The following is a 109743-nucleotide window of genomic DNA, read 5'->3' as shown; positions in this document are numbered from 1 at the left end:
GCAGGGCCTCGGCTGGCAGAGCGGGCATGAGAGCGGCGTGGGCGACCACACCATCACCAGCGGACTGGAAGGCGCCTGGACGCCCAACCCCATCCAGTGGGACGGCGGCTATTTCCACATGCTGCTGGACTACGACTACGAGCTGGTGCGCAGCCCCGCCGGCGCCCAGCAGTGGCAGCCGATCAACCAGAAGCCGGAGGACATGGCCCCCGGCGCGCATAGCCCGCACCGCCGCCTGCCGACCATGATGACCACCGCCGACATGGCGATGAAGATGGACCCGGCCTATCGCAAGATCTCGGAGCGGTTCCGCGACCACCCCGAGCAGTTCGCCGATGCCTTCGCCCGCGCCTGGTTCAAGCTGTGCCATCGCGACATGGGGCCGAAGGCCCGCTACCTGGGCCCGGACGTCCCGGCCGAGGACCTGATCTGGCAGGATCCGATCCCGAAGGCGGACTACGTCCAGATCTCCGCTACCAATGTCGCGACGCTGAAGGACAAGATCCTCGCCTCCGGCCTGACCACGGCGGAGCTGGTGGCCACGGCCTGGGCCTCGGCCTCCACCTATCGCGGCTCCGACCACCGCGGCGGCGCCAATGGCGGGCGCATCCGCCTGGCGCCGCAGAAGGACTGGGAGGTGAACGAGCCCGCCCGCCTGGCCAAGGTCCTGGCCGTGCTGGAGGGCATCAAGGCGGAATTCGACGCCACCGCCGGCGGCGGCCGCAAGGTCTCCATCGCCGACCTGATCGTGCTCGGCGGCAATGCCGCGATCGAGCAGGCGGCCAAGGCCGCCGGCCACCGGATCGAGGTGCCCTTCACCCCGGGCCGCACCGATGCCACCGCCGAACAGACCGACGTGGAGAACTTCCAGCCGCTGGAGCCCCGCGCGGATGGCTTCCGCAACTACCTGCAGGTGGAATTCAACGTGCCGACGGAGGAGCTACTGATCGACCGCGCCCAGCTGCTCCGCCTCAGCGCGCCGGAGATGACCGTGCTGGTGGGCGGGCTGCGCGTGCTGGGCGCCAATCACGGCGGCCAGACGCATGGCGTCTTCACCGACCGGCCCGGCCAGCTGACGAACGACTTCTTCGTCAACCTGCTGGACATGAACCTGGCCTGGAAGCGCATCGATGACCACGCGGACGAGGTCTACCAGGGCACCGACCGCAAGACGCATGAGAAGAAGTGGACCGCGACCCGGACCGACCTGGTCTTCGGCAGCAATTCCCAGCTGCGCGGCATCGCGGAAGTCTATGCGGCCGCCGATGCGGGCGAGAAGTTCCTGAAGGACTTCGTCGCCGCCTGGAACAAGGTGATGAACGCGGACCGCTTCGACCTGGCGGCCTGAACGGGGCGGGGCGAAAGCCCCCCTCACCCAACCCTCTCCCCCCGTCCGGGGGAGAGGGCTTTTCTATGCGACCCCCACGATCCGCCAGGCGGCCTCGCCATCGGGCCCGGCGATCGTCACCACCTCGCCCGGCCGCAGCCAGCCGGCGCCGCCAAAAATGCGGTGCAGCGGCGCCTCGCTCAGCGCGCCACCCTCCTCGCGCGGGAAGCGAAGCGACCAGCCCTCCTCGTCATGCGCCACATCACCCTGCATCGGCGGCACGCCCGGCGCCTCCCGCCGCGCCGGCCAGGGATCGGGATCGGCCAGCCAGGCCGCGGTATCCGGCCCGCCCTGCGCATCCAGCGCCATGGCGAAGACGATGCGATGCCCGGCATGGCCCATCGGTTCCGCCGGGCTCCAGGTCATCACCAGGGTCACCTCAACCAGCTTCGACGTGGTCACCGGCCCCTCCCGTCCTCCGCGTCCTGCAACGCGGCAGGCTGCCACCGGGTTCAGATGGCCACCCGCACGCCGAGCTCCACCACCCGGTCCGAGGGGATGCGGAAGAACTCCGTGGCCGGCAAGGCATTGCGGCTCATGATGGTGAACAGCCACTGGCGCCAGCGCGGCATCTTCGGCACCGCCGCCGCCACCACCGTCTCCCGCCCCAGGAAATAGCTGGCCTGCATCGGCTCGAAGGGAATGCCGATGTCGCGCAGCGCCTCCAGCTCCCGCGGGATATGCGGGCTTTCCAGGAAGCCGTAGCGCAGGATCACGCGGTGGATGTCGGGCGCCAGCTCCGTCACCTCCCGCCGCTCCTCGACGCGGGGAATGTCCTCGTTGATCACGGTGACGAAGAGCACGCGCTGGTGCAGCACCTTGTTGTGCTTCAGGTTGTGCAGCAGCGCGCCCGGCACGAAATCCGCCTGCCCCGTCATGAACACCGCGATCCCCGGCACCCGCGTGGTGCGGGACTGCGGCAGCCGGGCCAGGAAGGACTTCAGCGGCAGGCTGTCCTGCCGGAACCGGGCAAACAGCAGGTCCCGCCCGCGCCGCCAGGTCAGCATCAGCGTGAAGATCAGCATGCCCAGCACCAGCGGCACATAGCCGCCCTCCGGGATCTTCAGCGCGGTCGAGATGAAGAAGGCGAGGTCCAGCAGCAGCAGCGGCCCGAAGACCGCGATCACCAGCACCCAGGACCAGTTGAAGACGCGCCGGAACACCAGCAGCGCCAGGGCCGAGGTGCAGACGAAGGTGCCCGTCACCGCCAGCCCATAGGCGGCCGCCAGGCTGTCGCTGTTCTTGAACTCCAGCACCAGGATGACCACGCCGATCAGCAGCAGCATGTTCACCTGCGGCAGGTAGATCTGGCCCTGCTCCGTCTCACTGGTGTGATGCACCGTCAGCCGCGGCAGGAAACCCATCTGCACGCATTGCCGGGCAATCGAGAAGGCGCCCGAGATCATCGCCTGGCTGGCAATGATCGTCGCCATGGTCGCCAGCACCACCAGCGGCAGCCGCGCCCAGTCCGGCGCCAGCAGGAAGAACGGATTCTCGATGGCCGAGGGATCCGACAGCAGCAGCGCGCCCTGGCCGAAATAATTCAGCGCCAGCGCCGGCAGCACGAAGGCCACCCAGGCCAGCTGGATCGGCTTGCGGCCGAAATGGCCCATATCGGCATAGAGCGCCTCCGCCCCCGTCACCGCCAGCACGACGGAGCCGAAGGCGATGAAGGCGGCCAGATGGTAATAGGCGCAGAACTGGATGGCATAGCTGGGCGAGAGCGCGACCAGCACCCCCGGCTCCCGCACCACCTCGATCAGGCCGAGCAGCCCGATCGCGCCGAACCACAGCGCGCAGATCGGGCCGAAAATCCGCCCCATGCTGCCCGTGCCCCGCCACTGCACCAGGAACAGCGCCAGCAGGATGCCGAGCGCAATCGGCACCACCGCCTCCTCGAAGGCGGGCGAGATGACCTTCAACCCCTCCACCGCCGACAGCACCGAGATGGCCGGCGTGATGATGCCATCGCCGAAGAACAGGCTGGCCCCGGCAATGCCGATCAGGGCCACGATCCAACGGCCCCGCTCCGTCCGTGCCTGCCGCTGCGCCAGGGCCATCAGCGCCAGAATGCCACCCTCGCCCCGATTGTCGGCGCGCAGCATGAAAATCACATACTTAACCGTGACGGTCAGCACCAAGGCCCAGAAGATCAGGCTCAACAGCCCGAGAATCTCCCACCGCTCGATGCCATCGGCCGAGAAATGCAGCAGCGAAGCCCGCAAGGCATACAGCGGACTGGTCCCGATATCGCCGTAGACGACACCCAGAACCCCGATCAGGGCAGCCAAGGTCACCGGACGCTCAGCCGCGGAAGAATGACTCAAAGGCGTCGCTCCACATGCGCAACCGGCGGAGCCATAGGACCGATGCCAGGGCCGGCGCAAGCACCGCTTCGCCTGGGTGGCGCGGGTGACGCGGGGAGGGCTTTGCCCTCCCCGCACCCCACCCACCAAAGGCCAGTGGGCCTTTGGAAACCGCGACTCAAGGGGAGGGTGGAGGCAAAGCCTCCCCCGCCATCACCAGCGCAACCCCTGCGGCTCAGTGCCCGCGCAGGATCTGGCTCAGGAACAGGCGCAGGCGGTCGGTCTTGGGGTCGTTGAACAGGGCTTCGGGTTCGCCGCTTTCGACGATTTCGCCGCGGTCCATGAAGACGACGCGGTCGGCGACCTGGCGGGCGAAGCCCATTTCGTGGGTCACGCAGATCATGGTCATGCCGGTTTCCGCCAGCATCACCATGGTATCGAGCACTTCCTTGATCATTTCCGGGTCGAGGGCCGAGGTCGGCTCGTCGAAGAGCATGATCTTGGGTTTCATGCAGAGGGCGCGCGCGATGGCGACGCGCTGCTGCTGGCCGCCGGAGAGCTGGCCCGGGTATTTCTTGGCCTGTTCCGGGATGCGCACCCGGGTCAGGTATTCCATCGCCAGGTCCTCGGCTTCCTTCTTCGGCATCCGGCGCACCCAGATCGGCGCGAGGGTGCAGTTCTCCAGGATGGTGAGGTGGGGAAACAGGTTGAACGATTGAAAGACCATGCCGACTTCGCGGCGGATGGCGTCCAGGCTGCGCAGGTCGTCGGACAGTTCGATGCCGTCCACCAAGATCTTGCCCTGCTGGTGTTGTTCCAGCCGGTTGATGCAGCGGATCATGGTGGATTTGCCGGAGCCGGAGGGCCCGCAGACGACCACGCGTTCGCCGGTGGCGACCGAGAGGTTGATGTCGCGCAGCACGTGCAGCGCGCCGAACCACTTGTTCACGTCCTGCAGGACGATGGCCGGCGGCGTGTCGGTCCGCATGGCGGAGGCGAAGCGGGCCTCGGTCTCGATGGTTTCGCTCATGGTGGAATTCCTAGCGGCGGCGGTGCTGGTTGAGGTCGCGTTCCAGGTCCTGGCTGTACTTCGACATGGCGAAGCAGAACACCAGGTAGATGGCGCCGACGAAGACATAGACTTCCACGCCGAAGCCCTGCCAGGCGGGTTCGACGATGGCGGTCTTGCCCGCGGTCAGCAGGTCGAAGATGCCGATGATCAGCACCAGCGACGTGTCCTTGAAGAAGCCGATGAAGGTATTGACCAGCGGCGGGATCACCAGGCGGAGCGCCTGCGGCAGGATGATGAGGCCGGTCTTCTGCCAGTAGGACAGGCCGAGGGCTTCGGCCGCCTCGTATTGTCCGCGCGGCAGGGTCTGCAGCCCGGCGCGGACCACCTCGGCCAGGTAGGCCCCGGCGAAGAGGGTGATGGCGACCTGGGCGCGCAGCAGCTTGTCGATGTTCATCCCCTCGGGGAGGAAGAGCGGGAACATGACGCTGGCCATGAACAGAAGGCTGATCAGCGGCACGCCGCGCACCAGTTCGACGTAGAGGACGCAGAGCGTCTTGATGGCCGGCAGGCGGGACCGCCGGCCGAGCGCCACCAGCACCGCGAGCGGGAAGGCGAAGGCCAGGCCGAAGGTGGAGAGGATCAGCGTGATCGGCAGCCCGCCCCAGCGTTCCTGCGGCACGTAGGACAGGCCGAGGATGCCGCCCCACATCAGCACGCCGATCACGGCCAGGGTGACCACCCAGATCGGGACCAGCACCCAGGACCAGAAGCGCCGCATGGCGGAGACGATGTAGAGGCCGATGAACAGGGCGCAGACCAGCAGCGGCCGCCAGTGTTCGTCGTAGGGATAGGTGCCGAACAGGATGAAGCGGTGCTTTTCCTGGATCACCGCCCAGCATGCGCCGGTGCCGCGGATTTCGCGGCAGGCGGAGGTATCGGCCAGGTTGCCGTTCATCGGGACGGACCAGATGGCGTTCACGAAGGCCCAGTCGATGAAGCCCATGGTCCAGCGCACCAGCAGGTAGCCGAGCGCCAGGGTGACCGCCGTGTTGATCCAGGAGGAGAAGAGATTGGCCCGCATCCAGGCCGCGGCGCCGGTGGTGGCGATCGGGGCCGTGCGGGGTGCCGCTTCCGCATTGGCGGTGGCGGCATTCAGCGTCACGTCGCTCATGCTCAACGCTCCACCAGGGCGATTCGGGAGTTGTACCAGTTCATGAACAGGCTGATCGACAGGCTGATGGTCAGGTAGACCAGCATGATGATGGCGATGCCCTCGATCGCCTGGCCGGTCTGGTTCAGCGTCGTATTGGCGATGCTGACGATGTCCTGGTAGCCGATGGCCACGGCCAGGGAGCTGTTCTTGGTCAGGTTCAGGTACTGGCTGGTCATCGGCGGCACGATCACCCGCAGCGCCTGCGGCAGCACGATGCGCTTCAGGATGTCGCCGCGGCGCAGCCCCAGCGCCTGGGCCGCTTCCCACTGGCCCTGGTTCACCGCCTGGATGCCGGCGCGGACGATCTCCGCGATGAAGCCGGCGGTATAGGTCACCAGGCCCAGCAGCAGGGCGAAGTATTCCGGCGTCATGGTGATGCCGCCACGGAAGTTGAAGCCGCGCAGCGCGGGGATATCCGGCGTGAAGGGGGCGCCATAGGCGGCCCAGACCAGCAGCGGCATCCCCACCATCAGGGCGAGCGCCGCCGGCCAGACCTTGCGCGGCTGGCCATCGGCGTATTGGCGGGCGCGCATGGCCTTCGCATACAGCAGCGTCCCCACGAGGCCGGCGGCCACCGCCAGAAGCGTCCAGCTATGCGCCGGCAGCCATTCGATGAAGGGCAGCTTCAGCCCGCGATTGGACAGGAAGACGCCATCCACCGGGTTCAGCGCCTGGCGCGGGCCGGGCAGGCTCTGCAGGATGGTGTACCAGAACAGCAGCTGCAGCAGCAGCGGCAGGTCGCGGATCACCTCGACATAGACGCCGGCGATCTTGGACAGCAGCCAGTTCTGCGACAGCCGGGCGATGCCGATCAGCGTGCCGAGGATGGTGGCCAGCACCACGCCCACCACCGCCACCTTCAGCGTGTTCAGCACGCCCACCATCAGGGCGCGGCGATAGGTATCGGTGGGGTCGTATTCGATCAGGCTCTCGCCGATCGGCAGCCCCGCCTCCCGGCCCAGGAAGCCGAAGCCGGTCGCAATCCGGCGCACCTCCAGGTTGTGCACCGTATTGGACCACAACCAGTAGACAATGGCCGCGACGAGGCCGACCACGAGCACCTGCCAGACGATGCCGCGCAGGCGCTCATCGGACCAGGACAGGCGGATCGGTCGTCGTGGCGGCCCGGCCTTGGCCAGGCGCGGATCGAGGGTCGAGGAAGACATGCAGCATCCCTGTTGCGGATTGGCTCCAGCGGGTTGGCTCCCGCCGGTGGTCTCGGTCGTCTGTCTCATCCTGGGGGCCGCGGAGACCCGGCAGGGGCAAAAGGGGTGAGGAGTGGCAGTAGGCGGTTCGGGTAATTTCGAAACGGGTATGCAAGAGCGAGGCCGCGCCACGCGGGCCTGGGCCGGTGCGGCAGGGCGGCGCCGAAGCGGCCAGGGGCCGGCGTCGGGGCGGGGCCCGGGGCCGGGCCGCGTGACCGGGCCGCATGACCGGGCGGCGTGGCGCCGCCCGGTCCTCATCTCACGCGGCGGGGCCGCGTGCGGGGTCTGCCTTCAGCGCAGCGGCGGCGCGTATTGCAGGCCGCCATTGGTCCAGAGCGCGTTCGGGCCGCGCTGCAGGCCGATCGGCGTCAGGTTGCGCTCGAAGATCTCGCCGTAATTGCCCAGCGTGCGGATGACATTGACCATCCACAGATTGTCCACGCCGAGCATCGCGCCGAGCTCGCCGCTGCGCCCCAGCATGCGCTGCACGTCCGGCCGCGCGTCCGACTGCGCCGCCTGCTGCACATTCGCGGCGGTGATGCCCAATTCCTCGGCACCCACCAGGCCGAAATGAATCCACTTCACCAGGTCGGCGAAGCGCTGGTCGCCATGGCGCACGGCGACACCCAGCGGTTCCTTGCTGATGACATCCGGCAGGATCATGTGCTCGGCCGGGCGCGGCTGGGCCGAGCGGGTGGAGGCGAGGCCGGAGACGTCCGTGGTATAGGCATCGCAGCGGCCGGAGACATAGGCGCCGACCACTTCCTCCAGCCGCTCGATCACCACCGGGGTGAAGCGGATGCGGTTGGCGCGCGCCCAGTCGCTCAGGTTCTGCTCGGTGGTGGTGCCGGGCTGCACGCAGATGGTGGCGCCCTGCAGGTCGCGCGCCGTGCGCACGCCGGCCGAGGTCTTCACCATGAAGCCCTGGCCGTCGAAGAAATTGATGGTGGAGAATTCGAGGCCCAGCGAGGTGTCGCGCGACAGGGTCCAGGTCGTGTTGCGGGCCAGCATATCGACCTCGCCCGACTGCAGCGCCGTGAAGCGGTTCTGCGCGGTGGTCGGCACGTAGCGGACCTTGCTCGGGTCGTTCCACAGGGCGACGGCGACGGCGCGGCAATAATCCACGTCGAAGCCGCGCCAGACGCCCTGGCTGTCCGGCTGCGCGAAACCGGCGAGGCCGGTATTCACCCCGCAGATGAGCGTGCCACGCGCGCGGATCGCGTCCAGCGTGGGCGCCCCGGTCGGGGCCTGGGCCATGGCTGGCGTGGCCAGCATGGCCATGCCGCCCATCATGGCGGTCAGGGCCAGGCGAAGAGCCTTCATTCGGTGAACTCCCTCATTCTCATTGCGAAGCCTCGGTCCGTCCGGTTCGGCCGGCGGCACCGTCACCCCGGTTTGCCCCTGGTGACGATGCTGCGCCAGCCTCCGGCCGGGATCAACGCGCAAATCAGGGCGCGTCATTCGCCTTCGCCTAGGCGGCGGCCCGGCACATGTCAAACCGGCCATCTTCCTGCCATCCTGCCGCCTTGATGGCGATGCGCGGCACGCGCCGGAAGCCCGGTCGGGGAAAGGATTTGCTACGATGCGCATGATTTCGGCGGAGCAGCTGCGACAGGCCCTGCCCTGGGGGCGGCTGGAGGCCGCGCTGGAGGAGATGTTCCGCCTGGGCTGCGAGGCGCCGCTGCGCCATCGCCACCCGCTGCCGGAGGGGGGCATGCTGCTGCTGATGCCGGCCTGGACCGCCCGCCATTCGGGGGTGAAGACCGTGCATGTGCTGCCGGCCAATGGCGCGCGCGGCCTGCCGGCGGTGCAGGCGGTCTATCTGCTGTCGGATGCCGCCACCGGCCAGCCGCTGGCCCTGCTGGATGGCGGGGAGCTGACGGACCGCCGCACCGCCGCGGCCAGCACACTGGCCGGCCGCTTCCTGGCCCGCCCGGACAGCCGCCGCCTGCTGGTGCTCGGCGCCGGCCGCGTCGCCACCGCGCTCGCCGAGGCCTGGTGCGACCGCTTCCCCATCGAGGAGGTGGCGATCTGGGCGCGCAATCCGGTGCAGTCCCAGGCCTTGGCGAAGCGGCTCGCGGCGCACGGTCTGCCGGCGGTGGCCGCGGCCAGCCCCGATCCGGCCGGCTACGACATCGTCTCCGCCGCCACGCTCTCGGAAGCGCCGCTGGTGCACGGCGCGGCCGTCTCGCCGGGGACGCATGTGGATCTGGTCGGCGCCTTCCGCCCGACCATGCGGGAGAGCGACGGCGCCCTGCTGGCCCGCGCCACATTGGTGCTGGACACCCGCGCCGGCGGCCTGGCCGAGGCGGGCGACGTGGTGCAGGCCATCGCCGAGGGGGCCATCGTGGAAACCCATGTGGCCGCGGACCTCTTCGACCTGTGTCGCGGCACCCATCCCGGGCGGCGCGATGCGGCGGAGGTGACGGTCTTCAAATCGGTCGGCTGGGCGGGGGAGGATCTGGCGGCGGCGGTGCTGGCGACCGCCTGACCCGCTTCAGCGCCGGCGCAGCCGCTCCGGCGCGATATCCACCGGGCCGCCGCGGAGCTGGGCCTGTTCCATGGCCTCGCCCGGCTGGGTCGCGCCGGGCCGGATCGGGTTGCTCACGGTGCCGGCGGCGTCGTTCTCCCCGGCCTCCTCGCCGCTTTCGCCCTCGCGCACCCGCTCCCCGCCCGGCAGGGTGGGCCGCAGCGCATCCTCAGAACCCCGGGCCTCGTCCAGCCTGTCCTTGTCGTCCATGGCGCCTGCTCCTTATCCGAGGCAGGCCCAACGCCGCGGGCCGGCGCCGGGTTCGCCGCGGGAACCCGCGGCGCGGCGGGGCTTTGTCACCACGCAACGAGGCGGAGCGGGATGCATGAGCGCATGGTGGCAGGGTGCGGTGATCTACCAGGTCTATCCGAGGTCCTTCCGGGACGCGGATGGCGACGGGGTGGGCGATCTGCGCGGCCTGCTGGCAGGGCTCGACCATATCGCGAGCCTCGGCGTGGACGCGCTGTGGCTCTCGCCCATCTATGTCTCGCCCCAGGCCGATTTCGGCTATGACATCGCCGACCACTGCGCCATCGACCCGGCCTATGGCACCCAGGCGGATTTCGATGCGCTGGTCGCGGCCGCCCATGCGCGCGGGCTGAAGGTGATGCTGGACCTGGTGATCGGCCATACCAGCGTGCAGCACCCCTGGTTCCTCGAAAGCCGGGCGCGGCGGACCGGGCCGCTGGCGGATCGCTACATCTGGGCCGATCCGCGGCCGGACGGCACGCCGCCGAACAACTGGCTTTCGGTTTTTGGTGGCCCCGCCTGGCGCTGGGAAAGCCGCCGCCGCCAGTACTACCTGCACCATTTCCTGTCCGACCAGCCGGCGCTGAACCTGGCCGAACCCGCGACCCGCGAAGCCGTGTCGGAAATCATGCGCTTCTGGCTGTCCCGCGGCGTCGACGGGTTCCGGATCGACGCGCTGGACTTCCTGCACCGTGACCCGCAGCTGCGGGACAATCCGGCGGCGCCGCCGAAATCCGAAATCCCGTCAAAACTGTTCGGGATGCAGCTGCACCAATACGACATGATGGGGCCGGAGACGCCGACCATCCTGCGGCATCTGCGCGCCACGGCGGATGCCTTTCCGGATCGCGCGCTGCTGGGCGAGCTGTCCTCGCAGCCCGGCGCGCATGCCCGGGTGGCGCGTTCCACCGGGCCGGGCCTGCTGCACATGGCCTATACCCTCGCCCCGCTGCGCGGCGTCTTCGACCACCCGATCGCCACCGCCCTGGTGCAGGCCGCGGCCAATCCGGAAGGCTGGGCCTGCTGGTGCTTCAGCAATCACGACGTGGTGCGCACCGCGACGCGCTGGGCGCCCGGCCAGGTGCCGGATGCCCGCGCCACCCGCCTGCTGCTGGCCCTGCTGCTGACGCTGCGCGGCAGCATCTGTGTCTATCAGGGCGAGGAGCTGGGCCTACCCGAGGCGAAGCTGCCCTTCGAAGCCCTGCGCGACCCCTTCGGGATCGCCTTCTGGCCGGATTTTGCCGGGCGAGACGGGTCACGGACGCCGATCCCCTGGCAGAAGGACGCGCCCCATGCCGGCTTCACCACCGGCACGCCCTGGCTGCCGGTGCCGGAGGCGCACCGGCCGCTCGCGATCGATGCGCAGGAGGCCGACACGGAAAGCCCGCTGCACTTCACCCGCGCCCTGCTGAAGCTGCGCCACGGCCACCCCGCGATGATCACCGGCGACCTGGTGCCGCTCGACCTGCCGGCGCCGCTGCTGGGCTATGACCGGGTGGATGCGGGAAGCGGCGCGCGGCTGCGCTGCCTGTTCAACCTCTCCGGCCAGCCGGCGCCAGTTCCGCCCATGCTGCTGGTGGATGCGCAGCCGCTGGCGGATGCGATCCTACCCGACCCGCAGGGGACGCTGCCGGCTTGGGGGGTGGCGTTGGCGCGGATGCCATAGGCGCCGCAGTCACGCTGAGCCCAGGCCGAACGGCGCGGGTTTTTCCGCACCTGCCGAATGAAGGGTCTTCCTCGCCATCGATTCAACCGGATCGATGGCGTGGCTGTCGGCTGGCTCGCTGGAGGCGCTCAGCAAATCGAAGACCCGGTCAGGGTCACGGATGTCAAAGAACCCGTAGGAGCGGTTGTGGCCTGCAAATTCGCCAGAACCTCTCCGCACCGCCACAATGACATCGCCCCTGCAATCATTGCGCCGGATCACCTTCAGCTCCTTGCGAGAAAACGAATAGCACCGAACGGTCCTGCTTCCGTTCGGACCGAAGAAGACCTCCAAGATCCTCTTGTTGGTCAGAAAATAGACGGAACGCTTCTGCCGAGGGCGCGCCGAGCGAAGGAACATTCGAGAAAATAGCGAGAGTGTCAGGAATATAGGAAAAAACACCAGATTCACAAGCAAGGGCCTGCATTGCCAGTAGTACAAGGCGAGACCCAATCCTATTGCGTTGATTATCAGCACAAGGAACGACAAAAACGATAAAAAATATCCATCATACAGACCCAGCTCGCCTAAGGCTTTCGGTCCCGGACGACCGATCCAGGTCACCCTCTCGCCTGGATGGAATATGTTCTTGAGGCGGCCGCCGGCCTTCCACTTCTTTACGACGCCAAACATGAAAGCCCCTTCCAGCGAAGCCTTATTGCGAAGGCCGGCGTGATCTCGATCCACCCGTCGCATTGAAAAATCGTCGCAAGGTGATTCCGGCGGGACCTTCCGACTTTCGTCGCACTGGCGCTCAGGGCCGAAAAAAGCAATCCCAGCCAGGGCGTGCAACGCCACGCCTGACGCAAAGGCTGCGGAACCGGCTGTGTCCTGGGCCACGACCTGCCGAGCACACAGGACGATGCGCACCCCTCCCTGGACGGCCGGCCCGCATCGCGCTTCAAGCTTCGTTCTCGAAGCACGGAGCCGGCCCAGCACATGACCCCCGCACAGCGCGACGCCCTGATGGGCGTGACCACCGCCACCCTCACCACGGTGCTGCTGAAGAAGGGCGTGCGCTTCTGCTACATCGCCGGCAGCCGCCCGCTGGTGCCGGGCCCGACCAAGCGCATCGTCGGCCCGGCCTTCACGCTCCGTTTCACCCCGACGCGCGAGGATCTCGCCACCGTCGATAGCTGGGCCTCCCCCACCTCCACCCGCGCCGCGATCGAGGCGATGCCGGAAGGCGCCGTCGCCGTGGCGGATGCCATGGGCAGCACCGCCGCCGGCATCTTTGGCGACATCCTGTGCGCCCGCATGGCCAAGAAGGGCGTCGCCGGCCTGGTGACGGACGGCATGGTGCGCGACGGCGCCGGCGTGATCGGCACCGGCCTGCCGGTGTTCTGCCAGGGCTATGTGGCGCCGGCCTCCGTCGCCGCGCTGAATTTCGTGGGCTGGCAGGAGACGATCGGCTGCGGCGGCGTCACCGTGGTGCCGGGCGATATCGTGGTCGCCGACCAGGACGGCGCCGTGGTGATCCCCGCCGCCCTGCTCGATGCCGTGGTCGATGCCGCGGTGGAGCAGGAGCGGCTGGAGGCCTGGATCATGGTCGAGGTCGGCAAGGGCGTCGCCCTGCCCGGCCTGTATCCCGCCAATGCCGAGACCAAGGCGCGCTATGAGGCCGACAAGGCCGCCGGGCGCGCGTGATACCCCGGGCGCGCTTCACCCCGCGCGCCCCTCCTCCGCCACCACCGCATCCAGCACCGCGCCGAAATCCTGCGCCAGCCGGGATGGCGCGCGGTGGCGGGACTGCAGCAGGCTGACGGCGAGGCGCGCGCGCGGCAGCAGCCGGCGCACCAGCAGGCCCTGGGCCTTCGCCTCCCGCAGCCCCACCCCGTCCAGCACCGCGATCCCTGCCCCCTCCCGCACCAGGGCGCAGGCGATGGTGGATTGCGAGACCTCCATGGCGATCCGCCCGCTGCGGCCGGCTTCCGCCAGCGCCCGGTGCAGCACCGCGCCCACCGGCTGCTGCGGGCCGAGCGAGACCAGCGGCTGATCCAGCAGATCCGTCAGGCGCAGTGTCCGCTTTGCCGCCAAGGCATGGCCCGCCGGCAGGGCGCAGCCGATCTCCGAGGCAAAAAGGTTGCGCGCCGCGATCCGCGCATCCGCCGTGCTGCCGAGGATCAGCGCCAGATCGGCCCGGTGATCCGCCACCAGCTTCACCGCCTCGATCGCCGTCACCGCACGCAGCGAGACAAGCACATCCGGCCGGCCGGCGCGGAAGCGGGCGATGGCGCGGGGCAGCAGGGCGGTGCTCAGCACCGGCACCGCCACCAGGGTCAGCAGGCCGGAGCGGCCGCCGCGCAGATCCTCCGCCAGCCGGCCGAGATCCTCCAGCGCGGTGAAGGCACCGACCAGCTCCGGCAGCAGCGCATGCGCCTCCGCCGTCGGCACCAGGCGTTTTCGCTCGCGCAGGAACAGGGCGAAGCCCAGCCGCTCCTCCGCCTGCTGCAGCATCTTGCTGGCGCTGGGCTGGGACATGCCGAGGGCCGCGGCCGCCGCCGTGACGCCGCCCAGCTCCATCACCGCCCGGAATACCTGCATCTCGCGAAGGTTGAGGGTCATAGCCATCCGGGCATGATGTCAGCCGATCTGGCTATTTGACAGCATGTTTCCCGCGCCGCAGCCTCCCGGCCCAAGGAGGAAATGCATGAAGATCGCCAGCATCCAGGGCTTTCACGCCGGCTTCAGCCCGCAGCCGGCGCTGGGCAATGCCTCCACCTTCATCCGCCGCCGCGATTTCCTGCTGGTCCGCGTCACCACGGAGTCCGGCGTGGTCGGCTGGGGCGAGGTTTTTGCCTCGCCCTTCGCCGCCGCGGCGCTGATCAAGGCGAGGCTGGCGCCGCTGGTGCTGGGGCAGCCGGTGGCGGATTACGGCCGGATCTACCAGGCGATGCTCGGCACGCTGGGCTATGACCGGCGCGGCCCGGCGATGATGGCGGCCTCCGCCATCGACATGGCGCTGCATGATGCGGCGGCGCGCGCCCAGGGCCTCAGCGTGGCGGCGATGCTGGGCGGGGCGCTGCGCGACCGGGCGCTGGCCTATGCCAGCGGCCCCTTCATCGCCGAGGGTCCTTCCCCCTACGGGGCCTATCCCGGGCAGATCGACGCCCTGCTGCGCCGCGGTTTTCGCGCCCTGAAACCCCGCGCTGGCTTCGACCCGCGCGCCGATGGCGCGATGACCCGGGCGATGCGCCGCCAGGTGGGCGAGGACATCGCGCTGATGGTCGATATCAACCAGGGCTACGGCGTCGGCTCCGCCATCGAATCCGCGAAACGCATGGAGGAGGCCGGCCTGCTCTGGATCGAGGAGCCGCTGCAGCCGGAGGATATCCCCGGCTACCAGGCGGTCGCCCGCGCCGTGCCCTGCGCCATCGCGGGCGGGGAGGCACTGGCCAGCCTGGCCGCCTTCCGCGACTTCCTGGCCGCCCGCACCTTCGCCGTGCTGCAGCCGGACCTGACCGTCTGCGGCGGCTTTTCCGGCTTTCGGAAGGTCGCGGCGCTGGCGGATGCCTATGACCTGCCGGTGATGCCGCATGTCTTCGGCACGCTGGTGAACTTCCGGGCAGCGCAGCAGATGGCGGCGCTGCTGCCGGCGCGGCGCGGCGGCGGGCCGGCGCCCTATCCCTTCCTGGAATACGACGCGACGCCCAATCCGCTGCTGACCCTGCTCGGCACGCCGGAGCTGGACGCGGCCGGCATGATCGCGCTGCCGGAAGGGCCGGGCATCGGGCTGGAGCTGGACCCGGAACGCCTGGCGCCCTGGCTGACCGAAAGCTGGACCCTCGGCCGCGACTGAGAACAAGAAGATCGGGAAGGAAACAGTCGATGACCCGCATGATTCGACGCCGCTCTCTGCTGGGTGCGGCGCTTGCCACCGGCCTTGCCGCGCCGGCCTTCGCCCAAAGCTACCCGAGCCGCCCTGTCCGCCTGGTGGTGCCCTATCCGCCCGGCGGGGCCACGGACATCACCGCCCGGCTGCTGGCGCAGGAGCTGTCGCAGGCGCTCGGCCAGTCCTTCGCGGTGGAGAATCGCGGCGGCGGCGCCAGCGTCACCGGCACCCAGGCGGTGGCCACGGCGCCGGCGGACGGCCACACGCTCGGCGTCTTCGACAGCGCCTTCGTGGTGAATCCCGGCCTGCTCGGCAGCCGGCTGCCCTATGACACGCGGCGCGACTTCAGCTTCGTCTCGGTGCTGGTGCGCTCGCCCCTGGTGCTGGTGGTGCCGGCCGCCGCGCCCTGGCCGGACCTCGCCGCGCTGGTGCGGGACGCCAAGGCGCGGCCGAACGAGCTGACCTTCGGCTCCGCCGGCAATGGCACGGCGGTGCATATGGCGGGCGAGCAGTTCCGCCTCGCCGCCGGCTTCACCTTCCTGCATGTGCCCTATCGCGGCGGCGGGCCGATGATCACGGATGTCATCGCCGGCCGCGTCCAGATGGCCTTCGGCACCATCCCGGCCATGGCGGAACATGTGCGCGCGGGCCGGCTGCGCGCGCTGGCCATCACCGGCGCCACGCGCTCCGCCCTGCTGCCGGAGGTGCCGAGCATGGCGGAGGCGGGCTTCCCGGCCGTGGATGCCGCGCTGATCAATGCGCTGGTCGGCCCCGCCGGCCTGCCGGAGCCGGTGCTGGCACGGCTGGCCGAGGCCTCCCGGCAGGCCGTCACCGGCGCGGCGATGCGGACAAGGCTGACGGAGCTGGGGTTTGAGCCGGTGGGCGGTACCCCGGCCGAGGCATCCGCGCAGTTGCTGGGCCAGATCACGCAGTGGGAGCAGGTGATCAAGGAAGGCGACATCAAGGTGGATTGAGGGGCCCGTCTCCTCTCCCCCCTCACCCGGCGTCAAGGAAGGCTTCGCCGATGGCACGGCTCCCTCACCCACCCCCCCAAACGGGGGAGAGGGCTTTGGGTCACCCCAGCGGCGGCATGGGCGCGCCGGTTTCCCCCCGCATTCCCATGCGCGCGATGGACCCCCAGGCGCGGTCGTATTGCGGCGGGGTGCGGATGGCGTCCACCCGGCCCAGCGCCACGGCCGCGCGCATCGGCCAATAGGGGTCGCGCAGCGTGGCGCGGGCCAGCAGCACCAGGTCCGCGCGGCCCTCGGCGACGATGGCCTGCGCCTGCTCCGGCTCCGTGATCAGGCCGACGGCCGCCACCAGCACGCCGGCGCCCTGCTTCACCGCCTCCGCCCCCGGCACCTGGTAGCCCGGGCCGAGCACGATCTTCTGGGACGGGTCGATGCCGCCCGACGAAACATCGATCAGGTCGATGCCCAGCGCCGCCATGCGCCGGGACAGCTCCACGCTCTCCGCGGTCGACCAGCCGCCCTCGATCCAGTCGGTGTGGGAGATGCGCAGGAACAGCGGCACCTCCTCCCCCACCGCCTTGCGGACCGCATCGGCGATCGCCAGCGGCAGCCGCGTGCGGCCTTCGAAATCGCCGCCCCAGCGGTCGTTGCGGGTGTTGCTGATGGGCGAGAGGAACTGGTGCAGCAGATAGCCATGCGCGCCATGCAGCTCGATGATCCTGTAGCCGGCCGCGATCGCCCGCTTCGCGGTGGCGGCGAAGGCCGCCGGCAGGTCGAGGATCTCCGCCTCCGTCATCGGCCGCGGCGCCGCGAAATGGCCCATGGGCAGGTTGCTGGCGGAGACGATCTCCCAGCCCGGGCTCGCCGGCTCATCCACCCAGGCCGGGGCCCGGCTGGCCTTGCGGCCGGCATGGCCGATCTGGATGGCGGGCACCGCGCCGGCATGGGCGATGGCCGCGGCCAGGCGGGCATGGGAAGGGATCTGCGCATCCTCCCAGAGCCCGACATCGCCCGGCGTGATGCGGCCTTCCGGCGTCACCGCGGTGGCCTCCACCATCACCATGCCCGCCCCGCCCAGCGCCCGCTGCAGCAGATGCGCCAGGTGCCAGTCGGTCGGCCGCCCGTCATCGCCGCAGCAATACTGGCACATCGGCGAGATGCCGATCCGGTTCGGCAGCGTCACGCCACGGATGGTCAGCGGGGAAAACAGGTCGGTCATATTGACGAAAATCCTGGTCAGGGCGCGAAGGGGGGCAGGCGGCCGAGGCGGCTTTCCATCACCACGAGCAGCGGCAGGCGGCCGGCGGGCGCCGGCAGGATGCGCCCGGCGGCATCCGTGGGGTAGCGGGTCAGCGTCACCGTATCCCCGACATTGCCGCCCACCACCTCCACCACCCCCGGCGCCACGCCGGTGACGATGTCGCAATGCATCGGACGCGGCACCCCCGCCTCCGCCCGCCGCTCCGTCCAATGGCTCAGGCGGTTGCGGCTGCTGCGGTCGAAGCAGACCAGGTCGGCCGGCCGCGGCGCATGCTCGGCCGGCGCATGCGGCAGGAAGGGCGCGGTGGCGGGGAAGGAGTCCGCATCCGCGATCAGCGCATCCAGGTAGAGCGAATGCGTGGCATTCGGCGGAAACTCCCGCGCATCCACCCCGGCGGTCCGGAAGACCCAGGAGATGAAGGCCGCCGACCAGGCCGGGTTGGACCAGAGCGTGCCGCTGCCCATGCCCCAGACGGCGGCGGCATAGATCTGCCGGTTGTCGCGGATCGCCCCCTCGTCATCCTCCACCGCCCGCCAATAGGCCAGCACGCGCGGGAAATTGCCGATGGCGGATTCGGCGGGCGGCGCTTCGGCGGCATCCGTCCAGGCCTCACGCACCGTGCCGCCCCAGTCGCGCCATTCCGCCAGCGCCAGCCGCACCACCCGCTCCGCCGCCGCGGGGGGATAGGGCAGGGGCGGGTTGGCGGGCGGCGGCGGCGGCGGGCGGGGGCCACCGCAGGCCGAGAGGGCCAGCAGCAGCGCGGCCGCGGCCCACCTCATGCGGTCATCCTCATGCGGGCACCGGCAGGCGCAGGATCGCGGCATCCGGCGCCATCAGCCCGAGCACCGCCGCGGCCTGCGCCGCCGGATGCGCGGCGCCGCCGAGGGGGGAGGGAACCACCTCCAGCGCCGTGCCGCGCGGCCGCACCAGGGGGCGCAGCAGCGCCACCGCCTGGCGGTGCAGCGCCTGGGCCTGGGCCAGGGCCTCCGCCGACAGCGCCTCGGGCCGCGCCTCCCCGGCCAGAGCCACGGCGCCGGCGGCGCGCGCCAGCAGGCCGATCGTCTCCGCATGGTCGCGCAGCGGGGCAGGGGTTGCGCCGTCCAGCGCCAGCCCCTCCAGCCGCACGCTGCGGCCGCCGTCGCGCAGTTCCGCCGCGCCGGGCTTCACCGCCGCCAGTGCGCGGCCGATCGGGCCGGCCAGCAGCAGCGGGTCCAGATGCGGCAGGGCGCGGGCCAGCGCCAGCAGGGCCACAGCATGCTCAGCGAGCGTCGCCGCCCCGCCGGCCTCCCGGAAGGCGCCGGAGGGCGCCTGCCGCGCCAGCAGGGAGGCGACCAGGGCGGAAAGCGGCGCCTGGGCGCCGGCGCGCAGCCGCGCCTCCGCCGCCAGCACCGCGAAGGCCAGGTCCCGCAGCCCCGGCTGCCCCGCCTGCAGCGCCGCCATCTGCCGGTCGAACCAGCCTTCCAGCGCCAGGATCCGTTCCGCGCTCAGCGGCACCCGGTAGCCGCCGCGGCTGGCCAGCAGCAGCTGCGTCGCCACCGCATTCAGCGCCGCCCCATTCGGCGGCAGCGGGTCGAGGTCGAGGCCCGAGAGCTGCTCCCCCGCCGCGCCGGCCGCCGCCATCACCCGCGCCGCGGCCTCCGCCCCCGTGCCGGCTGCCAGCAGCCGGTCCTCCCGCACCACCAGCGCCTCCCCGGGGGCGAGTTTCGCGGGGCCATGCCGCAGGATCACCCAATGCAGCGCGCCGGGGCGCGCGGCGATGGCGCGCAGGGCCATGACCTGTCCCGGCGCCTGGGGGCGGAGATGCAGGGTTGGGCCGCCCGCCGGCCAGCCGGCCGGGCCGATCGCCACATGCGGCACCGGCCTGGCATCCGCCCAGACCGTCATGCCCGCCGCCTGCGGCACGCCGAAATCGCGCCAGGCCCCATCCTCCTGGCCCAGCCGCCCCTCCGCCATCTCCAGCCCGCCGCTGCCCAGCTGGTCCAGCGCAGTGGAGACGCGCAGCCGGGTGACGCGCTGGCCGGCGGCGGCGGTGAAGGTAACGGTCAGCCGCAGCAGCGGCGAGCCGGCCGTGATCTCGTATTCGTAGCGCAGCCGCCCCGCCTCGACGGTCCGGGCGCGAAAAAAGCCCGCCTTGCCGGTGATGCGGCTCTCATGGCTCAGCACCACGCTGCCGCTGCGGCGGCTGATGGCGAAGTCGCGGATCGTATCCTCGGCATCGACGCCGTTGCGGAAGCGGCCGAGGCGGAATTCGGTGAGGTTGCCGGTATGCAGCACCGGCGGCCCGTCCTGGCCGCGCAGCTGCTGGCGCACCATCCCGGCCGAGAGGTCGCCGGTGAAGCGATGGAAGGGGGTCAGGATCTCGAAATCCCGCGGATCGTCCCGCAGCAGTTCGATCCCGCCCGAGGCGGCGCGGCGGCAGGGGATCGGCGCATCCGCCATGGCCATGACGAAATCCAGCACGCCATCGGCGAAGGCCGGGTCGGCGTCGCGGATCTCCGGCTGCGCCAGCAATTCGGCGGCCTGGGCATTGGCGGGCACGGCGCAGAAGCTGCCGGCCTCCGCCCCCTCGCCCTCGGCCAGGGCCATGAGACGGCGGCCGCCCACCACCGCCTCCCGCAGCAGGGCGCCGCGCAGATGGGCGATCAGGCGGTCACGATCCGTCGCGTGCAGCAGGTTGCGCATGGTCTGCGATTGAGCTCCCCGGATCCGCCACAGGATACCGTCGCAGGGGCCCTGGCGTGAAGGGGATGTCAGGCGGCCGTGCCGGCCGGCGAGACACTTCTGACCTGGGCTTCACCTGCCCGTCACGGGATCGTGAGGCTGCGCTTGGCAGAATGGCCCGGTCCAGGCGGTGCCTCGACGTTTTTCTCCCGGCGGCTCGCGCAGGCTGCGCGAGCCCAAACTCCGCCCCCCGGCCCGGAAGGTGCCGGGGGGTTTTTTCGCCCTCAGCGCCCGGTCATGATCCGCTCGACCAGCTGCTTTGCGGTCGGGACGAAGCCGTTCGAATAGAAGGGGTCGCTGGCGAAGCGATAGGCATTGTGGCCGGCGAACATCAGGTTGCGCTCCAGCGCCCCGTCATGCGCCACGTCCTGCAGCGTCTTCTGGATGCAGAAGCTGCGCGGATCGGCCTTCTTGCCGGTGGAGAAGTCCGGCTCCGTCTGGGCCCAGTTCGAGAAGCGGCAGTGGCTGAGGCAGCCCATGCAGTCGATCTGGTCCTTGGTGATCTCCCGCGCCATCTCGGGCGTCACGAAGATCAGGGTATTGTCCGGCGTGCGCATCGCCTCGATGAAGCCCGCCGCCTCCCAGCCCTGGACGCGGGCGCGGTCCTGCGGGGTCAGGTAGACCAGCCGCTTGCGCGGGCCCACGCCGTAGTCGGAGACATGGTCGCCCACCGGTTCGCTGGTGAAGGCCACCTGGCGCTCGTTGCGGTCTTCCAGCTCGCGCAGGAATTCGTTGCGGATAGCGCTGGAATAGAAGCCGGTGGGGGAGAAGGGCTGCAGCGAGACATCGCCCGGCTTCAGCGTCAGCAGGCGCTGCTTCCAGGCCTCGCTGATCGGGCTTTCCTGGGTCAGCAGCGGGCGCGTGCCGAACTGGAAGGCGATCGGGCCGAGGTCGGGATTGTCGATCCAGTCCTCCCACTCCTCCAGCCACCAGACGCCGCCGGCCATGATGATCGGCACGTCGCCCAGGCCGAATTCGCGCATCTGCTGGCGCAGCTTGAGGACGCGGGGGAAGGGGTCCTCCGGCCGCTTCGGATCCTCGGAATTGGACAGGCCGTTATGGCCGCCGGCCAGCCAGGGGTCCTCATAGACCACGCCGCCCAGCCATTCCCGCGTCTTGGAATAGGCGCGCTTCCACAGCGCGGCGAAGGCGCGGGCGGAGGAGATGATGGGGTAGTAGTGCACCCCGTAGTCGCGGGCGATATCCGCCAGGCGATAGGGCATGCCGGCGCCGCAGGTGATGCCGTGGATCAGGCCCTTCGCGCCTTCCAGCATGCCGCGCGCCACGCGTTCCGCCCCGCCCATCTCCCAGAGGATATTGGCGTGGATGCGGCCCTGGCCGCCGGCGCGTTCATAGGCTTCCCGCGCCTGGGCGATGCCGCCGGCGATGCCATAGGCCACCAGCTCCTCATGCCGCTCCCGCCGGGTGCGGCCGGAATAGGTCTGGCGGATGAGGTTGCCTTCCGCGTCGTAGCTATCGGCATTCACCGCGGAGAAGGTGCCGACGCCGCCGCCGGAGGCCCAGCCGCCACAGGTCGCACCGTTCGAGACGGCGACGCCCTTGCCGCCTTCCACCAGCGGAAGAACGTCCACGCCACCCATGCGGATCGGGTTGATGGCCTTCAAGGATCAGGGCTCCGCCTACTGTGCTTGTTACGGCGCCATATTCGTGATGACGCTCGCGTGATGTGAATATGGCGTGTCAGGACCCGCAGGGGGAGGCCCCCCGCGGGAATGTTTGCAGATCTTGACCAGGGAGGGCCGGAAGGCCCTCCGAGGCAGGATCAGCCCTCGTCGCGGCGCGGCCGGAAGTTGCGCTCGCCATCGCGGCGCGGACGGTCGCCGCGCGGCGGCCGCTCGCCGCCCTCGCCTTCCTCGCGCGGGCGGCGGGCGCCGACCTGCTCGGAGATATCGGCGCCGGTCGCCTGGTCGACCACGCGCATGGAGAGCTTCACCTTGCCGCGGTCGTCGAAGCCGATGACCTTCACCTTCACCGCGTCGCCGTCCTTGACCACGTCGGTGGTCTTCTGGACGCGCTCATTGGCCAGTTCGGAGATATGGACCAGGCCGTCCTTGGCGCCGAGGAAGTTCACGAAGGCGCCGAATTCGGCGGTCTTCACCACCTTGCCGTTGTAGATCTTGCCGATCTCCGGCTCGGCGACGATGCCCATGATCCGGTCGATGGCCTTCTGCGCGGCCTCCACCGTCGTCGCCGCCACCTTGATGGTGCCGTCGTCGTCGATGTCGATCTTGGTGCCGGTCTGCTCGGTGATCTCCCGGATCACCTTGCCGCCGGAGCCGATCACGTCGCGGATCTTGTCCTTGTTGATGTTGATCACGGTGATGCGGGGCGCGGTGGCCGCCACGTCGCCGCGGGCGCCCGAAAGGCCCTTGGCCATCTCGCCCAGGATATGCAGGCGGCCGTCCTTGGCCTGGCCGAGGGCGATCTTCATGATGTCGAAGGTGATGGAGGTGATCTTGATGTCCATCTGCAGCGCGGTGATGCCCGCCTCGCTGCCCGCCACCTTGAAGTCCATGTCGCCCAGGTGGTCTTCGTCACCCAGGATGTCGGAGAGCACGGCGAAGCCGCGGTCTTCCTTGATCAGGCCCATGGCGATGCCGGCGCAGGGGCGCTTCAGCGGCGCGCCCGCATCCATCAGCGCGAGCGAGGTGCCGCAGACGGTGGCCATCGAGGAGGAGCCGTTGGACTCCGTGATCTCGGAGACCACGCGCATCGTGTAGGGGAACTTCTCCTTCTCCGGCAGCAGCGGGTGCAGGGCCCGCCAGGCCAGCTTGCCGTGGCCGATCTCGCGGCGGCCCGGGCTGCCCATCCGCCCCGTCTCGTTCACCGAGTAGGGAGGGAAATTGTAGTGCAGCATGAAATTCTCGCGGTACTCGCCCGCGAGGGCATCGATGATCTGCTCGTCCTGCCCGGTGCCCAGGGTGGCGACGCAGAGCGCCTGCGTCTCGCCGCGGGTGAACAGGGCGGAGCCATGGGCGCGCGGCAGGATGCCGACCTCGGCCAGGATCGGGCGGACCGTCTTGGTGTCACGGCCGTCGATGCGCATGCCGGTGTCGAGGATCGCGTTGCGGACCACATCCGCCTCGAGCTCCTTCATCATGCCCTTGGCCGCGGCGGCATCCAGGCCCTCGGCCTCCAGCTGCGCCACCACCTGCTTCTTCACCGCGCCGACCTGCGCCTGGCGGGCCAGCTTCTCGGTGGTCTTGTAGGCCTCGATCATCGGCGCGCGGCCGAGCTCGGCGATGCGGGCCTTCAGCGTCTTCACGCTGTCGGCTTCCTCCGGCAGGGCCCAGGGCTCCTTGGCGGCCACCTCGGCCAGCTCGATGATCCCCTGGATCACCGCCTGGAAGGACTTGTGGCCGAACTCGACGGCGCCGAGCATGACCTCCTCGGACAGTTCCTGCGCCTCGGATTCCACCATCAGCACGCCTTCGGCGGTGCCGGCGACGACGAGGTCGAGCTGGGACTGCTGCATCTGGGCGGCGGTCGGGTTCAGCACATAGCCGCCATCGATATAGGCGACGCGGGCGGCAGCCACCGGGCCGAAGAAGGGAATGCCGGACAGCGTCAGCGCGGCGGAGCAGCCGACCAGGGCGACGATATCGGGGTTGTTCTCCAGGTCATGCGACAGCACGGTCGCGATCACCTGCACCTCGTTCCGGAAGCCTTCCGGGAACAGCGGGCGGATCGGCCGGTCGATGAGGCGGGAGATCAGCGTCTCGGACTCGGAGGGCCGGCCCTCCCGCTTGAAGAAGCCGCCCGGGATCTTGCCGGCGGCGAAGGCCTTCTCCTGGTAGTTCACCGTCAGCGGGAAGAAGTCCTGGCCCGGCTTCACGGACCGCGCGCCGACCACGGTGCAGAGCACGATGGTGTCGCCGAGGCGGGCCATCACCGCGCCATCCGCCTGCCGGGCGATCTTGCCGGTCTCCAGCGTCAGCAGCTGGCCGCCCCAGGAGATGTCCTTGCGGAAATACTTGTCGAACATGGATCGTCCTTCTTGGACCCGCCGGATGCGGGCCCACAGCGTAGTGCCGCCCGGCGCGGAACCGCGCAGGCAGCCGGAACGCGACGAAGGCGGATGCCGGGGAGCGGGTCGCACCCAGGAGATGCGCGGCGACTCGGGCGGCATGGGTCCCACCGCAACCCGTCCCGAAGGCGGCGCGATGGGGACGGCATGAAGAAGGCCGCCCATGTGGCCGGAGGCGCCGTCATCGCCCCATCCGGGCGCGGCTGGTCCGCAAGGCATCCGCTGCCATCGCAGCGAAGGTCCTGCCCGGGATCGGGCCAGACCCGGCGGCCCTATGGCATGATGCCGGGGGAAAGGCCAGCGGAAAGGGGTTAAGGGGACCGGGCCGGGTACCGCTCAGCGCCGCGCCGCCTCGGCCTCCAGGAAGCGCGGGTCGTTGAAGTCGAACAGGCGGTTCTCCAGCGCGATGCCGGTCTCCACCTCATAAAGGGTCACCCGCGTCTCCCGCGCCTGGGCATCCAGCACGGTCCATTGCCGCAGCTCCATCGGCGCCTCGGCGAAGGACAGGGTCAGCAGCCCCTCCGCCCGGGCGCCGGTGCGATGCAGCGCGACCCGCAGGAAGCCCCCGCTGCGCTCCGTGCCCACCACGGTGATATTGCCCGAAAGCCGGATCTCCGGCGTCAGCAGCAGGCCGAGCGGGGTGGAGGAGGCCGGCACCGCGGTAGGCTGGCGCAGCTCCCGGTCATACATCAGCACCTGGCCGCCGGAGGCCACCAGCAGCAGGGGCTCGGGCGGGTCGTAGTCGAAGCGCATGCGGCCGGGGCGGCTGATCAGCGCGGTGCCCTGGGCCGAGGCGCCGTTCTGCGCCACCTGCAGGAAGCGTGCCCGCAGCGTGCGCAGGCTGTTGAGATAGGCCTCCACCCGGCCCAGCGCGGCGCGGTCGATGGCGGCCGCGGACTGACCTTGGGCCAGGCCCGGGCGGGGAAGGACGGGGGCGAGCGCCAGGGCGGCGGCGGCCTGCAGCAGGTGGCGGCGGTTCATGCCCTGGCAGATGGCCCATCGGCGCCGTCCCGGAAAGGCCCTGCCGCATTAACCTCATCTCAATCCCGCGCGGGGTCTAATGCGCCGAGGCCGATGGCCAGAACCGCCATCCTCCGCCCGAGAAACGGGTCCCCGGCCGCCCGAACCAGCGGAGCCTTCCGATGCCCTTCGACTTCGTCCCGCCCGGCACCCAGGCCCATCTGCCGATCGATGCCGGCACCATCCACGGCGTGCCGCGGCACGAGCTGGTGGCGCATGCGATGGAGCAGATCCCGCCCGCCCTGCGCGGCGCGGTGGCCGAGATCGAGGTCACCGGCGGCGGCCAGTTCGTGCATATGGGCATGGTCTTCGACCAGGTCGCCTGGCGCGCCGCCTGGCGCCGCCCCGGCCTGCCGGTCGCCAGCGGCAGTTTCCCGGTGTGGAACGGCAGCCCGGTCTGAGCACCGCCTTATCGAGCGGCCGCTTCCCGGACCCCGCCTCCGCCGGCCCGGTTCCCCGCCGGACGCCCGCGTCCTAGGCTCCCCGCAAAGCCCGCGGAGAGCGAAGATGTTCGAGACCGAATCGACCCCCGAATCGCGCATCGCCGGCGCCGCCGCGCTGCTGGCCGAGATCCGCCGCGGCCGCCGCGCCCCCATCCCGGGCCTGCCGGAGGCGCTGCGCCCGACGACGATCGCGGAGGCCGAGGCGATGCAGGCGGCGACCTATGCCGCGCTCGGCTGGTCCATCGCCGGCTGGAAGGTGGGCCGCACCCTGGGCCAGCCCATCGCCGCCCCGCTGCCCGCCGCACGGCTTTCCCCCGTCACCGAGGCCCCGCTGCGCCTGCCGCCCGGCACGGCGATGGAGCTGGAAGTGGCGCTGCGGCTGCGCCAGGGGCTGGATCGCGCGGCGCTGGCGGCGCTGCAGCCGGCGGAGCTGCCGGCCCTGGCCGATCTCGTCCTGCTCTTCGAATTCGTCGAAAGCCGCTTCACGCCGGACCACCCGGCCGGGGACCTCGAGAAGCTGGCCGATTGCGTCTCCAACGGCAGCTGCGTCTTCGGCCCCGCCACGGGCGAATGGAGCTGGAAGGATGCGGAGGCGCTGGAGATGCGCCTCAGCGTGGATGGCATCACCGTCGCCCATCACCTCGGCCCGCATCGCGCCATGCCGCTGGTCGAACTGCTGACGGGCTGGCGCGACCGCTGCCTGGGCCTCGGCCACCTGCCCCGGGCGGGGGAGGTCATCACGCTCGGCAGCCAGACCGGCATGCTGCCGGTGCCGGCAGCAGGCGGGCTGCTGCTGGGCGAGATGACGGGGCGCGGCAGCCTGGCCTGCCGCGTCGCCCCACTCGGCAGTTCCCTGGGCAGCTGATGGCAGCAGGGGGCGAGCACGAAGCCGGCCCGCCGCTCGCCCGCCTGCATGGCATGGGCGGGCACCTGCTGCTCTATCCGGACCGCATCCGCCTGCTGCGCCATGGCCCCTGGTTCACCGCCATGAACCTGCTGGCGCATCTGGAGCGGGAGATGGAATCGACCATCCTGCTGCGCGACCTGGTGGCCGTGCATATGGTGCGCTCGCTGCTGCTGGTGCAGTTCCTGCGCCTGACCTATGCGGGCTGCCCGGCGCCCACCGGCCACTATCTGCGCGACGCCTTCGCCGAGAACGCCTTCCTGTTCAGCCTGGCGGACAACCGGCCGCTGCTGGAGATGCAGCACCGGATCACCGCGGCCACGCTGCGGCTGCAGGGCGGGGCGCCGGAAGGCGCCGCTGGTCAGGGTATCTTGTAGTCGGGGCGGGCGGGCAGCGGCCAGGTCTCGGCCTCCAGCCGGTCCGCCAGGCCTGCCATCTGCGCCGCGGCCAGGGGATGCCCGGCATCCAGCGCCGCCACGGCCAATTGCCGCAGCCGGGCCAGGATCGCGGCCAGGCTTTCGCCCGCCGGCGGTGCGGGCAGGGTTTCGGCCAGGTCGGGTTGGGTCGGGCGCGCCATCATGGTCGATCGTGACTTCGAAAAATTGTCCGGACAAGCTGCAGCGACCGCCGGAGCGCGCCGGATCCTTCACGCCTTTGCGCATAGCCTTCCCCTTGTCAGACGCGCTATAGAACATAACATGAACTGACAATACCTTTCGGATGTCCGACCCATGGAGCTGCTTCGCAAGCTCGAGATCCTGGCCGACGCCGCCAAATACGATGCCTCCTGCGCCTCCTCCGGCACCACGAAGCGCAACAGCCTGAAGGGCGGGCTCGGCAGCACGGAGGGCAGCGGCATCTGCCATGCCTATGCGCCCGATGGGCGCTGCATCTCGCTGCTGAAGCTGCTGCTGACCAATGCCTGCGTCTTCGACTGCGCCTATTGCATCAACCGCGCCTCCTCCAATACGCCGCGCGCGCGTTTCACGGTGGAGGAGGTGGTCCAGCTGACGCTGGGCTTCTACCGGCGCAATACGATCGAGGGGTTGTTCCTCTCCTCCGGCATCATCCGCTCGCCGGACTACACCATGGAACAGGTGGTGCGGGTGGCCCGCGTGCTGCGGCTGGAGCATGGGTTTCGCGGCTATATCCACCTGAAGACCATCCCCGATGCGGCGCCCGAGCTGCTGGCGGAGGCCGGGCTCTATGCCGACCGGCTGTCGATCAACATGGAGCTGCCGACCGTCGCCGGGTTGGAATCCCTGGCCCCCGACAAGGATTTTTCGCGGATTCGCCACGCCATGGCGGGGCTGCGGACCCGCATCGAGGGCGCGCAGGACGAGGCCAGGACCGCCCGGCGGGCCTTGCCAAAAAGATTCGCGCCGGCGGGGCAGAGCACGCAGATGATCGTGGGCGCCGATGGGGCGGATGACGGCGCCATCCTGGGCACGGCGACGGATCTCTATGCCGGCTACCGGATGCGGCGGGTCTACTACTCCGCCTATAGCCCGATACCCGACGCCTCCCGCCTGCTGCCGCCGGCGCCGCCGCCGCTGGTGCGGGAGCACCGCCTCTACCAGGCCGACTGGCTGCTGCGCTTCTATGGATTCTCCCGCGAGGAGATCCTGGCCGGCGGACAGGGCGGCATGCTGGACCTGGAGCTGGACCCGAAGACGGCCTGGGCGCTGCAATCGCGGGACAGCTTCCCGGTGGATTTGAACAGGGCATCTCGGGAAATGCTGCTGCGCGTGCCCGGGCTGGGGGCGAAGACGGTGCACCGGCTGATCGCGGCGCGGCGGCATACGCGGCTGCGCGTGGCCGACCTCGCCCGGCTGCGCGTCAGCCTGGCCAAGGTGTTGCCTTTCGTTGTGCTGGCGGACCATGTGCCGCGGGGGCTGGAGGGCGCCGGGCTGCGCAACCGCCTGCTGCCCGCCACCGCCTTCGCGGCCAGCGCAAGGCCCGTGCAGATGGCGCTGTTCTGATGCCCGCCCCGGCCCTGCGGCAGGGGGTGGCCGTCACCCTGCCCGGTCCGGCGGATTTTTCCGCATGGCGGCGGGCGGCGCGCGGGCTGGTGGCGGCCGAGATTCCGCCCGAGCAGGCGGAATGGCTCGTCGCCGGCGAACTGCCCGGCCTGCTGGCGCAAGCGCCCGCGCCGCCCCCCTCCGCCGCACCCTTCAGCGTGCCGCGCGCCTTCCTCGACCAGGCGGAGATCGCCATCCGCCACAGCGACCCGCAACGCTTCGCACTGCTCTACGGCCTGCTCTGGCGCCTGGTGCATGGCGAGCGCCACCTGATGCAGGCGGCGACCGACCCCGGCGTGATCCGCCTCGGCGCCCTGGTGAAGGCGGTGCGGCGCGACGCCCACAAGATGCATGCCTTCGTCCGCTTCCGCGAAGTGCAGGCCGAGGACGGGCCGCGCCACATCGCCTGGTTCGAGCCCGACCATTATATCGAGGAGGCGGAGGCGGAATTCTTCGTCCGGCGCTTCGCCAGCCTGCGCTGGTCCATCGTCACGCCGCGCCGGTCCGTGGCCTGGGATGGCACGGCGCTGTCCTTCGGCCCGGGCGGGCGGCGGGCCGATGTGCCGCCGGATGATGCGATGGAGCCGCTCTGGCGCGCCTATTACGCCAGCATCTTCAATCCCGCCCGCCTCAAGCCCGGCGCCATGCGGGCCGAGATGCCGCGCAAATACTGGCGCAACCTGCCGGAAGCGGCGGAGATTCCGCGCCTGATGGCGGAAGCGCCGCGCCGGGTGGCGGAGATGGTGGAGCGGCAGGCTTCGGCCCCCAATCCGCGCCCCCAGCTCGCGCGGCATCTTTCCGCGCCGCCGCACGTTGCCCAGGGCATGCCGACGCCGATCGACGCCCCCGCCGACCCCGCCATGGCCCTGGCCGCGCTGCGCGAGGAGCTGCTCGCCCGCCCCGACCTTCCTCCCTTCGCCGCCCGCGCCACCCAGCCGGTCTTCGGCGAGGGTCCCCTCGGCGCGGCGCTGATGTTCGTCGGCGAGCAGCCAGGGGATGAGGAGGATATCGCCGGCCGCCCCTTCGTCGGCCCGGCGGGACGCCTGCTGGACCGCGCCCTGGCCCAGGCCGGCGTGGAACGCCGCGAGGCCTATCTGACCAACGCCGTGAAACACTTCAAATTCACGCCCACGGGCAAGCGCCGCATCCACCAGTCCCCGGATGCCGGCGACATCACCTACTACCGCCCCTTCCTGGCGCGGGAGGTGGCGGCGGTGGCGCCCCGCCTGGTGGTCTCGCTGGGCGCCTCCGCGCTGACGGCGCTGACGGGCCGGAAACTTCCGGTGCTGAAGACTCGCGGGCAGGTGGTGACGGCGCTCGGCGGCCAGCCGGTCTTTGCCACGGTGCATCCCAGCTACCTGCTGCGCCTGCCGGATCCGGAGGCACAGACGGATGCCTTCGCGGCTTTCGTGGCCGATCTGCAGGCGGCGAGGGCGCACACGCAGGGGTTGTAATCGCTCAAGATATACCAGATTGTCAGCGACCTGACGGTCCTTTAACGTTCCGAAAAGTCTTCGGAGCCAGGTCGTCATGGTCGAGCGCAGCCCCTATTGGCCGGCGGAATACGCCGCTGCGGTGCGCAGCCTCTACAACAGTGTCGACAGCACGCTGACCTTTACGGCCGTCTCCGGCCAGGATGGCGCCGACCGCACAGGCCGGGTCGTCGACTTCATCCCCTCCTCGCTCGGCCTCGATTTCGTGCGGGTGCAACTGGAAGCCGGCAGCTCCTACGATTTCCGGTCCTCGGGCAGCGGCGGCACCCTTGAGCTGACCATCCTGGACTCGTCCGGCTACCTGCTGCTGCACTACGACTCCGACGGCAACTTCGGCAGCGCGATGAGCACGCTGCTGGACTTCGTGCCGGACTATTCGGGCACCTATTACCTGGGCTTTGCCTTCACCGGCACGAACTCCGGCAGCTACGAGGTCACCGGAGTCCAGGATGTCTATGCCGATGGCATCAACGGCCCGCCGCCCCGCCTCAACGTCTACCCCGTGCCGACGCAGCGGACGGAAGGCGACCAGAACGCGACCGACTTCCACGTCACCATCGAACGGAGCGGCACCCTTAGCGGCACCACCACCGCCACCTGGCGGGTGTCAGGCCAGGGCAGCCAGCCGACCGACGCGTGGGACTTCATCACCAATGGCGGGCAGGTGACCTTCGCACCGGGCGAATCCTCCAAGGTCGTGACGATCCGGGTCGCAGGCGACCTGACTGTCGAGCCGAACGAGACCTTCGTCTTCACGCTGAGCAATGCCAGCGGCGGGGCCCAGATCGGCAATGCCACCGTCGCCGGCACCATCTTCGACGACGACAGCAACCCCACCTATGTCAGCCTCGCCCCGCTGAGCACGGATTATGCGGAGGGGTCGGATGGCGGCGCCACCACCCACAGCTTCCTGGTCCAGCGCACATCCGGGGTGGGGTCCGTCCAGTTCAGCTGGCTGGTGCAGAACTTCTCCTACACCGGTGTCGATGCCTCGGACTTCGTCGGCAATGTCCTGCCCTCCGGCCTTGTGACCTTCGCCGAGGGTGAGACGCAGAAGCTGGTGACGCTGCAGCTGCGCGCCGACCGTGAGGCGGAGACGGACGAGACCTACAGCTTCCGCCTGCTGGACCTCCCTTCCGGCTACCGCTTCAGCAATAGCTCCGCCGAGATCACCGTGCGCGACGACGACTTCCCCCTGGCGCAGCTCGCCATCGGGGTGGATCAGGACAGCGTGGCGGAAGGCACGGGCGGCGGCGTGCGCGTGATCACCTTCACGGTGACGCGCAGCGGCGACCTGTCCCTGGCCAGCACCGCCGCCTGGCGTGTCGTGACCGAGGCCGGCGGGGCCGGGGCCGCCGACTTCCTGGGGGGCGTGCTGCCCTCCGGCACCGTCTCCTTCGCCGCCGGCGAGGCCACGCAGACCATCAAGGTGCGGGTGCAGCGGGATGCCGAGATCGAGGCCGATGAGCGCTTCGGCGTGGTGCTCGAATCCCCGTCCCATCGCACCAGCCTCTCGGCCGATTCGCAGGTCTGGACGACCGTGCTGGACGATGACGAGCCGGAGACCGCACCGCCGCCGACCCAGATCATCACCATCGAGGCGCTGGAGCCGGATGGTGTCCTGGAGGGTACGGGCGGCGGCACGACCATCCACCAGTTCCGCGTCACCCGCAGCCACGCGGACACTCCCACGCCGACCCTGTCCTGGACGGTTTCTCCCGGTGGCGCGAACAGTGCCGATGGCTGGGACTTCGCCTTCGACACCACGCCGTCGGGCACCATCACCTTCGAGGAAGGCGAGCTGAGCCGGCTCATCCAGTTCGAGGTCCTGCAGGACGATAGCGTCGAGCCGGACGAAACCTTCCAGGTGGGTTTCACCTCCCTGCCGGCGGGGGTCGTCTTCGCCAATACCTCCGCCACGGGCATCATCCTCACGGATGATGTGGAGCCGACCGTCTTCACCATCGCGGGAGCCCCCTCCCGGCAGGTGCTGGAAGGCACAGGCGCGGGCTGGACGCCGGTGACATTCGTGATCGTCCGCGACCAGGCCTCGGGCACCGATCAGGTGACCTGGTCGATCCTGACCGGGTTCCAGGACTCGGCGGGCTATGCCAATTCCTCGGTGGCCGATTTCGCGCCCGGCCAGGCGATGTCCGGCGTCGCGACCTTCAACCCCGGCGAAACGGAATTCACGGTCACGGTCCACATCGCCAAGGACAGCCTCGATGAGCAGGATGAAGGCTTTTTCCTTGAGCTGAATGACGGGCAGCCCCTGCCGGGTGTGGGGACCGTCGCCGCCCACGTGGCCATCCTCGATGACGACCAGCCTCCCGCCCTGCTCGATATCGCCGCGACCATCCCCGCGCGCACGGAGGGCACCAGCAGCGGCCTGACGGTGCACGAATTCGTGGTAACCCGCAGCGGCAACCTCGATATCGCCGCGACCGCCCGCTGGTCCGTGCAGGGCGAGGGCGACCAGCCGGCGAATGCGGCGGATTTCCTGGGCGGCGTGGTGCCCGGCGGCACCGTCAGCTTCGCCGCCGGCGAGGTGAGCCAGATCATCAAGGTGCGCACCCTGCGCGATGGCACCGCCGAGCAGGACGAAAGCTTCCGCGTCACCCTGCACGACGCCGGTGACGGCGTGGTGCTGTCCGATGCCAGCGCCAGCGTGACCCTGCTGGACGACGACACCCAGCGCGACAGCTACGCCATCACCCCCGCCAGCAGCAGCCGCGCGGAAGGCACCGGCAGCGGCGTCACGGTGCACGAATTCACCGTGACGCGGGAGGGTGAGCTCTCCGCCACGCAGCTCGCCTGGTCCGTCGCCGGCACCGGCCCGGCCGCGGCCGATGCCGCGGACTTCCTGGGCGGCGTGCTGCCCTCCGGCACCATCAGCTTCGCCGAGGGCCAGGACAGCCAGGTGGTGAAGGTGCGCGTGCTGCGCGATGCGACGGTGGAGGTGGACGAGGCCTTCGCCCTCACGCTCCGCGCCCCCGGCGGCCAGGTGCTGGCCACCGCCGACGCCACCATCGGCAATGACGACGCGCCGCCGCCGGCCTTCACTGCCAGCCTCGCCAGCACCGCCGCCAGCCGGGCGGAAGGCACCGGCACGGGCGTCACCGTCTACGAATACACCGTCACCCGCAGCGGCACGCTTTCGGCCGCCGAGCTGAGCTGGTCCGCCACCGGCAGCGGCCCGGCGGCCGCCAATGCCGCGGATTTCATGGGCAATGTCCTGCCCTCCGGCACCATCAGCTTCGCCGAGGGCCAGGAAAGCCAGGTGCTGAAGGTGCGCGTGCAGCGCGATGCGACGCTGGAGGCGGACGAGGCCTTCGCCATCACCCTGCGCGGCCCCGGCGGCCAGGTGCTGGCCACCGCCAGCGGCGCCATCCTGAACGACGATGCGCCGCCCTTCAGCTATGCGATCGCCCCCGGCAGCCTGAGCCAGGCCGAGGGCACGGGCAGCGGCGTCACCGTGCACAGCTTCACCGTCACCCGCCAGGGCGACCTCTCGCTGGCTTCCACCACCAACTGGTCGGTGGCCGGCTTCGGCGAGGATGCGGCGGATGCCTCTGACTTCCTCAATGGCCTGCTGCCGGGCGGCACGCTCGCCTTCGCCGCCGGCGAGGCCAGCCAGGTGGTGAAGGTCCGCGTGCTGCGGGATGGGCTGGCGGAGGCGGATGAGGGCTATGTGCTGCGCCTGCCGGGCGCCAGCGCCACCGGGCTGATCCTGGATGACGACACGGCCCGCCTCGCCACCGCGCAGGCCGACCTGCAGCTGCTCGGCTGAAAGCCGCCCCCCAAGGCAAGGCCTATGTCCATGATCGGAACTGTTGCATCGACCGATGCGCGGTTCCGGGACATGGTGCCGGGGCACCGCAACCCCGAGGACGAGATCAAGACGATGCGCAAGACCATGATGGCCGCGATGCTGGCGGGCGGCTTCATCACCCTGGCCCCGCAGCTGGCCGCGGCGCAGGCCGCCTATACCTGGCAGGGCCCGACGCTGCTGTCCTCCGGCAATACCATGAACGGTTGCCGCCTGCGCACGCCGATGGCCACCCACAGCGGCAGCCTGGGCCTGAGCAACATCTTCCTGACGGTGAGCAATACGGGCTCGCAGCCGGTGCGGATCACCGCCAATGTCGAGCTTTCGGGCAACAACAGCCGGAAGTCGGGCAGCATCAGCTCGGGCCTGATCCCCGCCGGCAGCCAGGCCGCGATCCAGGTCTTCCCGCCGGGCGGCTCGACCCGGGACGGCACGACGCTGCGGGTGACCTTCACCAGCTGCGTGGTCGGCAACTGAAGCGGCGCCGGCGGCTCAGTTCAGCCGCTGGCGCAGGTCTTCCAGCAGCACGCGCACGCGCAGCGCCTGCAGCCCCTCCGGCGCCAGCACCAGGAAGCGCTCCAGCGCCGCGATGGCGGCGCCGATGCGGTCCAGCCGCTGGTGCATCAGCCCGGCCTCGCGCCACAGGGCCGCGGCCTCGGGCGCGATGCGCAGCATGTCCTCGGTGCAGTCCAGCGCGCCGGGCAGGTCGCCGTCGCGCAGGCGGCGCACCTTGATGTTGTTCTGCAGCCGCAGCAGCACCGCGCGCTTGTCCATCGGCGCCAGGCTGTCCGGGCCAAGCTCCGCCTGGTCGCCCGCAAAGCGCTTCAATGTGGCACGCAGCGCGCGGGCATCCAGCGCCTGGCCGCCGGCGAAGACATCCACCACCACCTTGCCGCGGCCGGCCAGCGCCAGCAGGAAATGGCCCGGGAAGTCCAGGCCATGCGCTTCCCACCCCGCCGCCTCCGCCGCATGCAGCCAGAGGATGCCGAGCGCCACGGGCAGGCCGCGGCGGCGCTCCATCACCCGCAGCAGGTTCGCATTGGCCAGGTCGTCATAGGTCTCGCCATCGCCGCCATAGCCGAAGCGGCCATGGATCACCTCGGCCAGCACGGCGCGGCGGCGCTCGGCATCCCCGTCATCCGCCGCGCGGTCCGCCGCGGCGGCCTGCACCGCCTCCCGCGCCAGGGCGGTCAGGTGCTCGGCGCCGGCGCGCCAGTCCAGCCCCGGCGCATCGATGCGCGCCAGCTGCAGCGCGGCGGCGCCGAGGTCGATCTCGGCATCGGGCAGGGTGCCGATGGCGCTCAGCGCCGCCCGCGCCTCCGCCACGCCTGGGGCGGGCCCGGCCTCGCTCACGCCTCAGCCCGCCGCCGGCACCATCCGGCCCAGCGGGCGGCCGCCGAAGATATGGACATGGAAATGCGGCACCTCCTGCCCGGCATCCTCGCCCATATTGGACAGGATGCGGTAGCCCTTCGCCTCCAGCCCCAACGCCTTGGCCACGCTGCCGACGGCACGCCAGAAGCCCGCAATCTCGGCCTCGGTGGCATTGGCGGAGAAATCCGCCTGGCTGACATAGGCGCCCTTCGGGATCACCAGCACATGCACCGGCGCCTGCGGGTTGATGTCGTGGAAGGCCAGCGCATGGGCATCGTCATGCACCGTCTTCGCCGGGATCTCCCCGCGCAGGATGCGGGCGAAGATATTCTGGGGATCATAGGGCGGCAGGCCGGTCACGCGCGTCATCGTTCAGGCTCCGAAGCGTCGTCGCCCCTGTTCTGGCGAGGCCGCCTGCGAGAGGCAAGCCGGCCTCACGGCAGTTTCGTGGTCTGTGCCGCCCGCACCAGCGCCTTCGGCCGCGCCGCCTTCTCCGCGATGCCGGAAATGCCCTGGCGCCGGGCGAGCTCGGCCCAGACCTCCTCCGGCGCGATGCCGGCATCCACCCAGACGACGACCAGGTGATACAGCAGGTCCGCGCTTTCCAGCACCGTCGCGGCGCGGTTGCCCAGCGTCGCCTCGATGACGCATTCCACCGCCTCCTCGCCCAGCTTCTGCGCCACCTTGGCGGTGCCGCGCGCCAGCAGCCGGGCGGAGTGGGAGATGGCGACATCGCCGGCCGCACGCCGCGCCTCCACCGTGCGCCACAGCGCATCCAGGATGGCAGCCTCCGCCCCCTCCACCCGGAAGGGCTCCAGCGCGCCCGCGCCGGCCGCGAGCGCGCGCGGCTTGGCCAGCACCTGCGGCGCCGGGATGGAGGCGGGCAGCGGCAGGGCGGCGGCCACCTTGGCGGATTTGCGCCGCGCCTTGTCCAGCTTCGCCTTGGCGTCCAGCTTCGCCTTGGGGTCGAGCTTCGCCTTCTCCGGCTTCTGCTTGGGCGGCTTCGCCTTGGCCGCTGCCTTGACCGGCTTGGCCTTCACCTTGGGCGCCCGGGCCTTGGGGCCCTTGGCCGTCGCCGCCTGCCGCTTCACCGTCTTGGCCATCAGCCTGCCTCCGCCAGGGGTCGCACCGGCAGGCCGGCGGCCTGCAATGCCGCCTTCGCCTCCCCGATCCGCATCTGGCCGTAATGAAAGACGCTGGCCGCCAGCAGCCCGGTGGCCCCGGCCCGCGCGCCATCGACGAAATGCGACGCCTCCCCCACCCCGCCGGAGGCCACGATCGGCAGCCGCACCGCCGCCCGCACCGCGCGCAGCAGATCGAGGTCGAAGCCCGCCCTGGTGCCGTCGCGGTCCATCGAGGTCAGCAGGATCTCGCCCGCCCCGCGTTCTTCCGCCTGCCGGCACCAGTCCACGGCATCGATGCCGGTGCCGCGGCGGCCGCCATGGGTGAAGACTTCCCAGCCCCCCTTGCCATCGCCCCGCGCATCGACGGCCACCACGATCGCCTGGCTGCCAAAGGCCTCCGCGCCGCGCGTGACCAGCGCCGGATCCGCGACGGCGGAGGAATTGATGGAGATCTTGTCGGCGCCGGCCAGCAGCAGGCGGCGCATATCCTCGACGCTGCGCACGCCGCCGCCGACGGTCAGCGGGATGAAGACCTGCGCCGCGGTGCGGGAGACGACGTCCAGGATGGTGTCGCGCCCTTCGTGGGAGGCGCCGATATCCAGGAATGTGACCTCGTCCGCACCCTCCCGGTCATAGATCCGCGCCTGCTCCACCGGGTCGCCGGCATCGCGCAATTCCAGAAAATTCACGCCCTTGACGACGCGTCCGTCCTTCACGTCCAGGCATGGAATGACGCGGAGCGCCAGCATCGTCACCACTCCGCCAAGGGGTCAGGCCCGGGAGAAAAACGGCGCCGTGATTGCGCCGATGCGGCGCCTTGGTCAAGCGCGGACCTGCCCCGCCCCCCGGGCTCAAGCCTCAGGGCAGGCCATGCGCCGCGCCGATCCGCGCGTCCCAGATCCGCCCGGCTTCCAGCGCATCCTCCCAGCCCAGCGGCTGCAGCAGCGGCGCCTGCGGAGCCAGCAGCCCCGGCCGCGGCAGCATCAGCCTTGTGCCCAGCGGCAGGCTGCCCGCCGCGCGCAGATCCGCATGCAGCGTGCCCTGCGCCGCGCCCTCCACATCCAGGCGGAGGCGCGCGCCGGCATCGGCGCCGCGGCCGAAGAGCATATTGGCCTGCACCGCGGGCGAGAGCAGGTGGCGGAGCAGCGCCGCCACCACCGGGCGGCGATCCGCCGGCAGGTCGCGCGGGATGGCGGCGGAGATGCCGGCCAGCGCCCAGGCCTGGTCCGCGAAGGCCGAGGCGCCGAGATTCTCCGGCAGCAGCCCGGAGGCCCGCATCTCCAGGTCGCCAGCCACCGAGAGCACCAGCATGTCGCAGCCATCGTCGCGGAATTCCGCCGTCGCGGCCACCAGGCTGGTCGGGTAGTAGTCGATGTGGCGGTCGAGCTCGGCGAGCCAGGACCAGCTGCGGTCCCAGCCCGTCGCCGGCCGCATCGGGTCGCTATCGCCCAGCAGCCAGGGCAGGGCGCGCAGGAACAGCCGGCTGCTGGTGACCAGCGGCGGCCGGCCATAGAGGAAGCGGCCCGGATTCTCGCGCGCCCAGTCGAGCAGCTCGGCCGGGCTGCGCGGCATGCGGTCGACGCGCCCCGGGCGCCAGCCCAGCAGCGGGCCGTTCGGCCCGGCCAGGATGGGCAGGGCCAGGCCGGCAAAGCCGCGCCACAGGCTCATGGCGGCGGGGGTCACCAGCCCGTCGAGCGGGGGCAAGCCGTCGAGCGCCCAATCGGTGGCCGGTTGCCAGGCCTCGGCCTGGATGCCGGCGACGATGCCGGCATCGCCGGCGAAGACCAGGTCGATGCCGGACTGGCCGGCAGCAACCGCATCGGCCAGGTCCTCGGTGATGACGTCGACGTCGATCTGCTCCAGCGCCACGCCGCTGACGAGCCCGGGATGCGCGTTGGCGAAATCCTGCAGCAGCGGCAGCACCAGCCCCGCCCCGGTGACCTCCATCACCACCAGCGGCGGCACCGCCGGTGCCTGACCCAGCGCGGGGGCGGCCAGCAGCGTGCCGCCGAGGCCCAGCAGGCCGCGTCGCGGGAGTCCTGGCACGGGCATCATCGCAGCCGCCGCGGCGGCGAGCGCATCGGTTCGGCCTCCTCGGCCTCGTCCAGGCCCAGGAAGTTCCGCACCCGGGTGAGCATCCCGTCGCCCGGCGGGGCGGTGACGGCGCCGGGCAGGGCGGGCGCTTCCGGCCCCTCGCTGGCCGCCATGGCGGCCAGCAGGATCAGCGAGGCGCCGTAATAGTCGCTCGCGGCCGTCACCGGGATGCGCGGCGGCGGCCCGGCGCGCCCGCTGCGCCAGGCGGCGAGGTTGATCACGGCGCGGATCCCGGCATGACCGGCATAGGGCGGCATGGCGCCGCTACGCAGGTCCACCCAGGCGGGCGGGCTATGCGCCATGCCAGGTGCCGTCCAGAAGGTCACCGCGGCCTGCAGCACCGGCAGGTCCAGCCCGGCCCAGGCGACATGCAGCGGCACCCGGATCGCATCCCAGGAAAAGCGCGCCGGCCAGGCGGGCGCGGGGCGGATGTCGCCATTCGCGCGCACCTCGCTCCAATCCGGCGGCAGGCCCCAGCGGCCGAAGCGCGACCCGCCGAGGATGTCGATCCCGCCGGTCTCGAGCAGCAGCCAGCGATTGTCGGGCAGCAGGCGTGAGAGGCTGCGGAAGGCATTGAAGGCGTAGTAGGAGGGGTTCAGCACGACGCGGTCGGCCTCGAGGAAGCCGGCCGTGCCCGGCAGCAGCACCTGGCGATCGACATAGGTGGTGACGCAGAGGGTCAGCAGGTCCTGCGCGACGGCGGAGGCCGCCGCCATCATCTCGGCGCTGTCCCAGCGCAGCGCGCCGCGATGCAGCGCCCAGGCGAAGATCAGGTCGCCATCGGTGGCATTGTTCTGGTCGATCACGCCGCGCCGCGCATGCGGGTCGTAGCGCCAGGCCAGAAGGCTGTCGCCGGAGCGGCGCAGGCGGCGGTTGGACCAGCGCCACATCGCCTCGAAGGCCGGGCGGTCGTCCATCCAGGTGGCGAGCAGCATGCCATAGGACTGGCCCTCGCTATGGGAGATGCCGGCATTGCCGGTATCGACCACGCGGCCATCGCCGGCCAGGTAGCGCCGCTTGAAGGCCTCCCAATCCGCCCGCGACGGGTCGGTGGGCGCCGCCGTCACCAGGGCAGCCGGGACCACGGCGCTCGGCGCCGCGTCGCGGATCGCAGGCGCCAGCGCGAAGGTCATCATATTTACCGCGAGGTTAATTCAGGAGGTTGTGCCTCAACCCTCGCGTGTCAATGGCCGCCGGCCGGCAACTGCCGGGCGCCTCGCCGAATCAGGCGGCGGCCATGGCGATCGCCTCGGCCGGGTCGATGCGCCCGTCATAGAGTGCGCGCCCCAGGATGGCGCCGGCCACCACGCCCTCCGCCTTCAGCGCCACGATATCGTCGGTCGAGGCCACGCCGCCCGAGGCGATGACAGGGATCGGCACGGCACGGGCCAGCGCCGCCGTCGCCGTCACGTTGACACCCGTGAGCATCCCGTCGCGGGCGATGTCCGTGTAGATGATCGCGCAGGCGCCGCTCTCGGCGAAGCTGGTGGCGAGGTCGGTCGCCGTCGTCGTGCTGGTCTCGGCCCAGCCCTCGGTGGCGACAAAACCGTCCCGCGCATCGATGCCGAGTGCGACGCGGCCCGGAAAGGCGCGGCAGGCGGCGCGGGCGAAATCGGGGTCCTTCACCGCGGCCGAGCCCAGGATGATGCGGGTGACGCCAGCGGTGAGCCAGGTCTCCGCCGTCGCCATGTCCCGGATCCCGCCGCCCAGCTGCACCGAAAGCCCCGGCACCGCCGCAATGATGGCCTGCACGGCCGCCACATTGGCGGGCTTTCCTGCAAAAGCGCCGTCCAGGTCCACCACATGCACCCAGCCAAAACCGGCGCGGGCGAAGTCGGCGGCCTGGGCCGCGGGGTCGGCGTTGTAGATGGTGGCCTGCGCCATGTCGCCGCGCTTCAGCCGCACCACCTGCCCGGCCTTCAGGTCGATGGCCGGGTAGAGCGTCAGTCCCATGCGAAAATCCTATCGTCCGCCGATCAGGCTGTCCGTGGTCCGGCCGCGGCCGGGCTCCAGCAGCTTGTGGTAAAAATGCCCGGCGACGGTGCGGCCATCGACCCGCGCATAGGCCGGATGGGTGCCCCAGCGCGTGTAGCCCAGCGCCTCGAACAGCGCGATGGCGCTTTCCTGCGTCTCCCGCACGTCGAGGTTCAGCACGCGGATGCCGGCGGCGGCGGCAAATTCCTCGACGCGGGCCACCAGCTGCCGCGCCAGGCCGTAGCCGCGCGCATAGGGGGCGATATAGGCGTGGGTGAGCTGGGCGGCGAAGGCCTGGGCCTCGTTGTTGCGCGGCGGGCGCAGCAGCTGGGCGCTGCCGACCACGGTGCCGTCCAGCCGCGCGATGAACAGGCTGCGGTCCGGCACCAGCAGCACGCCGCGAAAGTGGCGGGCCAGCGCGGCGCGGTCCTGGCTCTGCACCCAGCCGAAGCCGCCACCCTCGATGATCGCGGCATTGGTCGCCTCGCAGAGGTCGGCGAGGTCGTGCGGCGTCAGCCCGGTGGTGAGCTCCACCGAAAGATCATGCGCCTCGGCCCGGGCGGGGCTCATGGCGCCCATGTCAGGAAATTCGCCAGGATGCGCAGGCCGACCAGGCTGCTTTTCTCCACATGGAACTGCGTGCCGGCCAGGTTGTCGCGCCCGATGATGGCCGCGACCGGCCCGCCATAGCTGGTGCTGGCCAGAAGCTGCGCCGGGTCGCCGCCCGACAGCGCGTAGGAATGCACGAAATAGGCATGCGCGCCGGGGGCGATGCCGGCCAGCAGCGGATGCGCCGGCTGGGCCAGGTCCAGCCCGTTCCAGCCCATCTGCGGCAGGGGCAGGGCGGTGCCATCCGTCCCGCGCGGATCCATCGGCGCGATCTCGCCGGCGATCCAGCCGAGGCCGGGCGTCACGCCATGTTCCAGCCCCCGCTCCGCCATCAGCTGCATGCCGACGCAGATTCCGAGGAAGGGTTTTTTTTCAATGATCACCGCTTCCTGCAGGGCCTCGACCATGCCGGGAAGGGCGTCCAATCCGCGGCGGCATGCGGCAAAGGCGCCCTGGCCGGGCAGCACGATGCGATCGGCGGCCCGCACATCGGCGGCTTCCGTGGTGACGGCGATCTCGGCGGGCAGGCCGGATTCGCCCGCCACCCGCTCCAGCGCGCGCAGCACGGAGGCGAGGTTGCCCGAGCCGGGGTCGACGATGGCGATCCTCATGGCGCGCTGCGCACCAGGTCGGGCCGCTGCTGCATCAGGCGGAACCAGGCGATTTCGAGATCGGGCGCGGCGACCACGCCGGCCAGCGGCTGGCCGCGCCGGGCGAGCCGGGCGCGCAGCAGGTCCCGCGCCTCGAAGCCCGCCAGCACATGCAGGGCCGGCACGACGACACCGGCCAGCACCTCCGGCAGCAGCAGGCTGGCGGCCGCGATCAGCACCAGCAGGCCCAGCGCCGCAAGCCAGAGCCGGTTCCAGGCGAACCAGAAGGGGCCGAAGATGGCCGCGGCGAGGGAAAAACCTTCCTTCACCAGCACCGGCGGGCGCGCCTTCGGCTCGGGCCAGCCCTCGGGGCCCGGCGGCGGCGGGGCTTCGGCATGGACGGTGTAGAGCTTCATCTCAGCCCTCCAGCGAACCCTTGGTCGAGGGAATTTCGCCCAGCGTCCGCGGGTCCATCTCCACCGCCATGCGCAGCGCACGGGCGACGGCCTTGAAGCAGGCCTCCGCCACATGGTGCGCGTTGGTGCCGGCCTTCAACGTCACATGCAGGGTGATCCCCGCATTGAAGGCAAAGGCGCGAAAGAATTCCTCGACCAGCTCGGTGTCGAAGCTGCCGATCTTGGGACGCTGGAAGGGCACGGACCAGGCCAGGTACGGCCGGCCCGAGATATCGATCGCGGCCTCGGCCAGCGCCTCGTCCATCGGCAGCAGGCACTGGCCGAAGCGGCGGATGCCGCGCTTGTCGCCCAAGGCCTGGCGGAGCGCCTGGCCGAGCACGATGCCCACATCCTCCACCGTGTGGTGGTCGTCGATATGAAGATCGCCCTTGGCCGCGACCGTGAGGTCGATCAGGGAATGGCGGGCGAGGGCCGTCAGCATGTGGTCGAAGAAGCCGACCCCGGTCGCGACATCGGCGCTGCCGCGGCCATCCAGGTCCAGCGTCAGGCGGATCTCGGTTTCCGAGGTGGCGCGGGCGAGGGTGGCTTGGCGCGTCATGGCGCTGCACTAGCCGATAGGGGGCGCGGGGTCCACTTGTGGCTGCGCCCCCGGCCTGGGCGGCTGCAACCCAAGTTTCACCCATTTCGCATCCTGGCGTCATCCACCGCCCCGATAAGGCGCGCCATGGCGGGCATCCAGATTTCCTCGGTGGCCAAGCGCTTCGGCGCCGTGGCCGCCCTCGACGACGTATCGCTGACGGTGGGGCAGGGCGAGTTCATCGCGCTGGTCGGCCCCTCCGGCTGCGGCAAGACCACCTTGATGCGGATCGTGGCCGGCATCGAATCGGCCGATGGCGGCCGCATCGCGGTCGGCGGGCGGGACGTGACGCAGAGCCGCGCCGCGGACCGGGACATCGCCATGGTGTTCCAGTCCTACGCCCTCTACCCGCATCTGACGGTCGCCCAGAACATCGCCGTGCCGCTGGCGATGCGGCGCCTGACCAACGCGGACCGGCTGCCGCTGCTGGGGCGCTTCCTGCCCGGCGCCGCCCGCCGCCGCGCCGCCATCGCACAGGATGTCGCCGCCGTCGCCCGGTCCCTCGGGCTGGAGGCGATGCTGGACCGCCGGCCCGGCCAGCTCTCGGGTGGCCAGCGGCAGCGCGTGGCCCTCGCCCGCGCCATCATCCGCCGCCCTGCCGCCTTCCTGATGGACGAGCCGCTGTCCAACCTCGATGCCGCTTTGCGCGTGCAGACGCGGCGGGAGATCGTCGACATCCACCGCGCCGCCGGCGTCGCCACCCTCTATGTCACGCATGACCAGACGGAGGCCCTGACCATGGCCGACCGGGTCGCGGTGATGATGGCCGGGCGCATCCTGCAGGTGGCGACGCCGGAGGAAATTTATGCGAATCCGCAGGACCTGCGGGTGGCCACCTTCATCGGCAGCCCCCGCATCAACACCCTTCCTGCCGAAGCCGGCGCCGACGGCATGGTGCGGCTGGCCGGCGAGGCGATCGGCGTGGTGGCCGCGCCCGGCCAGCTGACGCTCGCGCTGCGGCCCGAGGATCTGTGGATCGCCGAGACCGGCATCGCCGCGGTGGCCGAGGCAGTCGAATTCCTCGGCGAAAGCGTGCTGCTGCATGCCCGCCACGCCAGCGGCGCGTCGGTGATCCTGCGCCTGCCGCCCGAGGCCCCGCGCCCGCGCCCCGGCACCGCGCTGCGGCTCGGCTTCGACCCCGCCCGCGCCTTGCTCTTCGATGCTGCGGGCCGGCGCGTCGTCGCCCATGCGCCGGTGGAACGCGCCCTTGTCTGACGCCGCCCTCCCCCTCCGCCGCGCCGCACCGGTTGGCGAGGCGCTCGCCGGGCTGCTGCTGACGGCGCCGGCGGCCATCGCCTATGCGGTGATGCTGCTGCTGCCGACGCTGGCCGCGGTGGCGCTGGCTTTCACCGACTACGAGCTCGGCATGCCGGGCTTCGCCTGGATCGGCCTCGACAATTTTGCCGAGCTGCTGGCGGATCGCGGCTTTGCGGTCTCGCTGCGGAACACCGTGATCTATGTCGGCATCGTCACGCCGCTGTCGATCGCGCTCGGCCTCGGCGCGGCGCTGCTGATCGAGGCCGGCATCCGCGGGCGGGCGCTGTTTCGTGCGGTGTTCTTCCTGCCGGTCGTCTCGCTCACCGTCGCCATGGCGGCGGCCTGGCAATATCTGCTGCACCCCACCATCGGGCCGCTGAACGCGGCGCTGCGGCGCCTCGGCATCACCGATCCGCCCTTCTGGCTCTCCTCCTCCGACTGGGTGCTGGCGAGCCTCGCCGCGATCGGGGTGTGGGAGAATCTCGGCTATACCATGGTGCTGTTCCTGGCGGGGCTGACGGCGATCCCGCGCGAGCTCTACGCGGCGGCGCAGATGGATGGCGCGCGGCGCGCGACGGACCGTTTTCGCCTGGTGACCTGGCCGCTGCTCGGCCCCACCACGCTCTTCGTCGTCACCATCACGCTGATCCGCAGCGTCCGCGTCTTCGACACGGTGGCGGTGCTGACCCAGGGCGGGCCGAACCGCGCCTCCGAGGTGCTGCTCTACACCATGTACCGCGAAGGCTTTACCTATCTGCGGCTCGGCTATTCGGCGGCGATCACGCTGGTGTTCCTCGTCATCGTGCTCGGGCTGGTCTGGCTGCAAACGAAAGCCCTGGACCGGAAGATCCATTATGGATGAGCGCCGTTCCTGGCTCGCGGATGCGCCGCGGCTGCTGCTGCTGGCCCTGCTCGGGCTGCTGGTGCTGGCGCCCTATGTCTGGATGGTCTCGGCCAGCCTGAAGCCGCTGGACGAGCTGTTCCGCGCCAGCCTGGCGCTATGGCCCGAACGTTTTTTCGCCGTTGAGAACTACGGCAAAGTCTTCGCCCGGGTGCCGGTGTTCCAGTACATCTGGAACGGCATCGTGGTCTGCGCGGGCATCCTGGCCTTCCAGCTGCTCTTCGCCGTTCCGGCCGGCTATGCGCTGGCAAAACTGCGCTTCCCGGGACGGGACATCGCCTTCGGCGCGGTGATGCTGGGCCTGCTGGTGCCGCCGCATGTGCCGGCACTGCCGCTCTATGTCGGCTTCAGCCAGCTCGGCCTGCTGAACACCTACGCCGCGCTGATCCTGCCTTTCACCATCTCCGTCTTCGCCATCTTCCTGTTCCGCCAATTCTTCAAGGCGCTGCCGGATGAGCTGATCCACGCCGCGCGGCTGGATGGCATGTCGGAGGCCGGGATTGTCTGGCGCGTCGTGCTGCCCAATGCCTGGCCGGCGGCGACCGCCTTCGCGATCTTCTCCGTCGTCGCGCATTGGAACGACCTGTTCTGGCCGCTGATCGTGGTGGAGGGGCCGTCCCGCGCCACCCCCGCACTCGGCGTGCTGTTCTTCCGCTCCGACGAGGCCGGCGACGATTTCGCTGCCCTGATGGCCGCCGCCGTGATCATGACGGCGCCGCTGGTGCTGGCCTTCCTCTTCGCCCAGCGCCGCTTCGTCGAGGGCATCGCCACCACCGGCCTCAAGGGCTGATTCTTTGTCCATTGGAGACACGCGCATGATCGACCGCCGCTCGCTTCTCACCCTCGGCGCTGGCCTGCTTGCCGCACCTGCGCTGCGTGCGCAGACCAATGCGGAGATCACAGTCCATTACGCGCAGCCGCAGATCTACAAGGAATGCTACGATGCGATCGCCGCGGAATTCGCCAGGCGCGAGCCGGGCATCCGCATCAACTTCATCACCACGCCGAACTACGAGGAAGGCACCCAGCTGGTGCTGCGCCAGGCGGCGACGAACCAGCTGCCGGACCTGTCCTACCAGGGCTTCAACCGCCTGCGCGTCTTCGCCGAGCGCGGCATCGCGCAGGACCTGGCGCCGCTGCTGACGCGGGACGGTGACCCGGCCGCGCAGGGCTACACGCCGAGCCTGCTGGCACTGGCGCATTTCGGTGGCTTCCAGTCGGGCCTCGCCTTCGCCGCCTCGAACCCGATTTCCTACTACAATGCCGACCTGTTCCGCCGCCTCGGCGTCGATCCGGACCCGGCGGCCTTCCCGAAGACCTGGGACGCGGTGATCGCGCTCGCCGCGCGCATCGAGTCCGAGCGCAGCGGCACCAACGGCATGTGGTACCAGTGGCTCGGCGACGACTGGATGTTCTCCGCCCTGCTGTTCAGCCATGGCGCGCGGATGCTGACGCCGGATGAGCGCGATGTCGGCTTCGCCGGCCCGGAAGGCCTCGCCAGCCTGCGCCTGCTGCGCCGCATGGTGACGGAGGGCGGCATGCCCAACCTGAACGCCACCACCGCGCTGCAGGCCTTCGCCGCCGGCAAGCTCGGCATGCGCTTTGGCAGCACCGCCTTCCTGCGCAACATGATCCAGTCCACCGGCCGCAACTTTGAGCTGCGCACCGCGCACTTCCCGCAGGTGGCGGCCGACGGCAAGCTGCCGACGGGCGGCGCCGCCGGCATGCTGACGGCGCGTGATGCGACGAAGCGCGAAGCCGCCTGGAAGTTCCTGCGCTTCTCCACCAGCGCGGAGGGCACGGCGCTGATGGCGAAGAACACCGGCTATGTGCCCGTGAACCAGATCGCGATCGACGACCCGCGCCACCTCGGCGAGTTCTACCGCGAGAACCCGCTCTTCCGCACCGCGACCGAGCAGGTGGACCGCATGATCCCCTGGTATGCCTTCCCGGGCACGCAGAGCGTCCGCGTGACGCAGGTGATGGTGGACAACATGGCGCGCGTGGTCGAGGGCCAGGCGACCCCCGAGGTGGTGCTGCCCGAGATGGCCGCCGAGGTCCGCCGCCTGCTGCCGCGCCGGAGCTGACCAGGTGCCGTCGATCCTGCAGCTCAGCGACGCGCATCTCTCGCCGCGGAACGACCTGTTCCGCGGCAACCTTGCCCGGATTCACGCCATGGCGATGGCCTCGCCGCCGGATCTGGTCGTGGCCTCCGGCGACCTGTCGCTGGATGGCGCGGATCATGACGAGGATCTGGCGCTGGCCGCCGCACTGCACGGCGCCTTCCCGGCGCCGCTGCTGGCGCTGCCCGGCAACCACGACACCGGCAGCCACCCCCACACCATGCCGCGCCAGCCTTTTGACAGCGCGCGGCTGGATCGGTTCCGCGCCCATTGCGGGCCCGGCCGCGGGCTGGTGGACCTGCCGGGTTGGCGCGTCATCGGCCTGAATTCCGAGGTGATGGGCACCGGCCAAGCGGAGGAATCGGCGCAGGCCGATTTCATCGCGGAAGCGGCGGCCGGCGCCGGCGATCGGCGCATCGCGCTGTTCCTGCACAAGCCGGTCTTCGTGACGGAATTTGCCGACCCGACCTTCGACTATTGGTCGGTCCCTCCGCAGGCCCGCGCCGCGCTGTTGCCGGTGCTGGAGCATCCCGGGCTGCGGCTGGTCGCCTCCGGCCATCTGCACCTGCACCGCCAGGTGATGCTGGGCCGCGTCAGCTATGCCTGGGCCCCGCCGCTGTCCTTCATCGTGCACCCGTCCGAACAGCCCGGCCTGCCCGGCGCAAGGGTGTGTGGGGCGCTGCTGCACCACCTGCATGAGGATCATGTTGAGACGGTGCTGCTTGCGCCCGAGGGGATGGAGACGCCGGACCTCGACGCGCTGCGGGCGCAGACCTACCCGCGCGCCGCCGCATAGGGCGCCCGGGGTGGGGTGGCTTGCCGCGGGCCCCGCCCCGCGCCATCTGGGCTGGATGCACGCGACACACGCACCTCCCTCCTCCGGTCACGACCCCCTGGGCTGGCACGGCACCACCATCCTCTGCGTCCGCAAGGACGGACGCGTCGCCATGGCCGGCGATGGCCAGGTCTCGCTCGGGCAGACCGTGGTCAAGGGCAATGCCCGGAAAGTCCGCCGCATCGCACAGGGCAAGGTCCTGGCCGGTTTCGCCGGCGCCACGGCGGATGCCTTCACCCTGCTGGAACGCCTCGAAGCCAAGCTGGAGCGCTTCCCGGACCAGCTGGAGCGCGCCTGCGTCGAGCTCGCCAAGGACTGGCGCACCGACCGCTACCTGCGGCGGCTGGAGGCGCTGCTGGCCGTCGCCGACGGCAAGCGCAGCCTGCTGCTGACCGGCCAGGGCGATGTGCTGGAGCCGGAGGACGCCATCATCGGCATCGGCTCCGGCGGCAATTTCGCCTTGGCCGCGGCGCGCGCCCTGCTGCCGGTGGATGGGCTCTCGGCCGAGGAGATCGCCAAGCGGTCCATGGCCATCGCGGCCGGCATCTGTGTCTACACCAACGGCAATATCGTGCTGGAGACCATCGAATCGTGACGGAAACCGTGAATCTTTCCCCGCGGGAAATCGTCAGCGAGCTCGACCGCCACATCGTCGGCCAGAACGACGCCAAGCGCGCGGTCGCCATCGCGCTGCGCAACCGCTGGCGGCGCCAGCAGCTTCCCGCGGGCCTGCGGGAGGAGGTGGTGCCGAAGAACATCCTGATGATCGGGCCCACCGGCTGCGGCAAGACGGAGATCGCGCGCCGCCTGGCGCGGCTCGCCAATGCCCCCTTCCTGAAGGTGGAGGCCACGAAGTTCACCGAGGTCGGCTATGTCGGCCGCGACGTGGAAAGCATCATCCGCGATCTGATCGAGGTCAGCATCACCCAGACGCGCGACCAGTCCCGCAAGGCCGTGCAGGCCAAGGCCGAGCTGAATGCCGAGGAGCGGCTGGTGACGGCGCTGGTGGGCGAGGGCGCCGCCGGCGAAACCCGCCAGAAATTCCGCCGCATGCTGCGCGAGGGCAGCCTGGAGACGCGCGAGATCGAGGTGCAGGTGGCCGAGCAGGCCGCGCCCATCGGCATGATGGACATGCCCGGCATGCCCCCGCAAATGGGGAACATGCAGGAGATGCTGGGCAAGATGTTCGGCGGGCGGACGAAGCCGCGCAAGATGCAGGTGGCGGAAGCCCGCCAGCACCTGATCAAGGACGAGGCCGACAAGCTGCTGGACCAGGAGGCGCTGACCCGCGAGGCGATCTCCAATGCCGAGAACAACGGCATCGTCTTCATCGACGAGATCGACAAGGTCTGCGCCCGCACCGGCGAGGGCGGCGTGCGCGGCGGCGACGTGTCGCGCGAGGGCGTGCAGCGGGATCTTCTCCCCCTCATCGAGGGCACGACGGTGACGACCAAGCATGGCCCGGTGAAGACCGACCATATCCTGTTCATCACCTCCGGCGCCTTCCACCAGGCCAAGCCGAGCGACCTGCTGCCGGAGTTGCAGGGCCGCCTGCCGATCCGGGTGGAACTGTCGGCCCTGACGCGGGAGGATTTCCGCCGCATCCTGACGGAGCCCGAGCATTCATTGGTAAAACAGTATATCGCGCTGCTGGGGACGGAGGGTGTCACGCTCGACATCACCGAGGGCGCGACGGATGCCATCGCGGACCTGGCCGCCGAGATCAACGCGACGGTGGAGAACATTGGCGCCCGGCGCCTGGCCACGGTGATGGAGCGGCTGCTGGACGAGATCTCCTTCACCGCCTCGGACCGGGGCGGGGAGAGCATCTCGGTGGATGCCGAGCTGGTGCGGACCCGCGTGGCGCCGCTGGCGGGGAATGCGGATCTGTCGAAGTTCATCCTGTAGCCCCGGAAGTGGACACAGGACCGGGCGGCCTGTTATAACCGCCGTATCAACGGAGGGCTCGACATGGCCACCCTGAAGCTGCGCTCCATCGGCAATTCTGTCGGCGTCGTCCTGCCGAAGGAGATGCTTGCGAAGCTCGACCTGCAGGAAGGCGATACGCTGGAGGTCGTGAACACGCCCGAGGGCTTCATGCTGATGGCCGTAAATCCGGAGGAGGCCGAGCAGCTTCGGGTCGGACGCGAAGTGATGAAGCGCTATCGCAACGTGCTGCGCGAACTCGCTAAATGAAGGAGCCGATCTGGCTGTCGCGCCAGATCCTGATGATTCTGCATCAGGAAGGGCTGGGCGCGCATGGTGGGCTGCCTGGCCTCCGCGACACGAACCTGCTCGACAGCGCGCTGGCCAAGGCGCCGAACCGCTACGCTTATGAAAGCGAGACGGATATCTTTCGTCTCGCCACGGCCTATGCCACTGGCATCGCCCGCAACCACCCCTTCGCCGACGGCAACAAGCGCGCCGCCTTCATCGCCGCGGTCACCTTTCTGCATCTGAATGGGCAGTGGGTGGACGCGCCCGATGGTGAGGCCGTGGCGGCCATGGTGGACCTGGCCTCGGGTGACCTGCCGGAAGAAGGCTTCTGCGCCTGGTTGCGTGATCGCAGCAGCCCGCGCAGTTGAAGCGGCGCATCCCTATATGACAACAATGTCCATCACCCTCGCCCCCCCGCCCCCCGACATCCTGCCCGCCGAGGCCCGTGCTGAGTTGGCGCGCGCCGTGGCGCAGCTGGAGGATGTGTCGCTTGCCGCCCGCTTCTCGGCCGCCATCGGCACGCCGATCGAGGCGCTGAAGAACCGGCTGCCCGGCGCGGCGCAGTCCATGCTGGACGGCGCGGTGAAGCGCGCGCTCTCCAGCGCCATGCAGGCCGCGCTGAAGGCGCAGCCCTCGGCCAATCCCACGCCGCTGCCGGCCGCCTGGTTCCACCGGGGCCTGGCGGCCGCGGCCGGCGCGGCGGGTGGCGCCTTTGGCCTGCCGGGCACGCTGGTGGAACTGCCCGTCTCCACCACCCTGCTGCTGCGCCAGATCGCGGCGGTGGCGGAGGCGAATGGCGAAACCCTTGGCGACCCGCTGATCGCCGCCGAATGCCTGAAGGTCTTTGCCCTCGGCGGCCGGGACAAGCAGGATGACGCCTCCGAATCCGGCTATTTCGCCGTCCGCCTGGCGCTGGCGGAGGCCTTGAAGGGCGCGGTCGGCAAGGGCATGGCCGGCGCGCTGCTGCCCGGCTTCCTGGGCACCATCGCCGCGCGCTTCGGCGGGCCGGTGGCGCTGAAACTCTCGGCGCAGGCGGCGCCGGTGCTCGGCGCGGCGGCGGGGGCGGCGGTGAACATCGCCTTCCTCGAGCACTTCCGGGGCATCGCCGAGGGCCACTTCACGGTTCGCCGGCTGGAGCGCCTGCATGGCAAGGTGGCGGTGAAGGCGGCCTATGAGGAACTCGCCACCCAGCGCGACGCCCGCTTCATGAACTGAGGGGGGGCGACTCCCGCCGCGGACCGCGCCACTCTGCCAAGCATGGCAGCGGGCGCGGCACGAAGCGGGGTTTCGCAGGCGCTCGGCGCCCCGGCGCTGGCCATGGGCGCCACCTTCCTGGCCTTCGGTGCGGCGGTGGCGGAGGCCGGGCTCTCGCTGCCCTGGGCGCTGCTCTGCACCGGCGCGGTCTATGGCATGGCCGGGCAGCTGGTGCTGCTGCAGCTGGCGGCCGGCGGCGGCGCCGCGCTGCCGGCCACCATCGCGGCGACGGCGGCCAATGCGCGCTTCCTGCCCATGGCGGTGGCCATCGCGCCGCTGCTCGGCCGCGGCGGGCGGCGCTGGCTCGTGCTGCCCTTCATCGCCATCACCCCCTGGGCCGCGGGCATGCGCGTGTTGCCTTCGCTGCCGGAGCCTGCGCGGCTGCCCTGGTTTCTCGGCTTCGCACTGGCCTCCTGGTGCGCCGCCATGGCCGCCACCGCCGCCGGGCACCTGGCGGCACCCAACCTGCCAGCCGAGCTCCGCGCCGCGCTGCTCTTCGCCAACCCTCTGTATTTCGCGCTGCTGCTGGCGGCCGATGCCGCCCGGCCGGGCGTCGCCCCGGCGCTGGTCGCGGGCGTGCTCGCAGCGCCCCTGGCCTACGGCGTGGGCGGCGCCTGGGGGCTGCCGCTGGCCGGGCTGCTGGGCGGGACGCTGGCCTTCCTCTGGACCCGCCGGCGGTGAGCCAGGCGGATTGGGCGCTGCTGCTGACCATCGGCATCGGCCTGGCCCTGCGCGGCCTCGGCCTGCTGCTGGGCGGCGCGCTGCGGCCGGATCACCCGGCCATCGCCTGGGCCTCCGCCGTCTCCGTCGCCACGCTGGCCGCCTTCGTCACCCTGGCGATCGCGGCCCCGGCGGGGCTGCTGGCCACGGTGCCCTGGCCGGCGCGGCTGGCCGGTCTGGCGGCCGGCTTCCTGGCCTTCCGCCTGCTGCCGGGCCGCCTTCTGCCCGCGATGGCCGCAGGTCTTGCGGCCCTGCTGCTGGCCCGCGTCTTAACGGGCTGATACACTCCCGGTTGAAGAAGGGGAGAGGGTGGCGGCCTGCAGGGATTGTCGCGCGGATGATCGGCTTCGACCTGGGCTCGGAGGCAGGGCGGGAACGCGCGCGCCTGGCGATGGAGAATTTCGGCATCGCCTTCTTCGAATCCAACATGGCGACGGGGCTGGTGGTGGTCTCGCCCAATGCCTTCGCCATGTTCGGCCTGCCCGTGCCGCCGCATATGCCGGTGGAGCGCACCGGCTTCTGGGAATGCTACCACCCGGAGGACCTGGCCGCCGCCCGCGCCACCTTCGAGGCCGATCTGCGCGGCGAGCGCCACCGCGACATCTATTGCGAGCGCGTCCGCATCATCCGCCAGACCGACCGCGCCATCCGCCACATCGAATTCCTGGGGCGCATGTTCGGCCCGCCCGGGGCGCGCACCCACATCGTCGGCATGCTGCGCGACGTGACCGACCTGGCGGAGGCCGAGGCGCGTCGCAGCCTGCTGGTGCGGGAGGTGAACCACCGCGCCAACAATACCCTGGCCGTCGTGCAATCCCTGGTGCGGCTGACCCAGGCGGCGGATGTGCCGGACTACAAGCGGCGGCTGGAAGGGCGGATCCTCTCGCTGGCCCGCACCCAGACGCTGGTGGACCAGACGGCGCAGCGCCCGGCCGCCTTCGCCCTGCTGATCGCCTCCGAACTCGCCGCCTATCGGGACCATATCACGCTGGAGGCGGATGAGGTGCCGGACCTGGTGGCGCCGGCCGTGCAGCCGGTGGCGATGATCCTCTATGAGATGGCGACCAATGCCGCGAAGCACGGGGCGCTCGCCGCGCCCCAGGGCCAGGTGCGGATCGCGGCGCGGCCGGAGGGGTCGGAGGTGGTGCTGCGCTGGGTGGAGCAGGGCGGCGCCCCGCTCACCACCCCGCCGACGCGCAAGGGCACCGGCATGGCGGTGATCCAGTCGCAAATCCGCCGCCTCGGCGGCACCCAGCGCCTGGAATGGTCGCCGGATGGGCTGCGGGCGGAGCTGCGCTTCCCGCTCTCCGGCTGGGCCGGGCAGCCGCCGGACGATCAATCGAAGCCATAGAGCCGCGCCGGGTTCCCGACGAGGATCGCCTGCCGGGTCGCAGGCCCCGGCGCCCAATCCGCCAGCAGGTCGAGCAAGGCGGCATCATCGGGGATGGTGGTGGCATTGGGATGCGGCCAGTTGGTGCCCCAGACCATCCGCTCCGGCGCCGCCGCCACCAGCGCCCGGGCCAGCGGGCCCACCGCCTCCGGCCTGGCCTGGTCCAGGCTATAGGGGGAGGAAAGCTTCACCCAGCCGCGCCCGGCCTGGAGCAGGTCCATCACCACCCCCCAGGCCGGATGCGCCGCCCAGTCCGCAAGCGGCAGCTGGGCAAGATGGTCGAAGACGACGGGGCAGGGGGCGGCGCGCAGCACCGGCGCCAGCTGCGCGATCAGATCGGCGCTGGCAAAGACCTGCAGGTGCCAGCCGAGATCGGCCATGCGCGCGGCCAGGGGCGCCACATCCGCCGGCGCCAGCGGAATGCCCTGCACCAGGTTGGCCCGCGCGCCGACCACGCCGGCCGCCGCCATCTCGCGCAGCGCGCCCGCATCGGCCTCCGGCCGCACCACCGCCACCATCCGCGCCCGCGCTTTCCCCGCCTGTTGCAGCGCGGCCAGGTGCAGGGTGTTGTCGAGGCCATAGGTGGAAGGCTGCACCAGCACATGCCGATCCACGCCCAGCCGCGCCAGCAGCCGCGCATGGTCCGCCAGCGTCGCGCTGCCATGCGGGCGGGCGCCGGGCGCCACCGGCGCGGAGCCGTCATAGACATGGTGGTGGCAATCCACCGCGCCGGGCGGCACCGCCAGGCGCGGCGGCGCCATCGCTTCGGTAAAGGGGATTTTGGCGGCATCATCCATGCCGCATAGGCTACTGCCACAGGACAGGCCGCCGGAAGACGGGCGCAGCCAGGGGGGAATGAAACATCGTGCTGCGGGTCTTTCTCACGCATACGCCGGAAATGCGCGGCGGCTACTACGCGGAGGCGCCGCTGGCCGCCCTGCGCCAGGTGGCGGAGGTGACGCTGCATACCGGCGAGACGCCGCTCTCCGGCGCCGCCCTGGCCCGGGCCGCCGCCGGCTGCCACTGCATCGTGGCCGACCGCGCCACCCCCGGCACGGCCGAGACCTTTGCCCAGGCCCCGGACCTGCTCGCCTTCCTGCGGGTGGCCGTGGATATCTCCACCATCGAGGTTCCCGCCGCCTCCGCCGCCGGGGTGCTGGTGACCCAGGCGACGCCCGGCTTCGTGGACAGCGTGGCGGAGCTGGCCATCGGCATGATGATCGACCTGGCGCGCGGCGTTTCCTCACTCGCCGGCGCCTACCACCAGGGCCAGCCGCCCGGTTCGCGCATGGGGACGCAGCTTTCGGGCAAGACGATCGGGATCATCGGCTGGGGCCGCATCGCGCGGCGGCTGGCGGATTTGGCGCAAGCCTTCCGGATGCGGGTGCTGGTGCACGACCCCTATAGCCCGCCCGACCAGCCCGGCATCGAGGCGGCAGGCAGCCTTCAGCAGGTTTTCGCGGAAGCGGATTTCCTGGTGCCGCTGGCAGTCTCCACGCCGGAGACGCGCCATATCGTCGGCGCCGCCGCTTTCGCGGCGATGAAGGACGGCGCCCTATTGATAAACCTGTCGCGGGGCGAGCTGGTGGATGAGGCGGCGCTGGCCGCGGCGCTGGATGGCGGCCGGCTGCGCGGCGCCGCCATGGATGTCGGCAGCGCGCGGGACCAGCGGCCGGACCCGGCGCTCGCCGCCCGGCCCAATGTCGTCGCCACCCCGCATATCGGCGGCCTCACGCCCGAAGCCGCGGAGCACCAGGCGATGGATACGGTGCGCCAGGTCGCCGCCCTGGCCCGGGGCGAGATGCCGCCCGGCGCGGTGAATGCCGAATCCGCCCACCGGCTGCGGCGCTGGTGGCAGGGGCAGGCGGCCCCGTGAGGCCGCGCCGACTGCCGCTTTCGCCCGGACGGCAGACCATCGCCGACCTGTCCTGGGCCTCGCTGCGCGTGCCGCGCTGCACGCTGACGGCGCGGCTCATCATCCCCGGCGCGCTCGCCGCCCGCAGCTCCCTGCCCGCGCCACGGCCGCCCTGGACCGTGCTGTTCGCCAAGGCTTTCGCGCTGGCGGCGGAGACGCAGCCGGCGCTGCGCCGCCTGCATGCCACGCTGCCCGCCCCCCGGCTGCTGGAAGTGCCGCATGCGATCGGCTGCGTGCTGGTCGAACGGCAGCATGAGGGGGTGGCGACTCTTGCCATCGCCCGCTTCACGGAGCCGCATGCCACGCCGCTGGCCACGCTCGCCGCCCAGCTGCACCACACGAAGACCGCACCGCCCGGGGATTGCCGGCCCTTCCACCGCCTGCTGCGCTTCGCCCGCCTGCCCTGGCCGCTGCGCCGGCTGATGCTGCGCTGGGCGCTGGCCAGCGCCACGCCGCTGCTGCGCTATGGCGGCACCTTCGCCATCTCCTCCCTGGGTGGGGAGGCGGTGATCGTGGACAGCGTCAGCGTGCTGCCCTGCTTCCTCTCCTACGGCCTGATCGCGCCGGATGGCGGGGTGGAGGTGTTTCTCTCCTTCGACCATCGCGTGATGGACGGCGCTGATGGGGCCGCGGCGCTGCAGGGGCTGGAGGCCGCGATGGAAACCCTGGTGGCGGAGGAGCTGCGGCAGATGGCCGCGCCACAGCTCAGCCCGGCTGGTTCAACAGCCGCGCCCGCGCCCAGATAGCCAGCCCCAGCACCCCGGCGCCGGAGACCAGGAAGGCGGTGGCATAGCCGGCGGCGACGATCAGGCTGCCGAAGACGACCGAGCCCAGGCTCTGGCCGAAGAACAGCGCCATGGCGAAGGCGGCCACCGCGGTGCCCCGCGCCTCCGGCAGGGCCTCCGTCGCGCGGGCCTGCAGCACGCCATGCAGCATGAAGAACAGCAGCCCGACCGCGCATTGCGCCAGCGCCACCATCCACCAGGCGCCGGCGAGCGCGAAGATCACCATGGCGCAGGTCAGTCCGATGCCGCCCCACAGCACCTGCCGCCGCTCCCCCAACCGCCGCGCCAGCCCGGCGGCACTCTGGGTATAGACGAAGGAGCCCAGGCCGAAGCTGGCCACCACCAGCCCGGCGGTGGCCGCCGTCAGCCCGAAGCGCTCGATCAGCAGCGAGGCCAGGAAGGGAAAGGCGCCGCCGAACAGGAAGAAGCCGTCCGCGGCGGCGGCGATCAGCAGCCGGCGGCCCGGCCGGCGTTCCAGGATGCGCAGGAAGCCCGACAGCCCCATGGTCCGGCCGCCCCCGGCCGGCCGCTGCCAAAGCCCGGCGCCCTGCTTCGCCACGAAGAACACCGTCATCCCCAGCGTCATCAGCCCGAGGCCCAGGAAGGCGGTGCGCCAGCCGGCATATTCCGCGACGGTGCCCGAAAGCGGCGCGGCCAGCAGCTGGGAGGCGACCATGCCGGTCATCAGCTGGCCGATCATCCCCTGGCGCTGGTCATAGGGCACCTGGTCGCCGATATGCGCCATGAACAGCGGCATCACCGCCGCGCAGCCGAAGCCCGCCAGCACCCGCACCGTCAGCAGCGTGCCGAGATCCCCGGACATCGACGCCGCGATCTGCGTGATGCCGTACAGTCCCATGGAGATCGCCACGATCCGCATCTTGCCGAAGCGGTCGCCGAGCGGCCCCATCACCAGCTGGCCGATGCCATAGGCCAGGGCAAAACCGCCGATCAGCGGCGCCACCGCGCCCAGCCCCACGCCGAATTCCCGCGCCAGCATGGGCAGCAGCGGGTCCAGCATGCGCATGCCGCAGCCGATGGTGAAGGCGGCCAGCGCCATCAGCCAGATGGGGGGATTCATGGTGAACGCCGCGGGGGAGGGCCGCGGCGGGGTGCTCACGCGGCGTCCCGCGGCAGCGGGCTCAAGCCGCGTCCACCTTCACGCGGCGCACGCGCTCGCTTTCCGTCTTCAGCTGCCCGCAGGCCGCCGAGATGTCGCGGCCGCGCGGGCGGCGGACGGGGCTGGAATAGCCGCCGGCCTCCAGGATCTCGGCGAAGGCGCGCACGGCCTCCCCGGTGCTGGTCTTGTAGGGGCTGCCGGGCCAGGGGTTGAAGGGGATCAGGTTCACCTTGGCGGGCAGGCCCTTCAGCAGCCGCACCAGCTCCCGCGCCTCGGCCGGGCTGTCATTCACGCCGCGCAGCATGACGTATTCGAAGGTGATGCGCCGCGCGTTCGAGGCGCCCGGATAGCGCCGGCAGGCGGCCATCAGCTCCTCGATCGGATATTTGCGGTTCAGCGGCACGATCTCGTTGCGCAGCTCATTCGTCACCGCATGCAGGGAGACGGCGAGGTTCACGTTCAGCTCCGCGCCGCAGCGATCCATCATCGGCACGACGCCGGAGGTGGAGAGGGTGATGCGCCGGCGCGACAGGGCGATGCCCTCATTGTCCATGACGATGCGCATCGCCTTGGCCGTGTTCTCGTAGTTGTAGAGCGGCTCGCCCATGCCCATGACGACGATATTGGACAGGTGCCGCGCCGTGCCGTCCTTCGGGCTCGGCCATTCGCCGTAGCTGTCGCGCGCCGCCATGAACTGGCCGACGATCTCCGCCGCGCCCAGGTTCCGCACCAGCTTCTGCGTGCCGGTGTGGCAGAACTTGCAGGACAGGGTGCAGCCCACCTGGGTCGAGATGCAGACGGCGCCGCGATCCTCATCCGGGGAGGGGATATAGACCGTCTCCACCTCCTGCCCGTCGCGATAGCGGAACAGGAATTTCCGGGTGCCGTCGGTGCTGGTCTGCACCGTCGCCGCCTCCGGCCGGCCGACCACGAAACGCTCCGCCAGCCTGGCCTGCATCGGCTTGGCGATGGAGGGCATGCGGGAAAAATCCGTCACGCCCTGGTGGTAGATCCAGTGCCAGAGCTGCTTCGCCCGAAAGGGTTTTTCTCCAATTGCCACCATCTCGGCGGCCAGCTCTTCCCGCGTCAGGCCCACCAGGTCGCGGCGGCCATCGGGCAGGGTGGCGGGCGGCGGGGCGAAGATGGCGGCCTTGGCCAGGATGCGGGCGCGCTCGCCCTCCGACAGGTCGGTATCGGGGGCGGCCTGGCTCACGGGTTCAGCGGCGCCCGGCCGGGCATTCGCGGGAGATCGCCTCATAGGCCGCGGTGAAGCCGGAGAGGGAGAAGGTGTCGCTCACCGTGGCGCGGCCGGCGCCGGGGCTGCGCACCACCGCCTCCCGCCCCCCGCGCAGGGCGGCGATCAGGCCGTCGCTGTTCTGGAAGAAGGCGCTGGACTGCACGGTGCCATAGCTCTGGAACTCGGTGCTGCCGACCGTCATGGACACCTGCGCCTGCCGCGGCAGCGGCGTGCCGAGGGAGACGGCGACCTGGTCGCGCCCCGCCGGCCGATGCGTCACGGTCAGCGTCACATTCTGGCGAGCCTGCGCCGCGGCGCCTTCGGCCTGGGCGCGGGTGAAGGCGTAGCACACCTTCTGGCCGTTTTCCTGATGCGTCGCGGCCGTCCAGGCATTATGTGCGCCCAATCGCTGCGGCTGGGCGCGCTGCGCCTCAGCGGCAAAGGGAAGAACCAGTGCGGCGATGAGGGGGAGGGCGATACGGACCATGTGCCGTAGATACGGCGCCACCCTGGCAGGGGCAACCCGCGAAGCGCAGGACCCGGCCTCCCGTTTCCGCGCGGGCCGCGCTTGCTCTATGCAGGCGGCAATGACCCCACGCGACCCCACCGACGCCCAGCTCGCCGCCCAGTACGAGGCCTATCCCTATCCCGCGCGCGATGCGCGGGACGAGGCGAAGCGCCTGGTGATCGGCAGCCCCTCCCATCTGCGGGAGATCGACCACTGGGTCTTTGGCGGCCGCCGCCCCGCGCACCAGCCGCTGCGCGCGCTGATGGCCGGCGGCGGATCGGGCGATGGCAGCATCATGCTGGCGCAGCAGATGACGACGCTGGGCCGGCCGGGCGAGGTCACCTGGCTGGACCGTTCCGCGCAGGCGAAGCGCGTGGCCCAGGCGCGCGCCACGGCGCGGGGGCTGCAGAACCTCCGCTTCGAGGACGGGTCGCTGCTCGATCTGCCGGGCTCCGGCCTCGGCCCCTTCGACTACATCGATTGCTGCGGCGTGCTGCACCACCTGCCGGATCCGGCCGAAGGGCTGGCGGCGCTCGCCTCCGTGCTGGCCCCCGGGGGCGGCATCGGCATCATGGTCTATGCCCCGCATGGCCGCACCGGCGTCTATATGCTGCAGGACGCGCTGCGGCTTCTTGCGCCCCCCGACGAGCCCCCCGCCGCCCGTGTGGAACTGGCGAAACGCCTCTGGAAGCAGACGCCCGAGACGGCGTGGCTTCGGAAAAATCCCTGGATCGACGACCACATCAAGGGCGGCGATGCCGGGCTCTATGACCTGCTGCTGAACCCGCGCGACCGCGCCTTCACCGTGCCGCAGCTGGCCGCGCTGGTGGCCGGTGCGGGCTTGCGCATCGCCTGCCTGGTGGAGCCGCTGCGCTACGACCCGGACAGCTACCTGGCGGACCCGAAGCTGCGCGCCCGCACCGCGGGGCTGGACCCCATCGCGCGCGCGGCGCTCGCCGAGGCGATCTGCGGCAATATGGGCATCCACATCGCCTATCTGACGCGCGAGCCGGTGGCCCCCGCGCCCTCTGAGGAGGAGACCGCCGTGCCGGTGCTGCGGGAGCTGGACGGGCCGGCGCTGGCCCGGTCGCTGCGCCCGGATGGCATCCTGCCGGTCAGCTTCGATGGGCTGCGCGTGGCGGTGCCGCTGCCCCGCCTGGCCGCCGCCCTGCTCGCGCGCATCGATGGCGTGACGCCCTGGGGTGCGATCCTCGATGCCGTGGTGGCTGGCGGTGCCTCCCGCGACCAGGCGCTGCGCGACCGGGCGGCGCTGGTGCATGCGATGGAGCGGATGAACCGGCTGCTGGTGGCGGCGCCGGCCTGACCGGATGGACCCGGCCGCCGTCATCATCCTGGGCGCGGCGGTGCGGCCGGATGGCTCTGCCAGCCCGGCGCTGCGGGCCCGGGTGCAGGCGGCGCGCGCCTGGGGGGAACGGCAGACCCCGCCCACCCTCTACATCCCGACCGGGGCCATCGGCCGGAACCCGCCGGCCGAATGCGTGGTGATGACGGCGATCCTGATGCAGGCGGGGGTGCCGGAGGCGCGGATCCACCAGGAACCGACGGGGACGGATACCTTCTCCTCCGTCCTGGCCTGCATCGCCCTGCTGCGGCGCATGGGCCATGTGGGGGAGGTGCGGCTGGCCACCCATCGCTACCACCTGCCGCGCTGCCTGGCGCTGTTCCGGCTGGCGGGCGTGAAGGCGCTGGCGGTGCCGCCGCCGGCCGGGCCGTCCGAGACCGGCCAGCCCCGCCGCTGGGCCTGGCGGCTGCGGGAGGTGCCGGCGCTGCCCTATGACGCCGCGCTGATGCTTTGGGCGCGGCTGCGCGGGCGGGTGTGACGGCCGGCGCCGGGCTGAGCGCCTTGCATGCGGCGAGCGAGGCGCAGGGTCGTCACACCCCCCTCACCCAACCCTCTCCCCCCTGCGGGTGGAGAGGGCGTCTTGCGCAGGATCAGACCTCTTCCTCGCGGTCGGTCTCGACCACCAGGTCGTCGCCCAGCTCCTCATCCGCGTCTTCCAGCTCCTCGGCATCCTCGATCGCCTCGTCGCCGTCATCCGTCTCGACCTCGACGCCCTCGTCGGAATCGGGATCGACCACCGCGGCGCGCTTCTTCACGCGGTCATCCGGCAGCGGCGCGGCGCGCTTCAGGCGCGGCTGCTCGGCCGGCTGTTCGGTGCCGCATTTCGGGCAGATCGCGGGCTGGCGGGTCAGGTCGTAGAACTTCGTGCCGCAGGACACGCAGACGCGCTTCAGTCCAAGTTCGGGCTTCGCCATGGGGAAGAAGAGCCTCGTGCCAGGCCGCGGCGACACGCAGAGGTCCGCGAGCAGCCGGGGCGTAAAGGGTGCGCGCGATTGCCACTTGCCGGGCTGCATGTCAAACGCCGCGTCATGCAGGACCCGCCCGAACCCGAGATGATGTCGCCCCGCGGCGGCCCGCTGGCCGGGCGCATCGCGGTGCCGGCCGACCGGTTCTTCGGCCAGCGCGCCCTGCTTCTCGGCGCCCTGGCCACCGGCACCACCACCCTCACCAACCTGCCGGAGGACCAGGATCTGCAGCGCCTGGCCGCCGCGCTGCGGGCGCTGGGCGCGCGGGTGGAAAGCCGGGGCGGTGGGGCCTGGCAGGTGGCCGGGCGCGGCATCGGCGGGCTGGTGGAGCCGGCGGAGGTGCTGGAGATCGGCGGGTCCGCCACCGCCGCGGCACTGCTCTGCGGCCTGCTGGCAGGCCACCCGGTCTTTGCCGTGCTGACCGGCGATGCCGCCCTCCGCGCCCGCCCGATGCACCGGCTGACGCAGCCCCTGGCGGCCACGGGCGCCCGCTTCACCAGCCGCGCCGGCGGCCGGCTGCCGCTGGCGGTGGAGGGCGCGGCGGACCCGCTGCCGCTGGATGCTCGCCTGTCGGAGCCTTCGGCGACGGTGAAATCCGCCCTACTGCTGGCGGGGCTCTGCGCCCGCGGCACCACCCGCGTGGCGGAGGCCTGGGCGACGCAAGACACCACCGAGTCCCTGCTGCGCCATTTCGGCGCGGAGGTGACGGTGACGCCGGAAGGCGCCGGGGGGGTGATCGAACTGGTGGGCCAGCCGGAGCTGCGCGCGGCGGCCCTCGCGGTGCCGGGCGATGCCGCCGCCGCCGCCTTTGCCGCCCTGGCCGCGCTGCTGGTGCCGGGCTCCGCCATCACCATTCTGGGCCTCGGCCCGGCCCCGTTGCGCGCCGGCCTGTTCGCCGCCCTGCGGGAGATGGGTGGCGATATCCGGAAAGACGGGGCGGATCTCCATATCCGCGCCTCGGTGCTGGCCGGCATCGACCTGCCGGTGCCGCGCGCCGCGGCCCTCATCGCGGATCTTCCGGCGCTGGCCGTGGCCGCAGCCTGCGCCCGCGGCCCCACTCGGCTGCGCGGCCTGCGGGCCGCGGCCGGGCGCCTGGCGGCCACCGCCGCACTGCTCGCCGCCAATGGCATCGCCGCGACGATGGAAGGCGAGGACTTCGTCATCGCGGGTTGCGGCGGCCCGCCGCCGGGCGGCGGCGTGGTCGAGGCCCGGGGGGATCCCCGCATCGCCATGGCGGGGCTGGTGCTGGGCCTGGCCGCGCGGCGGCCCGTCCAGCTTCTGCCGCAGCCCGAGGATGGCCGCATGATCGAAAACGCCTTCCCCGGCTTCGTAGCGCTGATGAACCGGCTGGCCGGCACCGAGGCGATGGGGGCGGCATGAGCGTGGAAGCCAGGCGGCTGGTGATCGCGGTGGATGGGCCGGCAGCCGCCGGCAAGGGCACGCTGGCGCGCCGCCTCGCGGCGGAGCTGGCCCTGCCCTATCTGGATACCGGCCTGCTCTACCGCGCGGTCGGTCGCCGGCTGCTGGACCGCGGCGCGGACCCGACCGACCCGGTCGCCGCGGCGGCGGAGGCCTGCGCCCTGACCCATGCCGATCTGGGCCGCGAGGATCTGCGCGGGCCGGAAGCGGACCGCGCCGCCAGCGCGGTGGCCGCCATTCCCGCCGTGCGCGCCGCGCTGCTCGACTGGCAGCGCGATTTCGGTCGTCGCCATGGCGCGGTGATGGATGGCCGCGATATCGGCACGGTGGTCTTCCCCGAAGCGCCCGTGAAACTCTTCGTCAGCGCCAGCCCGGAGGAGCGCGCCCGGCGCCGCTGGGTGGAGATGCGGGCGCGCGGCCAGTTCCTGCCGCTGGAGCAGGTGGAGGCGGAGATGCGGGCGCGCGATGCGCAGGACAGCGCGCGCAGCGTCGCACCGCTGAAGCCGGCCGAGGATGCCGCCCTGCTGGACACCACCAGCCTCGATGCGGAGGAGGCTTTTGCCGCCGCCCTGGCGCTGGTGCGGGCCCGCATGGCGCAGGACTGAAATCAAGCGCACGAAGGCCCGACCTGCGGCCCGCCCGGCGTCTCAGGGGCACGAAGGTGAAACCTTCGTGCGGCTGGTATGACGGCGCCGCCGGGCGCACTGGCCCAATTCTGCTTGACTCCCGCGGACCCTTGGGCGTAACCGCGTCGCCCAGCCGCATCCTGTCCGGACCGCGGTGCTCGCGCATTTCCGCAAGGAAGGCCGGGCCGGCTTGGGTGGACCGAACCTTCCGCCTTCATCCTCGGGGCCGGCATTCCTGCAGGGAATTCGGCCAGGTCGTGTCCGCGGCAGGGATTTCCCTGCACCGTGGGGGCGCAAACCCCATGCCCCGCGATCGGGGCATCTGATCGGGAAACAACCTCTACATGGCAACCGCCACCGCCTTCGCTGACACCGGCGAAGATTTTGCCGCCCTGCTCGACGCCACGCTGGGTGAGAACACGTCCTTCCACGGCTCCGTCATCTCCGGCAAGGTCATCCGCATCGATGACGATTTCGCCGTGGTCGATGTCGGGCTGAAGTCCGAGGGCCGCGTCCCCCTCAAGGAATTCGCCCCCCAGGGCCAGAAGCCCGAGATCAAGGTCGGCGACGTCATCGAGCTCTTCGTCGAGCGCTACGAGGACCGTGACGGCGCGATCATCCTGTCGCGTGAGAAGGCCCGCCGCGAGGAGGCCTGGACCAATCTGGAGAAGTCGTTCACCGCGCAGCAGCGCGTCAACGGCGTGATCTTCGGGCGCGTGAAGGGTGGCTTCACCGTCGACCTCGGCGGCGCGGTCGCCTTCCTGCCGGGCAGCCAGGTGGATATCCGCCCGGTTCGCGACGTGACGCCCCTGATGGGCAGCCCGCAGCCCTTCCAGATCCTCAAGATGGACCGCGCCCGCGGCAATATCGTGGTGTCGCGCCGCGCCGTTCTCGAGGAGACGCGCGCCGAGCAGCGCAGCGAGCTGATCCAGGGCCTGAAGGAAGGCATGGTGCTCGACGGCGTGGTGAAGAACATCACCGACTACGGCGCCTTCGTGGACCTGGGCGGTGTGGACGGCCTGCTGCATGTCACCGACATCGCCTGGCGCCGCATCAACCACCCCTCCGAGGCCCTGACCATCGGCCAGGCCGTGAAGGTGCAGGTCATCCGCTTCAACCCGGAGACCCAGCGCATCAGCCTCGGCATGAAGCAGCTGATGTCCGACCCCTGGGAAGGCGTCGCCATCAAGTACCCGGTGGGCGGCAAGTTCAGCGGCCGCGTGACGAACATCACCGACTACGGCGCCTTCGTGGAGCTGGAGCCGGGCGTCGAGGGCCTGGTGCACGTCAGCGAGATGTCCTGGACGAAGAAGAACGTCCATCCGGGCAAGATCGTCGCCACTTCGCAGGAAGTGGACGTGATGATCCTGGACGTGGACGGCCCGAAGCGCCGGATTTCGCTGGGCCTGAAGCAGGCGCAGGGCAATCCCTGGGAGCTGTTCGCGGAAGCGAACCCGCCCGGCACCGTCATCGAGGGCGAGATCCGCAACATCACCGAGTTCGGCCTGTTCATCGGCCTGGGCCCGGACCTCGACGGCATGGTCCATATGTCCGACCTCTCCTGGGACCTCCCGGGCGAGCAGGCGATGGCCAACTTCGAGAAGGGCTCGACCGTCAAGGCCAAGGTGCTCGACGTCGATGTGGAGAAGGAGCGCATCTCCCTCGGCATCAAGCAGCTTGAGGCCGACCCGGCCGCCGAAGTGCTGGACCGGATCAAGAAGGGCGATGTCGTCACCTGCACCGTGACGAAGATCGAGCCGAACGGCATCGAGGTGAAGGTCGACGAGGTCCTCATCGGCTTCATCCGCCGCGCCGAGCTGGCCCGTGACCGTGGCGACCAGCGCCCCGACCGCTTCGCCGTGGGCGAGAAGGTCGATGCGAAGATCACCGCCGTCGACCGCGCCGGCCGCCGCCTGGCCCTGACCATCAAGGGCAAGGAAGTGGAGGAGGAGCGCGAGGCGGTCCGTGAATACGGCACCACCGACAGCGGCGCCTCGCTCGGCGACATTTTGGGGGCAGCCATCCGGCGCCGCGCCCAGACTGGCGAAGAGTAAACCGGCGAAGAGTAACCCAGACTTGGCCGCGCTCGACCCTTCGGGGATCGAGCGCGGCCACTGCCTGTGTCATCCGCGTGAAGCGGCCGACCTGGCCTTCGTCTTCGGCAACCGCATCGCGGTGCCGGAGATGGCGGCGGCGGCCGCTTCGCTGTTTCTGGAGGGGTTCGTGCCCCGCATCCTCGTCTCCGGCGGCGCCACGCCGGGCGGGGCGGGAACGGAGGCGGAGGCCATTGCCGAGGCCCTCGTCACCCTTGGTGTTCCACGTGAAGCACTGCTGCTGGAATGCGCCGCGACGCATACGGGCGAGAACGTCACCCTCTCCCTGCCCATCCTTGCAGAGGCCGGGCTCCTCAATTCGAAAAAGATCATCTGCGTCGGGCTGTTCTGCACCGGGCGCCGCTACGCCATGACGCTGCACCGCCACTGGCCCGAACCCCGGAAGCTGTGCCTGCCGGTGGAATACGGTCCGGTCCGCCGGGGCGCCTGGCATCTGCACCCAAGGGCCCGCGAGCGCGTGCTGGGAGAGGTGGCGAAGGTGCCGGCCTATCTCGCGGCGGGGTTCATCGCGGAAATCGTGTAGGAAGGTCGGGGAGAAAGTATTCTCCCCGAACCCCTCATCTATTTTTGGGAATTGGCGCCGCCGCGCAGCCGCTCCGATTGACGAAAAACAAAGGTGGGGTTCGGGGAGGAAATGCTTTCCTCCCCGACCTTCTCTCCCGAGCTGTCTTCGCCCCTGGCCCCGCGCCAGGCGCCTCACCAAGTGATCGCACCATGCCCCTCGATGCCGACCTCCTGCTCGATCGCCGCCGGCTGAAGCGCCGGCTTTCCCTCTGGCGCGCCGCCGCCGTGCTGGCCTTGGCCGGCATCGTGCTGGCCTTCAGCCTGGCCGATGACCGCGCCTCCGGCCTGCTGCCGGGCCGCGCCCATGTCGCGCGCCTCAACGTCACCGGCTTCATCGGCGACGACCGCAAGCTGCTGGAGGAGCTGGACCGGCTTCGCCGGGACGACTCCGTGCGCGCCGTGCTGGTGGCGATCGACAGCCCCGGCGGCAGCGTTGCGGGCGGCGAATCCCTGCATGCGGCGCTGACCCGGATGGCGGAGGACAAGCCGGTGGTCGCCGTGATGGGCGGCACCGCGGCCTCGGCCGGCTATATGGTGGCGCTGCCGGCTGCGCGCATCTTTGCCCATAATTCCACCGTCACCGGCTCCATCGGCGTGATCCTGCAGAGTTTCGATGCTTCCGGCCTGCTGGCCTGGCTGGGCGTGACGCCGGAGACCATCGCTTCCGGCCGCTTCAAGGACCAGCCCAGCCCCTTCCGGCCGCTGACCGAGGAAGGCCGCGCCGAACTCACCCGCGTGGTGCAGGACCTGCATGCGCAATTCGTCGGCATGGTCGCCGCCGGCCGCCGGATGGAACCCGCGCGGGTGCAGGAATTGGCGGATGGCCGCGTCTTCACCGGCCGCCAGGCGCTGGAGCTGGGCCTGGTGGATGCGATCGGCGGGGAGGCCGAGGCGCGGGCCTGGCTGGCCGAGACGCGCGCGGTGCCGGAGAGCCTGCCGGCGCGGGATATCGAGATTCGTGGCTTTGCGGAACGGACCTTTGGCGCGGCGCTCGGTTTTTTAACGAAAACCATTGCGAATGAATGGGTTGGCGTTGACCGCGTGCGCGCGCTTTGGCAGCCTTCGCTGTAGAACCAAAACTTCCGGGCCAGGCGCGCCCGGAGGATGGGGCGCCGAGGACCAAGATGACCAGGTCGGAACTGATCGCGCAGCTCGCTGCCGCCAACCCGCATCTGCGGCAGCCCGATGTCGAGCTGATCGTGACCACCATCTTCGACGAGATCATCGGCGCATTGGCGCGCGGGGACCGGGTGGAGCTGCGCGGCTTCGGCGCCTTCTCCACCAAGCGCCGGGACCCGCGCACCGGCCGCAATCCCCGCACCGGCACGGCGGTGGCGGTGGACGGCAAGGCGGTGCCCTATTTCAAGCCGGGCAAGGAATTGCGGGAAAGGGTCAATGGCGGGCCGCTGCAGGACCCGCCGCGCCGGCCGCGCGCCACGGCCGCCGCCGCGAAGGCCTGAGCCGCGGCGAGAAAGCCTGAGCCGTTCCGCGGTGGGGCGGGGCGCACACGCGCTCCTGCGCGGGCCGATGCTTCCGTAACCACCGCGCGGCGGCTAGGACAGGCGGCAAAGATCGGAGAGGCTCCCATGCGCTGGCTGTTCTTCCTGCCGCTGCTCATCCTCCTCGCGCTGTTCGCGCTGTCCAATATGCAGGAGGTGCAGCTGCGGCTGTGGCCCTTCGACCTGGCCTGGGCGACGCCGGTCGGCGTCGGGATGCTGCTGCTGTCCGGGATCGGCTTCCTGCTGGGCGCCACCCTCGCCTGGGCCGCCGGCCTCCCCGCCCGCCGCCGGGCGCGGGAGATGGAGGGCGCGGCCAGGCTGCTGGAGGCCGAGCTCGCCGTGCTGAAGGCAAAGCAGGCCCAGGCGCAGCATGAGGGCGCGCCGGCGCCGATGCAGCTCACCCTTCCGGCGGTGCGCTGAGCCATGCGCCGCTGCGGATTGTGCGTGGCGCTGGATGCGCCGGACCTCACCACGGCCGAGAGCTGGGCCGCAGCCACCGCGCCGCATGCCGGGCTGCTGAAGGTGGGGCTGGAGCTGTTCTCGGCCGAGGGCGGCGCGGCGGTGCGACGGATCGCGGCGCATCGGCCCGTCTTCCTCGACGTGAAGCTGCACGACATCCCGAATACCGTGGCGGGTGCCATCCGCTCGCTCGCGCCGCTGGGCCCCGCCTGGATCACCATCCACGCCGCCGGCGGGCCGGCCATGGTGGAAGCGGCGCGCCGCGCGGCGGAGGCGGCGGGCGGCGCCGCCCGGCCGCGCATCCTGGCGGTGACGGTGCTGACCAGCCTGGATGCCGCCACGCTGGCGCAGATCGGCGTCTCCGGCGGGCCGGTGCAGCAGGTGCTGCGGCTAGGGCGGCTGGCCATGGCGGCGGGGGCCGATGGGCTGGTCTGTTCGCCGCGGGAGGTCGCGCCGATCCGCGATGCGCTGGGGGAGCTGCCGGTGCTGGTGGTGCCCGGCGTGCGCCCGGCCGGCAGCGCGGCGGATGACCAGGCCCGCACCGCGACGCCGGAGCAGGTGGCCCGCGACGGCGCCGACTGGATCGTGGTCGGCCGCCCCATCACCCAGGCCGCGGACCCGGCGGAGGCTGCCTGGTCGATCGCCCAGGCGCTGCGGGTGAACTGATGCGGGTGAAGATCTGCGGCCTTTCGGATGAGGCGGGGCTGCGCGCCACGCGCGATTCGGGCGCCGAGTTCTGCGGTTTTGTCTTCTTCCCCGCCTCGCCGCGGGCGGTGACGCCGGCGCGCGCCGCGGCGCTGTCCGCCGCGGTGCCAGGCGGGCCGGGGCGCGTCGGCCTTTTCGTCGACCCGGCCGATGCGCTGCTGGCGGAGGTGCTGGCCGCACTGCCGCTCGACATGATCCAGCTGCATGGCGAGGAGACCCCGGCCCGCTGCGCGGAGGTCCGCCAGACATTCGGGCGGCCGGTGATGAAGGCGCTGGGCATTGCGGAGGCTTCGGACCTCGACGCGCTGGCGGATTATGCGCCCGCGGTCGACTGGTTCCTGCTGGATGCCAAGGCGCCGCCGGGGGCGCCCCTGCCGGGCGGCAATGCGGCGCCCTTCGACTGGACGCTGACGGCGGGGCGCACCATCCCGCGCCCCTGGCTGCTGGCGGGCGGCCTGACGCCTGGCAATGTGGCGCAGGCTATCGCGGCCAGCGGCGCCCCCGGCGTGGATGTCTCCTCCGGCGTCGAAGCCGCGCGCGGGGTGAAGGACCCGGCACGCATCGCCGCCTTCGTGGCGGCCGCGAAAGCCGCGTGATCCGGCCCGCCGACGGAGGCGGCATTCTCAGACCGGCCCTGCCGGCGGATGCGCCGGCGCTGGGCGAGATGCATGCGCAATCCTGGGCCGAGACCTATCCCGGCCTGGTGCCGGACGATTTGCTGGCGGAGATGACCGACCCCGCCCGCCGCCGCGCCGCCTGGGCGCGCAACCTGGCGCAGCCGCTGCTGCCGGGCGGCACCCTGGTGGCGGAGGATGCGGGCCAGGTGCTGGGCTTCGTCTCCGTCTGCGCGGCGCGGGATCCGGCGCTGGGCACGCCGGGGGAGGTCTCGGGCCTCTATCTGCTGCGCGCGGCGCAGGGGCGCGGGCTCGGGCGGGCGCTGCTGGGCGCCGGGGCGCGGGTGCTGCTGGCGGCCGGGCATGGCGCGGCGGCGGCCTGGGCGCTGGATGCCAATGCCCGCGCCGCCGGCTTCTATGCCGCCACCGGCGCCCGGCGCGGCACCAGCCAGACCGGTTGGCACGGCGGCCTGGCCCTGGCCGAGACCGCCTGGGTCTGGCCCGATCTGCGCCTTCTGCTGGGGTGAGGCGCACGGTTTGGCCTTTCGGCGCGTTTACCGCCCCGCAGGTGATTTCGCCCCGCGCCAAAAGGCTCTAGATCGTGCCCGGCCCCGTATCTCCGGGCCGACCAGGGTCCAGCCATGGTCCCGTCCCCTGCGGGGATGGCGGCCATGCCCACGTCCAGGACAATGCCCGTGAACAAGCCGCTCCCCAATTCCTTCCGCCAGGGCCCCGATGCCCGCGGCCGTTTCGGCAGCTTCGGTGGCCGTTTCGTCGCCGAAACCCTGATGCCGCTGATCCTCGAGGTCGAGGCCGCCTATGAGGCGAGCAAGACCGACCAGGCCTTCCAGGACGAATGGCGCCGCCTGCTGAAGGACTATGTGGGCCGCCCCAGCCCGCTGTGGTTCGCCGAGCGCTTCACCACGCATCTGCGCAAGACCGCGGCGCCCGGCATGGGCGCCAAGGTCTATTTCAAGCGGGACGAGCTGAACCACACCGGCGCGCACAAGATCAACGCCGTGCTCGGCCAGATCCTGCTGGCCAAGAAGATGGGCAAGACGCGGATCATCGCGGAGACCGGCGCCGGCCAGCATGGCGTGGCCACCGCCACCGCCTGCGCGCTGATGGACCTGCCCTGCGTGGTCTATATGGGCGCCACCGATGTGGAGCGGCAGCAGCCCAATGTCTTCCGCATGAAGCTGCTGGGGGCGGAGGTGGTGCCCGTCACCTCCGGCGCCGCGACGCTGAAGGACGCGATGAACGAGGGGCTGCGCGACTGGGTCGCGAATGTGCACGACACCTACTATTGCATCGGCACCGTCGCCGGCCCGCATCCCTTCCCCGCCATGGTGCGCGATTTCCAGAGCGTGATCGGCACGGAGGCCAAGGCGCAGATGCAGGAGGCCGAGGGGCGCCTGCCGGATGTGCTGGTGGCGGCCGTGGGCGGTGGCAGCAATGCCATGGGGCTGTTCTATCCCTTCCTGGACGATGCCTCCGTCGCCATGGTCGGCGTGGAGGCCGCGGGCCGGGGCCTGGATTCCGGCGAACACGCCGCGGCGCTGTCGCGCGGCCGGCCGGGCGTGCTGCATGGCAATCGCACCTATCTGCTGCAGGATGGCGACGGCCAGATCACGGAGGCGCATTCCATCTCCGCCGGCCTCGACTATCCCGGCGTCGGCCCGGAGCATTCCTGGCTGCATGAGCTCGGCCGCGTCACCTATTCCGGCGTGACCGACGACGAGGCGCTGGAGGCTTTTCAGCTGTGCTCGAAGCTGGAAGGCATCATCCCGGCGCTGGAGCCGGCGCATGCGCTGGCCGAGGTGATGAAGATGGGGCCCAAGATGCCGGCCGACAAAATCATCCTGATGAATCTGTGTGGCCGTGGCGACAAGGACATCTTCACCGTGGCGAAGCACCTGGGCGAGAAGATCTGAGATGTCGCGCATTGCCCAAAAATTTGCCGCGCTGAAGGCGGAGGGGCGCGGGGCGCTCATCCCGTTCCTGGAGGCTTTCGATCCGGACCGCGAGACCGCCATGGCGATCCTGCGCGGCATGCCGGCGGCGGGTGCCGACCTGATCGAGATCGGCGTGCCCTTCACCGATCCGATGGCCGATGGCCCAACCGTGCAGAAGGCCGGGCAGCGCGGGCTGAAGGCCGGCGCCACGGTGGCCGGCGCGCTCGGCATGGTGCGCGAATTCCGCCAGGGTGATGCGGCAACGCCCGTCATCCTAATGGGCTATTTCAACCCGATCCTGTCCTATGGCGTCGCCAAATTCTGCACCGAGGCGGCGGAGGCCGGCGTCGATGGCCTGATCGTGGTGGATGTGCCGCCCGAGGAAGCCGATGAGATCGCGCCGGACGCCACCGCCAACGGCCTCGACCTGATCCGCCTGGTGGCGCCGACCACAGGGGAGGATCGGCTGCCAAAGGTGCTCTCGGCGACGACGGGCTTCGTCTATTACGTGGCCATCACCGGCGTCACCGGCACGCGCAGCGCCAGCACGGATGACCTGGCGGCGGCCATTCCGCGCATCCGCAAGTACACCGACCTGCCGATCGCCATCGGCTTCGGCGTGCGCACGCCGCAGCAGGCGGGCGAGGCCTCGCGCATCGCCGATGGGGCCGTCGTCGCCTCCGCGCTGATCGACGGCATGCTGGCCAGCCTGGATGCGGAGGGCCGCGCGACGGCCGCCACCGTGCCGGCGGTGCTGGACCGGGTGCGGGAATTGGCGGAGGCTGTGCGCAAGGGGTAACGCCCCAGGGGAAAGCCAAGAGGGACAGCGATGGACGGGAGCAACGACCCGAAGGCTCTGTTGCAGGGGCTCTATGCGGAGATGGCGCCGCAGCATCTGTTCCCGCTCTGGGAAGTGCTGCATGCGCTGGTCACGCCCACCCCCGCCTCGCCCGTCCAGCCGCATCTCTGGCACTACGACACGGCCCGGGCGCATCTGCTGCGCGCGGGAGATTTGATCACCGCCGAACAGGCCGAGCGCCGGGTGCTGATCCTGGAAAATCCGGGTCTGCCCGGCAGCTCCTCCGTCACCACCAGCCTCTATGCCGGCTTGCAGCTGATCCTGCCGGGCGAGGTCGCGCCCTGCCATCGCCACACGCAATGTGCCCTGCGCTTCGTGATGGAGGGCGACGGCGCCTTCACCGCGCTGGATGGGGAGAAGGCGGTGATGCGCCCCTTCGACCTGGTGCTGACGCCGAACTGGCAATGGCATGACCACGGCAATGCCAGCGGCGCGCCGATGATCTGGCTGGACGGCCTCGACATCCCCACCGTGCGCCACTTCGCCGCCAGTTTTGCCGAACGCCTGCCGGATGGCGCCATGGCGCATGCCGAGACCGCGCCGGCCGGCGACACGGCCGCCCGCTACGGCCGCAACCTGCGCCCCTATGGCGGCACGCTGGGCGCGCGGCGCCCGCAAAACCTGCCGCTGTTCCACTATCCCTATGCGGAGTGGCGGGAGAGCCTGGCCGCCATGGCGCGCGCTGGCGATCCGGACCCGCATCTCGGCCATGCGCTGGAATTCATCAATCCGGCCGATGGCGGGCCGGTGATGCCCACCATCGCCGCCCATGTCCGCCTGCTGCCCGCCGGCTTTGCCACGCGGCCGCGCCAGGCGACGGATGCAATGGTGCTGGTGGTGGTGGAGGGCACCGGCACCGCCACCGTCGCCGGCCGCGACCACGCCCTGGCGCCGCGCGACCTGCTGGTGGTGCCGTCCTGGGCCGCGCTGACACTCGCGGCCGAGAGCGAGCTGGTGCTCTTCGGCTATTCCGACGCGGCCGCGCAGCAGAAGCTGGGGCTTTGGCGCGAGGCGCGGGGGTAGCCTTCACCTCCCCTTCACCTTTCTCCCGGAAAACGAGGCTCTGGCCTCAAGAATCCCGGAGGATGCGTGTCGATCCCAAGTTTGAAATTTGTGGGCAGCGTCTCCCCGGATCCGTCCCTGGACCTGCCGCATGAGGACGCGCCGCGGCAGGCCGCCGCGCAGGCGCCGGCGCCCCTGCCGCCCGCGCCAGGCCTGACCGCCTTCACGGCCGCGCCCGCTCCCGTCGAGGCCGCCACCCCCGACGCGGACCCGCCCGCGCCCTACACCGCCCCAGCCCCCGCCGCGGCGGAGGAGCTGCTGGTGCAGTTCCAGCCCGGCCTGGACCCGGCGCGCATCGAGCAGGCCCTGGCCAGCGTCTCCGCCACGCCGCTCGAGATCATCCGCGGCGCACTGCCGGGCCAGGAGGACGGGCTGCTGCTGCGCGTCGCCCTGCCCGAGGGGGTGGAGGAGGCGGGGGCCATCGCGCTGCTCTCGCTCCAGCCCGGCGTCGATTTCGCCGAGGAGAACTTCACCGTCTCCGTCGCCGCCGTCTCGAATGACGCGAGCTACACCAACGGCTCCCTCTGGGGCATGTATGGCGATGCCACGGCGCAGAAGAACGCCTTCGGCAGCCAGGCCGGCGAGGCCTGGGCGGCGGGCGCGACCGGGTCTTCCAAGATCGTCGTCGGCGTCATCGACAGCGGCATCAACTACACCCATGCCGACCTCTACCTGAATGTCTGGATCAACCAGGGCGAGATCCCAATCAGCTTCCGCAGCAAGCTTTCGGATGCGGATCGCGACGGGCAGATCACCTTCCGCGACCTGAACCAGGCGGCCAATGCCGGCTTCGTCTCCGACCTCAACAGGAACGGCCGCATCGATGCCGGGGACCTGCTGCGCGACACCCGCTGGGCGAACAAGGACGACCAGGACCGCAACGGCTATCGCGACGACCTCTTCGGCTGGGATTTCGTCAACAACGACAACGACCCCTTCGACGACAACGGCCACGGCACGCATGTCAGCGGCACCATCGGCGCGATCGGCGGCAATGGCACGGGCGTCGCCGGCGTCGCCTGGAACGTGCAGATCCTGGCGCTGAAGTTTTTGGGGGCCAATGGCTCCGGCAGCCTCGGCAATGCCGTGAAGGCGCTCGACTATTACACGGCGGCCGGCAAGGCGACGACGGTGCAGGATTTCGTCGCCACCAACAATTCCTGGGGCGGCGGCGGCTATTCCAGCGCCATGCAGGCGGCCATCGACCGCACCGCGCAGGCCGGCAACCTGTTCATCGCCGCCGCCGGCAATTCGGCGTCGAATACCGATGGCACCGGCAGCTACCCCGCCAACTACAGCACGCTCGCCAGCGCGGGGTATGAGGCGGTGGTCTCCGTGGCCGCGCTGACCAGCACCGGCAGCCTCGCCAGCTTCTCCAACTACGGCGCCACGACCGTGGACCTGGCGGCGCCGGGGCAGGGCATCCTCTCCACCACCGCCAATGGCGGCTATGGGACGATGAGCGGCACCTCCATGGCCGCGCCGCATGTGACCGGCGCCGTCGCCCTCTATGCCGCGGCGAACCAGGGGGACAGCGCGGCGGAAATCCGCGCCGCCCTGCTCGACTCCGCCACCGCCACCGCTTCGCTGGCCGGCCGCACCGCCACCGGCGGAAGGCTGGATGCGGAGGCGATGCTGCGCGCGGGCGAGGGCGACACCACCCCGATCCCGCCGCCGCCCACCGGCGGCCGGATCTACGGCACCACGGCCTCCGAGACGCTGACCGGCACGGCGGGCGCCGATATCCTCAGCGGCGTCCCGCAATCCGGCAACTTCCTGGGCAAGGGCACGATCGACGCGCTGCGGGGTCTGGCGGGCAACGACATCTTCCTCCTCGGCGATGCGCGCGGGCTTTTCTACAATGACGGGCTGGCCAGCGCCGCGGGCCGGTCCGATTACGGCCGCATCCTGGATTTCCAGCGCGGCGACCGTATCCAGCTCTCCGACGATGTGGGCGTCTATTTCCTGCGGTCGGAGACGCTCTCCGGCGCGGCGGGCACGGCGATCTATGCCGATACCGACGGCAACCGCCGCTTCACCACGGTGGATGAGCTGGTGGGGCATGTGCTCGGCACCACGCCGCTCGGCGCCTCCGACTTCCTCTTTGCCTGAGGCGCGGGGATGAGCGCGCATCTGGCCCGGCTGGCGACCATCGGCGCCGGCGCGGCGCCGAACTTCTGGGGGCGGCAAGCGTTACGCTGGCTCACAGAGGGGAATCCCATCATGCAGAAGCCCAGCGACGGCAAGACGCAGAAGGATGTCGAGATCAGCGTCCGCGACAGCTTCCCGGCCAGCGATCCCAGCTCAGCCAATGCCAGTGGCGGGCCGCGCGCCGTGCCGGTGGAGGGTGGCGCGGCGGCGCCGGCGGTGCCGGACGCCAAGACGCTGACCCGCCGCTTCGCCGACGCGGAAACCGCCAAGCTCGCCCTGGAGGAGCTGGTGCGCAGCGTGCCGCTGGACCGCAAGGCGACGCAGCTGGAGGGCAGCGAATTGCAGCTGCGCGTGCCGCGGGACGATGCGGCGCGGATCGAGGCCCTGCTGCAGGCGGCCTGAGCCGCCTGCCTCAGCCCGCGACCGGCAGGCCCTTGCTGGTCGAATACTCGAAGTGCAGCGCCTCCCCCGGGAAGATCCTCGGGTGGATGGCATGCGCCGCCATCGCCGCCTCCGAGAATCCCTGCAGGATCAGCTTCAGCTTGCCGGGATAGGTGGCGATGTCGCCGATGGCATGCACGCCAGGGATATTGGTGGCGCAGGTCGCGGGCTCCACCGCGATATGGCTCCGGTCCAGGCCCAGCCCCCATTCCGCGATCGGGCCGAGTTCCATCGACAGGCCGAAGAAGGCCAGCAGGTGGTCGGCCGGCACGGTCTTCACCTCGCCCTTCAGCGTGGCGAGCGACACGCCGGTCAGCACGCCATCGGTGCCTTCCAGCCCGTGCAGCTGGTAGGGGATGGCCAACTCGATCTCGCCGCGCTCCGCCGCCTGCTTCAGCTGGGCGGCGCTTTCCGGGGCGCAGCGGAACTTGTCGCGCCGGTGGACCACCGTCACATGCGCAGCCACCTGCTTCAGGCTCAGCGCCCAGTCCACCGCGCTGTCGCCGCCGCCGGCGATGACCACGCGCTTGCCGCGGAACTCCTCCCGCTTGCTGACCAGGTAGCGCACGGCGCCCGAGGCCTCGAATTCCGGCAGGCGCTCCAGCGGCGGGCGGTTCGGGCCGAAGGCGCCGGCGCCGGCGGCCAGGATCACGGCCTTGCAGGTGACGACATCGCCCTCGCTGGTGGTCAGCACCAGGCTTTCGCCTTCACGCCGCAAGCCCTCGACGCGGCGGCCGAGCATCAGCATCGGGTTGAAGGGGGCGCATTGCTTGTGCAGCGCCGCGATCAGGTCGCCGCCGGTGACTTCGGGATGGGCGGGGATGTCGAAGATCGGCTTCTCGGGATAGAGCGCGCTGCACTGGCCGCCGATCTCGCCCAGGGCGTCGATCACCACGGTCTTCATCCGCAGCATGCCGCATTCGAAGACGGCGAAGAGCCCGACCGGACCCGCGCCGATGATCGCCACATCCGTCTCGACAACCGCCGGCATGCTGCCCTCGTCCCTTCTGCCTGGCGGCTGCTTGGACCAAGGCGGGGGAGGGATCAAGGCCCGCTTCCGCCCCGGCTTGTGCGGTGCGGCAGCGGCGGGGCAGATTGCGGCGGCGCATGTCCCTGATTCTCCCCTTGCCCGATGAGGCCGCCACCGCGGCGCTGGCCGCGAAGCTGGCCGCGCGCGCCCGGCCGGGCGATGCGCTGCTGCTGGAGGGCCCGCTGGGCGCCGGCAAATCCGCCTTCGCCCGCGCCTTCCTGCGCGCGGCCTCGGGCGACCCGGCGCTGGAAGTGCCCTCCCCCACCTTCACCCTGGTGCAGTCCTACGACCTGCCGATGGGCCCCGCCTTCCATTTCGACCTCTGGCGCCTCGATGGCCCCGCCGGCCTCGACGAGCTGGGCTGGGAGGAGGCGCGGGAGGGTCTTTCGCTCATTGAATGGCCGGGGCGGCTTGGGGCGATGCGGCCGGCGGATGCGCTGACCATCGCCCTGGCGCCGGGGCCCACCGAAACCTCCCGCGTGGCGACACTGACCGGCTGGGCCGGACGACTTGAAGGACTGGGTGCATGAAGGCCGAGGCCGTCGCCTTCTTGACCGAGAACGGCTTCGTGCATGCGGCGCGCCAGCCCTTGCCGGCCGATGCCTCCTTCCGCCGCTATACGCGGCTGGTCGGCGGGCCGCGCCCGGCCCTGCTGATGGAGGCACCGCCGCCGCAGGAGGATCTCGGCCCCTTTCTGCGGATCGCGAGCCATCTCACGGAGGCGGGGCTCTCGGCGCCGGAGGTGCTGGCGGCGGATCCGCACCAGGGCTTTGCGATCATCGAGGATTTCGGCGCGCATACCATGGCGCAGCTGCTGGATGCGGGGGCGGAGGCCGCGCCGCTGTATCTGGCCGCCACCGCCGCCCTGGCCCGGCTGCACGCCGTGCCGCCGCCCGCCGAGCTGCCGGCCTGGGACGCCGCCCGCATGGCCGACACCGCCGCCGCCACCTTTTTGGAATGGTGGTGGCCGGCGGCTTTTGGCGACGCGCCTTCGGAGGCAATTGGAGAAAAATTCGGGCTGGCGATCCATGCGATGCTGGCCCCCTTCGCGGCGGCCGGTTTCGTGCATCGGGACTATTTCCCGGCGAACCTGATGCCGCTGCCGGACCGCGCGCCGCCGGCCGATATGGGCCTGCTGGATTTCCAGGACGCGGCGCTCGGCCACCCGGCCTATGACCTTGTCTCGCTGGTGGAGGATGCGCGGCGGGACGTGGACCCGGCGATTCGCGCCGCCTGCATTTCCCGCTATCTGGCATTGCGGCCGGAGCTGGATGGGCAAGAATTTCGCGGCGCCATGGCGGCGCATGCGGCGCAGCGGCATCTGCGCGTCGCCTGCCTCTGGGTGCGGCTGGCGCGGCGCGACGGCAAGCCGAACTACTTGCGCCACGGGCCGCGCTGCTGGGCGCTGCTCGGCCAGGCGCTGGCGCATCAGGCGACGGCGCCGCTGGCGGAATTTCTCGACAGGCATGTGCCCCCGGCGTTGCGCGGCAACCCGCCGGGGCTGGAGGCTGAGGCGGCATGATCACCCTGACCCATGGCATGGTGCTCGCCGCCGGCCTCGGCACGCGGATGCGGCCGCTGACGGATGACCGGCCCAAGCCGCTGCTGGAGCTGGGAGGAAGGTCCCTGCTGCACCACGCGCTGGACCGGCTGCGCGATGCGGGCGTGGCGCATCACGTGGTGAATGCCCATTGGTTCGCCGACCAGGTGGCGGCGGCCGTCGCCGCGCATGACGCGCCGGACCGCAAGGTGCGGCGGGAGGAGGTGCTGCTGGAGACCGGCGGCGGCGTGACCGCCGCCCTGCCGCATCTGGGCGACGCGCCCTTCGCCGTGGTGAATGGCGACGCCTTCTGGCTGGATGGTCCCACCCCCGCCCTGGCGCGGCTGGCGGCCAGTTTCGACCCCAGGACGATGGATGCGCTGCTGCTGCTGGTGCGCACCGCCCAGGTGGATGGCGAGGCCGGGCGCGGCGACTTCTTCATCGACCCGCTGGGCCTGCTGCGCCGGCCGAAGGAGCGGGAGATTTCCCCCTATCTTTTCGGCGGCGTGCAGATCCTGTCGCCGGCACTTTTCGCGGATGCGCCGGAAGGTCCCTTCAGCCTGAACCTGCTCTATGACCGCGCCATCGAATCCGGCCGCATCTTCGGCCTGGTGCATGACGGCGCCTGGTTCCACCTCTCCACCCCGCGCGACCTGGACCGGGCGGAGACCATGCTGCGGGCGGGGATGCTGACCGCGCTATTCTGAGGCCGGGCGCTCCCCCAGTTTTTGCGCCACCATCAGCAGGTAGCCGTCGGGGTCCTGGACAAAGACCTCGCGCTGGCCGCCGTGGCGGTCGCCGGTGCGGCGCCAGATCTCGCGCGGGCCCTGGTAGATGGGCCAGGACCGCGCCTCCAGCGCCGCCAGGACCGGGGCGAGGTTCGACAGATAGAGCTGGAACATCACGCCCTGGCCGAGGGGCCGGTCCATGGGCCCGGTCTCGAAGCGGCCATTGCGCTGGCACAGCATCACCTGCTGGCCCGCATCCGGGTGCTCCAGATAGGCGAAAAGCTCCTCGGGCCGGTCGTAGGCGATGCCGAAACCCAGGACCTCGCGCCAGAAGGCCAGGCTGGCGGGCAGGTCGTTGACCATCAGTTCCGGCACGAAGCCCGCCCAGCCGCTGCGCGGCGGCGCACCCCGATCGCCCATCGCACCTCTCCCCGCAGCCCGAAGCGCAAGCTGGACCAAACCGGCCCCCTGGCCTAGCCTTGGGAACGGAACATGAATCTCTTCGATATCCCGGCCGAGCTGCCTTTTCTCGAATGCCTCGCCGCCGGGGTGCTGGCGGATTTTCGCGCGCAGTCGCCGGAGGCGCTGTCCCGCGCCACCATCCTGCTGCCGACGCGGCGCTCCGCCCGCGGTCTGCGCGACGCCTTTTTGGCGCGCGCCGAGGGCCAGGCGCTGCTGCTGCCGCGGATGCGGGCGCTGGCGGGGCTCTCCACCGAGGATGCGGATGAGCTGGCGCTGCCCACGCTGCTGGACCTGCCGCCCGCCGTCCCGGCGCTGACCCGCCAGGCGGTGCTGACCAGCCTGGTGATCCGCCTGCCGCCGCGCCATGGCGGGCCGGGCACGCCGGAGCAGGCCTGGGGCCTGGCCGCCGAGCTGGCCCGCATCTTCGACGAGATCGCGCTGGAGGAGCCGGATACCGAGCTGCTGGCCACCGGCACGCCGGGCGAATTCACCGAAACCTGGCTGGGGCGGCTGGAAACGCTGGTCCCGGAATCCCAGGCGACGCATTGGCAGATCACCACCACCTTCCTGCGCGGCGTCGCCACCGCCTGGGCCGGCTGGCTGGAGGGTGAGGGCCTGCTGGATATCGGCCTGCGCCGCGTTCTGGCGCTGCGGGAACAGACCAGGGCCTGGCAGGACGACCCACCGAAGCATCCCGTGATCGCCGCCGGCATCGGCGTCGGCGGCACCATCCCGGCGGCCGTCGAGCTGCTGAAGGTCGTGGCACGGCTCGACCAGGGCGCGGTGGTGCTGCATGGGCTGGACCGGGCGGAGCTGGCCGAGATCTGGCCCCACATCTGCGATTCACCGACGCACCCCTTCTGCAGCCAGGGCCGGTTGCTGCACGCCATGGGCGCCGAGCCACGTCAGGTGCGCCGCTGGCACGGCTGCGCCGAAACCGCCCCCGCCGTTCCGGTGGCGCGCGTCGCGCTGCTCGAAATGGCGCTGCGCCCGCCGGAGGGCATGGGCCCCTGGACCCAGCCGGCCGCCCAAAGATGGGCGCCGGGCCTCGAAGGGCTGCGCCTGGTGGCCGCCCCCGAGGCGCAGACCGAGGCCGCCGCCATCGCTTTGCTGCTGCGGGAGGCCCTGGAAAAGCCCGGCGCCCGCGCCGCCCTGGTGACGCCCGATCGCGACCTGGCCCGCCGCGTCTCGGCCGAGCTGGTACGCCACGGCATCCGCGCCGACGATTCCGCCGGCCAGCCGCTCGGGCAGACGCCCACCGGCGTCTTCCTCCGCCTGCTCGCCCGGACCGTGGCGGAGGATTTCGCCCCGGTGCCGCTGCTGGCTTTGACAAAACATCCGCTGGCGGCGGCGGGGATGGACCGCGCGGAATTCCTGGACGCCGTGCGGCTGCTGGAACGCCGCGTGCTGCGCGGGCCGCGGCCGCTGGGGGGGCTGGAGGGGCTCAAGCAGGCCATCGCCGCCCTGCCGGAGGATGACCGCAAGATCCGCCTGCAGTCGCTGCTCGCCGCGCTGGAGGCCGCGCTGGGTGGCTTCAGCACCCGCCACGGCGCCGCCCGCCCGCCGGCGGATCTGCTGGAAGCGCATCTCGCCGCGGCGGAGGCGCTGGCCACCACGCCGCAGGAACCCGGCGGGCTGCGCCTCTACGCGGCGCAGGAGGGCGAGGTGCTGGCCAGCCACATGGCCGACCTCGCGCCGGCGCTAAAACACCTGCCGCCGATGGACCCCGCCAATTGGCCGGCGCTCTTCGAGGCGAGCCTGGAGGGGGTGGCCACCTACCTCGTCCGCAAGCACGGCACGGCGCATCCGCGCGTCGAAATCCTCGGCCTGCTGGAGGCACGGCTGCTGGCCTTCGATCGCGTCGTGCTCGGCGCGCTGGATGAGGGGGTCTGGCCGCTGGCCACCGACCCCGGGCCATGGATGAGCCGCCCGATGCGCAAGCAGTTCGGCCTGCCGGAGCCGGAGGCGCGCATCGGCCGCGTCTGCATGGATTTTTTCCTGTTCGCCTGCGCGGCGCCGGAGGCCGTGCTGTCCCGCGCCGCCCGCCGCGGCGGCTCGCCGACGGTGCCGGCACGATGGCTGACCCGTCTCGAAACCTTTCTGTCCGGCCAGGGCCTCGCGCTGCCGGGCAGCGAGGCGGCGCGGATGGCCGCCGCGCTGGACGTGCCGGACCGCGTCACCCCCGTCTCCCGCCCCGCCCCGCGCCCCAGCCTCGCGCAGCGCCCGCGGGAGATTTCGGTGACGGAGGTCTCGGACATGCTGGCCGACCCCTATGCCTTCCACGCCAAGCGCATCCTGCGCCTGCGCAAGCTGGACCCGCTGGATGCCGATGTCGGCGCCCTGGACTACGGCATCATCGTCCATGCCGCCCTCGCCGGTTTCGTCAGCGCCATCAGCCGCGCCCCCGGCGGCTGGCCGGGGGAGGCGGCGGCGCTGGAGGCCTGGGGGCAGTCGGCGGCGAAAGCCCTGGAAGACCAGGGCCCGCGCCCCTCGCTCGCCGCCTTCTGGCGCCCGCGCCTGGCCCGCATCGGCGCCTTCGTCGTGGCGCTGGAGGCGGAGCGGCGGCAGGATGGCGGCATCGCGGCCAGCTGGACCGAGACCGATGGCCGGCTGGAGCTGCGCCGCCCCCGCGGTACCGTCACGCTGAAGGCGCGCGCCGACCGGATCGACCGGCTCGGCGATGGCAGCCTGGCGATCCTCGACTACAAGACCGGCACCCTGCCCCGCCCGGACGAGCTGCAGGACGGCCGCGCCCCCCAGCTGCCGCTGGAAGCCGCCATGGCCGCCGCCGGCGCCTTCGCCGATATCCCCGGCGCCGCGGTGCGGGCGCTGACCTATTGGAAGCTCTCGGGCGGCGAGACCCCCGGCGAGGAAAAGCAGATGTTTTCCGAGCCCGAGGACGTCTCGGCCCTGGCCGCGGAGGCAATGGACCGCCTCGGCGCGCTGGTCGATCGCTTCCTGCTCGGCGACGCCGCCTTCACCGCCCGGCCGCATCCTGGGCGAAAAACCCGGGGCGGGGATTACGACCACCTCTCCCGCGTCGATGAATGGGCGGATGCGGAGGGCGAGGATTGATGAGCCTCACCCTCACCCCCCGCCAGGAAGCGGAATTCGAGCAGGCCCGCGCCTCGGACCCCGCCGCCTCCGCCTGGGTCGGCGCCTCGGCCGGTTCGGGCAAGACCAAGGTGCTGACCGACCGTGTGCTGCGGCTGCTGCTGGCGCCGGGCACGCGGCCGGGCGCGATCCTGTGCCTGACCTTCACCAAGGCCGCGGCGGCCGAAATGGCGCATCGCCTGGCGCGCGATCTCGGCCGCTGGGCGGTGGAGCCGGAGGCCAGGCTGGCCGCGCGGCTGGCCGCCCTGCTGGGCCGCGCGCCGGACCGGCGGGACCTCGATGCGGCGCGGGGCCTCTTCGCCCGGGTGCTGGACCTGCCCGGCGGCATGCGCATCAGCACCATCCACGCCTTCTGCCAGTCCCTGCTGCGCGCCTTCCCGCTGGAGGCCGGCCTCGCCCCCCAGTTCGGCGTGGTGGAGGAGGCGGATGCCGCCGCCCTGCTGGCCGAGGCGCGGGAGGCGGTGCTCGCCAGCCCCGCCCAGGGCCCGGCGCTCGAGGCCCTCGCCAGCCTGGTGCCGCCCGATTCCTTCGCCAGCCTGGTGCGGGCGCTGGACAAGGACCGCGAAAAGCTGGGCACGGCGCTGCGCGAGACCGGCTCGCTGCCCGCGCTCTGCGCCGCCATCGGCCGCCATCTCGGCCTGCCGGAGGCGGCGCATGAGGCTGCGCTGGTCGCGGCCGGCGCGCAGGGGGTGGACGACCAGGCGGTGATCGCCGCCCGGCTCCTGCAGGCCAGCCGCAATGCCAACGACCAGGGGCGTGGCACCAGGCTGCTGGACTGGCTGTCGCTGCACCCGGCGGAACGCGCCGCGCGCTGGACGGATTGGGTGGAAATCCTGCTGACGCAGGAGGGCACGCCGCGCGCTCGCATGGCGACCAAGGATGTCGGCCCGCGCCAGGCCGAATGCGCCGAGATCCTGCGGCGGGAGGGGGAGCGCGTGGCGGCCGTGGAGGGCGCCCGCCGCGCCAGCCGGCTGCTGGCGGCAACCCGCGCGCTGCTCGGCCTCGGCGCGCCGGTGCTGGAGGGGTATCGGGCGCGCAAGCAGGCGCGGGGGATGCTGGACTACGACGACCTGATCCTCGCCGCGCGCCAGGTGCTGCGCGACCCCGGCAGCGCCTGGGTGCTGTTCAAGCTGGATGGCGGGCTCGACCACGTGCTGCTGGACGAGGCGCAGGACAGCAACCCCGCCCAATGGGGCATCGCCGCCGCGCTGACCGAGGAATTCTTTGCGGGCGCGGGTGCCGAGCGGCGGGAGCCGCGCGCGCGCACCATTTTTGCCGTGGGCGACGTCAAGCAGTCCATCTACGCCTTCCAGGGCGCCGATTCCGCCGGCTTCGCCCGCTGGCAGCGGCATTTCGGGCAGCGCTTGCAGGCGCTGGGGGAGGAGCTGCGCGACGTGCAGCTGCAGGTCTCCTTCCGCTCCACCGCGCCGGTGCTGGCGCTGGTCGATGCCGTCTTTGCGGAGGGCGCGGCGCGGGAGGGGGTGGTGGCGCCGGGCGAGGTGCTGCGCCACCGGCCGGACCGCATCGGCCATGCCGGCTGCGTCGAGCTCTGGCCCATGCTGGACGGCGCCGAGGGCGAGCCGCCGCCGCCCTGGGAAGTGCCCGAGACGCCTGCCGCCGCCACCGGCGCCGATGCGCAGCTGGCCGAGGCCATCGCCGCCCGCATCGCCGGCTGGCTGGACTCGGGCGAAATGCTGCCCAGCCGCGGCCGCGCCATGCGCGCCGGCGACATTCTCGTCCTCGTGCGCAAACGCTCCGGCGGGCTGCTGCCGCGGCTGGTGCGGGCGCTGAAGGAGCGCGGGGTGAAGGTGGGTGGTACCGACCGCATCCGCCTGGTCGAGCAGATCGCCGTGCAGGACCTTTTGGCGCTCGCCGATGCGCTGCTGCTGCCGGAGGATGATCTGCAGCTGGCCGCGGCGCTGAAATCGCCGCTGCTCGGACTGGATGACGACCAGCTTTTGGCCCTCGCCGCGGGGCGGGAGGGCAGCCTGTGGCGGCAGCTCCAGCTCGCGCGCGGGCAGGCCACGCCTGAGGGGCAGGCGGCCGATTTTCTCGCCGGGCTGATGTCCCGTGCCGATGTGGTCACCCCCCATGCGCTGTTTGCCGAAATCCTCGGCGAGCATCGCGGCCGGGCCAAATTGCTGGCGCGGCTGGGGCCGGATGCGGCGGATCCGGTGGATGAATTCCTGAACGCCGCGCTGGACCATGGCAGCCGCCACCCGCCCAGCCTGCAAGGTTTCGTCGCCTGGCTGCGGCGCGGCGGCGCCGAGGTGAAGCGGGACCAGGAAGCCGCCGGCGACGCCGTGCGCATCATGACCGTGCACGGCGCCAAGGGGCTGCAGGCGCCGGTGGTGATCCTGCCGGATACCGTCAGCCCCGGGCGGGACAGCGCGGAGGTGCGCTGGGTGATGCCGGAGGAGGGTCCGCCCCTGCCGCTCTGGGCCCCCAACAAGGACCACCACGCCCCCGCCTTCACCGAGCTGCTCGCCAGCGAGAAGGCGGCGCGGGCGGCGGAGGAGCATCGGCTGCTCTATGTGGCGCTGACCCGGGCGGAGGACCGGCTGCTGGTCTGCGGCTGGCAGCGCAAGCGCCCCAAGGCGCGGGATTTTCCCGAATCCTGCTGGTACGACCTCATCGCCCAGGGTTTTGCCCGGGTCGCCACGACCGAACTGCCCCTGGAGGCGCCGGCCGGCTTCGGCTTCGCCGCCACGACGCTGCGCCGGCTGGAGGCGCCCCAGGAGGTTCCGCCGGTGCCGGATGGGCGGGATACGCCGCCCGCCGCCGCGGCCGACCTGCCGGACTGGGCCCGCCGCCCGGCGCCGCCCGAGGTGACGCAGGACGCCCTCGCCCCCTCCGCCGTGCCGGGCGAGAACACAGGCGAACCTCCGGCCGCCGCCCCGCACGGCGCCGCCGACCCCACCGGCCAGCGGTTTCGCCGCGGCCGCCTGGTCCACGCCCTGCTGCAGCACCTGCCCGACCGCCCGCCGGCGGAGCGGGAGGCGGCGGCGAAAAGCTTCCTCGCCCGGCGCGGCCAGGGGCTTTCGGAGGCGGAGCAGGCGGCGACGCTGGCGGAGGTGATGGCCCTGCTCCAGGCGCCGGATTTCGCCGCCGCCTTCGGCCCCGACAGCTTGGCGGAGGCGCCGATCGCGGGCCAGGTCGGCAACCGGCTGGTCAGCGGGCAGGTGGACCGGCTGCTTGTCGCGCCCGATCGCGTGCTCGTGCTCGACTACAAGACCAACCGTCCCCCGCCGACCGAGGTCTCGGCCGTGCCGGCGCTCTACCTGCGCCAGATGGCCGCCTACCGCGCCGTTCTGGCGCTGGCCTTCCCGGGACGGCGGGTGGATTGCGCCCTAGTCTGGACTTTTGGCGCGCGACTCATGCCGCTGCCCGAAGGGTTGCTGGATGCGCATGCGCCAGGCGCATGACGCCCCGCGCCCCTCGCAAGATGCCCCTTGCTTGACCCGGGCCCGCACCGCCACGATCTTGCCATCAATGCGCCAGCCCCCCGCGAGCGCGCCCGGAGACTCCCGATGAGCGAATTCACCAAGGCTGTCACCGACGACAGCTTCAAGCAGGATGTGCTGGAAGCCTCCGGCCCCGTCCTGGTCGACTTCTGGGCCGAGTGGTGCGGCCCCTGCCGCATGGTCGCGCCGATCCTGGACGAGATCGCCAAGGAATATGCCGGCAAGCTGACCATCGCGAAGGTCAATATCGACGACAACCCCATGACGCCGAACGACTATTCGGTGCGCGGCATCCCCACCATGATCCTGTTCAAGGACGGCAAGCCGGTGGATACCAAGGTCGGCGCCCTGCCGAAGAGCGCGCTGAAGGACTGGGTGGCGGGCCGCCTGGCCTGATAGGGGCGTGATACCGGGCGGCGCTGGCGGAAGCGCGGCGCCGCCTTACATCGCGGTCATGATCAAGCGCATCCTGGCCCTGGCCCTCGCTGCACTGCCGCTTCCTGCCCTGGCGCAGGAGGGGGAGGTCGTCCGCTCCGAGCGGGCGAATTTCCGGCTGACGACCTTTGCCACGGGCCTCGAACGGCCCTGGGGCGCGGCCCTGCTGCCGGATGGGCGGCTGCTGGTGACGGAACGGCCGGGCCGCATGCGGCTGGTCGGACGCGATGGCGCCGTCTCCCGCCCATTGTCCGGCGTGCCGCAGGTGGAAGCGGCCAGCCAGGGCGGGCTGCTGGATGTCGCCCTTTCCCCCGATTTCGATCGCAGCCGCGAGATTTTCTTCTGCTCCGCGACCCTGGTGCAGGGCGGCGCGCTGACGCGCCTGACCCGCGCGCGGCTGGCCGCGGATGGCGCCGGGCTGGAGGCCGTGACCCCGATCCTGGACGCGACGCCGGCCCAGAATTCGGGGCGGCAGCACTACGGCTGTCGCATCGCCTTCGGTGCCGATGGGCGCCTCTACCTGTCCACCGGCGACCGCAATGTGGACCGCATGCGGTCCCAGCGGCTGGACGACCTGGCCGGCAAGGTGCTGCGGGTGGATCGCGAAGGCCGGCCGCAGGCGGACAACCCCTTTGCCGGCCAGCCCGGCGCCCGGGCCGAGGTCTTCAGCCATGGCCACCGCAATCCGCAGGGCATGGCCCGGAATCCCTGGACCGGCAGCCTCTGGCTGGTCGAGCACGGGCCGCGCGGCGGGGATGAGCTGAATATCCTCCGCCCCGGCGCCAATTACGGCTGGCCGGTGGTCACCCACGGGGTGAACTACAGCGGCACCACGATCAGCGAGCAGTCCTCGGCGCCCGGGATGGTGGACCCGATCCGGGTCTGGACCCCGGTGATCAGCCCCGCCGGCCTCGCCTTCTACGACAACCCGGCCTTCCCCGGCTGGCAGCGCAGCCTTTTCGTCGCGGCCCTGAACAGCCCGGGCCTGGTGCGCCTGACCACCGACGGCGACGAGGTGACGGGGGAGGAACGCCTGCTGTTCGACCGCCGCATCCGCATGCGGGACGTGCTGGTGGCGCAGGATGGCGCGCTGCTGGTGCTGACGGATGAGGCCGAGGGGCGCATTTTGCGCCTCGCGCCGGGCTGAGCCTTGCCCCCGGACCTGACCTTCCGGCCCGCCCGGCTCGGGGAGGGGGCGGCGCTGTTTGACCTCACCTTCCGCTCCGTGCGCGGTCTGGCGGCGGGCCACTATGCGCCGGCGCAGATCGCCGGCTGGATGGGGGCCCGCACGCCCGCGACCTATGAGGCGATGATCGCCCGCGGCACCACCACGGTGGCCGAGCGGGCGAGGCAGATCCTCGGCTTCGTCGATGCCGAGCCGGGCGAGGTCACGCGCCTTTTCCTGCTGCCGGAAGCCGCCGGCGCCGGGCTCGGGCGGCGGCTGCTGGAGATCGGCATCGCCCGCGCCCGGCAAGGCCATGCGGGACCGATCCGGCTGGAGGCGACGCTGAATGCGGAGGGGTTCTATCGACGCTGCGGCTTCCGGCGCATCGGCACCGGCACCTTCGACCAGGGCGGCGATCCCATCCCGGTCGCGATCATGGAGCTGCCGGCAGCCTGAAACGCCTCAATGGTCGTAGTGCAGCCGCAACTCCTGCCTTCCATCGGCCAGCCGGCCCTCCGCCACCCGGTCCGCGGCGCGGCGCAGCATCACGGCGGCGAGGCGGGCCGCGAGGGCGGCATCCTCCGCCTCCTCCAGCGTCGGCGGCAGGCCGGCGGGCATCAGGGCCTCGCCCGCCCAGCGCAGGGTGGCGTCCAGGTTGAACTCGTCGAAGCGGGCGGCGACCTCCACCGCGCCCTGCGGGCCCAGCAGGCCGGGCAGGGCATGGGCCACCTCCTCCAGCGCCGCCTCCAGCCGCGCCACCACCTCGGCCCGCGCGCCCCAGGCGGCGCCGGACTGGCGCGCGAAGTCCTGCAGCGCCGCGGCGCCGTCCTGCGGCCGCCACAGCAGGCGGCGCTGCTGCGCCGTGCCCATCCGGAAGGCCGCCACCAGCAGCAGCGCCGCCACCATCCCGAGCACCAGCGAGGATGAGACCAGCAGCCGCGCCGCCTGGGGCAGGCCCGCGAAGATCTGCGGCGCGGCGTCGTAGGACAGGCCGATCACCAGGGCGGCGCCCACCACCAGGGTGCGGCGCGCATCCATCAGCCGCTGGGTGACGATGCCCATGCCGGTGACGGTGATGAAGGCGGCGGCGAAGAACAGCGCCGCCCCCAGCACGCCGCGCGGCACCGCCAGCACCATCTCCGCCGTGCCCGGCACGATGGCGAGCCCGATCCAGAGCGCGCCGACCGCGAGCCCGACCCGCCGCGCGGTGACGCCGGTGGCGATCGAAAGGCCGACGCTGGCCGTGTAGCTGTTGATGCCCGGCACGCCCAGCAGCCCGGCCAGGCAGGTGCCGATCCCGTCCGCCAGGGCGCCGGCCTTCATCGGCCCATAGTCGGGGCGCCGCCAGTTCGGGTCCGTCGCCCGCTGGCAGGCCACCACATCGCCGCAGACCCGCACCAGGCAGGCCAGCGCGCCCATGGCGAAGCCGGGCAGCAGCGTCCAGTCCAGGGAGGGGGTGGCCAGGGGCCAGCTGGGAAACTGCCAGATGATCGGCACCGGCAGCAGCGGCGTGCCCCGCACCTGGGTCACCACGACATGCACGGCAAAGCCCAGCACCAGCCCGCCCAGCACGGCGATGGGACGCAGCCGCGGCCCGCCCCAGACGCTGGCGCCGATGATCACCGCCAGCGCCACCGCGGTGGCCAGCAGGTCGTCCGTGCCGCGGTCCAGCCCCGGGCCGAAGCCGAGCATCATCCGCAGCGCCAGCAGGCCGAGGCCGACGCCGATCATCAGCACCACCAGCCCGACCAGTTCCGTCGGCAGCCAGGGCCGCAGGCGCTGCACGGCGAAGGACAGGACCAGCTGGGTGAGGCCCGCCACCATGGTCATCCCCGCCACCGCCGAAAGCCCGCCCAGCTGCGCCGCGATCAGCGTCGGCGGCAGGTAGATGGCGGTGAAGACGGAGGGCAGCAGGAAGCCGGAGCCGATGCCATGACGGCCCCAGGCCTGCAGCAGCGTGGCCAGGCCCAGCGCCAGCATGGCCAGCGACAGGTAGGAGGAGAGCGTCGCCGCATCGGCGCCCGCGGTATCCGCGACCACCAGCGGGAAGACCAGGGTGACGGAGCCGAGGCCGATATGCTGCAGGGCGGCGGGCCAGAGCACGCTCGGCGGCGGCGCGCTGTGCAAGCCCCAGCCAGCGGGCAGGGGAGGCGGTAGGGCGGCCGGAAGGGCCGTCTGCTCGGTCATGTCCCCTCCTTCGGCACCCGCAATGGTTGTCCAATGGTTAACGCGCCATCGCAAGCGTTGGACCGCATACATTCAGCCTGCCGCAGCTGGGAATGGCGGCCCGGAAGGGGGAAGACCAGGTCATGCCGATCACGCGACGCATCCTGGCGGGCTCGGCCCTCACCGGCCTCGGCGCCCCGCCGGCCCGGGCTTGGCTGGATCGGGCCTGGCTGGATCGGGTGGGGCCGAGCCGGCCGCTGCGCTGGCTGGTCGGCTACCCGCCCGGCGGCGGCACGGATGTGCTGGCGCGGCTGATGGCCGGCGCCATGGCGCCGCGGCTCGGCCAGGCGATCGTCATCGAGAACCGCCCGGGCGCCGCCACCAATATCGCCGCCGCCGCCGCGGCCCAGGCGGCGCCCGATGGCCATACGGTGGTGACCGCGGGCAATGACACGATGGTGTTCAACCCGGCGCTCTATCGCCGCCTGCCCTTCGATGCGGATCAAGGGCTGCGGCCACTCGGCCTGCTGGCGCGCTTCCACCTGCTGCTCTGCATCGCGCCGAATTCGGATATCCTGGACCTCGAGGACTGGCTGGCGCAGACGCGGGCGCGGCCAGGGGCGCTCGACTATGGCTCGCCCGGCCTCGGCAGCCCGCATCACCTGGCGATGGAGCGGCTGATGCGCGCGCTGGGCCTGCGGCTGCATCATGTGCCGCATCGCGGCATGGCGCCGGTGATCAAGGAGCTGATGGCCGGCCGGATCTCCACCGCCGTGGTGGATGTGGCGGCCGGCGGGGCGATGATGGCGCCGGGCCTGCTGCGGCCGCTGGCCGTGCTCTCGACCGGCCGGCTGGCGGGCTTTCCGGCCGTTCCGACCGCCGAGCAGGCCTTCGGGCTGGCCGGCTTCGCGGCCGCCGCCTGGCAGGGCCTGGCCGCGCCGGCCCGGCTGCCGGATGCGATCGCCCAGCGCCTGTCCGCCGCGCGCGCCGCGGCACTGGCCGAGCCCGCGGTGCAGGCGCGAATGCTCGAGATGGGGATGGAACCGCTGGCGGCGGAGCCGGAGGCCCATCGCGCGCTGATCCAGGCGGAGCGCGCAGTCTATTGGCCGCTGATCCGCGAACTGGGCCTGATGCTGGACTGAGCCGCCGCGGCAGGGGCGGGCGGGGCCGGCTGGCCCCGCCCGAATCTCAGAACCAGCCGAGGTCGGAGGAATCGTTCACGTTGCCAGGCGTGAAGATGCTCGGGTCGAGCTGGCCATAATCCGGGTCGCTGAAGATGGCGGGATCGAGCTGGCCATAGCCGGGCTGGCTGAACTCCGCGGGGTCGAGCTGGCCGTAGCCGGGCTGGCTGAATTCCGCCGGGTCGAGCTGGCCATAGCCGGGCTGGCTGAATTCCGCCGGGTCGAGCTGGCCATAGCCATAGGTTCCGGAGGCGGTTTCGTAGATTCCGCTCATGCGGGCTCCTCATGCTCGGCGGCCATTATGCCGGTCCCGGGCCGCCGGGTTGGTCCGGCACCGGGCCGGATGGGAGGACGGTGTGCGAGGCACGCCGTGCCTTTGCCGCGCAAGGCCTCTGGCCCGGCAGACAAGGGCGGCCGGATGTCCTCCGGCCCCAGGCACCACAGTATCCGAGATGGTTGGCAGGCAGATATTGTCCACCTGGACCCGCATGCCCCAGTCGTCACGGATGCGTGGTCACCGGACTGCTTGCGACAGGGCAGCAAACTGTCGCGCGGTCTTGCCGATACTTCAGCCCGGCGTCGTTTCGGCGTCCAGCTTCAGCACCTCACCCGCCAGATACAGGCTGCCGCAGATCAGCACCCGCGCCGGGCCGGCATCGCGCGGCAGGCGGGCCAGCGCCTCCGCCACCGTGCCGCCGGCATGGGCGGCGCCGCCGCTGGCGCGGATCACATCGGGCACCGTCATGGCCAGGTGCTGGCCGGGCTCCGCCACCGCCCAGAGGCTGGTCGCCACGGGGATGATGGGCGCCAGGAATTCCGGCACCTGCTTGCCGCCCTTCATGCCGACCAGGACATGGATCGGGCGGTCGGCCAGGCTCTCGCGGATATGCTGGCCGAGCACCACGCCGGCGCCGGCATTGTGGCCGCCATCCAGCCACAGCTCCCAGTCCGGCGGCAGCAGTGCCACGAGCCGCCCGGTCAGGCGCTGCATGCGGGCGGGCCAGCTGGCCTGGGCCACGCCCTGGCGAATGGCCTCCTCGGTCAGCCAGGGGGGGTTCCAGGCGCGCAGCGCGGCGATGGCGATGCCGGCGTTTTCCGCCTGGTGCGGGCCGAGAAGACCGGGGCGGGGCAGGGTCAGGCGCGCCGAGTCGTCCCACCAGTCCAGCCCGCCATCGGGCCTCTGGGCCACGTCCCAGTCGCGGCCACGGACGCGGAGCGGCGCGCCCTGCTCCGCGGCCTCCTTCAGGATGACCTCCGCCGCCTCCGGCACCTGCCGCCCCGTCGCGCAGGGCACGCCCGGCTTGATGATGCCCGCCTTCTCCCAGGCGATCCGGGAAATCTCGCTGCCGAAGAAGTCCATGTGGTCGCGGGAGATGCTGGTGATGGCGGTGGTGGCCGGGCGGTCCACGACATTGGTCGCATCGAAACGCCCGCCGAGGCCCACTTCCAGCACCAGCAGGTCCGCGGGCACTTCGGCAAACAGGTGCAGGGCGACGGCGGTGGTCACCTCGAAGACCGTGATCGGCTGGCCGGCATTCACCTGCTCGACATGTTCGAGCGCCGCCGCCAGCGCCGCCTCCGTCACCAGCTCCCCGGCCAGGCGGATGCGCTCGTGGAAGGAGACCAGGTGCGGGCTGGTGAAGACATGCACCCGCAGGCCCGCCGCCTCCGCGATGGCGCGGACGAAGGCGCAGGTGCTGCCCTTGCCATTGGTGCCCGCCACATGGACCACCGGCGGCAGCCGCCATTCCGGATGGCCGAGCGCGGCCAGGCAGCGCTGCAGCCGGTCCAGGCTGAGGTCGATCAGTTTCGGATGCAGGCTGTGCAGCCTGTTGATGATCTCCTCGCTACGCGAGGCCGGTAGCTGGCTCACGCGGGCTTCACGACCTCGGCCTCGACCACCTCCGGCGCCGGCAGCAACGGCACGTCCTCGGCAGGGGCCTCGGCCGGCAGGGTGGGCTCGCGCAGCAGCGAGATCACCTGGGCCAGCGTCGCGCGCATGTCATGGCGCTTCACCACCATGTCCAGGATGCCGTGCTCCAGCAGATACTCGGCGCGCTGGAAGCCTTCCGGCAACTTCTCGCGCACCGTCTGCTCGATGACCCGGGCGCCCGCAAAACCGATCAGCGCGCCGGGCTCGGCGATCTGGATATCGCCCAGCATGGCGAAGCTGGCGGTGACGCCGCCCGTGGTGGGATCACACAGCACCACGATGAAGGGCAGGCCGGCCTCCTTCACCATCCGCGTCGCGATCACCGTGCGCGGCATCTGCATCAGGCTGATGGCGCCTTCCTGCATGCGGGCGCCGCCGGAGGCGGTGAAGACGATCAGCGGCGCATCCTGCAGCACGGCGAGCTTGGCGGCCGTCACCAGCGCCTCCCCCACCCCCGCGCCCATGGACCCCGCCATGAAGCCGAATTCGAAGACGCCGAGCACCGCCTTGCGGCCCAGGATGGTGCCCTGGGCCACCAGCACGGCGTCATCCATGCCGGATTTCTGCTGCGCCTCCTTCAGCCGGTCGGCGTACTTCCGCTGGTCGCGGAAGCGCAGCGGGTCCGCCGGGGCCTTGGGCAGCTCGATGCGCGACCAGCCCTCATCCAGCGTCGCCTTCACCCGGCCGGCGGCCGAGAGCCGCATGTGATGCCCGCAATGGGTGCAGACATGCAGGTTCCGCTCCAGGTCGCGGTGGAAGATCATCTGCTCGCAGGCCGGGCATTTGTGCCAGAGATTGTCCGGCACCTCCCGCGGCTGCCCGAACAGGGCCTTCACCTTCGGCAGCGCCCAGTCGGAAATCCAGTTCATCGGTCCATGCCCTCAAGCGCCGGCCTGCCTTGCCGGGCGGCCAGCCTGCCCCAGATGGGGCCTCGTCGCGCGCGCGGCGCGCGGCCATTCGCGGCGGAGGTAGGGGCATTGGGGGCTGCGGCGCAAGGGGGGCGCCCAGCCGCCGGTCTCTCAGAAGCGGCGATTGAGGCCGATGCGCAGCGCATGCAGGTCCAGGCGATGATCCCAGCCCGGCCCGCTGGCCGGCGGCAGCACCAGTTCCTTGCGGTAAAGGTGCCAGGCATAGTCCAGCCGCACCCGCCAGTCCGGCGCCACCGCCTGTTCCACCCCCAGGCCCAGCACCAGGCCCGGCGTGGTGCCGCGTGCACTGGCGCGGGAGGAGACGCAGGGCGCGGCGCAGATCTCCGTGGTGCTCGCCTCGAACTGCGCCAGCCCGCCGCCGGCGCGCAGGAACAGCAGCGTATCCGGCGTGGCCAGCCAACCCAGCCGGCCGGTCGCCGCGCCATGCAGCCCGAGCGAGGCCTCGCTGCGCACCGCGCCGGTTGCATCGACGCTGCCGATATCGCCGGACTGGCGGAGATGGCCGAGCTCCAGCTCCACCCCCAGCACCAGCCGGTCCAGCTGCCAGTTCCAGCCGGCCTGCACCCCGCCCAGCACGCCGTGCGTCTCCGCCTGCCAGGCCCGCGGCCCGTTGATTTCCCGGATATCATCGCCGCCCCAGCCATGACCGAGATGCAGGCCGAGATAGGGGCCGGTCCAGACCTCCGCCCGGCCGGTGGCGGACAGCAGGCAGAGGGAGGCCAGCAGCAGGGCGTGGCGCAGCAGGCTTGTCATGGGGCATCCTTGTCGCAAGGCGGTAAGTCCGCTATGTTTCGAATGTAGTTTTTTATGTTTTACGATAAGGAACGGCGCGCGGTCAACGCTCGCCGATGCGCCATGACGCTCGATCGCCTCGGCCTGACGCTGCGCACCGCAAGCCTTGCGGTGGTCGTCCTGCTGCTGATGATTCCCCTGCTCGGCCTGGGGCTGCCGCAGGCGCTGCCCCCCGGCATGGCCTTCCGGCAGGCCACCGGCCTGCCGGCGGCGCTGGCGCTGGCGTTGCCCTACCTGGCCAGCGCCCTCGCCTTCGCGCAGCTGCACCGCTTCGCGCGGCGGCTGCATGGCACCGCGGTGTTCAGCCTGGCGGCGGCGGAAGCCCTGCGGCGCTTCGGTGGCTGGCTGCTGCTGGCCGCCCTGCTGGTCCCGGCCGCCCGTCTCGCCGCCCTCGGCCCCACCAGCCTGCTGGCCCCCGGCCCCCTGCTGGGCAGCGCCGTGGGCCTGGCCATCGGCTTGGTCTTCCTCAGCTTCGCCGCCATCCTGCGCGAAGCCACCCGCGCCACCGAAGAGAATGCCGCGTTCATCTGATGCCGATCACCGTCCAGCTCGACATCATGCTCGCCCGCCGCAAGATCCGCTCGCGCGAGCTCGCGGCACGCATCGGCATCTCGGAGGTCAACCTCTCCCTGCTCAAGACCGGCCGCGTGAAGGGCATCCGCTTCGAGACGCTGGAGAAGCTCTGCCGGGAGCTGGACTGCCAGCCGGCCGACCTGCTGACCTACGTGCCGGAGGAAGAGACGCCCGCCTGAGCGCGGCAGCCTCGCGCGGCATCAACCAGAACGATTGATGCCATTTATGATACTCCCCGGCCGCCCCCTGGTAGGATCGATGGAGAAGCAAGACGGGGGGAGCCGCCACGATGAACCTGCGCGACCTGCGCTACGCCCTGGCGGTGGCGGAACACCGGCACTTCGGCCGCGCCGCCGAACTCTGCCACATCAGCCAGCCCACCCTCTCCACCCAGCTGCGCAAGCTGGAGGAGGAGCTGGGCGTGGTGCTGTTCGAGCGCACCAACAAATCCGTGGTGCCCACCGCGGCCGGGGAGGCGCTGCTCACCCATGCCCGCGCCGCCGTCGATGCGGCGGATGCCATGCTGGCGCTGGCGCATAGCTCCCGCGACCCGCTGCGCGGCCGGCTGCGCCTCGGCGTCATCCCGACGCTGGCGCCCTATCTGCTGCCGCTGGTCTTCGGCCCGCTGCGCGATGCGCTGCCGGAGCTGGTGGTGGAGCCCTGGGAGGATGTGACCGCCGCCCTGCTGGAGCGGCTGCGCAGCCACGAGCTCGACGCCGCCCTGCTGGCCACCGAGACCGAGGCGCCGGACCTTGAGACCCAGACCCTGTTCACCGAGCCCTTCCTGGCCGCCCTGCCGCCCGACCACCCGCTGGCCGGCCAGGACCGCGTCTGCGAGGAGGAGCTGGCGCCGGATGTGCTGGTGCTGGCCGATGGCCATTGCCTGCGCGACCAGGCGCTGGCCGCCTGCGGCCAGCCCGGGCTGCGCAGCAATGCGCTGCGCGCCTCCTCGCTGGCCACGCTGATGAACATGGTGGCCGCCGGCTATGGCACCACGCTGATCCCGGGCCTCGCCGCCGGCGTGGCGCGCGATGCCGGCATCACGCTGCGGCCGCTGGCGCATGCCACCGGCCGGCAGATCCGCCTGGTCTCCCGCGCCACCTTTCCCCGCCGCGCGGCGCTGGACGCCATCAGCCACCTCATCCGCAGCCGGCTGGCGCCCTTCGCCGAAGGCGCGGCGGACGGCGAGGTGTGATCAGTCGGCGTACTGACCCGCCGCCTCGATGATCGGCCGCCAGCGGGCCACTTCCTCGGCCAGGAAGCGGGTGTGGAAGGCGGGCGTCGCGCGGTCGTCGGTGGCCGGCGTCGTCACCAGCTCGGCGAAGCGCTGGCGCAGCCGGTCCTCCTTCAGCGCGGCGCGGATCGCGGCCGAAAGGCGCGCCTGCACCTCCTCCGGCGTGCCGCGCGGCGCATAGAGGCCGTGCCAGGTGCTCATCACCAGGGAGGGTTCGCCGAGCTCCGTGGTGGTGGGCAGTTCGAGCCCCGGCACGCGCTGCGGCAGCGTCACCGCATAGCCCTTGATGCGGTTGTCGCGCAGGAAGGGGGCGGTGTTGGTGGCCTGGTCGCAGAAGACGTCGATGCGGCTGCCCATCAGGTCCGTGATGGCGGGCGCGCTGCCGCGGAAGACCACGCCGGTCATCGCCGTGCCGGCGGCGTGCTGCAGCAGCATGCCGCAGAGGTGGTTGGCGCCGCCCAGGCCGGAATGGGCCATGTTCAGCTTGTCGCCCTGGCGGCGGATCTCCGCCATGAAGCCGGCGAAATCCGCGGCGGGGAAATCCGGCCGCGCCACCAGGGTCATCGCGGCATCGGAGACCAGGCCGAGCGGGGCGAAGCTGTCGGTCACGCTATAGGGCAGGCGGCGGTACAGCGTGGCGGTGCTGGCATGGCCCACGTGATGCGCCAGCAGCGTATAGCCATCCGGCCGCGCCTGGGCGACGCGCGCCGCGGCGATGGTGCCGCCGGCGCCGGTGACATTCTCCACCACCACCGGCTGGCCGAGGTCGCGGGACATGCCCTCCGCCACCAGGCGGTTGATGATGTCGGTGGGGCCGCCGGCCGCGAAGGGCACCGTGATGGTGATGCTGCGGCTGGGGAAGGCGCCCTGGGCGCGCAGAGCGGGCGCGGCGAGCAGGGCAGGCACGGCGGCGAGCAGGCTGCGGCGATACATGGATGATCTCCTCCGGTTTGGCCGTCATGGCGCGGCCTTGGAACCTGGCGGGGCGCGCGGCCCCGCCGATCCTTTGGGTCAGGCTTTCAGTCGTTGGCGCTGCGCAGCGCCTCGCAGACCGCCTCCGTCACCTGCCGCGTGGTCGCGCGGCCGCCGAGATCCGGCGTGTGCAGCGCGGGGTCGGCGGTGACGCGTTCCACCGCGCGCATCAGCCGCGCGGCGGCGGCGGGCTCGCCCAGGTGGTCGAGCATCATCGCCGCGGTCCAGAAGGTGGCGACGGGATTGGCGATACCCTTGCCGGTGATGTCGAAGGCGGAGCCGTGGATCGGCTCGAACATCGAGGGGGCGTCGCGCTCCGGGTTGATATTGGCGGTGGGCGCGATGCCGAGCGAGCCGGCCAGCGCCGCGGCGAGGTCCGACAGGATATCGGCATGCAGGTTGGTGGCGACGATGGTGTCGATGCTGCCGGGCTTGATGACCATGCGCATGGTCATCGCATCCACCAGCATCTTGTCCCAGGTGACGTCGGGGAATTCGGTGGCGACCTCGGCCGCGATCTCGTCCCACATCACCATGGCGTGGCGCTGGGCATTGGATTTCGTCACCACCGTCAGCAGCTTGCGCGGGCGGGACTGAGCCAGGCGGAAGGCGTAGCGCATGATGCGCTGCACGCCGGCGCGGGTCATGACGGAGACGTCCTGCGCCACCTCGATCGGCAGGCCGCGATGGGCGCGGCCGCCGACGCCGGAGTATTCGCCCTCCGAATTCTCGCGGACGATCACCCAGTCCAGCTCCGGGCCGGAGACATTGCGCAGCGGGCTGGTGATGCCGGGCAGCACGCGGGTGGGGCGCACGTTCGCGTATTGGTCGAGCGGCTGGCAGATGGCGAGCCGCAGGCCCCAGAGCGTGACGTGGTCCGGGATATCCGGCGCGCCGACGGCGCCGAAGAGGATGGCGTCATAGGCGCGCAGCTGGTCGGCGCCATCCGCCGGCATCATCACGCCGTGCTTGCGGTAGTAGTCCGAGCCCCAGTCGAAATCGGTAAAGTCGAGGCGGAAGCCGCCATCGCGTTCGGCGCAGACCTTCAGGGCCTCGACGCCGGCCGAGATCACCTCCGGCCCGATGCCGTCGCCGCCCATGGCGGCGATCCGGTAGCTGCGCATCCGCGTTTCCTTCCCCAGCCGGCGCCCGTTCCTGGCACGCCATCTTCCATGCAAGATGATACTTCTTAAATCGGCGGCGCTTGGGCCGTCAACGGCGCGATGCAAGCTGGTATGGAAGCACTGCGGGCCAGGGAGGGCGGCGATGGTGCAGATGCGGAGCAGCGCGGCGGTGGCCAAACCCTCGCTGGTGGATTCGGCCTATGAGGCGCTGAAGGCCGCCATCCGCGACAACCGCCTGGCCCCCGGCTACCAGGGCTCGGAGCAGGAGATCGCGCTGCAGCTCGGCATGAGCCGCACCCCCGTGCATGAGGCGATCATCCGCCTGCAGGAAGAAGGGCTGGTCCGCGTGCTGCCGCGCCGCGGCGTGCTGGTCTGCGCCATCTCGCCCGAAGATATGCGCGAGATCTACGAGGTGATCGTGGCGCTGGAAGGCGCCGCCGCGGCGCTGATCGCGGAACAGCCGGAGGCCCGGCGCGGCCCGGTGGCGGCGGCGCTGGAGGCGGTGAATGCGGCAATGGAGGCCGCCCTGGCCGCGGATGACCTGCCCGCCTGGGCGGAGGCCGATGGCCGCTTCCACGCCCTGCTGGTGGAAGGCGCCGGCAATGCGCGGCTGACGCGGATGTTCGCCACCATCATGGACCAGTCGCACCGCGCCCGCATGCTGACGCTCCGCCTGCGGCCGCGCCCCACCCTGTCCGTGCAGGACCATGCCGGCATCATCGCCGCGATCCGCGCGGGGGCGGAGGCGGAGGCGCTGTCCCGCGCCAAGGCGCATCGCCAGCGCGCGCGGGAGCAGATCCTGCCGCTGCTGGCGCAGCTCGGGATGCGGCACATCTGAGAGCCGATGGACAAGCGCCCCGCCGCTGCGCACTTTGTCGCCGCTTGGATGCAGGGGGTTCGGATGGCCGATCGGGCGTATGATCTGGTGGTACGTGGCGGCACGGTCGCCACGGCGGCGGAGGTGGTGGAGGCCGATATCGGCATCCTGGGCGGCCAGATCGTGGCGCTCGGCCGCAACCTGGCCGCGGGGCGGGAGGAGGTCTCGGCCAAGGGCCTGGTGGTGACGCCGGGCGGCCTCGACCCGCATTGCCACCTGGAGGAGCTGGGCCAGGACGGCTCCGTGCATGAGGAAAGCTTTGCCAGCGGCTCCGCGGCGGCGCTGGCCGGCGGCACCACCTCCTTCATCTGCTTCTTGCCGCAGTGGAAGGGCCATTCGCTGGCGGACAGCGCCCCGGGCTACGAGGCGCGGGCGCAAAAATCTCGCTGCGACTACAGCTTCCACCAGATCATCACCGATCCGACGCCGGAGGTGCTGACTCGGGAAATTCCGGCGCTGATCGCGCGCGGCGTGCGCAGCCTGAAGGTGTTTCTCACCTACGATCCGCTGCGCCTCGATGATGCGCAGCTGATCCAGGTGCTGGCCGTGGCGCGGCGCCACCGTGCCTTCATCACCATCCATGCGGAGAACTACGACGCCATCGGCTGGCGCATCGACGCGCTGCTGAAGGCGGGGCTGACCGACCCGCTGCAGCACGCCTGGGCCCGCCCCCCGGTGGTGGAGCGGGAGGCGACGCACCGCGCCATCGCGCTGGCCGAGATGGTCGACCAGCCCGTGCAGATCTTTCACGTGAGCTGCGAGGAAGCCGCCGAGGAAATCGCGCGCGCCCGCGCGCGGGGGGTGAAGGTCTGGGGGGAGACCTGCCCGCAATACCTGACCCTGTCGCATGACGACCTGCAGGGCCCGGACTTTGCAGGTGCCAAAGCCGTATGTTCGCCGGCGCTTCGGGCGAGGGGCGAGAACGAAAATGTCTGGCGGCGCATCCTGGATGGGACGCTGGATGTCGTCTCCTCCGACCATTGCGGCTTCTCCTTCGCCACCGCCAAGCGCGCCCCGGGCAGCGGCGGCTATGGCATGGGCGATGCGAATCTCCGCCCCGATGGCACGCCCGCCTTCAACGCCATCCCCAATGGCGTGCCGGGCATCGAGACGCGGCTGCCGGTGCTGTTTTCCGAAGGCGTCTCCAAGGGCCGCATCGACCTGCCGCATTTCGTCCGCCTCAGCTCCGCCAATGCGGCGAGGCTCTTCGGCCTCGAAGGCCGCAAGGGCAGCCTGATGCCGGGCGCGGATGCGGACCTGGTGCTGTGGGACCCGGATGCGGAGCGCACCATCCGCAACACGGACCTGCACCACGCCATCGACTACACCCCCTGGGAAGGCTTTTCGATAAAGGGCTTTCCCAGCGTGACCATCGCCGGCGGCCGCGTCGCGGTGCGGGGTGGCGAGGTGCTGGCGCAGCCGGGCGACGGGCGTTTCCTCGCGCGCGGTCCCTATGCCATGGCGCGGCCGAGCGGCCGCGTGCCGGACGGCTTCGACGCCGCCGCGGTGGACTGATCGAGCGCCCCGCGCCGCGCGTTCTTGCGCGCGGCGCAGGCAAGACCGGGGGCAGCTTCGCCGCCATCCCGGGACAACTTCGCCGCGACGCAACATGACCGTTGCGGCTTTCATCGTTTGCCAACCTCTCCCCGTCATCCTCTGGCCAACGGCACCCTTCCGGCCGTCTGTCAGGGGCGACACCTACCGTGGCGATCGAGCTGAATGCGCGGGCCGAGTCCGCGTCCACCCTGTCCTCCGCCTGGGCCCGCCGCGGCGCCGATGCCCGCTTCCTGCAGGGCACGCGCCAGGCGGCGGCCGGGCTGGCGCTGGGCCTGGCGCTCGGGGCCTCCGGCCTGCTGATCTTCTGGCCCTCGGCGCTGAGCTCCGCCGGCGCCGCCTCCCCCGCCGTGGTGCTGGCGGTGGAGGATCGTGCCGCCGCGCTGGATACGCTGCTGCGCCAGGCGAATGCGCAAATTGCCGCCCATGCCGCGCGCGCGGAAGCCGCGGCGCAACAGACCGAGGCCGCCCTGCAGCGCATCGCGGCGCTGGAGGAGCGCGGGCCGACGGCGGACCGCTTCCTGGCGGCCACGCTGCTGCTGCAATCCAGCATCGCGACATCCCGCCCCTGGCTGCGTGAATACCAGGCGGTGGCGGCGCTCGCCCCGCCCGGCGCGCTGTCCCGCCCGCTGGCCGAGGTGCTGGCCAGCCACGCCGCGCGCGGCCTGCCGACGGAGGCGGAGCTGGAAGACCGCTTCAATGCCCTGGCGCCCAATCTGCTGGCGCGCGCGCCGCAGGACGCCACGCTGCTCGGCCAGACCGGGCAGGCGCTGCGCGGCCTGCTCTCGGGCCTCGGCCTGGCCGCGGCGCCGGAGGCCGGGCTGCAGGCCACCGCCGTCGCCGGCATCGCCGCGCATCTGCGGCGCGGCAACCTGGCCGGCGCGGTGGCCGATGCCGGCGCGATGGAAGGCGCGGTGCAGCCCCTGCTCGCCGGCTGGCTGGCGCAGGCCCGCGCGCGCCTCGCCGTGGAACAGGCGGTGCAGGAAACGCTGCTGCGCAACCTGGCCCCGCCCCCCCAGGCCGCCATGGCCGCCACCACGATCCGGAACTGATCGCCGCCGTCGCGCCGCCGGCTTCACCAGCCTCTCTCCAGGAGTTCACCCAGTATGGGCCGCTTCCGTCGCCTCCTGATCGGCCTCTCCCTGGCTTCCGCCAGCCTCGCCTGTGCCGCCTCCCCGGCGGCGGCGCAGGGCGTGATGCGCGACCGGCTGGTCATCATCGCCTCCACCTCCGCCGGCACCGTCTCCCGCATGCTGAGCGCGAGCTTCACCGAGCGCTTCGAAGGGGTGATGGAGCCGACGCAGCGCACCCTGCCCACCTCCGGGGCGCTGGAGCTGTTCTGCGCCGGCGTCGGGCCGCAGACGCCGGATATCGCCGTGGTGGTGCGCCGCATGCCGCGCAGCATGCTGGAGACCTGCCAGGGCAATGGCGTGCGGGATGTGGTGGAGATGCGCCTCGGCCTCAGCGCCGTGCTGCTGGCGGTCCGCCGCGGCGAGCCCACGGTCAACCTGACCTCGCGCCAGGTCTGGGAAGCCCTGGCGGCGGAACGCATCGTGGAGGAGGAATTCGTCCCCAATCGCCGCGGCCTGTGGTCGGAGGTCTCGCCCCTGCTGCCGCGCAGCGAGATCCGCGTGCTGGCGCCCAATCTCGGCACCGGCACCAATGGGCTGTTCGAGGACATGATCCTGGAAGGCGGCTGCCGCGACGTGCAGGCGGTGCGGCTGATCTTCGAGGCCGCCTATCGGCGCAGCAAATGCGTGACGCTGCGCGAGGATGGCCGCGTGCAGCGGATGGGCGGGCTCGAGGTGCCGGCCGCGCTGCTGGCCAGCCCGCCGGGGACCATCGGCGTGATCACCTTCGACCAGCTGCAGGCCAGCGGCGGCAACCTGGTGGCGCTGTCGCTGGATGGCGTGGTGCCGAGCCAGGCCTCGATCTATGCGCAGGACTATGGCGCGACGCGCGTCGTCTACCTCTACGCCAAGCGCCAGCATACCCGGCTGCGCGAAGGCGTGGGCGTGGTGCGCGGCATCCGCGAATTCCTGAACGAGGCGACGGGCGAGGCGGCGGCGGGCCCGGGCGGCTATCTCTCGACCACCGGCCTGGTGCCGCTGCCGCCGGCGGAGCGCGCGGCGCAGCGCCGCATCGCCGAGAACATGACCCTGCTGTCCCGATGACCCCGACGCCGGAGAGCCCCGCCATGCCCCGCTCCAGACCCTCGCGTGCCGCAACCTGGCTGCTGGCCGGTGCCATCGCCACCCTGCCGCTGCTGGCCAATGGCGCCGCCTCGGCCCAGGGGCAGGCTGCCGCGCAGGACAGCCGCACCATGGTCACCGCCCCCTTGCAGGATCTTTCGGAAGGCGGGCTGGGCGAAAGGGCGGAACAGCTCTGGGACAGCGTGCTGGACATCTTCGGCTTCAGCAACGGCACCAGCCACTTCATGCGCCGCCACGGCGCGCTGCAGCGCAACCGCGCGCAGAACGACGACTTCACCTGGCTGATGGACATCTCCGGCTACAAGCTGAAGGAGATCGAGAGCTCCATCGGCCTGATCCCGACCTTCGGCCTGACCTTCGGCCAGGCGCGCGAATTGACGGAGGCCGATCGCGACTATGTCGAGCGGATGCTGGAGCGCCATGCGCAGCGCAACAGCGGACCGCTGGCGGTGATGCAGCGGACCATCGTGCGCGGCATCCTGGATGCGACGGAGATCGGCGGCTTCACCGTGGACAAGGTGGATGTGGACCTGTTCCCGCTGCCGCGCGTGAAATTCGTGCTGACGCCGACGGATGCGCCGCTGGGCATCGAGGCCAGCCGCATCCTGCGCGCCATCGACCGGCTGAATGCGCGGGTGCAGGGCATGGCCGCGCGGCCGCAGGGGATGGACCTGCCGCGGGATCCGCCGGCGCCTTCGCTGCGCCCGGCCGCCCTGCAGCCGGCCTCCGTGAACCATTGATCGACAGGGCAGGGACAGAACGATGAACGCGACCGGCCAGGACGGGCGGGCCCGCTTCGGCGAATTGGTGAAGCTGCAGATGCAGGGCCGCCGCTTCCTGGACAGCGCCGAGGAACGCCGCCTGCTGGAGGAAGGGCTGACGCGCTACGGGCTGAAGCTGGAGGAAGCCAGCGGGCTGTTGCGCGCGGCGGCGGAGCAGGACCAGATCGCGCTGGAAGGCGAGCTCGGCCGTTCCTCCGGCATGCTGCTGAAGACCATGGCGGATCGCCGCAACCGCATCGCGCGGCAGGACTTCGACAAGGCCGTGGCCTTCTACCGCGCACGCGCCGGCGCCGACCTGACCCAGGCGGAAGCCGCAAGGCGCGTGAAGCGGCGGATGGAGGAGCTGGAACTGCAGCCGAAGCCGCATGGCCGGCTGATCCGCACGCGGCGCTGGTATCGCGCGATCGAAAGCTGAGGAAGGACCATCGCATGAAGACGCTCTTCGCCACGCTGCTGCTGCTCTCCGCCCTGGTGCTCGCGCCGCAGGCCGCGCGGGCGCAGCCGGTGCTGACCACGCCGGCGATTCCCTCCGTCACCATTCCCGCGGTCACGCTTCCCGCCGTGCCGGCGCAGCGCATCACGGCAGGCCATGCCATGGCGCTCGGCGTCGGGCTTTTCGTCGGCGCCACCGCGGGGTCCGTGCTGATCCATGGCGGCGCGCTGGCGGCCGCGATCGGCGGGATCGCGGGCGTCGCGGTCGGCCACTGGGCCTGGACCGAAGCCGAGGATCACTGACCTTCGCGTCGCAAGGCGCCTGCCCAGGAGGGGCGGTTTGGAAATCTCGCTGCCACATCAAATCGCCGCCCTGCCCGGCTGGCTTGCCATCGCGACGACCGCCGGCGTGCCGGTGCTGCTCGCGCTCGGCATCGGGCACATCATGCACCAGATCTTCACGCCGCAGGAATTCGCGGCGAATACGCAGATCGGCGCGGTGAAGTACGGCTTCGTCGTCGAGATCTATGCCGTGGTTGCCGCCCTCGCCCTGGTGGGGTCGTGGGACATCTACCAGACGGCGCGCGACACCGTGCAGCAGGAGACCGCGAATCTCTACATGCTGGCGCTGTCCGTCGATTCCTTCAGCGGCCCGGACTTCGCGGCACTGCGGGAGGAGATGCGCACCGCCATCCGCCTCTATGCCGGCGCGGTGGTGCAGCAGGACTGGCCGGCGATGCAGGCGGGCCAGCCGGGCACGGGGTCGGAAGCCGCCTTCCAGCGCCTGGCGCGCGTCTTCCTCGATGCCAATGGCGAAACCTCCGGCCAGCAGTCGCTGAAGCAGACCACGGCGGATTGGCTGGCGCAGGTCTCGCAGGCGCGGATCGGGCGCCTGTCGGTGATGTCGCGCACGCTCTCGGGGCTGATCTGGGCGCTGGTGCTCACCGTCTCCGTCGCCACCATCGCCTTCCAGTGGTTCTTCGGCGGCGGCCATGTCGCCATCCACTACACCATGGGCGCGGTCATCGCGCTGATCGTCGGCGCGGTGCTGCTGGTGGCGCTGAAGCTCGCCTTTCCCTTCGTGGGCGAGCCGGCGCTGCTGACGCCACGGCCCTTCCTGTCGTTGATGCAGGTGACGTGATGCCGAAGCATTTTCAAGCCTTGCGGCTTCGCAAGGCGACCTGGAAAATGCGTGGAAACAAACAGCTAGTGCCCGGTACGAGTGGGCGCATGACGCCAGCGCTGGAAAGCGAAGAGCAACAGGGCGAACAACCAAAAATTCAGCAGCGCCAGCATCCAGGCCAGCAGGTGGATGGCGTAGTGCAGCAGCAGCGCGGTGCTGGCGGCCAGCAGCAGGAAGGCGCCCAGCGCGCGCAGCCGCGCGCCGCCGCGCCACCAGCGCAGCGCGGCCAGCGGTCCGGCGGCGAGCAGCAGCAGGGCGAGCCCGCCCGGCAGCGCGCCCAGCCCGCCCTCGCGCAGCTGGGCCCATGCCGCCTGCAGCGTGGCGGCATCCGGCAGGCCGTGGCGTGCCAGGAAGCCGGGCAGGCCGAGATGCCAGGGCCCATCGGGCGCGAAGATGCGGGAGATGCGAAAGCTTTCGGCATGCGGCACGGCCAGCAGCAGCGCCAGGCCGCAGGCCAGCCCCGCGGCCAGCGCCAGCACATGCAGCAGCGGCACGGCCTCCGCATCCGCCGGCGCCAGCGCGCCGTAGAACACGCTGGCCAGCCGCAGCATCCCGAGCGCCAGCAGGATGGCCAGAGCGGCCTCCGCGCCGCCCCACAGGATCATGCCGATGCCGCTGGATTCCATTCTCGCAAACTAGGGCGGCTGGCCGTGATGCGTCCATGGGTTGTGGCAGGCCTTGTTCTTTTCGCCTTTCCGGCGATGGCCGCACCCATGGCGGTGCGCCAGGCCGATGGCAGTTGCGCGCTGCGCGAGGTGCCGGAGGCCGCGCTTCCCGCCTGGGACGCCGCGCTGTCCGAGGAAGCCGCGCGGCTGGAGGGCATGGCGCATCGCCTGCTGGCCGAGGCCGCCGCCATGCGCCTGGCCACGGCGCGGGAGGCGGTGCCCGCCTTCGGCGACTGGGCCTATGGCTGGGTGCAGAGCTACATGACCGCCTATCGCGTGCTGGGCCTCGCCGCCCGCAGCCTGGCGGAAGGCGTGGCGGAGGCCGATGCCCAGAACCTGCCGGACCGCATCGCCCAGGGCATGGCCGGCCCGGTGCGGGAGGAATTCCGCAACCGCGTGCTGGCCCCGGCCATCCCGCCGGAGGCGCTGGCCGCCGATCGCGCCCATGTCGCCGCCCTGGTCAGCGCCGAATGGCGGCGGGCGGTGGACGGCGTGGCGCGGCAGGCGGCGGCGCTGCCCCGCGTGGCGCTGATCGCCCCCGGCGCCGTGGCGGTGCCACGGCTCGACCTGGCCGCCGCGGCGCGGCCGCTGGCGGATTGGCAGCAGGCGGGGCTGGATCCGATGGCCCTGGTGGTGGAGGAAGGCGCCGATACCAGCACGGTCTTCCTGCGTTCCATGCGGCCCATGGCGGCGCGGCTCGGCGCCGTGGTGCTGCGGGTGAGCGAGGCGGGGTCGCTGATCGCGACCGGCGGCGCCTTCGGCTATGCGCTGGGCGGCACCCCGGGCGTGGCGCTGGGCCTGGCCGGCGGCGTCGGCCTGTCCTGGGGCCTCGACTGGGTGCTGAACCGCGTCGATTCCGCCCTGAACCGGGAGGCCTTCGAGGCCCAGGCGCTGGAGGCCATCGACCGCGCCGAGGCCCGGCTGGCCGCCGAGGGACGCCGCGCCGTGGCCGCCGCCCTGGCCGCGCGCCAGGCGGTGCTGCACGGCGCCCAGACGGGATGCGGCTGATGCGGCGCGCCCTGCTCGTCCTGCTGCTGGCCAGCCTCGTGGCGCCGCCGGCGGGCGCGCAGCCGGCCCTGCTGGCCCTGGCGGGGGCCGAGCTGCTGGCGCCGCACCTGTCCCGCGCCGCCCCCTTCCCGCGCCCGCTGGCGGTGGCCCAGGCGCTGACCGCGGGCGAGCCCGGCTGGCAGGCGGTGCTGGCGCCGCTCGCCGAGGTGGCGCCGCTGGGCGCGCCGCTGCCGCGCCAACTGGCCGCCAGCTTTCCCGCCGCGGCCGAACGCGCCGTGCTGGCGGAGATGGGCGAGGCATCGCCCGGCCGGATGCAGCATTGGATGGCCGCCGCCATGCGGCTCGGCGCCCGTTTCGGCGGGGGCGACAGCCCGGCGCTGGCCGTCACCGCGGCGGCGGAGGCGCTGCTCGACCAGGGCGCGCTGGAAGCGGCGGATGGGGTGCTGGCCACCCTGCAGGGCCCGGCGGCGGAGGCGCTGCGCCCCTGGCGCGCGCAGCTCGCCCGGCGCCTGGCGGCGGACGCCGCCGCCGCCGCGCTCGCCGCGCTGGTTTCGCAACGGGCGGGCCTGCTGCCATGAGCGCGGAGCGCTTCGACTGGCGCGGCGTGGTGGCGCGCGGGCTGTTCAGCCTGTTCATCGTCTTCGGCGTCTACAACCCCTCCGGCTATTCCTACCTGCACTGGGTTCTGCAGGGCTTTGGCTGGTTCTGGGCGAAGCTCGCGGTGGGGGCGCTGCTGACCATCGTGGTGCTGATGCTGTGGCGCACCACGCGCGGCGTGCTGAAGCTGCGCGGCATGATCCTGGTGACGCTGTTCTGCCTCGGCGCCGGCATGACCCTGGCCAATCTCACCGGCGCCGGCGTCTTCAGCCTGGGCTCGCTGGTGACCGGCGCGCTGCTGACCCTGGCCGCGCTCTTCACCGCCGGCCTGTCCTATTCCCACGTGGATCACCGCCTTGGCGGCATCAGCCATACCGAGGAAGTCGCGAAATGACCCAGCCATCCAGCGGGGCGCCCACCAAGGCGGATGCCTTCGTCGTCGGCTGCATCGACCCCCGGCTGGTGGACGACCTGACGGTGCTGATGGACGCGGTCGGCCGCACCGACCGCTACGCGGAATTCCGCATCGCCGGCGCCGCGCTGGCCGCGGTGGATTCCAATCGTCCCGCCTGGGGTCAGGCGCTTTGGGAGAACCTCGCGGCCTCCCGCCAGCTGCACGGCGTGCGCAAGGTGGTCTTCGTCAATCACCGGGATTGCGGCGCCATGGATCTGTTCGCCGGCCGCCGGCTGTCGCTCGACCCGGCGGATGAGCTGCGGCAGCACCAGGCGGTGCTGGACCAGGCGGCGGCGGCCGTGCTGGCACGCCACCCGGACATGCAGGTGGAGCTGCGGCTGATGGAGCTGGATGGCCGCTCCACCCTGCTGCCCTGCACCGCCTGCGCCGGCCGCATGCCGCTGCGCGCGGAAGCCGTGCCCGCGCCCGGCTTCGCGGACCTGCTCCGCCTGCGCCTGCGCGACGGCCCGCTTTCGCCGGAGGCCGAGCGCGCCCTGCTGGTGGAGGGTGTGACCCGCCACGGCCTGACCGCGGAGGAAGCCCGCGCCGCGCTGGCCGCCGCCGCCACCGCCCAGGGCCAGGCCACCAGCGCCGTCGCGGCGCGGGAGGTCGCGGCCTATCTGCGCAGCCGCGCCGATGCGCGCGGCCGCGTCGCCCAGACCGATGTGGCGCGCGCCAGCGCCCTCTACCGCCGCCTCGCCGGCAACCTGCCCCCCGCCGAGGCGGAGCGCCGCGCCGCCCTGCTGCTGGAGGCCGAGGGCCTTTCGCCGCGGCCGGCGGGACTTTGGCGTTCCACCGCCTGGTTCCAGCGCCTGCTCAAGGCGCCCGCGCCGCGCCCGGCGTGATGCCGAAGGCGGCGCGGAAGGCGGCACCGAAGGCCGGCGCGCTGGCATAGCCCACCGCCGCCGCGGCCCGCGCCGGGGTTTCGCCACCGGCGAGGCGCGCCGCGGCCTCCGCCAGCCGCAGGGTCTGCCGCCAGCGGGCGAAGGACAGGCCGGTCTCGGCGCGGAAGCGGCGTTCCAGCGTGCGTGGGCTGGCGCCGGCGAGCGCGGCCCATTCCTCCAGACCGCGCTGGCTGGCCGGCGCGGCGCGCAGCGCGGCGGCGAGGCG

At 71.5% G+C, this 109743-nt stretch carries 112 protein-coding genes (2 of these 112 only partly in view); 69 read left to right on the top strand and 43 right to left on the bottom strand.

Annotation, left to right across the window (positions count from 1 at the left end; genetic code table 11):
* Positions 1–1348, top strand: the 3' portion of a protein-coding gene (gene katG, locus ACTIF1_RS12235) for a catalase/peroxidase HPI (protein WP_439596701.1). Its footprint begins 866 nt before the window's first position; 1348 of the gene's 2214 nt are visible here — the last part of the coding sequence; its start codon lies off the left edge, out of view; it ends in the stop codon at positions 1346–1348.
* A 63-nt stretch (positions 1349–1411) separates the two neighbouring features.
* Here katG and ACTIF1_RS12230 read toward each other — a convergent pair whose 3' ends face one another.
* The 6 genes from ACTIF1_RS12230 to ACTIF1_RS12205 all read right to left on the bottom strand — a co-directional run bounded on the left by ACTIF1_RS12230 (position 1412) and on the right by ACTIF1_RS12205 (position 8446).
* Positions 1412–1789, bottom strand: a complete 378-nt coding sequence (locus ACTIF1_RS12230; protein WP_439596700.1) for a hypothetical protein — start codon at positions 1787–1789, stop codon at positions 1412–1414.
* A 50-nt stretch (positions 1790–1839) separates the two neighbouring features.
* A complete protein-coding gene (locus tag ACTIF1_RS12225; protein ID WP_439596699.1) occupies positions 1840–3684 on the bottom strand; it encodes a potassium transporter Kup in 1845 nt (614 codons plus the stop codon).
* Positions 3685–3928: 244 nt separating this feature from the next.
* Positions 3929–4723, bottom strand: a complete 795-nt coding sequence (locus ACTIF1_RS12220; protein WP_439596698.1) for an amino acid ABC transporter ATP-binding protein — start codon at positions 4721–4723, stop codon at positions 3929–3931.
* Positions 4724–4733: 10 nt separating this feature from the next.
* On the bottom strand, positions 4734–5876 hold the full coding sequence (locus ACTIF1_RS12215; RefSeq protein WP_439596697.1) for an amino acid ABC transporter permease: 1143 nt from the start codon (positions 5874–5876) through the stop codon (positions 4734–4736).
* Positions 5877–5878: 2 nt separating this feature from the next.
* Positions 5879–7084, bottom strand: a complete 1206-nt coding sequence (locus ACTIF1_RS12210) for an amino acid ABC transporter permease (RefSeq protein WP_439596696.1) — start codon at positions 7082–7084, stop codon at positions 5879–5881.
* Between the two features lie 330 nt (positions 7085–7414).
* Entirely contained in the window at positions 7415–8446 is a 1032-nt protein-coding gene (locus ACTIF1_RS12205) for an amino acid ABC transporter substrate-binding protein (RefSeq protein ID WP_439596695.1), read from the bottom strand.
* A gap of 259 nt (positions 8447–8705) precedes the next feature.
* Here ACTIF1_RS12205 and ACTIF1_RS12200 point away from each other — a divergent pair, with 259 nt between their 5' ends.
* Entirely contained in the window at positions 8706–9614 is a 909-nt protein-coding gene (locus tag ACTIF1_RS12200; protein WP_439596694.1) for an ornithine cyclodeaminase family protein, read from the top strand.
* Between the two features lie 6 nt (positions 9615–9620).
* On the opposite strand, the gene ACTIF1_RS12195 is transcribed toward ACTIF1_RS12200, so the two are convergent.
* Positions 9621–9863 (bottom strand): hypothetical protein, encoded by a 243-nt coding sequence (locus ACTIF1_RS12195; RefSeq protein ID WP_439596693.1) that lies wholly within the window; start codon positions 9861–9863, stop codon positions 9621–9623.
* A 115-nt stretch (positions 9864–9978) separates the two neighbouring features.
* Here ACTIF1_RS12195 and ACTIF1_RS12190 point away from each other — a divergent pair, with 115 nt between their 5' ends.
* The gene (locus ACTIF1_RS12190) at positions 9979–11568 is read left to right on the top strand and encodes an alpha-amylase family glycosyl hydrolase (RefSeq protein ID WP_439596692.1); all 1590 of its coding nucleotides are present in this window, start codon (positions 9979–9981) and stop codon (positions 11566–11568) included.
* Between the two features lie 9 nt (positions 11569–11577).
* On the opposite strand, the gene ACTIF1_RS12185 is transcribed toward ACTIF1_RS12190, so the two are convergent.
* A complete protein-coding gene (locus ACTIF1_RS12185) occupies positions 11578–12477 on the bottom strand; it encodes a hypothetical protein (RefSeq protein ID WP_439596691.1) in 900 nt (299 codons plus the stop codon).
* A 69-nt stretch (positions 12478–12546) separates the two neighbouring features.
* On the opposite strand from ACTIF1_RS12185, the gene ACTIF1_RS12180 reads away from it, so the two are divergent.
* A complete protein-coding gene (locus ACTIF1_RS12180) occupies positions 12547–13254 on the top strand; it encodes a ribonuclease activity regulator RraA (protein WP_439596690.1) in 708 nt (235 codons plus the stop codon).
* Between the two features lie 15 nt (positions 13255–13269).
* Here the strand turns inward: ACTIF1_RS12180 and ACTIF1_RS12175 are convergent, their stop codons facing one another.
* The gene (locus ACTIF1_RS12175; RefSeq protein ID WP_439596689.1) at positions 13270–14178 is read right to left on the bottom strand and encodes a LysR substrate-binding domain-containing protein; all 909 of its coding nucleotides are present in this window, start codon (positions 14176–14178) and stop codon (positions 13270–13272) included.
* A 79-nt stretch (positions 14179–14257) separates the two neighbouring features.
* Here ACTIF1_RS12175 and ACTIF1_RS12170 point away from each other — a divergent pair, with 79 nt between their 5' ends.
* Both ACTIF1_RS12170 and ACTIF1_RS12165 read left to right on the top strand, forming a co-directional pair.
* A complete protein-coding gene (locus ACTIF1_RS12170; protein WP_439596688.1) occupies positions 14258–15406 on the top strand; it encodes a mandelate racemase/muconate lactonizing enzyme family protein in 1149 nt (382 codons plus the stop codon).
* Between the two features lie 29 nt (positions 15407–15435).
* Positions 15436–16413, top strand: coding sequence for a tripartite tricarboxylate transporter substrate binding protein (locus tag ACTIF1_RS12165; protein ID WP_439596687.1), 978 nt, complete (start codon positions 15436–15438; stop codon positions 16411–16413).
* Positions 16414–16513: 100 nt separating this feature from the next.
* Here the strand turns inward: ACTIF1_RS12165 and ACTIF1_RS12160 are convergent, their stop codons facing one another.
* From ACTIF1_RS12160 to ACTIF1_RS12135, 6 genes are all read right to left on the bottom strand, one after another.
* Positions 16514–17629: an NADH:flavin oxidoreductase/NADH oxidase gene (locus ACTIF1_RS12160; RefSeq protein ID WP_439596686.1), complete on the bottom strand. Its 1116-nt coding sequence runs from the start codon at positions 17627–17629 to the stop codon at positions 16514–16516.
* Positions 17630–17646: 17 nt separating this feature from the next.
* Complete coding sequence (locus ACTIF1_RS12155) at positions 17647–18450, bottom strand: DUF2272 domain-containing protein (RefSeq protein ID WP_439596685.1); 804 nt, start codon at positions 18448–18450, stop codon at positions 17647–17649.
* Positions 18451–18460: 10 nt separating this feature from the next.
* The gene (locus tag ACTIF1_RS12150) at positions 18461–20353 is read right to left on the bottom strand and encodes a hypothetical protein (RefSeq protein WP_439596684.1); all 1893 of its coding nucleotides are present in this window, start codon (positions 20351–20353) and stop codon (positions 18461–18463) included.
* A gap of 263 nt (positions 20354–20616) precedes the next feature.
* On the bottom strand, positions 20617–22017 hold the full coding sequence (locus ACTIF1_RS12145) for an NAD(P)H-dependent flavin oxidoreductase (protein WP_439596683.1): 1401 nt from the start codon (positions 22015–22017) through the stop codon (positions 20617–20619).
* 158 nt (positions 22018–22175) lie between these two features.
* Positions 22176–24398: a polyribonucleotide nucleotidyltransferase gene (gene pnp, locus ACTIF1_RS12140; RefSeq protein WP_439596682.1), complete on the bottom strand. Its 2223-nt coding sequence runs from the start codon at positions 24396–24398 to the stop codon at positions 22176–22178.
* A 378-nt stretch (positions 24399–24776) separates the two neighbouring features.
* A complete protein-coding gene (locus tag ACTIF1_RS12135) occupies positions 24777–25421 on the bottom strand; it encodes a LolA family protein (protein ID WP_439596681.1) in 645 nt (214 codons plus the stop codon).
* Positions 25422–25582: 161 nt separating this feature from the next.
* On the opposite strand from ACTIF1_RS12135, the gene ACTIF1_RS12130 reads away from it, so the two are divergent.
* The 3 genes from ACTIF1_RS12130 to ACTIF1_RS12120 all read left to right on the top strand — a co-directional run bounded on the left by ACTIF1_RS12130 (position 25583) and on the right by ACTIF1_RS12120 (position 27184).
* On the top strand, positions 25583–25861 hold the full coding sequence (locus ACTIF1_RS12130) for a hypothetical protein (RefSeq protein WP_439596680.1): 279 nt from the start codon (positions 25583–25585) through the stop codon (positions 25859–25861).
* A 106-nt stretch (positions 25862–25967) separates the two neighbouring features.
* The gene (locus ACTIF1_RS12125; protein ID WP_439596679.1) at positions 25968–26768 is read left to right on the top strand and encodes a hypothetical protein; all 801 of its coding nucleotides are present in this window, start codon (positions 25968–25970) and stop codon (positions 26766–26768) included.
* A complete protein-coding gene (locus ACTIF1_RS12120; RefSeq protein ID WP_439596678.1) occupies positions 26768–27184 on the top strand; it encodes a hypothetical protein in 417 nt (138 codons plus the stop codon). Before ACTIF1_RS12125 ends, ACTIF1_RS12120 begins: the two co-directional genes overlap by 1 nt.
* On the opposite strand, the gene ACTIF1_RS12115 is transcribed toward ACTIF1_RS12120, so the two are convergent.
* Positions 27169–27384: a hypothetical protein gene (locus ACTIF1_RS12115; RefSeq protein ID WP_439596677.1), complete on the bottom strand. Its 216-nt coding sequence runs from the start codon at positions 27382–27384 to the stop codon at positions 27169–27171. The genes ACTIF1_RS12120 and ACTIF1_RS12115 overlap by 16 nt on opposite strands.
* A 154-nt stretch (positions 27385–27538) precedes the next feature.
* On the opposite strand from ACTIF1_RS12115, the gene ACTIF1_RS12110 reads away from it, so the two are divergent.
* The 4 genes from ACTIF1_RS12110 (at position 27539) to ACTIF1_RS12095 (ending at position 34627) form a co-directional block, all read left to right on the top strand.
* Complete coding sequence (locus ACTIF1_RS12110; RefSeq protein WP_439596676.1) at positions 27539–28789, top strand: putative DNA modification/repair radical SAM protein; 1251 nt, start codon at positions 27539–27541, stop codon at positions 28787–28789.
* Positions 28789–30282: a UdgX family uracil-DNA binding protein gene (locus tag ACTIF1_RS12105; RefSeq protein WP_439596675.1), complete on the top strand. Its 1494-nt coding sequence runs from the start codon at positions 28789–28791 to the stop codon at positions 30280–30282. Before ACTIF1_RS12110 ends, ACTIF1_RS12105 begins: the two co-directional genes overlap by 1 nt.
* 76 nt (positions 30283–30358) lie before the next feature.
* Complete coding sequence (locus ACTIF1_RS12100; protein WP_439596674.1) at positions 30359–34111, top strand: Calx-beta domain-containing protein; 3753 nt, start codon at positions 30359–30361, stop codon at positions 34109–34111.
* Positions 34112–34141: 30 nt separating this feature from the next.
* Positions 34142–34627, top strand: coding sequence for a hypothetical protein (locus ACTIF1_RS12095; protein WP_439596673.1), 486 nt, complete (start codon positions 34142–34144; stop codon positions 34625–34627).
* A 15-nt stretch (positions 34628–34642) separates the two neighbouring features.
* Here ACTIF1_RS12095 and ACTIF1_RS12090 read toward each other — a convergent pair whose 3' ends face one another.
* The 11 genes from ACTIF1_RS12090 to hisB all read right to left on the bottom strand — a co-directional run bounded on the left by ACTIF1_RS12090 (position 34643) and on the right by hisB (position 42929).
* Complete coding sequence (locus ACTIF1_RS12090; protein WP_439596672.1) at positions 34643–35503, bottom strand: SirB1 family protein; 861 nt, start codon at positions 35501–35503, stop codon at positions 34643–34645.
* Between the two features lie 3 nt (positions 35504–35506).
* The gene (locus tag ACTIF1_RS12085) at positions 35507–35893 is read right to left on the bottom strand and encodes a histidine triad nucleotide-binding protein (protein ID WP_439596671.1); all 387 of its coding nucleotides are present in this window, start codon (positions 35891–35893) and stop codon (positions 35507–35509) included.
* Positions 35894–35958: 65 nt separating this feature from the next.
* Positions 35959–36627, bottom strand: coding sequence for a phosphoribosyl-ATP diphosphatase (locus ACTIF1_RS12080; protein ID WP_439596670.1), 669 nt, complete (start codon positions 36625–36627; stop codon positions 35959–35961).
* The gene (gene hisF, locus ACTIF1_RS12075) at positions 36627–37397 is read right to left on the bottom strand and encodes an imidazole glycerol phosphate synthase subunit HisF (RefSeq protein ID WP_439596669.1); all 771 of its coding nucleotides are present in this window, start codon (positions 37395–37397) and stop codon (positions 36627–36629) included. Before hisF ends, ACTIF1_RS12080 begins: the two co-directional genes overlap by 1 nt.
* Positions 37398–37506: 109 nt before the next feature.
* Positions 37507–38694 (bottom strand): extracellular solute-binding protein, encoded by a 1188-nt coding sequence (locus ACTIF1_RS12070; RefSeq protein WP_439596668.1) that lies wholly within the window; start codon positions 38692–38694, stop codon positions 37507–37509.
* 5 nt (positions 38695–38699) lie between these two features.
* On the bottom strand, positions 38700–39875 hold the full coding sequence (locus ACTIF1_RS12065) for a glycosyl hydrolase family 8 (RefSeq protein ID WP_439596667.1): 1176 nt from the start codon (positions 39873–39875) through the stop codon (positions 38700–38702).
* Positions 39876–39966: 91 nt separating this feature from the next.
* Positions 39967–40695, bottom strand: coding sequence for a 1-(5-phosphoribosyl)-5-[(5-phosphoribosylamino)methylideneamino]imidazole-4-carboxamide isomerase (hisA, locus tag ACTIF1_RS12060; RefSeq protein WP_439596666.1), 729 nt, complete (start codon positions 40693–40695; stop codon positions 39967–39969).
* 9 nt (positions 40696–40704) lie between these two features.
* Positions 40705–41286: a GNAT family N-acetyltransferase gene (locus tag ACTIF1_RS12055; protein WP_439596665.1), complete on the bottom strand. Its 582-nt coding sequence runs from the start codon at positions 41284–41286 to the stop codon at positions 40705–40707.
* Positions 41283–41936: an imidazole glycerol phosphate synthase subunit HisH gene (hisH, locus tag ACTIF1_RS12050; RefSeq protein ID WP_439596664.1), complete on the bottom strand. Its 654-nt coding sequence runs from the start codon at positions 41934–41936 to the stop codon at positions 41283–41285. Before hisH ends, ACTIF1_RS12055 begins: the two co-directional genes overlap by 4 nt.
* Positions 41933–42331 carry a DUF2628 domain-containing protein gene (locus ACTIF1_RS12045; RefSeq protein WP_439596663.1) on the bottom strand — a complete coding sequence of 133 codons (399 nt, stop codon included), beginning with the start codon at positions 42329–42331 and terminating at the stop codon, positions 41933–41935. The genes hisH and ACTIF1_RS12045 overlap by 4 nt, the downstream gene beginning before the upstream one ends.
* A gap of 1 nt (position 42332) precedes the next feature.
* Entirely contained in the window at positions 42333–42929 is a 597-nt protein-coding gene (hisB, locus tag ACTIF1_RS12040) for an imidazoleglycerol-phosphate dehydratase HisB (RefSeq protein ID WP_439596662.1), read from the bottom strand.
* Positions 42930–43055: 126 nt separating this feature from the next.
* On the opposite strand from hisB, the gene ACTIF1_RS12035 reads away from it, so the two are divergent.
* The 13 genes from ACTIF1_RS12035 to ACTIF1_RS11975 all read left to right on the top strand — a co-directional run bounded on the left by ACTIF1_RS12035 (position 43056) and on the right by ACTIF1_RS11975 (position 53626).
* On the top strand, positions 43056–44183 hold the full coding sequence (locus ACTIF1_RS12035; RefSeq protein ID WP_439596661.1) for an ABC transporter ATP-binding protein: 1128 nt from the start codon (positions 43056–43058) through the stop codon (positions 44181–44183).
* Positions 44176–45087, top strand: coding sequence for a carbohydrate ABC transporter permease (locus tag ACTIF1_RS12030; RefSeq protein WP_439596660.1), 912 nt, complete (start codon positions 44176–44178; stop codon positions 45085–45087). The genes ACTIF1_RS12035 and ACTIF1_RS12030 overlap by 8 nt, the downstream gene beginning before the upstream one ends.
* Positions 45080–45916 (top strand): carbohydrate ABC transporter permease, encoded by an 837-nt coding sequence (locus ACTIF1_RS12025; protein WP_439596659.1) that lies wholly within the window; start codon positions 45080–45082, stop codon positions 45914–45916. The genes ACTIF1_RS12030 and ACTIF1_RS12025 overlap by 8 nt, the downstream gene beginning before the upstream one ends.
* A gap of 25 nt (positions 45917–45941) precedes the next feature.
* A complete protein-coding gene (locus ACTIF1_RS12020; RefSeq protein WP_439596658.1) occupies positions 45942–47213 on the top strand; it encodes an ABC transporter substrate-binding protein in 1272 nt (423 codons plus the stop codon).
* A gap of 4 nt (positions 47214–47217) precedes the next feature.
* Positions 47218–48045 (top strand): metallophosphoesterase family protein, encoded by an 828-nt coding sequence (locus tag ACTIF1_RS12015; RefSeq protein WP_439596657.1) that lies wholly within the window; start codon positions 47218–47220, stop codon positions 48043–48045.
* A gap of 55 nt (positions 48046–48100) precedes the next feature.
* Positions 48101–48679: an ATP-dependent protease subunit HslV gene (gene hslV, locus ACTIF1_RS12010; RefSeq protein WP_439596656.1), complete on the top strand. Its 579-nt coding sequence runs from the start codon at positions 48101–48103 to the stop codon at positions 48677–48679.
* A complete protein-coding gene (gene hslU / locus ACTIF1_RS12005; protein WP_439596655.1) occupies positions 48676–49992 on the top strand; it encodes an ATP-dependent protease ATPase subunit HslU in 1317 nt (438 codons plus the stop codon). The genes hslV and hslU overlap by 4 nt, the downstream gene beginning before the upstream one ends.
* A 63-nt stretch (positions 49993–50055) precedes the next feature.
* A complete protein-coding gene (locus ACTIF1_RS12000) occupies positions 50056–50280 on the top strand; it encodes an AbrB/MazE/SpoVT family DNA-binding domain-containing protein (protein ID WP_439596654.1) in 225 nt (74 codons plus the stop codon).
* Positions 50277–50669, top strand: a complete 393-nt coding sequence (locus tag ACTIF1_RS11995) for a type II toxin-antitoxin system death-on-curing family toxin (protein WP_439596653.1) — start codon at positions 50277–50279, stop codon at positions 50667–50669. Before ACTIF1_RS12000 ends, ACTIF1_RS11995 begins: the two co-directional genes overlap by 4 nt.
* Positions 50670–50694: 25 nt before the next feature.
* Positions 50695–51516, top strand: a complete 822-nt coding sequence (locus ACTIF1_RS11990) for an EcsC family protein (RefSeq protein WP_439596652.1) — start codon at positions 50695–50697, stop codon at positions 51514–51516.
* Positions 51517–51558: 42 nt separating this feature from the next.
* The gene (locus ACTIF1_RS11985; protein WP_439596651.1) at positions 51559–52236 is read left to right on the top strand and encodes an AzlC family ABC transporter permease; all 678 of its coding nucleotides are present in this window, start codon (positions 51559–51561) and stop codon (positions 52234–52236) included.
* Positions 52233–52556, top strand: a complete 324-nt coding sequence (locus tag ACTIF1_RS11980) for a hypothetical protein (RefSeq protein WP_439596650.1) — start codon at positions 52233–52235, stop codon at positions 52554–52556. The genes ACTIF1_RS11985 and ACTIF1_RS11980 overlap by 4 nt, the downstream gene beginning before the upstream one ends.
* A 56-nt stretch (positions 52557–52612) precedes the next feature.
* The gene (locus tag ACTIF1_RS11975) at positions 52613–53626 is read left to right on the top strand and encodes an HWE histidine kinase domain-containing protein (protein ID WP_439596649.1); all 1014 of its coding nucleotides are present in this window, start codon (positions 52613–52615) and stop codon (positions 53624–53626) included.
* Here the strand turns inward: ACTIF1_RS11975 and ACTIF1_RS11970 are convergent.
* A complete protein-coding gene (locus tag ACTIF1_RS11970) occupies positions 53611–54462 on the bottom strand; it encodes an amidohydrolase family protein (protein WP_439596648.1) in 852 nt (283 codons plus the stop codon). The two genes, ACTIF1_RS11975 and ACTIF1_RS11970, sit on opposite strands and share 16 nt — an antisense overlap.
* Positions 54463–54530: 68 nt before the next feature.
* On the opposite strand from ACTIF1_RS11970, the gene ACTIF1_RS11965 reads away from it, so the two are divergent.
* Together ACTIF1_RS11965 and ACTIF1_RS11960 are read left to right on the top strand one after the other, a co-directional pair.
* A complete protein-coding gene (locus ACTIF1_RS11965) occupies positions 54531–55541 on the top strand; it encodes an NAD(P)-dependent oxidoreductase (protein ID WP_439596647.1) in 1011 nt (336 codons plus the stop codon).
* Positions 55538–56326 carry a hypothetical protein gene (locus ACTIF1_RS11960; RefSeq protein ID WP_439596646.1) on the top strand — a complete coding sequence of 263 codons (789 nt, stop codon included), beginning with the start codon at positions 55538–55540 and terminating at the stop codon, positions 56324–56326. The genes ACTIF1_RS11965 and ACTIF1_RS11960 overlap by 4 nt, the downstream gene beginning before the upstream one ends.
* Here the strand turns inward: ACTIF1_RS11960 and ACTIF1_RS11955 are convergent.
* From ACTIF1_RS11955 to ACTIF1_RS11945, 3 genes are all read right to left on the bottom strand, one after another.
* Positions 56286–57446, bottom strand: coding sequence for an MFS transporter (locus ACTIF1_RS11955; RefSeq protein WP_439596645.1), 1161 nt, complete (start codon positions 57444–57446; stop codon positions 56286–56288). The two genes, ACTIF1_RS11960 and ACTIF1_RS11955, sit on opposite strands and share 41 nt — an antisense overlap.
* A gap of 61 nt (positions 57447–57507) precedes the next feature.
* Positions 57508–58743, bottom strand: coding sequence for a 23S rRNA (adenine(2503)-C(2))-methyltransferase RlmN (gene rlmN / locus ACTIF1_RS11950; RefSeq protein WP_439596644.1), 1236 nt, complete (start codon positions 58741–58743; stop codon positions 57508–57510).
* Positions 58703–59209, bottom strand: a complete 507-nt coding sequence (locus tag ACTIF1_RS11945) for an invasion associated locus B family protein (RefSeq protein ID WP_439596643.1) — start codon at positions 59207–59209, stop codon at positions 58703–58705. Before ACTIF1_RS11945 ends, rlmN begins: the two co-directional genes overlap by 41 nt.
* A gap of 100 nt (positions 59210–59309) precedes the next feature.
* Here ACTIF1_RS11945 and ACTIF1_RS11940 point away from each other — a divergent pair, with 100 nt between their 5' ends.
* Both ACTIF1_RS11940 and ACTIF1_RS11935 read left to right on the top strand, forming a co-directional pair.
* Positions 59310–60554, top strand: a complete 1245-nt coding sequence (locus ACTIF1_RS11940; RefSeq protein WP_439596642.1) for a class I SAM-dependent methyltransferase — start codon at positions 59310–59312, stop codon at positions 60552–60554.
* Positions 60555–60558: 4 nt separating this feature from the next.
* Positions 60559–61071: a YdcF family protein gene (locus ACTIF1_RS11935; RefSeq protein ID WP_439596641.1), complete on the top strand. Its 513-nt coding sequence runs from the start codon at positions 60559–60561 to the stop codon at positions 61069–61071.
* A gap of 112 nt (positions 61072–61183) precedes the next feature.
* On the opposite strand, the gene ACTIF1_RS11930 is transcribed toward ACTIF1_RS11935, so the two are convergent.
* Positions 61184–61507: a TIGR02300 family protein gene (locus tag ACTIF1_RS11930; protein WP_439596640.1), complete on the bottom strand. Its 324-nt coding sequence runs from the start codon at positions 61505–61507 to the stop codon at positions 61184–61186.
* A gap of 114 nt (positions 61508–61621) precedes the next feature.
* Here ACTIF1_RS11930 and ACTIF1_RS11925 point away from each other — a divergent pair, with 114 nt between their 5' ends.
* The 15 genes from ACTIF1_RS11925 to ACTIF1_RS11855 all read left to right on the top strand — a co-directional run bounded on the left by ACTIF1_RS11925 (position 61622) and on the right by ACTIF1_RS11855 (position 75987).
* Positions 61622–62938 carry a 3-phosphoshikimate 1-carboxyvinyltransferase gene (locus ACTIF1_RS11925; RefSeq protein WP_439596639.1) on the top strand — a complete coding sequence of 439 codons (1317 nt, stop codon included), beginning with the start codon at positions 61622–61624 and terminating at the stop codon, positions 62936–62938.
* Entirely contained in the window at positions 62935–63582 is a 648-nt protein-coding gene (gene cmk, locus ACTIF1_RS11920; protein ID WP_439596638.1) for a (d)CMP kinase, read from the top strand. The genes ACTIF1_RS11925 and cmk overlap by 4 nt, the downstream gene beginning before the upstream one ends.
* A gap of 365 nt (positions 63583–63947) precedes the next feature.
* Positions 63948–65657 (top strand): 30S ribosomal protein S1, encoded by a 1710-nt coding sequence (gene rpsA / locus ACTIF1_RS11915; RefSeq protein WP_439596637.1) that lies wholly within the window; start codon positions 63948–63950, stop codon positions 65655–65657.
* 22 nt (positions 65658–65679) lie between these two features.
* Positions 65680–66240, top strand: a complete 561-nt coding sequence (locus tag ACTIF1_RS11910) for a YdcF family protein (protein WP_439596636.1) — start codon at positions 65680–65682, stop codon at positions 66238–66240.
* A gap of 191 nt (positions 66241–66431) precedes the next feature.
* A complete protein-coding gene (gene sppA / locus ACTIF1_RS11905) occupies positions 66432–67352 on the top strand; it encodes a signal peptide peptidase SppA (RefSeq protein ID WP_439596635.1) in 921 nt (306 codons plus the stop codon).
* A gap of 53 nt (positions 67353–67405) precedes the next feature.
* Positions 67406–67741 (top strand): integration host factor subunit beta, encoded by a 336-nt coding sequence (gene ihfB / locus ACTIF1_RS11900; protein ID WP_439596634.1) that lies wholly within the window; start codon positions 67406–67408, stop codon positions 67739–67741.
* 126 nt (positions 67742–67867) lie between these two features.
* Positions 67868–68200: a LapA family protein gene (locus tag ACTIF1_RS11895; RefSeq protein ID WP_439596633.1), complete on the top strand. Its 333-nt coding sequence runs from the start codon at positions 67868–67870 to the stop codon at positions 68198–68200.
* A 3-nt stretch (positions 68201–68203) separates the two neighbouring features.
* On the top strand, positions 68204–68905 hold the full coding sequence (pyrF, locus tag ACTIF1_RS11890; protein WP_439596632.1) for an orotidine-5'-phosphate decarboxylase: 702 nt from the start codon (positions 68204–68206) through the stop codon (positions 68903–68905).
* Positions 68905–69540, top strand: coding sequence for a phosphoribosylanthranilate isomerase (locus ACTIF1_RS11885; protein ID WP_439596631.1), 636 nt, complete (start codon positions 68905–68907; stop codon positions 69538–69540). The genes pyrF and ACTIF1_RS11885 overlap by 1 nt, the downstream gene beginning before the upstream one ends.
* Positions 69537–70085: a GNAT family N-acetyltransferase gene (locus ACTIF1_RS11880; RefSeq protein ID WP_439596630.1), complete on the top strand. Its 549-nt coding sequence runs from the start codon at positions 69537–69539 to the stop codon at positions 70083–70085. The genes ACTIF1_RS11885 and ACTIF1_RS11880 overlap by 4 nt, the downstream gene beginning before the upstream one ends.
* A 168-nt stretch (positions 70086–70253) precedes the next feature.
* The gene (gene trpB / locus ACTIF1_RS11875) at positions 70254–71492 is read left to right on the top strand and encodes a tryptophan synthase subunit beta (RefSeq protein ID WP_439596629.1); all 1239 of its coding nucleotides are present in this window, start codon (positions 70254–70256) and stop codon (positions 71490–71492) included.
* A 1-nt stretch (position 71493) separates the two neighbouring features.
* Positions 71494–72312, top strand: a complete 819-nt coding sequence (trpA, locus tag ACTIF1_RS11870; protein ID WP_439596628.1) for a tryptophan synthase subunit alpha — start codon at positions 71494–71496, stop codon at positions 72310–72312.
* 30 nt (positions 72313–72342) lie between these two features.
* Positions 72343–73395: a gentisate 1,2-dioxygenase gene (gene gtdA / locus ACTIF1_RS11865; RefSeq protein ID WP_439596627.1), complete on the top strand. Its 1053-nt coding sequence runs from the start codon at positions 72343–72345 to the stop codon at positions 73393–73395.
* A gap of 66 nt (positions 73396–73461) precedes the next feature.
* Positions 73462–75546 carry a S8 family serine peptidase gene (locus tag ACTIF1_RS11860; RefSeq protein ID WP_439596626.1) on the top strand — a complete coding sequence of 695 codons (2085 nt, stop codon included), beginning with the start codon at positions 73462–73464 and terminating at the stop codon, positions 75544–75546.
* 111 nt (positions 75547–75657) lie between these two features.
* A complete protein-coding gene (locus ACTIF1_RS11855; RefSeq protein ID WP_439596625.1) occupies positions 75658–75987 on the top strand; it encodes a hypothetical protein in 330 nt (109 codons plus the stop codon).
* Positions 75988–75997: 10 nt separating this feature from the next.
* Here ACTIF1_RS11855 and ACTIF1_RS11850 read toward each other — a convergent pair whose 3' ends face one another.
* Positions 75998–77017 carry an NAD(P)/FAD-dependent oxidoreductase gene (locus tag ACTIF1_RS11850; protein ID WP_439596624.1) on the bottom strand — a complete coding sequence of 340 codons (1020 nt, stop codon included), beginning with the start codon at positions 77015–77017 and terminating at the stop codon, positions 75998–76000.
* A 116-nt stretch (positions 77018–77133) separates the two neighbouring features.
* Here ACTIF1_RS11850 and tsaE point away from each other — a divergent pair, with 116 nt between their 5' ends.
* Genes tsaE through ACTIF1_RS11835 form a run of 3 tightly spaced genes read left to right on the top strand, consistent with a single transcriptional unit; the run spans position 77134 to position 79303 of the window.
* On the top strand, positions 77134–77586 hold the full coding sequence (gene tsaE, locus ACTIF1_RS11845) for a tRNA (adenosine(37)-N6)-threonylcarbamoyltransferase complex ATPase subunit type 1 TsaE (protein ID WP_439596623.1): 453 nt from the start codon (positions 77134–77136) through the stop codon (positions 77584–77586).
* Positions 77583–78578, top strand: coding sequence for an aminoglycoside phosphotransferase family protein (locus ACTIF1_RS11840; RefSeq protein ID WP_439596622.1), 996 nt, complete (start codon positions 77583–77585; stop codon positions 78576–78578). Before tsaE ends, ACTIF1_RS11840 begins: the two co-directional genes overlap by 4 nt.
* Positions 78575–79303, top strand: coding sequence for a nucleotidyltransferase family protein (locus ACTIF1_RS11835; RefSeq protein WP_439596621.1), 729 nt, complete (start codon positions 78575–78577; stop codon positions 79301–79303). The genes ACTIF1_RS11840 and ACTIF1_RS11835 overlap by 4 nt, the downstream gene beginning before the upstream one ends.
* Here ACTIF1_RS11835 and ACTIF1_RS11830 read toward each other — a convergent pair.
* A complete protein-coding gene (locus ACTIF1_RS11830; protein ID WP_439596620.1) occupies positions 79295–79744 on the bottom strand; it encodes a VOC family protein in 450 nt (149 codons plus the stop codon). The two genes, ACTIF1_RS11835 and ACTIF1_RS11830, sit on opposite strands and share 9 nt — an antisense overlap.
* Positions 79745–79816: 72 nt before the next feature.
* On the opposite strand from ACTIF1_RS11830, the gene addB reads away from it, so the two are divergent.
* The 5 genes from addB (at position 79817) to ACTIF1_RS11805 (ending at position 88420) form a co-directional block, all read left to right on the top strand.
* Positions 79817–82861, top strand: coding sequence for a double-strand break repair protein AddB (addB, locus tag ACTIF1_RS11825; RefSeq protein ID WP_439596619.1), 3045 nt, complete (start codon positions 79817–79819; stop codon positions 82859–82861).
* Positions 82861–86325 (top strand): double-strand break repair helicase AddA, encoded by a 3465-nt coding sequence (gene addA, locus ACTIF1_RS11820; protein ID WP_439596618.1) that lies wholly within the window; start codon positions 82861–82863, stop codon positions 86323–86325. Before addB ends, addA begins: the two co-directional genes overlap by 1 nt.
* Before the next feature lie 105 nt (positions 86326–86430).
* Positions 86431–86760 carry a thioredoxin TrxA gene (trxA, locus tag ACTIF1_RS11815; RefSeq protein WP_439596617.1) on the top strand — a complete coding sequence of 110 codons (330 nt, stop codon included), beginning with the start codon at positions 86431–86433 and terminating at the stop codon, positions 86758–86760.
* Between the two features lie 58 nt (positions 86761–86818).
* A complete protein-coding gene (locus ACTIF1_RS11810) occupies positions 86819–87946 on the top strand; it encodes a PQQ-dependent sugar dehydrogenase (RefSeq protein ID WP_439596616.1) in 1128 nt (375 codons plus the stop codon).
* Between the two features lie 3 nt (positions 87947–87949).
* Positions 87950–88420, top strand: coding sequence for a GNAT family N-acetyltransferase (locus ACTIF1_RS11805; RefSeq protein WP_439596615.1), 471 nt, complete (start codon positions 87950–87952; stop codon positions 88418–88420).
* Between the two features lie 6 nt (positions 88421–88426).
* On the opposite strand, the gene ACTIF1_RS11800 is transcribed toward ACTIF1_RS11805, so the two are convergent.
* Positions 88427–90151, bottom strand: a complete 1725-nt coding sequence (locus ACTIF1_RS11800) for a uracil-xanthine permease family protein (protein ID WP_439596614.1) — start codon at positions 90149–90151, stop codon at positions 88427–88429.
* Positions 90152–90273: 122 nt separating this feature from the next.
* On the opposite strand from ACTIF1_RS11800, the gene ACTIF1_RS11795 reads away from it, so the two are divergent.
* Complete coding sequence (locus ACTIF1_RS11795) at positions 90274–91272, top strand: Bug family tripartite tricarboxylate transporter substrate binding protein (RefSeq protein WP_439596613.1); 999 nt, start codon at positions 90274–90276, stop codon at positions 91270–91272.
* A 46-nt stretch (positions 91273–91318) separates the two neighbouring features.
* Here the strand turns inward: ACTIF1_RS11795 and ACTIF1_RS11790 are convergent, their stop codons facing one another.
* The 4 genes from ACTIF1_RS11790 to ACTIF1_RS11775 all read right to left on the bottom strand — a co-directional run bounded on the left by ACTIF1_RS11790 (position 91319) and on the right by ACTIF1_RS11775 (position 94926).
* A complete protein-coding gene (locus tag ACTIF1_RS11790) occupies positions 91319–91585 on the bottom strand; it encodes a hypothetical protein (protein WP_439596612.1) in 267 nt (88 codons plus the stop codon).
* Positions 91586–91879: 294 nt separating this feature from the next.
* On the bottom strand, positions 91880–93184 hold the full coding sequence (locus tag ACTIF1_RS11785) for a bifunctional folylpolyglutamate synthase/dihydrofolate synthase (RefSeq protein ID WP_439596611.1): 1305 nt from the start codon (positions 93182–93184) through the stop codon (positions 91880–91882).
* Positions 93181–94113: an acetyl-CoA carboxylase, carboxyltransferase subunit beta gene (accD, locus tag ACTIF1_RS11780; protein ID WP_439596610.1), complete on the bottom strand. Its 933-nt coding sequence runs from the start codon at positions 94111–94113 to the stop codon at positions 93181–93183. The genes ACTIF1_RS11785 and accD overlap by 4 nt, the downstream gene beginning before the upstream one ends.
* A 150-nt stretch (positions 94114–94263) precedes the next feature.
* On the bottom strand, positions 94264–94926 hold the full coding sequence (locus ACTIF1_RS11775) for an outer membrane protein (RefSeq protein ID WP_439596609.1): 663 nt from the start codon (positions 94924–94926) through the stop codon (positions 94264–94266).
* A 102-nt stretch (positions 94927–95028) separates the two neighbouring features.
* On the opposite strand from ACTIF1_RS11775, the gene ACTIF1_RS11770 reads away from it, so the two are divergent.
* The 3 genes from ACTIF1_RS11770 to ACTIF1_RS11760 all read left to right on the top strand — a co-directional run bounded on the left by ACTIF1_RS11770 (position 95029) and on the right by ACTIF1_RS11760 (position 96733).
* On the top strand, positions 95029–95496 hold the full coding sequence (locus tag ACTIF1_RS11770; protein WP_439596608.1) for a DUF2975 domain-containing protein: 468 nt from the start codon (positions 95029–95031) through the stop codon (positions 95494–95496).
* The gene (locus tag ACTIF1_RS11765) at positions 95496–95717 is read left to right on the top strand and encodes a helix-turn-helix domain-containing protein (protein WP_439596607.1); all 222 of its coding nucleotides are present in this window, start codon (positions 95496–95498) and stop codon (positions 95715–95717) included. The genes ACTIF1_RS11770 and ACTIF1_RS11765 overlap by 1 nt, the downstream gene beginning before the upstream one ends.
* Before the next feature lie 110 nt (positions 95718–95827).
* The gene (locus ACTIF1_RS11760; RefSeq protein WP_439596606.1) at positions 95828–96733 is read left to right on the top strand and encodes a LysR substrate-binding domain-containing protein; all 906 of its coding nucleotides are present in this window, start codon (positions 95828–95830) and stop codon (positions 96731–96733) included.
* Here ACTIF1_RS11760 and ACTIF1_RS11755 read toward each other — a convergent pair whose 3' ends face one another.
* Positions 96734–97705, bottom strand: a complete 972-nt coding sequence (locus ACTIF1_RS11755) for a tripartite tricarboxylate transporter substrate-binding protein (RefSeq protein ID WP_439596605.1) — start codon at positions 97703–97705, stop codon at positions 96734–96736.
* A gap of 86 nt (positions 97706–97791) precedes the next feature.
* On the bottom strand, positions 97792–98868 hold the full coding sequence (locus tag ACTIF1_RS11750; protein ID WP_439596604.1) for a tartrate dehydrogenase: 1077 nt from the start codon (positions 98866–98868) through the stop codon (positions 97792–97794).
* Between the two features lie 142 nt (positions 98869–99010).
* Here ACTIF1_RS11750 and ACTIF1_RS11745 point away from each other — a divergent pair, with 142 nt between their 5' ends.
* From ACTIF1_RS11745 to ACTIF1_RS11710, 8 genes are all read left to right on the top strand, one after another.
* Complete coding sequence (locus ACTIF1_RS11745; RefSeq protein ID WP_439596603.1) at positions 99011–99706, top strand: GntR family transcriptional regulator; 696 nt, start codon at positions 99011–99013, stop codon at positions 99704–99706.
* A gap of 63 nt (positions 99707–99769) precedes the next feature.
* Positions 99770–101260 carry a dihydropyrimidinase gene (gene hydA, locus ACTIF1_RS11740; protein ID WP_439596602.1) on the top strand — a complete coding sequence of 497 codons (1491 nt, stop codon included), beginning with the start codon at positions 99770–99772 and terminating at the stop codon, positions 101258–101260.
* A 188-nt stretch (positions 101261–101448) separates the two neighbouring features.
* A complete protein-coding gene (locus ACTIF1_RS11735) occupies positions 101449–102351 on the top strand; it encodes a hypothetical protein (RefSeq protein WP_439596601.1) in 903 nt (300 codons plus the stop codon).
* A 54-nt stretch (positions 102352–102405) separates the two neighbouring features.
* On the top strand, positions 102406–103473 hold the full coding sequence (locus ACTIF1_RS11730; RefSeq protein WP_439596600.1) for a PstS family phosphate ABC transporter substrate-binding protein: 1068 nt from the start codon (positions 102406–102408) through the stop codon (positions 103471–103473).
* Between the two features lie 23 nt (positions 103474–103496).
* On the top strand, positions 103497–104252 hold the full coding sequence (locus ACTIF1_RS11725; RefSeq protein WP_439596599.1) for a hypothetical protein: 756 nt from the start codon (positions 103497–103499) through the stop codon (positions 104250–104252).
* A gap of 22 nt (positions 104253–104274) precedes the next feature.
* Positions 104275–104709, top strand: coding sequence for a hypothetical protein (locus ACTIF1_RS11720; protein WP_439596598.1), 435 nt, complete (start codon positions 104275–104277; stop codon positions 104707–104709).
* Between the two features lie 14 nt (positions 104710–104723).
* The gene (locus tag ACTIF1_RS11715) at positions 104724–105029 is read left to right on the top strand and encodes a hypothetical protein (RefSeq protein WP_439596597.1); all 306 of its coding nucleotides are present in this window, start codon (positions 104724–104726) and stop codon (positions 105027–105029) included.
* A 37-nt stretch (positions 105030–105066) separates the two neighbouring features.
* Positions 105067–105867: a hypothetical protein gene (locus tag ACTIF1_RS11710; protein WP_439596596.1), complete on the top strand. Its 801-nt coding sequence runs from the start codon at positions 105067–105069 to the stop codon at positions 105865–105867.
* Between the two features lie 65 nt (positions 105868–105932).
* Here the strand turns inward: ACTIF1_RS11710 and ACTIF1_RS11705 are convergent, their stop codons facing one another.
* Entirely contained in the window at positions 105933–106535 is a 603-nt protein-coding gene (locus ACTIF1_RS11705) for a hypothetical protein (protein WP_439596595.1), read from the bottom strand.
* A 75-nt stretch (positions 106536–106610) separates the two neighbouring features.
* Between ACTIF1_RS11705 and ACTIF1_RS11700 the strand changes: the two genes are divergently transcribed.
* From ACTIF1_RS11700 to ACTIF1_RS11685, 4 genes are read left to right on the top strand one after another with little or no spacing between them, the layout of a single operon-like run.
* Positions 106611–107582: a hypothetical protein gene (locus ACTIF1_RS11700; protein WP_439596594.1), complete on the top strand. Its 972-nt coding sequence runs from the start codon at positions 106611–106613 to the stop codon at positions 107580–107582.
* Positions 107582–108160 carry a hypothetical protein gene (locus tag ACTIF1_RS11695; RefSeq protein ID WP_439596593.1) on the top strand — a complete coding sequence of 193 codons (579 nt, stop codon included), beginning with the start codon at positions 107582–107584 and terminating at the stop codon, positions 108158–108160. Before ACTIF1_RS11700 ends, ACTIF1_RS11695 begins: the two co-directional genes overlap by 1 nt.
* Positions 108157–108573 (top strand): DUF6524 family protein, encoded by a 417-nt coding sequence (locus ACTIF1_RS11690; RefSeq protein WP_439596592.1) that lies wholly within the window; start codon positions 108157–108159, stop codon positions 108571–108573. The genes ACTIF1_RS11695 and ACTIF1_RS11690 overlap by 4 nt, the downstream gene beginning before the upstream one ends.
* Positions 108570–109478, top strand: a complete 909-nt coding sequence (locus ACTIF1_RS11685; protein ID WP_439596591.1) for a hypothetical protein — start codon at positions 108570–108572, stop codon at positions 109476–109478. The genes ACTIF1_RS11690 and ACTIF1_RS11685 overlap by 4 nt, the downstream gene beginning before the upstream one ends.
* Here ACTIF1_RS11685 and ACTIF1_RS11680 read toward each other — a convergent pair.
* Positions 109450–109743, bottom strand: the final stretch of a protein-coding gene (locus ACTIF1_RS11680) for an AraC family transcriptional regulator (RefSeq protein WP_439596590.1). Its footprint extends 495 nt past the window's final position; only the last 294 of its 789 coding nucleotides appear in the window; its start codon lies beyond the right edge, outside the window; its stop codon occupies positions 109450–109452. The genes ACTIF1_RS11685 and ACTIF1_RS11680 overlap by 29 nt on opposite strands.

This window comes from Falsiroseomonas sp., assembly GCF_051860665.1.
Classification (GTDB): Bacteria; Pseudomonadota; Alphaproteobacteria; order Acetobacterales; family Acetobacteraceae; genus Falsiroseomonas.
Note: the sequence above shows the minus strand (reverse complement) of the source record. Positions and strands in the feature narration are given on the sequence as shown.

Bases quoted from the DNA above. Each gene is read 5' to 3' on its own strand.
- ACTIF1_RS11790 (WP_439596612.1), bottom strand. From the start codon at position 91,585: ATGAGCGGAATCTACGAAACCGCCTCCGGAACCTATGGCTATGGCCAG.
- ACTIF1_RS11800 (WP_439596614.1), bottom strand. From the start codon at position 90,151: ATGACCGAGCAGACGGCCCTTCCGGCCGCCCTACCGCCTCCCCTGCCC.
- hydA (WP_439596602.1), top strand. From the start codon at position 99,770: ATGGCCGATCGGGCGTATGATCTGGTGGTACGTGGCGGCACGGTCGCC.
- ACTIF1_RS12195 (WP_439596693.1), bottom strand. From the start codon at position 9,863: ATGGACGACAAGGACAGGCTGGACGAGGCCCGGGGTTCTGAGGATGCG.
- ACTIF1_RS12210 (WP_439596696.1), bottom strand. From the start codon at position 7,084: ATGTCTTCCTCGACCCTCGATCCGCGCCTGGCCAAGGCCGGGCCGCCA.
- ACTIF1_RS11755 (WP_439596605.1), bottom strand. From the start codon at position 97,705: ATGTATCGCCGCAGCCTGCTCGCCGCCGTGCCTGCCCTGCTCGCCGCG.
- sppA (WP_439596635.1), top strand. From the start codon at position 66,432: ATGCCCCTCGATGCCGACCTCCTGCTCGATCGCCGCCGGCTGAAGCGC.
- ACTIF1_RS12125 (WP_439596679.1), top strand. From the start codon at position 25,968: ATGTTCGAGACCGAATCGACCCCCGAATCGCGCATCGCCGGCGCCGCC.
- ACTIF1_RS12085 (WP_439596671.1), bottom strand. From the start codon at position 35,893: ATGACGCGCGTGACCGGCCTGCCGCCCTATGATCCCCAGAATATCTTC.
- ACTIF1_RS11975 (WP_439596649.1), top strand. From the start codon at position 52,613: ATGATCGGCTTCGACCTGGGCTCGGAGGCAGGGCGGGAACGCGCGCGC.
- cmk (WP_439596638.1), top strand. From the start codon at position 62,935: ATGAGCGTGGAAGCCAGGCGGCTGGTGATCGCGGTGGATGGGCCGGCA.
- ACTIF1_RS12035 (WP_439596661.1), top strand. From the start codon at position 43,056: ATGGCGGGCATCCAGATTTCCTCGGTGGCCAAGCGCTTCGGCGCCGTG.
- accD (WP_439596610.1), bottom strand. From the start codon at position 94,113: ATGAACTGGATTTCCGACTGGGCGCTGCCGAAGGTGAAGGCCCTGTTC.
- hslV (WP_439596656.1), top strand. From the start codon at position 48,101: ATGCACGCGACACACGCACCTCCCTCCTCCGGTCACGACCCCCTGGGC.
- ACTIF1_RS11750 (WP_439596604.1), bottom strand. From the start codon at position 98,868: ATGCGCAGCTACCGGATCGCCGCCATGGGCGGCGACGGCATCGGGCCG.
- ACTIF1_RS12065 (WP_439596667.1), bottom strand. From the start codon at position 39,875: ATGACCTTCGCGCTGGCGCCTGCGATCCGCGACGCGGCGCCGAGCGCC.
- hisH (WP_439596664.1), bottom strand. From the start codon at position 41,936: ATGAGGATCGCCATCGTCGACCCCGGCTCGGGCAACCTCGCCTCCGTG.
- ACTIF1_RS11945 (WP_439596643.1), bottom strand. From the start codon at position 59,209: ATGGTCCGTATCGCCCTCCCCCTCATCGCCGCACTGGTTCTTCCCTTT.
- ACTIF1_RS11855 (WP_439596625.1), top strand. From the start codon at position 75,658: ATGCAGAAGCCCAGCGACGGCAAGACGCAGAAGGATGTCGAGATCAGC.
- hisA (WP_439596666.1), bottom strand. From the start codon at position 40,695: ATGGGACTGACGCTCTACCCGGCCATCGACCTGAAGGCCGGGCAGGTG.
- ACTIF1_RS12000 (WP_439596654.1), top strand. From the start codon at position 50,056: ATGGCCACCCTGAAGCTGCGCTCCATCGGCAATTCTGTCGGCGTCGTC.
- ACTIF1_RS12110 (WP_439596676.1), top strand. From the start codon at position 27,539: ATGGAGCTGCTTCGCAAGCTCGAGATCCTGGCCGACGCCGCCAAATAC.
- gtdA (WP_439596627.1), top strand. From the start codon at position 72,343: ATGGACGGGAGCAACGACCCGAAGGCTCTGTTGCAGGGGCTCTATGCG.
- pnp (WP_439596682.1), bottom strand. From the start codon at position 24,398: ATGTTCGACAAGTATTTCCGCAAGGACATCTCCTGGGGCGGCCAGCTG.
- ACTIF1_RS12175 (WP_439596689.1), bottom strand. From the start codon at position 14,178: ATGGCTATGACCCTCAACCTTCGCGAGATGCAGGTATTCCGGGCGGTG.
- ihfB (WP_439596634.1), top strand. From the start codon at position 67,406: ATGACCAGGTCGGAACTGATCGCGCAGCTCGCTGCCGCCAACCCGCAT.
- ACTIF1_RS11690 (WP_439596592.1), top strand. From the start codon at position 108,157: ATGAGCGCGGAGCGCTTCGACTGGCGCGGCGTGGTGGCGCGCGGGCTG.
- ACTIF1_RS11840 (WP_439596622.1), top strand. From the start codon at position 77,583: ATGAAGGCCGAGGCCGTCGCCTTCTTGACCGAGAACGGCTTCGTGCAT.
- ACTIF1_RS12200 (WP_439596694.1), top strand. From the start codon at position 8,706: ATGCGCATGATTTCGGCGGAGCAGCTGCGACAGGCCCTGCCCTGGGGG.
- ACTIF1_RS11715 (WP_439596597.1), top strand. From the start codon at position 104,724: ATGAAGACGCTCTTCGCCACGCTGCTGCTGCTCTCCGCCCTGGTGCTC.
- ACTIF1_RS11725 (WP_439596599.1), top strand. From the start codon at position 103,497: ATGCCCCGCTCCAGACCCTCGCGTGCCGCAACCTGGCTGCTGGCCGGT.
- ACTIF1_RS12115 (WP_439596677.1), bottom strand. From the start codon at position 27,384: ATGGCGCGCCCGACCCAACCCGACCTGGCCGAAACCCTGCCCGCACCG.
- ACTIF1_RS11830 (WP_439596620.1), bottom strand. From the start codon at position 79,744: ATGGGCGATCGGGGTGCGCCGCCGCGCAGCGGCTGGGCGGGCTTCGTG.
- ACTIF1_RS12100 (WP_439596674.1), top strand. From the start codon at position 30,359: ATGGTCGAGCGCAGCCCCTATTGGCCGGCGGAATACGCCGCTGCGGTG.
- ACTIF1_RS12190 (WP_439596692.1), top strand. From the start codon at position 9,979: ATGAGCGCATGGTGGCAGGGTGCGGTGATCTACCAGGTCTATCCGAGG.
- ACTIF1_RS12205 (WP_439596695.1), bottom strand. From the start codon at position 8,446: ATGAAGGCTCTTCGCCTGGCCCTGACCGCCATGATGGGCGGCATGGCC.
- ACTIF1_RS12160 (WP_439596686.1), bottom strand. From the start codon at position 17,629: ATGACCGACCTGTTTTCCCCGCTGACCATCCGTGGCGTGACGCTGCCG.
- ACTIF1_RS11745 (WP_439596603.1), top strand. From the start codon at position 99,011: ATGGTGCAGATGCGGAGCAGCGCGGCGGTGGCCAAACCCTCGCTGGTG.
- ACTIF1_RS11990 (WP_439596652.1), top strand. From the start codon at position 50,695: ATGTCCATCACCCTCGCCCCCCCGCCCCCCGACATCCTGCCCGCCGAG.
- ACTIF1_RS12165 (WP_439596687.1), top strand. From the start codon at position 15,436: ATGACCCGCATGATTCGACGCCGCTCTCTGCTGGGTGCGGCGCTTGCC.
- ACTIF1_RS12080 (WP_439596670.1), bottom strand. From the start codon at position 36,627: ATGGCCAAGACGGTGAAGCGGCAGGCGGCGACGGCCAAGGGCCCCAAG.
- ACTIF1_RS12120 (WP_439596678.1), top strand. From the start codon at position 26,768: ATGGCAGCAGGGGGCGAGCACGAAGCCGGCCCGCCGCTCGCCCGCCTG.
- ACTIF1_RS12150 (WP_439596684.1), bottom strand. From the start codon at position 20,353: ATGCGCAACCTGCTGCACGCGACGGATCGTGACCGCCTGATCGCCCAT.
- pyrF (WP_439596632.1), top strand. From the start codon at position 68,204: ATGCGCCGCTGCGGATTGTGCGTGGCGCTGGATGCGCCGGACCTCACC.
- trpA (WP_439596628.1), top strand. From the start codon at position 71,494: ATGTCGCGCATTGCCCAAAAATTTGCCGCGCTGAAGGCGGAGGGGCGC.
- rpsA (WP_439596637.1), top strand. From the start codon at position 63,948: ATGGCAACCGCCACCGCCTTCGCTGACACCGGCGAAGATTTTGCCGCC.
- ACTIF1_RS11925 (WP_439596639.1), top strand. From the start codon at position 61,622: ATGCAGGACCCGCCCGAACCCGAGATGATGTCGCCCCGCGGCGGCCCG.
- ACTIF1_RS11885 (WP_439596631.1), top strand. From the start codon at position 68,905: ATGCGGGTGAAGATCTGCGGCCTTTCGGATGAGGCGGGGCTGCGCGCC.
- ACTIF1_RS12215 (WP_439596697.1), bottom strand. From the start codon at position 5,876: ATGAGCGACGTGACGCTGAATGCCGCCACCGCCAATGCGGAAGCGGCA.
- tsaE (WP_439596623.1), top strand. From the start codon at position 77,134: ATGTCCCTGATTCTCCCCTTGCCCGATGAGGCCGCCACCGCGGCGCTG.
- ACTIF1_RS12105 (WP_439596675.1), top strand. From the start codon at position 28,789: ATGCCCGCCCCGGCCCTGCGGCAGGGGGTGGCCGTCACCCTGCCCGGT.
- ACTIF1_RS11940 (WP_439596642.1), top strand. From the start codon at position 59,310: ATGACCCCACGCGACCCCACCGACGCCCAGCTCGCCGCCCAGTACGAG.
- ACTIF1_RS12155 (WP_439596685.1), bottom strand. From the start codon at position 18,450: ATGAGGTGGGCCGCGGCCGCGCTGCTGCTGGCCCTCTCGGCCTGCGGT.
- ACTIF1_RS11720 (WP_439596598.1), top strand. From the start codon at position 104,275: ATGAACGCGACCGGCCAGGACGGGCGGGCCCGCTTCGGCGAATTGGTG.
- ACTIF1_RS11685 (WP_439596591.1), top strand. From the start codon at position 108,570: ATGACCCAGCCATCCAGCGGGGCGCCCACCAAGGCGGATGCCTTCGTC.
- rlmN (WP_439596644.1), bottom strand. From the start codon at position 58,743: ATGAGGCGATCTCCCGCGAATGCCCGGCCGGGCGCCGCTGAACCCGTG.
- ACTIF1_RS11730 (WP_439596600.1), top strand. From the start codon at position 102,406: ATGGGCCGCTTCCGTCGCCTCCTGATCGGCCTCTCCCTGGCTTCCGCC.
- ACTIF1_RS11810 (WP_439596616.1), top strand. From the start codon at position 86,819: ATGATCAAGCGCATCCTGGCCCTGGCCCTCGCTGCACTGCCGCTTCCT.
- ACTIF1_RS11795 (WP_439596613.1), top strand. From the start codon at position 90,274: ATGCCGATCACGCGACGCATCCTGGCGGGCTCGGCCCTCACCGGCCTC.
- ACTIF1_RS11770 (WP_439596608.1), top strand. From the start codon at position 95,029: ATGACGCTCGATCGCCTCGGCCTGACGCTGCGCACCGCAAGCCTTGCG.
- ACTIF1_RS11700 (WP_439596594.1), top strand. From the start codon at position 106,611: ATGGCCGCACCCATGGCGGTGCGCCAGGCCGATGGCAGTTGCGCGCTG.
- ACTIF1_RS11930 (WP_439596640.1), bottom strand. From the start codon at position 61,507: ATGGCGAAGCCCGAACTTGGACTGAAGCGCGTCTGCGTGTCCTGCGGC.
- ACTIF1_RS11760 (WP_439596606.1), top strand. From the start codon at position 95,828: ATGAACCTGCGCGACCTGCGCTACGCCCTGGCGGTGGCGGAACACCGG.
- ACTIF1_RS11955 (WP_439596645.1), bottom strand. From the start codon at position 57,446: ATGAATCCCCCCATCTGGCTGATGGCGCTGGCCGCCTTCACCATCGGC.
- ACTIF1_RS11775 (WP_439596609.1), bottom strand. From the start codon at position 94,926: ATGACAAGCCTGCTGCGCCACGCCCTGCTGCTGGCCTCCCTCTGCCTG.
- ACTIF1_RS11705 (WP_439596595.1), bottom strand. From the start codon at position 106,535: ATGGAATCCAGCGGCATCGGCATGATCCTGTGGGGCGGCGCGGAGGCC.
- addB (WP_439596619.1), top strand. From the start codon at position 79,817: ATGAATCTCTTCGATATCCCGGCCGAGCTGCCTTTTCTCGAATGCCTC.
- ACTIF1_RS12135 (WP_439596681.1), bottom strand. From the start codon at position 25,421: ATGAACCGCCGCCACCTGCTGCAGGCCGCCGCCGCCCTGGCGCTCGCC.
- trxA (WP_439596617.1), top strand. From the start codon at position 86,431: ATGAGCGAATTCACCAAGGCTGTCACCGACGACAGCTTCAAGCAGGAT.
- ACTIF1_RS12055 (WP_439596665.1), bottom strand. From the start codon at position 41,286: ATGAGCCCCGCCCGGGCCGAGGCGCATGATCTTTCGGTGGAGCTCACC.
- ACTIF1_RS11835 (WP_439596621.1), top strand. From the start codon at position 78,575: ATGATCACCCTGACCCATGGCATGGTGCTCGCCGCCGGCCTCGGCACG.
- addA (WP_439596618.1), top strand. From the start codon at position 82,861: ATGAGCCTCACCCTCACCCCCCGCCAGGAAGCGGAATTCGAGCAGGCC.
- ACTIF1_RS11765 (WP_439596607.1), top strand. From the start codon at position 95,496: ATGCCGATCACCGTCCAGCTCGACATCATGCTCGCCCGCCGCAAGATC.
- ACTIF1_RS12180 (WP_439596690.1), top strand. From the start codon at position 12,547: ATGACCCCCGCACAGCGCGACGCCCTGATGGGCGTGACCACCGCCACC.
- ACTIF1_RS12130 (WP_439596680.1), top strand. From the start codon at position 25,583: ATGCCCTTCGACTTCGTCCCGCCCGGCACCCAGGCCCATCTGCCGATC.
- ACTIF1_RS11995 (WP_439596653.1), top strand. From the start codon at position 50,277: ATGAAGGAGCCGATCTGGCTGTCGCGCCAGATCCTGATGATTCTGCAT.
- ACTIF1_RS11935 (WP_439596641.1), top strand. From the start codon at position 60,559: ATGGACCCGGCCGCCGTCATCATCCTGGGCGCGGCGGTGCGGCCGGAT.
- ACTIF1_RS12170 (WP_439596688.1), top strand. From the start codon at position 14,258: ATGAAGATCGCCAGCATCCAGGGCTTTCACGCCGGCTTCAGCCCGCAG.
- hisB (WP_439596662.1), bottom strand. From the start codon at position 42,929: ATGACGCGCCAAGCCACCCTCGCCCGCGCCACCTCGGAAACCGAGATC.
- hisF (WP_439596669.1), bottom strand. From the start codon at position 37,397: ATGCTGGCGCTCCGCGTCATTCCATGCCTGGACGTGAAGGACGGACGC.
- ACTIF1_RS11970 (WP_439596648.1), bottom strand. From the start codon at position 54,462: ATGGATGATGCCGCCAAAATCCCCTTTACCGAAGCGATGGCGCCGCCG.
- ACTIF1_RS12045 (WP_439596663.1), bottom strand. From the start codon at position 42,331: ATGAAGCTCTACACCGTCCATGCCGAAGCCCCGCCGCCGCCGGGCCCC.
- ACTIF1_RS11850 (WP_439596624.1), bottom strand. From the start codon at position 77,017: ATGCCGGCGGTTGTCGAGACGGATGTGGCGATCATCGGCGCGGGTCCG.
- ACTIF1_RS12025 (WP_439596659.1), top strand. From the start codon at position 45,080: ATGGATGAGCGCCGTTCCTGGCTCGCGGATGCGCCGCGGCTGCTGCTG.
- ACTIF1_RS12095 (WP_439596673.1), top strand. From the start codon at position 34,142: ATGATCGGAACTGTTGCATCGACCGATGCGCGGTTCCGGGACATGGTG.
- ACTIF1_RS11695 (WP_439596593.1), top strand. From the start codon at position 107,582: ATGCGGCGCGCCCTGCTCGTCCTGCTGCTGGCCAGCCTCGTGGCGCCG.
- ACTIF1_RS11895 (WP_439596633.1), top strand. From the start codon at position 67,868: ATGCGCTGGCTGTTCTTCCTGCCGCTGCTCATCCTCCTCGCGCTGTTC.
- ACTIF1_RS12220 (WP_439596698.1), bottom strand. From the start codon at position 4,723: ATGAGCGAAACCATCGAGACCGAGGCCCGCTTCGCCTCCGCCATGCGG.
- ACTIF1_RS11985 (WP_439596651.1), top strand. From the start codon at position 51,559: ATGGCAGCGGGCGCGGCACGAAGCGGGGTTTCGCAGGCGCTCGGCGCC.
- ACTIF1_RS12020 (WP_439596658.1), top strand. From the start codon at position 45,942: ATGATCGACCGCCGCTCGCTTCTCACCCTCGGCGCTGGCCTGCTTGCC.